Origin of the sequence: Kitasatospora sp. NPDC018058 (genome assembly GCF_044327205.1) — a bacterium.
Taxonomy (GTDB): Bacteria; Actinomycetota; Actinomycetes; order Streptomycetales; family Streptomycetaceae; genus Kitasatospora.
The window spans coordinates 113,774-225,691 of sequence record NZ_JBIRFA010000011.1; the positions used below are offsets into that span (position 1 = coordinate 113,774).

Here is a 111,918-nt window from a genome sequence, read left to right on the forward strand (position 1 = left end):
GCCCGCCCGCGGCGCCGGACGGGCCCGCGCCCAGCGGGCCACCGGCGCCCCGGCCAAGCTGCTGGCGGTCCTGCCGCCCGAGGAGCGGGCCGCCTGGACGGCCGCCTTCATCGAGGTGCACGGCCTGGGCGAGGCCTTCCAACTGCTCGGCGCCTGCGCCGCCCCGTGGACGCCGCCGCTGTCCACCGCCGTGGTGACGGCGCTGGCCCGGGCCGCCGCCTCCGGCGCGTACCCGTGGAGCCACAGCGGGGTGCTCGGGATGACGGAGCGCGCGCTCGCCCCGGAGACGGCCGCCACGGTGGAGGAGCTGGCCGCCGGCGCCGCCCCCGACTCCGCCTGGTCGGAGACCTTCGCCCGGCTGGCCGGGACGCTGCGCTTCCGGGCCGCGATGCTGAATGAGCTGAGGCCGGCCGAACCGGCGCCCTGAGCCGCTCGCCCGACACGCGTCCCGAGCACGGCGGAGCGGGCCGGTCCGCACCGGGACCGGCCCGCTCCTCGCGTCCGGGTTCAGCTGGCGGTGCGCAGGTTGGCCTCGACCCAGGCCACCACGTCCCGGGTGGGCGTGCCCGGGGTGAAGATGTCCGCGACGCCCATCGCCTTGAGTTCGGCGATGTCCTCGTCCGGGATGATCCCGCCGCAGAAGACCTTGATGTCCTCCGCGTCGCGCTCCTTCAACAGCTCCAGCACCCGCGCGCACAGCGTCATGTGGGCGCCGGAGAGGATCGACAGCCCGATGCCGTCCGCGTCCTCCTGGATCGCGGTGTCGACCACCTGCTCGGGCGTCTGGTGCAGCCCGGTGTAGATGACCTCCATACCGGCGTCGCGCAGGGCGCGCGCAATGACCTTGGCGCCACGGTCGTGACCGTCGAGCCCCGGCTTGGCGACCACCACACGGATCGGCCCCGACACACTCATCACTGCCTCCTGGACCTCGTCGTCCACCATCCGACCGGACCTTGTGGGCCCACGGGTGCGGTTAACGCTCGATAACCAACCAACCTGAGGGGAGATTAGCGCCACCCGGCCCGGATGGCCGCGCCGCCTCCCAAGAGGAGGGCAAAGTCACAGCCCCAGGCCTTGCTACCAGCGAGTACACCCCTCCGCGGACCGTCCGTACAGACACCGGGCAGACCCCCGACCGCCCCCTTGACAACCGGAGGTTTTTCCGGGGCGTCGGCCATGCGGCTACAGTCACGGCTGTTTTCCCTCTCGCCCGACGACGTGCCCGAGGCCCACCGAGGAGGCAGCCCCCGATGACTCCCGAAGCAGCCGCCCGCCCGACCCGTGCGGAGCTGCGCCTCGCCGCCCGCGAGCAGTCCCGCGCCCAGCGCCGCGGCGCCGCCAAGGCGGCCACCCGGGCCGCGCTGTTCCGGGTCGCGGTCCCGTCGGTCGCCGCACTCGGGGTCGCCGGGGCCGCGGCCGTCACGGTGGTCCATGAGCAGGCCGACCGGGTGCCGTCGCAGGCGACGGCGGCCGACGCCCCGGACAACACGGCCGCCCGGCAGGCCGCACAGCAGGCGGTCACGGGCGACGGCCAGGCCCAGGCCTCGCGCGGCGACGCCCGCCAGCCGCTGGCCGGCGCCCAATCCGCCGACGCCCAGCCCACCGACACCCCGACGGCCCAGCCGACCGCGGAACCGGCCAAGCCCAAGGTGGTCATGCCGGTCGCCCAGCACGGCCTCGGCGAGCTGTTCGGCGCGGCCGGCACCCACTGGGCCAAGCTGCACACCGGCATCGACTTCCCGGTGGACGGCGGCTCCGAGGTCTACGCCGTCACCGACGGCACGATCCGCACGCAGTGGAACCCGTTCTACGGCTACATGTCGATCCTGAAGATGAACGACGGCACCGAGGCCTGGTTCTGCCACCTGCGCGCCTACAAGGTGCGCAAGGGCCCGGTGAAGCAGGGCGACGTGATCGCCTTCGTCGGCAGCAGCGGCAACAGCACCGGGCCGCACCTGCACTTCGAGATCCGGCCGCCGGGCAGCGGGCCGGTCGACCCGCTGCCCTGGTTCCTCGCGAACGGACTCGATCCGCGCTAGAGCTTCTCGACGGGCGCGTAGCGCAGCAGCAGCTGCTTGCGCCCCTCCGAGCCGAAGTCGACCGTGGCCTGCGCCCGGTCGCCGACGCCGGTGACGCCCACCACCGTGCCCAACCCGAAGGTGTCGTGGGTGACCCGGTCGCCGACCGCGAGCGAGACGGCCTCGCGCTCCACCACCTTGCCGGCGCGCCGCGCCGACTGGCCCCACCCCGCCTTCGGCGCGGCCGCAGCCGAGGAGGAGCGCGAACTCCCGCCCCCGGACGAGGACTTGCCCCAGGACGAGCCCGAGGAGAAGCCGCGCTGGACCGGCGCCTGCGCCGCGCCCGTCCGCTTCCACTCGACCAGCGTCTCCGGGATCTCCTCCAGGAACCGCGAGGCCGGGTTGTAGGCCGGCTGCCCCCAGGCACTGCGCAGCACCGAGCGGGTCAGGTAGAGCCGCTCCCGGGCGCGGGTGAGCCCCACGTACGCGAGCCGGCGCTCCTCCTCCAGCTCCTTGACCTGGTTGAGCGCCCGCATGTGCGGGAAGATCCCGTCCTCCATGCCGGTCAGGAAGACCACCGGGAACTCCAGGCCCTTGGCGGTGTGCAGGGTCATCATCGTGATGACGCCCTGCCCCTCCTCGTCCTCGTCGGGGATCTGATCCGAGTCGGCGACCAGCGCGACCCGCTCCAGGAAGTCGGCCAGCGAGCCGACCGGCGGCGCGCCCTCCTCCCCGGCGTCCGGCCGCTCGCCCGGGTCCTGCTCGTACTCCAGGGCGACGGAGGCGAGCTCCTGCAGGTTCTCCACCCGGGTCTCGTCCTGCGGGTCGGTGGAGGCCTGGAGTTCGGCCAGGTAGCCGGTCTCCTCCAGGACGGCCTCCAGCACCGCCGCCGGGCCCGCGCCGGACTCGACGACCTGGCGCAGCCCGGCCATCAGGGTGTTGAACTTCTTGACCGCGTTGGCCGAGCGCGCGGCCATCCCGTACGCCTCGTCCACCCGCAGCAGCGCCTGGGCGAAGGAGATCCGCTCCCGCGCGGCCAGCGCGTCGACCATCGCCTCGGCCCGCTCGCCGATGCCGCGCTTGGGCACGTTGAGGATCCGGCGCAGCGGCACGGTGTCCTCCGGGTTGGAGAGCACCCGCAGGTACGCCAGGACGTCCCGGACCTCCTTGCGCTCGTAGAAGCGCACCCCGCCGACCACCTTGTACGGCAGGCCGACCCGGATGAACACCTCCTCGAACACTCGGGACTGGGCGTTGGTGCGGTAGAAGATCGCGACGTCGCCGGGCTTGGCCTCGCCCTTGTCGGTGAGCCGGTCGATCTCGTCGGCGATGAACTGGGCCTCGCCGTGCTCGTCGTCCGCGACGTAGCCGACCACCTTCTCGCCGTGGTCGCCGGCCGTCCAGAGCTTCTTCTCGCGCCGGTTGGCGTTGCGCTCGATGACGGCGTTGGCGGCGCTCAGGATGGTCTGGGTGGAGCGGTAGTTCTGCTCCAGCAGGATCGTGGTCGCGTTCGGGTAGTCCTCCTCGAACTGGAGGATGTTGCGGATGGTCGCGCCGCGGAAGGCGTAGATCGACTGGTCCGCGTCACCGACCACGCACAGCTCCGCCGGCGGCACCTCGGCCAGGCGCCCGGCCGCCGGGTTCACGAACTCGCCGTCCACGGTGCGCTTGGGGGCGTCGGCCACCGAGCCGCCGGTCAGCTCGCGGACCAGGGTGTACTGGGCGTGGTTGGTGTCCTGGTACTCGTCGACCAGGATGTGCCGGAACCGGCGCCGGTAGTGCTCGGCGACGTCGGGGAAGGCCTGCAGCAGGTTCACCGTCGTCATGATGATGTCGTCGAAGTCCAGCGCGTTGGCCTCGCGCAGCCGCCGCTGGTACAGCGCGTACGCCTCGGCGAGCTTCTTCTCCATCGGGTTGGCGGCCTGGTCGGCGAAGGTCTCCTCGTCGATCAGCTCGTTCTTGAGGTTGCTGACCTTCGCCGTGAAGGACTTCGGCGGGAACTGCTTCGGGTCCAGGTCGAGGTCCCGGCAGACCAGCGACATCAGCCGCTGCGAGTCGGCCGAGTCGTAGATCGAGAAGCTGGAGGTGAAGCCCAGCACCTTGGACTCGCGGCGCAGGATCCGCACACAGGCGCTGTGGAAGGTGGACACCCACATCGCCCGGGCGCGCGGGCCGACCAGCGCCTCGACGCGCTCGCGCATCTCGCCGGCCGCCTTGTTGGTGAAGGTGATCGCCAGGATCTCGCCCGGCTGCACCCCGCGGGCGCCCAGCAGGTGCGCGATCCGGTGGGTCAGCACCCGGGTCTTGCCGGAGCCGGCGCCGGCCACGATCAGCAGCGGCGAGCCCGCGTGCAGCACCGCCTCGCGCTGCGGGTCGTTCATCCCCTCCAGCAGCTGCGCCGGGTCCACCACCGTCCGGGCGGCGCCGTTGCGGTACCAGGCGTCCCGCGCGGCCTCGGCCGCGTGGTCGGTCTGGAACAGCCCGTCCGGGATGGCCTCCTCGTACGCGTCGTACGGGACGTCGTCCTCGTACGGCGGGGGCTCCTCGTCGACGGCGTCGATGGGTGCGGCGGGCTGCTTCGACCCGGCGGCGGGTGCCTCGAAACCGGGGAGCGGGAGGTCGTCAAAGAGGCTATTCATGGCACTGACGAGTCTATGGCCACCCACGGACAAGCCCGCCCGTCCGGAGGAAACCGGGCGGGCGGGCTCACCGCGACATTCGATGACACCCGGCGGAGGGGCTCAGACCAGGCGGCGGGCGGTGGCCCAGCGGGTGAGCTCGTGGCGGTTGCTGAGCTGGAGCTTGCGCAGGACGGCGGAGACGTGGCTCTCGACGGTCTTCACCGAGATGAAGAGCTGCTTGGCGATCTCCTTGTAGGCGTAGCCGCGGGCGATCAGCCGGAGCACCTCGCGCTCGCGCTGGGTGAGGCGGTCGAGGTCCTCGTCCACCGGCGGGGTGTCGGTGGCGGCGAAGGCGTCCAGGACGAAGCCGGCCAGCCGGGGCGAGAAGACGGCGTCGCCGTCGGCGATCCGGAAGATCGCGTTGACCAGGTCGGTGCCGGTGATGGTCTTGGTGACGTAGCCGCGCGCACCGCCGCGGATGACGCCGATGACGTCCTCGGCGGCGTCCGAGACGGACAGCGCCAGGAACTTCACTCCTCCCTGCTCGCCCATCACGCCGACCGAGCGGCGCAGCACCTCGACGCCGCCGCCGCCGGGCAGGTGGACGTCGAGCAGCACCACGTCCGGCCTGGTCTCGGCGACCACGCGGACCGCCGAGTCGACGTCGTCGGCCTCGCCGACCACGTCGATGCCGGTCACCTCGGTACGGCCGATCTCGGCCCTGACCCCCGTCCGGAACATCCGGTGGTCGTCCACCAGGACGACCCTGGCCGTGCGCCCCCAGCCTTCGGCCGGGGGGACCCCCATCGGCGCTGCCTCAGTCATTCGTTCTCTCCATCTCCAGCTCGACCTCGGTACCGCCGCCCGCCGCCGGCCGCACCCGAGCGGTGCCGCCGTTGCGCTTCATCCGGCCGATGATCGACTCCCGTACGCCCATCCGGTCCTCGGGCACCGTGTCGGGGTCGAAGCCGGGGCCGTGGTCGCGGATGAACACCGACACCGTCCTCCCCTCCACCTCGGCGTAGACCTGGACCGGTCCCCCGCCACCGTACTTGGCCGCGTTGACGGTCGCCTCCCTCGCGGCCTGCATCTGTGCCGCGATCCCCTCGTCCATCGGGCAGTCGCCGACGATCACCAGCTCGACCGGGACGCCGTGACGGTCCTCGACCTCGGCGACGGCGGCGCGCAGGGTCTCCGCCATGGTGTCCGGCGCGGCCTCGGCGGCGGCCTCCGGGCGGTACAGCCACAGCCGCAGCTCACGCTCCTGGGAGCGCGCCAGCCGCAGCACCTCCTTGGGGTCCTCGGCCCGACGCTGGATCAGGGTCAGGGTGTGCAGCACCGAATCGTGGATGTGCGCGGCGATCTCGGCACGCTCCTGGGCGCGGATGCGGGCGGTGCGCTCGGCACCGAGGTCCTGCCACATCCGCAGGCCGTACGGGCCGAGCAGCACCAGCACGCCGGCCAGCACCGCGAGGGAGGCCTCGATCACCGAGCCGAGCGTGGAGCCGCTGCCCTGCATGGCGAGCAGCGCGATGGTGCCGGCCACCGCGAGCAGCACACCGGCGCCGACCCGGGTGTAGGCGCCGCGGCGCTTCTCGCCCTCCTCGATGCCGAACCAACGCTGCCAGCGCGAGTCGTCGGCCTGCCGCCAGACCAGCGCGACGCCGACGCCGATCGCCAGCAGCGGCCAGGTGTACGGCTTGGCGGTCTGCACGCCGAGCACGTTCAGCAGGGCGATCAGGCCGATCACGACCATGACCAGGGCGGCGAGCTGGCCGATGCCGCCCTGCCCGGTCTTGGCGGCGGGCCGGTCGGCGGACTCGCCCTCGGCGGCGGGCGCGGCGACCGGCTCGCCCTGGAGGGCGTGCTGGAGCAGTTCGCGCAGTCGGCCGACCCAGCCGCCGCCGGACTTGGTCAGCGGGGTGCCCGGTCGCAGCCAGGCCGAGGTCGGGATGTAGACGCCGTTGACGTTCACCCAGTGCGTGCCACCGCGCTGCGAGGGCTCGCCGATGCCGATCGGCACCACGAACCAGAACGCGGCGTACAGCAGCGCGCCGATCCCCTGCGCGAAGAACAGCAGGACGAAGGCGAGCCGCACCCAGCGGACCGGCAGCCCGAGGTGCACCGCCAGCCCGTGTGCGACGCCGCCCAGCATCCGCCCCTGCGGGCTGCGGTAGAGCCGACGGTACGGCGGCCGTCCGCTGTCGGGCGTGTTCGGGTCGCCGCCGCCCGACGGCGCGGTGTCGGGGGCGAGGGGTCGGGAATCGGTACCGGGTGCTGCCACGTCACCGATGGTTCCACGCAGGTGGCCGCGGGCGCATCAGGGTGTGTCCCTCACATCTATCAGGGACAAGTCAGGGTACGGGCAGGGCCGGACCCGGTTGGGCCGGACCGCCCCCTGCCGGAAGGATGGTGCCCATGACCGAGGACCACCGCATCCAGGAGGCCGGGCCCGCCGCCCCGCCGGAACCGGACCGCCCCCCGCTGACCCGGGCCGAGCACCACCGTGTGGTGGCCGGCGTCTGCGGCGGCCTCGGGCGGCATCTGGACATCGACCCGGTGGTCTTCCGGGTGGTCACCGTGGTGCTCTGCCTCTCCGGCGGCCTCGGGCTGTTCCTGTACGGCCTGGCCTGGCTGATCATCCCGACCGAGGGCGCCACCGGCGGCAAGGGCGGGCGCACCGAGCTCCAGCGGGTGCTCACCGGCCGGGTGGACGGCCAGTCGGTCGGCGCGGTGCTGCTGACCGTGATCGGCACCGGGGTGTTCTTCTCCTCGATGGGCGACGGCGACCAGCAGTTCCCGCTGCTGCTGCTCGGCGGCCTGGTCTTCCTGGCGGTGCGCTACGACCCGGAGCGCCGCCGCGGCCGGATCCGCGGCCGCCGGCGCGGCGGCCCGTACGACCGTCACTTCCCCGAGGCCGACGGCCGCACCTGGCCGCGCCCGCCGCAGGACGAGGCGGCCCGCGCCCAGCACGCCGCCGACCGGGCCGCCGGGAAGGTCCCCGGCGACTCCCCCGGCCCGAGCGGCTACCTGTGGGACCCGCGCCACCCCGAGCGCAACCCGTACGGCGACGCCGCCCCCGCCTCCTCGGCCACCACGCCCCCGTTCGGTACGAAGGTGCCGCCGCCCGGCAGCCCGGCCCAGCCCTGGTGGCAGCGCACCGACCTACCGGAGGGCGACCCGCTGCGCAAGGAGCGCCCGGAGCGCCGCCGCGAACCGGCCGTCGTCCGGCGTCCCAAGGAGTGCTCGGCGCTCGGCTTCTTCGGCTTCCTGCTGGCGATCGGCGCGGCCACCACGGTCTGGTCCGCCTCGGTCGGCCACACCGACGTCACCAAGCTGAGCACCGTGGTGCTGGCCACCGGGCTGCTGGTGGTCGGCCTGACCCTGCTGCTGGCCGCGAAGTTCGGCAAGGCCCGCAAGCTCGCGGTGCTGGGCCTGCTGGTCACCCTGGCGCTGGCCTTCGTCGGCCGCTCGCCGCACTCCGTGCAGGACGCCGTCGGCGACCGCTCGTGGACGATCACCTCGGCCGCCGAGCTGAAGGACCGCTACAACCTCGGCGCCGGCGAGATCCGGATGGACCTGGCCGGGCTCGACCCCGCCGGGACCACCCTCGCCACCAAGGTCGACCTGGGCGCCGGCCAACTGACCGTCACCCTGCCGTCCGACGTCACGGTGAACCTGGTGGCCCGGGTCGGCCTCGGCAACATCAACGTCCCGGGCGACCAGAACAACGGCACCGGCCGGCACACCTACGTGCTCAACCCGCCGGTCGGCCACCCGTCCAAGGGCACGCTCGACCTCGAACTCGGAATCGGCATCGGCGACATCAAGGTGGTCCAGCAGTGAGGAAGCACCGGCTCGACCTGTTCTCGCTGATCGCGGGCGGACTGTTCAGCGTGGTCGCCGTCAGCTACCTGGTGGCGGCGCTCAACGACGAGACGGTGAGCGGACGGATCGTCGTCCCGATCACATTCCTCGTGCTCGGCGTCGGCGGCCTGGCCGGCGCGGTCGTGGCGGTGGCCCGGCGCAACCGGCCCGACCGCGAGGACTGAGCCCGACCGCGACGGCTGAGGGAGCGCTCAGCTCTGCAGCGGGCCCAGGGTCAGCTTGTCCCCGTCCTTGCTGACGGTGTACTTGGGCAGCGGCTTGACCGCCGGCCCGTTGACCACCGCGCCGGTCGCGGCGTCGAACCGGGAGCCGTGGCAGGGGCAGTAGAGCTGGCCGTTCTTCGGGGCGTCGACCGCGCAGCCGGAGTGGGTGCACACCGAGGAGAAGCCGCAGTACTGTCCGGCCTTGGGCTGGACGATGTAGACGGCGTCCCCGCTGGCCGGGTCCTTGACCTGCGCGGAGCCGCCGACCGGCACGCTCGCCGCGGGCACCGAGGGGGCGGGCGTCGTCGCGGCGGACGCCGTCGTGGCGGGGGCCGGGGCTGCGGACTGCTTGGGGGCGGCCTGCTTGTTCCGGCCGAAGGTCCGGGTCAGCGAGCCGGTCAGCAGCCCGGCGCCGCCGATCGCGACCGCCGCGATCCCGCCGTCCACCAGCGCCCGGCGCTTGACGTGGTCCTCGGCCAGCCCGCGCGCCCGGTCCCGCCCGGCCCGGTCGGCCAGGTAGCCGTCCACCGACAGGTACGGCGTGCCGGCCAGCAGCAGCGGGGTCCAGGCCATCAGGTAGCCGAGGTCGTTGCCGAGGTAGTACGGCGAGACGCTCCAGCTGACGGTGAGCCAGAGGCTCAGGTTGATCAGCGCGCCGCCCAGCGCCGCGACCCGCCCCCAGAGGCCGAGCAGGGTGCCGAGGCCGACCGCCAGCTCGCCGAAGGCGACCGCGAGGGCGAACAGGGTGGGCGCGTGGAGGGCCGGGCCGAGCAGGAAGGCGATCGGGCTGCCGCCGGCCTTGGCCGCCTGGGTCTGCGAGACGAACGAGGCCGGATCGCCCGCGCCGGCCAGGAAGTGGGAGTCGGAGAGCTTGTCCAGGGCGGCGTAGACGAAGGTGACGCCGAGGAAGATCCGCAGCGGCAGCAGCGCGTACCTGGACGCGAGCGCCCGCCGCTGGGCCGCCCGGTCGGCCTGGTCGGCCCGGCCGGACGCGCCCCCGTCGACCGCCACGGAGTTGCTGGCCTCCGACATCCCTCACACCTTCCTTCGCGGCCTGCCACTCCCTGACAGGTCCGGTCCGCATTCTGCCCGCTCCTGCACGCTTTCGGTGGGACGTCCCCCCGGGAGGACGAGACGTCCCACCCCGGGGAGCAAACGGCCGCGCCGCCGCTCCCCATACGGGAACGACGGCGCGGCCGTTCAGCACCGGCTCAGCGGCGCGGGAGTGCTACTCCCACTCGATGGTGCCCGGCGGCTTGCTGGTGACGTCGACGACGACGCGGTTCACGTCGCGGACCTCGTTGGTGATCCGGGTGGAGATCCGGGCCAGCACGTCGTACGGCAGGCGCGACCAGTCGGCGGTCATCGCGTCCTCGGACGAGACCGGACGCAGCACGATCGGGTGACCGTAGGTGCGGCCGTCGCCCTGCACGCCCACGCTGCGCACGTCGGCGAGCAGCACGACCGGGCACTGCCAGATCTCGCGGTCCAGACCGGCCGCGGTCAGCTCCTCGCGGGCGATCGCGTCGGCGTCGCGGAGCAGGTCCAGACGCTCCTTGGTGACCTCGCCGACGATCCGGATGCCCAGGCCCGGGCCCGGGAACGGCTGGCGCTGGACGATCTCCTCCGGCAGGCCGAGCTCCTGGCCGACCATCCGGACCTCGTCCTTGAACAGCTTGCGCAGCGGCTCGACCAGCTGGAACTGCAGGTCCTCGGGCAGGCCGCCGACGTTGTGGTGGGACTTGATGTTGGCGGTGCCGGTGCCGCCGCCGGACTCCACCACGTCCGGGTACAGGGTGCCCTGGACCAGGAAGTCGACCGACTCGCCCTGCTCGCCGGCCTCGGCGATGATCTCGGCCTGGGCCTGCTCGAAGACCCGGATGAACTCACGGCCGATGATCTTGCGCTTCTCCTCGGGGTCGGTGACCCCCTTCAGCGCGTTCAGGAAGCGCTCGGAGGCGTCGACGACCTTCAGCTGGACGCCGGTGGCGGCCACGAAGTCCTTCTCGACCTGCTCGGTCTCGCCCTTGCGCATCAGGCCGTGGTCGACGTAGACGCAGGTCAGCCGGTCACCGATGGCCTTGTTGACCAGGGCGGCCGCGACCGCGGAGTCCACACCGCCGGACAGGCCGCAGATCGCGCGCTTGTTGCCGACCTGCTCGCGGATCAGGGCGATCTGCTCCTCGACCACGCTGCCGGTGGTCCAGGTCGGAGCGATGCCGGCGCCGCGGTAGAGGAAGTGCTCCAGGATCTGCTGGCCGTGGTCGGAGTGCAGCACCTCGGGGTGGTACTGGACGCCGTACAGGCGGGTCTCGTCGTTCTCGAAGGCCGCGACCGGGACCACGTCGGTGGAGGCGGTGACGGTGAAGCCCTCCGGGGCGGCGGAGCAGGCGTCGCCGTGCGACATCCACACCGAGTGCTGCGCCGGGACGCCCTCGAACAGGGTGGAGCCGGTACGGGAGACGGCCAGCGGGGTGCGGCCGTACTCGCGGGCGCCGGTGTTGTCGACGGTGCCGCCGAGGGTCACGGCCATCAGCTGGAAGCCGTAGCACATGCCGAAGACCGGGACCCCGGCCTCGAAGATCGCGCGGTCGATCTGCGGCGCGCCCTCTTCGTAGACCGACGACGGGCCGCCGGAGAGGATGATCGCCTTCGGGTTCTTGGCGAGCATCTCGGCGACCGGCATGCTGCTCGGCACGATCTCGCTGTAGACCCGCGCCTCACGCACCCGACGGGCGATGAGCTGGGCGTACTGGGCACCGAAGTCGACCACCAGGACGGTGTCGTTGTCCGGTGCGGACTGGACGGGAATTGCAGAGGACACAGACGGCCTTCCGGCAGCGGTATCGAGGTGTCGCGCTGAACCGCCTCCCCGACGGGGGCTGCGGCGGCGGACGGGTGTGGGGTGTCTGAACACCGATTCTACCGGGCTGTCCGGTTTCACTCGTCTGCCCGTCCAAAGGACCGTGACCGGGCGGGCCTTCGCTTCGTTGCTTCTGACGACCGTACGGCCGCGCCGCGTCCGCCAGACGCGCCGGCTCCGCCCCCGACCGGGGGCACCGCCGTACGGGCTGCAGGACCACGCGTGGAGCTTCACCCCCAGTCCACCGGCGCATGTGGCGCCGCCGCCCCGGCCGGTCGGGGCGCGCGGCTCCGTGGGACCGTGCGCGGGTGCCGCGGCCGGCCAGCAGGGGACAGCGACCCCGGCCGCGACTGGGCCGAGAGGTGGGACGGCCGGCCTCCGGGGACGCCCGGGACCGGCCGTCGCACCGACGGTTCACTCCGGGCACACCCCGGGCGCACACCCCTCGTCGTCCCGCGCTGCTACGCGCGTCCCCGTGCGCCGCAACCGCTTCGACCACTACACACCGTGATCATCCAGCGCGGTGCCTGCCGTAAATGGACTGCGCCGAACTGTGCCGAATCGGTTGCAGAGCAAGCCCTTCGTCCAGCACGATGCTCGGTGTGAACGGTTCTCCCGGCGGCCGGCAGGCTCATCGCGGAGGTCCGGACCGATGTCGTCGCCGCCGCCGCGTGGAAGGCGACAGCGGTTTTCACTTCACGCTCCGTGAGCGGGGGACCGGCGCACACCTGCGCGCCGACCCGCCGTCGTACGGGCGTGCGCGCCCCGCTCCGCCGGCCATCCACGCCGGAGCCGCGAGGACGCGACCCGAAGCCAACCGACACGACGGCGCTCCTCCCCCGGCGCCGTCACCTCCAGCACCGGCGCAGCCCTGACGCCGATGCTGAGCGACAAAGGGCCCCGTTCCCCCGCGGGGCCCTTTGCCCTTTCCGGCTCCCCACGGCGCTTTCCGGCCGTTTCGGCTGCTCCCGGGTTTTCCGGTCCGCCTCAGGGGTGGTCGCGCCAGACGCTCGGATCGACCGGCTCCTCGGGCGACCGCGGCGCGTCGGCGGGCAACGGCGTCCCGGCGGCGGGGGCGGCCGGCGCCTCGTGCGAGCCGATCACCTCGCTCACCCCGGCCCCGAACACCTCCGGCGGCGCGTCCTGCGGCCCGCCCTGCGGTGCGGCGCCCTGCGGCGGCACGCCGACCGGGGGCACGCCCTGCGGGGGCATGCCCTGCGGGGGCATGCCCTGCGGCGGAACGCCGTACGCCGGCCCGGTCGGGTACGGCACCTGCGGGGGCACCGCCCCGTACGGCGCCGCGCCGGGCGGCACCGCCCCGTACGGAGCCGTGGCACCCCGGCCACCGAGCGCCGCCATCGCCGCCGGCACCAGCACCGCCCCGACCAACGCCCAGACCGCGTTGGCCACCAGCACGCTGAGGAACACCAGGCCGACCGAGTTCTCCTCGGACATCTCCGAGCGGACGGAGGAGGTCCAGCCCGCCATCGACTCCGTCCTGGTCAGCAGCGCGCCGGCCACCGTCATCAGCAGGGTCAGCACCACCGCGTACACGGCCGCCAGGCGCAGCCGGTCGGCCGCGTCCAGCTGCCGCCGGTACGCCGCCCAGCCGAGCAGGAGGGCCGCGACCACTGCCGCCAGGCCGCACCAGCGCCAGTCGGCGGGCACGTCGTGCAGATCGAAGAAGGAGAGTTCCACCCCGCTGCCGTGGTTGCCCCACGTCGTGTCGCCGCTGGTCGTCCTGACGTGCGCCGAGAAGGTCGCCCCCGAGCCGAAGCCGAGCAGCTGGAGGCCGAGGTTGGGCAGGAACGCCAGCGAGACCGCGGTCGTCGCACCGTTCTCGGCGTTCACCGCGACCAGCACGAAGGCCGCCACCGATGACAGGGCCACCGACAGCGCCAGCGCCTGGCCGGCCGTCAGCGCGGCCACCGCCCAGCCGCGCACCGACCGGCTGCGCCAGGCGGCCCACCGCAGCGCGTCGGTGCCGTAGACGGCGAAGGCCAGCAGGAAGGCCAGCAGGGCGGTCCAGCCGACCGCCTCCAGCCAGGCGCTGTCCGCGGTGATGCCCATCGCGCGGCTTCGGCTGCCGGAGTCGGAGTAGTCCGGGAAGCCGGAGAAGCCGCCGGGCCGCCGCCCCGGGTTCCAGTCGGTGCCCGCGATCAGACCGAGCAGCAGGGTGACGGCGGCCAGCACCACGGCGCTGCGCAGCGCCTCACCGGCGGCCTGGGCCCGGGTCAGCTGGGTGCCGTCGGCCTTGCGCCGACGCAGCCCGGCCCGCAGGCCGAGCCAGAGCGCCAGCGCCCAGAACACGGTGACGGTCAGCGGCAGGACCCGGAAGGTGAGCTCCATGCCCTCCTGGAGGGAACGGCCCGACGAGCCCGTGTTCCCGCCGATCCGGAACGGTGCGCCGAGCGCGTTCAGGGCCATCGCCAGCGCCGCGCCGAAGCGGTCGCCGAAGTCGGGCGGGGCGTAGGCGCCGTCGTAGTCGTAGTCGCCCGGGACGGCCGCGATCAGCGCCGCCACCAGCAGGACGACGGTCGGCCCGATGGCCGCCACCAGCGCGGGGCGCCAGTTCGAGCCGGCCAGCCAGCGCAGCACGGGCGACTGGGCGGTCTTCGGGTAGTACGGCTGCCCGGCACCCCAACTGCCCACCGCGGGCGGGCCGCCGACCGGCGGGTACCCGGCGCCCTGGCCGGGCGGCGGGTAGGAGCCGGGCGGCGCGGTGGGCGGCTGCCCGTAACCGGGGGCGGTCGGCGGTACGGCGGGCAGGGCGGCGGCGGTCGGCGGCGGGGGTGCCAGCGGCCGGCCGCACGAGCCGCAGGCGGGCGCTCCCTCCACCGAAGTCGCTCCGCACGATGCGCAGTTGGCCATGGACCGCTTTCCCCCCGCTCGACGAGTTCCTGGTCCCCCAGGGAGCCCGTTTATCCCATCGGACCCGAAAGGCTGTCAACCGCGAAAGCCACCAGGCGGGTTGGCCCCGACCTGGCCGGATCGGGGCCGCGCCCACGGCCCTAGTCGCGCTTCTTCGGGACCTCCGGGACGGGCAGCAGCGGCAGCCGCAGCGCGCCGAACGCACCCTCCGGCACGGCCGGTCGCACCGGCGCGACCGCGGTGACCGGGCGGTAGGCCTCGCCCGGGGCCGGACGCGGGTCCTCCTCGCCCTTGTTCGGCCACATCGACATGGCGCGCTCGGCCTGCGCGGTGATGGTGAGCGAGGGGTTGACGCCGAGGTTGGCGGAGACGGCCGCGCCGTCCACCACGCTGATCCCGGGGTGTCCGTACAGCCGGTGGTACGGGTCGACCACACCGGTCTCGGGGGCATCGCCGATCGGGCAGCCGCCGAGGAAGTGCGCGGTCATCGGGATGTCGAAGATCTCGCCGACGGTGCTGCCCGGGAAGCCGTTGATCTCGTCGGCCAGCGCCTGGGCGCCCTGCTCGGCGGCCGGGATCCAGGTCGGGTTGGGGGTGCCGTGGCCCTGGCTGGAGGTGAGCCGGGGCTTGCCGAGCGGGCCCTTCTTCAGCGAGACGGTGATCGAGTTGTCCAGCGACTGCATCACCAGACCGATGATCGTCTTCTCGGACCAGCCGCGCTGGTTCATCGAGCGGGCGAAGGTCACCGGGTGGAGCGCCGAGTTGCCCAGGTAGCGCAGCCAGCGCGGGGTCTTCCCGCCGCCCTTGACCTGGGCGATGGACAGCGCGCCCATCGCGTTGGAGCCCTTGCCGTAGCGGACCGGCTCGATGTGGGTGTTGGCGTCCGGGTGGATCGAGGAGGTGATCGCGACGCCCTTGGTGAAGTCCGCCTTGCCGCCGTAGCGCCGGTCGGTGGTCTGCGCGCCCACCAGCGCCTCGGAGTTGGTGCGGGTCAGCTCTCCGAGCCGGGCGGAGATCCGGGGCAGGTGGCCCGAGGCGCGCATCCGGTGCAGCAGCGACTGGGTGCCGTAGGTGCCGGCCGCGACGACCACCCGGGCGGCGGTGATGGTCCGCGCGCCCGCCTTCACCGGGTCGGTCTTCGACCGGGAGTCGGTGCGCCGCACGTCCACCGCATAGCCGCGATTCCCATGGGCATCGCCGTGCTCGCGGATCCGGGCCACCGTGGTGAGCGGGTGGATCTCGGCGCCGCCCCGCTCCGCCAGGTACAGGTAGTTCTCGGTGAGCATGTTCTTGGCGCCGTGGCGGCAGCCGGTCATGCACTCGCCGCACTCCACGCAGGCCTTGCGGGCCGGGCCGGCGCCGCCGAAGTACGGGTCGGCGATCTCCTCGCCGGGCGCCGCCTTGGCCGCACCTCCCCCGGACTCCGTCCGGGAGGTGCCCCCAGCGTCCTTGCCGTCGCCGAAGAAGACCCCGACCGGCGCCATGTGGAAGGTGTCGCCGACGCCCATCCGCTCGGCGGCCGCCTTGAGGTGGACGTCCGAGGGGGTGACGGTCGGGTTGAGCCGCACCCCGAGCATCCGCTGCGCCTGGTCGTAGAACGGCGCCAGCTCCTGCTGCCAGTCGGTGATGTGGCGCCACTGACGGTCCTCGAAGAAGGCCTTCGGCGGCACGTACAGGGTGTTGGCGTAGTTCAGCGAGCCACCGCCGACCCCGGCGCCGGCCAGGATCAGCACGTTGGCCAGCAGGTGGATCCGCTGGATGCCGTACAGCCCGAGCTGCGGCGCCCACAGGTAGTTCGGCAGGTCCCAGGAGTTCCGGGGCAGTTCGTCCCGCTCGAAGCGCCGCCCGGCCTCCAGGACGGCGACCCGGTAGCCCTTCTCGGTGAGCCGCAGCGCCGCGACCGAACCGCCGAAGCCGGAGCCGACCACGACCACGTCGTAGTCGAACTCGGCCGCACCGCCGGACTCCACCATCTGCCACTGCTCCTTCGAGGGTTGAACCTGCTGGGGGAAAGCCGGTTGGGGGCCACCTGAGCCCGGGGTCACTTGCGCCCCGGGCTACTTGAGCCCGGGGTCACTCACGCCCGGGGTCACTTGAACCGCAGCGCCTTGAGCACCCGCAGCCCGCCGGTCATCACGGCCGCGAACTGCTCGTCGTCCAGGCCGAACGACGGCGCCAGCGGCATGACCCGCTGGGTCGAGATGGTCTGCGCCTCGGTGAAGCGCAGGATGCCCTCCGCGCCGTGGCGCCGGCCGAGCCCGGAGTCGCCCATGCCGCCCATCGGCGAGGCGACCGAGCCGTACGCGGCCGCATAGGCCTCGTTGACGTTGACCGTCCCGGTGCGCAGCCGGGCCGCGACCGCCCGGCCGCGCCGCAGGTCCCTGGTCCAGACGCTGGAGTTCAGGCCGTACGGCGTGGAGTTGGCGGCCGCGACCGCCTCCTCCTCGGTGTCGAAGCGGTAGACCGCGACGACCGGGCCGAAGGTCTCCTCGCCGCAGACCGACATCTCCGGGGTCACCCCGTCGAGGATCGTCGGCTCGTAGAAGTACGGGCCGAGGTCGGGCCTGGCCCGCCCGCCGGCCAGCACGGTGGCGCCCGCCTTGACCGCCTCCTCCACGTGCCGGGTGGTGGCGTCCAGTTGGCGGGCGGAGACCAGCGAGCCCATGTCGGCGCCGTACGCGAGGCCGCCGCCCAGGCGCAGTGCCCGGGTGCGGGCGACGAAGCGCTCCAGGAACTCGTCGGCCACCGAGCGGTGCACCAGCAGCCGTTCGATCGAGATGCACAACTGTCCGGCCGAGGAGAAGCAGGCCCGTACGGCGCCCGCGGCGGCCGCGTCGAGGTCGGCGTCGGAGAGCACCAACATGGCGTTCTTGCCGCCGAGCTCGAGCGAGGCGCCGACCAGCCGGGCGGCGGCGCGCTGGGCGACCTCACGGCCGGTGCGGGTGGAGCCGGTGAAGGAGACGTAGTCCGCGTGCTCCACCACGGCCGGGCCGATCACCGGGCCGTCGCCGATCACCACCTGCCACAGGTCGGCCGGCAGCCCGGCCTCGATCAGCAGCTCACGGGCCCACAGCCCGGTCAGCGCGGTCTGGGTGTCGGGCTTGTGGACCACCGCGTTGCCGGCCGCGAAGGCGGGCAGCAGGTCGCCGATGCACAGCTCCAGCGGGTAGTTCCACGGCGAGATGTGGCCGACCACGCCCTTGGGGCGGCGGGCCTCGACGGTGTGGGTGAGCACCGGCAGCGCCCCGCCGCGGCGGCGGTCGCGCAGGTAGCCCTGGGCGCCGCGCCCGTAGTGCCGGGCCGCCATGGCGACGGCCAGCACCTCCTCGAAGGCGTGCAGCCGGGCCTTGCCGGTCTCGGCCTGGATCAGGTCCAGGACCTCGTCCTGCCGCTTGAGCAGCAGGTCGTGGAAGCGCAGCAGGACGGCGGCGCGGCGGCGCACCGGCAGCGCGGCCCAGGCGGGCTGGGCGCGGCGGGCCAGCTGGAAGGCGACCTCGACGTCGGCCGGGGTGGACTGCGGCAGGCCGGCCAACCGCTCACCGGTCAGCGGGGCGACGGTCTCCACCACACTGGGCTCGCCGGTCGCGGTGACCCCGGCGGCCAACCGGGCCACCAGGGACGGCGGGACGGCGGCCGCGACGGTCCGGCCTCCGCCGGGAGCCGCCGGGTTGCCGCTCGCGGAACCGGCGTCGGCGTGTTCGGTGGCCGCTGCATCTGCTGTGAGGTCCGACATACGGCGCAGCCTAGGCCTTCGGGGGCCGGTTCGGTACCCGTCGGTAACAAGAATATGCCGCAGTCGGGTGAAAGCGGGCGCTCCGCCCGTACGGCCCTGTGCTCAGCGGGTCGGGGTGAAGCCGTTGAGCACCGTGGTGAAGCGCTGCACGGCCTCGTTCCACTCGTTGCCCTTGTCCGGACTGGACGAGTAGATCGCGTAGGCGGTGCCGTCCTCGTCGATGAACTCCTCCTCGATCGCGCGCCGGCGGCCGCCCTCCTTGGCCGCGTAGCTGAACTCCCAGACGGCTGCCTCGTGGCCGTTCACCACAGCGCTCGCCATCCGGTGCTGCTTGTAGTCCTTGAGCGCCTTGACGTTGCCCTCCATCTCCCGCATGTGGTCCAGCGGCTTGACCGGCTGGCCGACGGTGACCGAGAACTGCAGGTAGTGCACCTTGCCGTCGGGGCTGTAGAAGACCTGGGTGTTGTCGGGCCCGATGATGCGCTGCCAGACCGGGGTCGCGGTCGGCAGCGGGAAGCGGAAGCCGGCCGGGTCGTCCACCCAGTGGTAGCCGTTGGGCGCCGGCGCCCCCGGGATCGCGCTGCCGGTCGGCACCGGGTCGGACGGCTCGACCGTGCCCGCCTGCCCGGTCGGGGTGGTGTCGGCGTCCGGGGTGCCGGCCACGTGCCGGGTGGCGAAGAAGGTCGCCGCGGCCGCCAGCACCCCGACGGCCACCGCGATGGCGACCAGCTTCATCCGGCCGCGGCGCTTGGCCGGACCGCGCGCGGGCGTGACGGTATGCGCGACCGGCGCGCTGACGGCGGTGTACGCCTGCGGCGCGGCCGGCACGCCCCCGGCGGTGTCCGCGGCGACGGCCGGAACGGCGGAGGTGACGGCGGTCGCGGTCGCGGCCGGACGCGGCCCGGTCGGCTCCTCCGAGCCCTCCAGCGGCGACTTCGCGGTCCCCTCCGGCACCTCGCTGCGGTCCACCACCGGCACCGACTGGGTGGGCGTACGGACCGACGCGACCGACTTCAGGCCGATGGTGTGCCCGGCCTGCACCTCGGCCAGCATCCGGGCCGCCTCGTCCGCGCTCGGCCGGTCGGACGGGTCCTTGGCCATCAGCGCGGCCAGCACCGGCCCCAGCGGTCCGGCCCGGCGCGACTCCGGCAGCGGCTCGTCGACCACCGCGGCCAGCGTGGTGATCGGCGAGTCCCGGCGGAACGGCGACTGGCCCTCGACCGCCGCGTACAGCGTCGCCCCGAGGCCCCACAGGTCGGAGGCCGGCCCGGGCCGCTCGCCCTGGGCGCGCTCGGGGGCCAGGTAGTCCGGCGAGCCGACCAGGTCGCCCGGCCGGGTCAGCTCGGTCGAGCCCTCGTAGGTCGCGATGCCGAAGTCCAGCAGCACCACCCGCCCGGTGCCGCGCTCCAGCAGCACGTTGGCCGGCTTGACGTCCCGGTGCAGCACACCGAGCTGGTGGCCGCGGTGCAGCGCGGCGAGCACCTGGCTGCCGACCTCGGCGGCGGCGCGCGGCTGGAGGGTGCCGTCCTGGCTGATCACGTCGGCCAGCGAGCGGCCGTCGACCAGCTCCATCACGATCCACGGCCGGCCGTCCTGCTCCAGCACGTCGTGCACGGTGATCACGCCGGGATGCTTGATCCGGGCGGCCGCGCTGGCCTCGCGCTTCATCCGCGCGTGCAGGATCTGCAGGTCCTCCTCGGGGAGGTGGTTGACGGTCAGCTCCTTGACCGCGACCTCGCGGTCCAGCATCCGGTCCCAGGCCCGCCAGACCGTGCCCATCCCGCCCCGGCCGAGCCGGTCACCGAGCTCGTACCGCCCGGCCAACAGCCGCTCCGCTTCGGCCGCCTCCGGCCGGTCCTGCACGCCCATCGGCGACCGCTCCCCCTCTCGATTTCCACCTGCCGTCACCGCGGCGGATCGCCTGGTGCAGACCGCTGTTCGAACAAATCCCACGCACACATTAGGCGCACCCCGCCCACCCCGGTAATCACGCCCGCCCACCGGATCGAGGAACCGGTGCGCATCGAGGCCGTCAGCCTGCGAACAGCACCACGGCGGCTATTCCCAGAACCAGCAGCAGGAACACGCCCCCGACCAGCAGCGGCCCGAGGAGGGCCGGGGCAATCCGCGGCGCTCCGCCGCCGGGCCGTGCCCCGTTGAACTCCGCACCGACCTCCGGCCGCCCGCCCCGGCCGCCCGCGCCACGCCGACGCGGCCGCAGCGGCACCAGCGGCGCGTCCGGCTTGAGCTCCACCGCCCGCACCGCCCGCTCCTCGTCGGCCGGCTCCGGCGCGCCCGCCAGCAGCGTCGCCAGCTCCTGCCGCGCCGCGTCCGCGGTCGGCCGCAGGGTCGGATCGGGCTGCAACAGCCGCTCGGCCAGCGGCGCCAGCGGACCGCAGACCACCGAGGGCTCACGCCGCCCGTCCCGCACCGCCGTCACCAGCTCCGGCACCCCGCCCTCCGGGTACGGCGCACGGCCGGTCACCAGCCGCTGCACCAGCACCCCGAGCGCCCAGCAGTCACCCGCCGGGCCGCCGTCCAGCGGCCAGCGCTCGGCCACCGGGCCGACCAGGGTGGCCCGGACCTCGTACCGGCGCCGGCCGCCCGGCCCACCGAGGTCCTCGGCCAGCGCCTCCTGCGCCACCCCGGCGAGCAGCCCGCCGAGCATCGCCGCGCCGTCCTCGCACACCAGTACCGACTCGGCGGTCAGGTTGCCGTGGGCGAGCCCGGCCTCGTGCAGCGCCCGCAGCGCGCCGGCCACGTCCGCCGCCAACTCGGCTGCCCGGTACGGCGGCACCGGCCCGGCGGTGAGTAGTTCGGCCAGCGTCCGTCCGGCCGGCCGTTCCTCCACCGTCCACAGCAACTCGCCCTCGACGAAGGCCCCGACCCCGCGCAGCAGCCGCGGGTGCCAGGACGGCGCCGTCGAGCCGACCGCCGCCACCCGCCGCACCAGCCGGTCCCCGTGCGCGGGGTTCGGCTCCTCCGGGTCCTGACCGACGGTCAGCAGCGCGGGCAGCTCCACCGCGCGCAGCAGCACCGACTCGCCGGTCCGCTCGTCCACCGCGAAGGCGCGCAGCAGTTCGGGACGGTCCGTCAGCCGGTACCGCCCCGCCAGCAACTGCCCCGGGCCGACTCGCATGCAAGTTCCTCTCGCTCATCGAGCAGCCTACTGAGCGGCTCCTTTACGCTCGACCCCATGGACTGGACCGATCTGATCGACACCGCCTTCAAGGCGGCGGGCAACAACAGCCAAGCCAACCAGGCCGCGGCCGTCCACACGGTCGAAGCCGCCGTCATAAACGGCGAGAAGCCGGTCGCCTCGACCGCCGGGCGCCATCCGGACCACTTCCGCAAGGGGGTGTTGGTGCTCACCACCCACCGGATGCTCTTCCTGAAAGACGGGAAGCCGCCGGTCCCGGTTCCGCTGACGGCCGTCACCGACGTCACCGTGACCCGCACCAAGCTCACCGGCGACGTGCTGACGGTCGTCGCGCTGACCGGCTCGCACCGTTTCGAGGAGGTGGAAAAGGCCGACGTCTTCGCCGAGCGGATCCGCGAGGCCGCCCGGCTCGCCCGCAGCGCATCGCCGCAGGCGCCCGCCGCCGCCCCGGCGCCCTCCGAGGCCGCCCCCGCCGAGCTCTCGACCGGTGAGCGGCTCCTCGGCCAGCTGGAGCGGCTGGCCGCCCTGCGGGCCTCGGGCGCGCTCACCGAGGAGGAGTTCAGTCGGGCCAAGCAGCGCCTGCTCGGCTGAACCCGCCCTACGGCGCCGGCTGGAAGCTGTTGAACACGACGTCCCGGGCCGGCGCCTGGGCGGCCCACTGGGCGTCCGGGACGATCCAGTAGATCGAGTAGCCGTACTTGGCCGGAGTGCCGGTCACGAAGCCGCGGTTGAGCGAGTGCATCTTGGGCGTGCCGTTGGTCCACTCCCAGTCCGCCGCGTTGGTCCACTGCCGGTAGGCGATCGCCGACAGGTTCACCCGCTGGTAGTTGCTCACCTGCGAGCGCAGGTCGGGCTCGGCGTCCTGCCAGTCGGCGACGGCGCTCGCGTGCGGCGAGGTGCTCCACTCGATCCGCAGCTGGCTGCCGTCCGCGCTCTTGAAGATCCGTCGGTTGGAGTCCGACCCGGCCGACTGCAGCCCGTCCGGCAGGAACACCGAGAAGCCGCTCGGGTCCTTGTACTCGTGGTACCCGGCCGGCGCCGCCCCGCCAGGGGCGGCCTGGGTCGGGGTCGGCGTCGGGGTGGGCGTCTGCGGGGGCGTGGACGCCGGGGTCTGGGTCTGGGTCGGGGTGCCGGCGGCCGGCGGCGGTGCGGCGGCCGAGGAGGCGGCCGTGGTGGCCGGCTCGGCGGCCGTTCCGGTGGGCGCGGGCTCGCCGGGCGGGGTCGCCGGCGTCTGGCTCGGCGTGGCCTCGGTGGTCGCCGCCGCCGGCGAGGTGGCGCCCGCACTGTGGGTGCTCCCGCCCTTCGCGCCGCTGTCCCCGCTGCCCACGGCCTTGACCACCGCGACCACCCCGGCGATCAGCAGCAGCACGACCACCACGGTCGCGATGGCCAGCCGCCGCCGGCCCGTGCGCGGGTCGGCCCCGGCCGCCTGGGTCGCGCCCATGGTCCACTCGCTGGTCACCGGCCGGATCGGCTCGGTCGCCGGAGCGGGCTCGGGCTCAGCGGCGGGCTTGGCGACGGGCTCCGCCGCCGGCTCCTCCTCCCGAGCCCGGCTGCCCACCCGGACGGTCCCCAGCAGCCCGCCCACGGTCCGCTTGGGGGCGGCCTCCTCGGCCCTGGACTCGGCCTTGGACTCGGCCTCAGCCTTGGACTCGGCCTCGGCCTCGGCCTTGGACTCGGCCTCGGCGGGCTCCGGCTCGACGGCCGTCTTCCCGGCCGTCTTCCCCACCTTCTCCACCGGCATCGCGTGCTCGGTGGTCGACTCGGCCTTCGCGGTCGCCTCGGCGACCACCCGCTTGAGCATCGAGCGGGTCTGCGAGGCGTCGAGTCGCTTCGCCGGGTCCTTCTCCAGCAGCCCCTCGATCACCGGCAGCAGCGGCCCGGCGTTCACCGGCGGGACCAGCTCCTCGGTCATCACCGCGGTCAGGGTGGCCAGCGCCGAGCCCCGGTCGTACGGCGGCCGACCCTCGATCATCGCGTACAGCGTGCCGCCCAGCGACCACAGGTCGGCCGGCGGCCCGGGCTTCTGCCCGCGCGCCCGCTCCGGGGATATGTACGAGGGCGCGCCGACCAGCATGCCGGTGGAGGTGACCGAGGCGTCGCCCTCCACGCTGGCGATCCCGAAGTCGGTGAGCACGACCCGGCCGTCCTCGCCGATCAGCACGTTGGACGGCTTGACGTCCCGGTGCAGGATGCCCAGCGCGTGCGCCGCGATGAGCACGCCCAGCACGTCCAGCGCGATCTCCGCCGCCCGGCCGGGCGTCAGCGGCCCGTCCTCCCGGACCACGTCGGCCAGCGAGCGGGACTCGACCAGCTCCATGACGATCCACGGCCGGTCGTCCTCGTCGACGACGTCGAAGACGGTCACCGCCGAGTTGTGCCGGATCCGCGCGGTCGCCTTGGCCTCGCGCAACGTCCGGACGATCAGCCGGTGCTTCTCCTCCTCGTCGACGCTGGCGTTCATCCGCAGTTCCTTGACCGCGACCGTCCGGCCCAGCATCTCGTCCTCGGCGCGCCAGACGGTGCCCATGCCGCCGCGCCCGAGCACGCCGTTCAGCCGGTAGCGGCCGGCCAGGAGGCGGCCGGTGGAACCCTGCGCCTGGGTCATTCGGAACGTTCCCCCATGTGCTGCTGGCGGTCGTGGTGACGGCGCGTCGGCCCGGCCCGGGCCCGAACGCCCAAGCCTCCATCATCCCCTGTCCGGAGGGCCCTCGACCACCCACCCCCCTCCCCAAGCCGGGACGAACCGGAACGGGTGCGGCGCTCCGTGCCCGATCTGTGATCGAAAACTCGCCAAGATCTGTCCGAACCGCTGCTACCGTTCGGCAGCTCATCGTCTTTTCCCGGGGGGACTCGACGCCCATGACCGCACCCGTACCGGGCACTGACGGCCCATCGATCCGGCCGCGCACCGCCCAGCACTACTCGGTCGCACCCGCCCTCGACACCCCCGACGGGTACATCGCCCCCGGCATGCCCGGCATCCCGGTCACCGGCTACGACCCCGCCTCCCCCGCCGCCCCCGGGACCGCCCCACGCCGCCGCACCGCCCTCGCCCTCACCCTCGCCCTGCTCGCCACCCTGCTCGGCGGCCTGGCGTACGGCTTCGCCCCGCTGCGGGCCGCCGACAGCCTCGGCTGGCTGGCCATCGCCCAGGCCGGCCTGATCGCCCTCCCGCTCGGCCTCCTCGGCGGCCGGAACCGGTTACTCCCGGCCCTCGGCGCCCTGCTGTCGGCCGGTGCCCTGATGCTCGGCCAACTCACCCAGCGGCTCCGCATCGTGCAGACCGACAGCCCTGGCCCGCACGGCCTCCTGCGCGACACCCTCAGCACCTGGTACGCCGACCTGCGCCCCCTCGACCTGGCCTTCTACGCCATCGCCCTCATCGGAGGCTTCCTCCTCACCCGCCGCACCGCCGACCGCGGCTGATCCGCGGGCGCGCGGGGCGAGGGCCGCGCGCCCGCGCCCCGCCCACCGCCACACATCGGCGAGCCCCCCCGCACCCCGACCCGCCGACCCCGAAAAAACCGAGAAGGCCCCCACCCGGCGAACCGGACAGGGGCCTTCGACACCGCGTCAGGGTACTGCTCAGCGCTGGTCGAGCGCCGGGTTGACGGTCACCTCGACCCGCTGGAACTCCTTCAGCTCCGTGTAGCCCGTGGTGGCCATCGCGCGGCGCAGCGCACCGAACAGGTTCATGGTGCCGTCCGGGGTGTGCGACGGACCGGTGAGGATCTCCTCGGTGGTGCCGACCGTGCCGAGGTCCACCCGCTTGCCGCGCGGCAGCTCCTCGTGGACGGCCTCCATGCCCCAGTGGAAGCCCTTGCCCGGGGCGTCGGTGGCGCGGGCCAGCGCGGCGCCGATCATCACCGCGTCGGCGCCGCAGGCGACCGCCTTCGGGATGTCGCCGCTGTAGCCGACGCCGCCGTCCGCGATCACGTGCACGTAGCGGCCGCCGGACTCATCCATGTAGTCGCGGCGCGCGGCCGCCACGTCGGCGACGGCGGTGGCCATCGGCACCTGGATGCCGAGCACGTTGCGGGTGGTGTGGGCGGCGCCGCCGCCGAAGCCGACCAGCACGCCGGCCGCGCCGGTCCGCATCAGGTGCAGCGCGGCGGTGTAGGTGGCGCAGCCGCCGACGATCACCGGGACGTCCAGCTCGTAGATGAACTGCTTGAGGTTGAGCGGCTCGGCGGCGCTGGACACGTGCTCGGCCGAGACGGTGGTGCCGCGGATGACGAAGACGTCGACACCGGCGTCCACGACGGCCTTGGAGAACTCGGCGGTGCGCTGCGGCGAGAGCGCGGCGGCGGTGACCACGCCGGAGTCGCGGACCTCCTGGATCCGCTGCTTGATCAGCTCGGCGCGGATCGGCGCGGAGTAGATCTCCTGCAGGCGGCGGGTCGCGACGGACTCGTCGGTGATCGAGGCGATCTCGTCCAGCAGCGGCTGCGGGTCCTCGTAGCGGGTCCAGAGGCCTTCCAGGTTCAGCACGCCCAGACCGCCCAGGCGGCCGATCTTGATGGCCTGCTCGGGCGAGACCACGCTGTCCATCGGGGCGGCCAGGAACGGCAGCTCGAAGCGGTAGGCGTCGATCTGCCAGGCGATCGAGACCTCCTTCGGGTCACGCGTACGGCGGCTGGGGACGACGGCGATGTCGTCGAAGGCGTACGCCCGGCGGCCGCGCTTGCCTCGCCCGATCTCGATCTCAGTCACTTCGAGCCCTTCTGGTTTGTTGCTCATGCCCGCCGGGTCACCCCGGCCGCCCCCAGTATCCCGTACCAGCTGTGACTCGCGCGCTCGCCTCCCGGCCGCTCCGCCCCGGTGCCGACGGTCGTCGCTCCGATGCCCCCCGGTCCCGGGGGCCTCCCCGCTCGCCCGCCTCGCCCGCCGACGGGCGGGAGGGAGGGGCCCGCCCTTTCGGCTCGGGCGCGGGCGCCCCGAGGGCCGGCGGCTCGGACACGCCGAGGGGCCCGCCGTCGCGGTGCGACGGCGGGCCCCTCGGTGGTTCGGGCCGGCTCCCTCAGCCGGTCAGGCCGTTCAGCGACTCGAGTAGTTCGGCGCCTCGACGGTCATCTGGATGTCGTGCGGGTGGCTCTCCTTGAGGCCCGCCGAGGTGATCCGGACGAAGCGGCCCTTGCTCTCCATCTCGGCGATGGTGCCGGCGCCGACGTAGCCCATGGTCTGGCGCAGGCCGCCGATCAGCTGGTGCAGCACGGCGGACAGCGGGCCGCGGTACTGCACCTGGCCCTCGATGCCCTCGGGGACGAGCTTGTCGTCCGAGGCCACCTCGGCCTGGAAGTAGCGGTCCTTGGAGTAGGAGCGGCCCTGGCCGCGGGACTGCATGGCGCCCAGCGAGCCCATGCCGCGGTAGGACTTGAACTGCTTGCCGTTGATGAACAGCAGCTCGCCGGGGGACTCCTCGCAGCCGGCCAGCAGCGAGCCCAGCATCACGGTGTCGGCACCGGCGGCCAGCGCCTTGCCGATGTCGCCCGAGTACTGCAGGCCACCGTCGCCGATGACCGGCACGCCGGCCGCCTGGCAGGCCTGGGCGGCCTCGTAGATGGCGGTGATCTGCGGGACGCCGATGCCGGCGACCACGCGGGTGGTGCAGATGGAGCCGGGGCCGACGCCGACCTTGACGCCGTCCACGCCGGCGTCGATCAGCGCCTGGGCGCCGTCGCGGGTGGCGACGTTGCCGCCGACCACGTCGACCTTGACGGCCGACTTGATCTTGGCGATCCAGGCCAGCGCGTTGTGGCTGTGGCCGTGCGAGGTGTCGACGACCAGGAAGTCCACGCCCGCCTCGACCAGGGCCTGGGCCCGGTCGAAGGCCTCGGCGCTGGCGCCGACCGCGGCACCGACCAGCAGACGGCCCTCGGCGTCCTTGGCGGCGTTCGGGTACTGCTCGGCCTTGACGAAGTCCTTGACGGTGATCAGGCCCTTGATCCGGCCCTCGTCGTCGACCAGCGGGAGCTTCTCGATCTTGTGGCGGCGCAGCAGCGCCATCGCGTCCACGCCGGAGATGCCGACCTTGCCGGTGATCAGCGGCATCGGGGTCATGATCTCGCGGACCTGGCGACTGCGGTCCGACTCGAAGGCCATGTCACGGTTGGTGACGATGCCCAGCAGCTTGCCGGACGGGTCGGCGATCGGCACCCCGGAGATGCGGAACTTGGCGCACAGCGCGTCGGCCTCGGCCAGCGTGGTGTCCGGGCCGACCGTGATCGGGTCGGTGACCATGCCGGACTCGGAGCGCTTCACCAGGTCGACCTGGTTGGCCTGGTCCTCGACCGACAGGTTGCGGTGCAGCACGCCGACGCCACCCTGGCGGGCCATCGCGATGGCCATCCGCGACTCGGTGACCTTGTCCATCGCCGCGGACAGCAGCGGGATGTTGACGCGGACGTTCCGGGAGACCCGCGAGGAGGTGTCGACCTGGTTCGGCAGCACCTCGGAGGCCCCGGGCAGCAGCAGGACGTCATCGAACGTGAGCCCGAGCATGGCGAACTTCTCGGGTACGCCTGCGGCGTTGTAAGACATTTGGGGGGTACCTTCCGTGGCCGGCCTAATCCGCTCACGCCCTGAGGGAGGGGGCGCGTTCATCGCTCACTCGCGCAGACCGCCGAAAGCCGGGTGGGTTCGGAGGAACCTCCAAGGGAACCCCGTGTGCACCCGCGAAACTTTGGCAACCTGCCCAGGCGCCGATACCCCATGGTACTGGCACCGCGAATGTGCCTCGTGTGCCCTTGACAACAACCCTCCCCCGTGGCTCATTCCACGTGGTCGAGGGCTCAGGACGATTCCTCGGCGAGCGCCCGCAGCCGGCTGAGCGCCCGGTGCTGGGCCACCCGGACGGCGCCGGGCGACATCCCGAGCACCTCACCGGTCTCCTCCGCCGACAGCCCGGCGGCCACCCGAAGCAGCACCAGCTCACGCTGACGGGCCGGCAGGTTGGAGAGCAGCTCCTTGGCCCAGGCCGCGTCGCTGCTGAGCAACGCCTGCTCCTCCGGGCCGAGCGCCTCGTCCGGCACCTCCGGGAGGTCGTCCTGCGGCACGACCGTCGAACCGGGCCCGCGCATCGCGGCCCGCTGCAGATCGGCGATCTTGTGCGCGGCGATCCCGTAGACGAAGGCCTCGAACGGCCGCCCCTGGTCCTTGTACCGGGGCAGCGCGCACAGCACCGCGACGCAGACCTCCTGGGCCACGTCGTCCACGTGGTGCCGGGCCCCGCCGGGCAGCCGGACCAGCTTGGCGCGGCAGTAGCGCAGCGCGAGCGGGTGGACGTAGGCGAGCAGGGCGTCGATGGCCGGGCCCTCGCCGCGGACGGCGGCCGCGACCAGTTCGCCCACCAGGGGCGAGCCGCCCGTACCGAGCACCGGCGGGCGGCCCGGTCCGGCCCCGGCATCGGGGCCGCCGGAATCGGCGTACGACGGATCGTGGCCCGGGCCCGAGGGCTGGGCCTCACCCGGGTCCGCCTGGCCGGCCGCACCGGCGACGTCGTCGCGCATCGGTCCATGGTGCCTGGTCGATCGGGAAAACGCGGCACCGCGTCCGGAGTTGTGCACCGGAACGTTATGCGCTGTGGCACCGCGCGGTGTGCCGCGCACCACCGGCCCCTCCTGCACCGTCCCGCCTCCCGCCCCGCCGCCGTAGGTGGTTCCGTCCGTCGCGCCGTCCGCCGAGTGTCCTGCGGCTGCGTGGTTCGCCGCAGTGCCTGTCCGCTGGTCCCCGAGGTGCTCCACTCCTCCATGGTGCAACCTCGGGACCGTAACGTCACACGCCCGTGCGGTTCCCGCTCCGGGAATCGATGGCGGCGCGCCCGGGCCGACGGCGCCGCCGGTGGTCAGCGGACCAGGCCCCAGCGGAAGCCCAGCGCCACCGCGTGCGCGCGGTCGGAGGCCCCGAGCTTCTTGAACAGCCGTCGGGCGTGGGTCTTGACGGTGTCCTCGGACAGGAACAGCTCGCGGCCGATCTCGGCGTTGCTGCGTCCGTGGCTCATGCCCTCCAGCACCTGGATCTCACGCGCCGTCAAGGTCGGCGCCGCGCCCATGTCGGGACTGCGCAGTCGGCGCGGGGCGAGCCGCCAGGTCGGGTCGGCGAGGGCCTGGGTGACGGTGGCCCGCAGCTCGGCGCGCGAGGCGTCCTTGTGCAGGTACCCGCGGGCACCGGCGGCCACCGCCAGGGCGACACCGTCGAGGTCCTCGGCGACGGTGAGCATGATGATCCGGGCGCCCGGGTCGGCGGACAGCAGCCGCCGGACCGTCTCGACCCCGCCGAGGCCGGGCATCCGGACGTCCATCAGGACGAGGTCGGACCGGTCGGCCACCCAGCGGCGAAGGACCTCCTCCCCGTTCGTCGCGGTGGTGACCCGGTCCACACCGGGTACGGTCGCGACGGCGCGGCGAAGCGCCTCGCGGGCGAGCGGGGAATCGTCGCAAACGAGAACGGAAGTCATGACCGTCGTCCTCCGCAGCTGATCCGCGTCACGTTGAGCCTCCTGGCTGGTACGAACCTCTCCGACACGGCCGATCGGCGACAGACTTCGTCCTGATCGCCCCGACTTGCCCGCGATCGTTCCCGACGTCCGGCGCCCGCTAACCGCCTCCGCACTTCCAACGACCGTCACTCGAATGAGTTACGGCCTTCGGGCCATCCCCACCACTGTACGTGGCCAACCCATTACCGATCAGCCGCATCGCGGTGCACACGCCGCACTTTTGCGCAGCTCGCGCGCGGTCGGCGTACGACCCGCACACCGGTGCGGCGTGTCGCGCGCCTGTCGGCCACCCGATTGCCGCACCCCGCGCCCATCGAAAGCCCTTGCCCGGTTTGCCCGTTTTTATAGCTTTCTCATGGTCATTGACTGTTGTGCCAGTGTGTGGGTGACTTGTCCATGGAGTTGCCTTAAGTCATATTTCCAGGTGTCCATACCAGCGCGGGACGCCCCGCCGGGCACCGCTCGGCACCAGCCCGCCGAGCACGCCCGGCCGACGGCCGACCGCTTCCGAAGGGAATGAGCCATGGCAGATTTCTCCCGCCTCCCGGGTCCCAACGCGGACCTCTGGGACTGGCAGCTCTCGGCAGCCTGTCGTGGCGTGGACAGCTCGCTCTTCTTCCACCCCGAGGGCGAGCGCGGGGCGGCGCGCAGTTCGCGTGAGGCCAGTGCCAAGGAGGTCTGCATGCGCTGCCCGGTGATCGCCGAGTGCGCCGCACACGCCCTGGCGGTCCGCGAACCGTACGGCGTCTGGGGCGGGATGACGGAGGACGAGCGCGAGGAGATGCTGGGCCGCTCGCGGCACCGCCTTGTGGAGGTCCCGCTGACCCCGCCGGCGGTCGCACAGCGCTAGACCCGCCTCGACGACACGCCGTGAAGAAACGATTCTTCGCGGCGCCTCAGGCTGCTCACATCACATCCGGCACCGGGCAGGCGGCAGCCCCGCCACCGACCGTCAGCGGTCGGCGGCCGCGCCCGCCAGGCGCTCCAGCATCAGCGCGACGGCCGGCACCTCGGCCAGGTCCGGCAGGGTCAGCGCCACCACCTGGCGCACCGCCGGCACCCCGGAGGCCGTCCGCACCGGCACCGTCGACACGCCGTCAGGGCGCACCGACTGCAGCGCCAGCCGGGGCAGCACCGCCACCCCCAGCCCGGCCGCCACCAGGCCGACCACCGCCGGGTAGTCGTCGGTCGCGAAGTCGATCCGGGGCTCGAAGCCCGCCCCGGCGCACAGCTCCACCAGGTGCCCCCGGCACTGCGGGCAGCCGGCGATCCACTGCTCCCCCGCCAGCTCGGCCAGCTCCACCGGCCTGCCCCGCCCGGCCAGCGGGTGGGCGGCGGGCAGCACGCCCACCAGCGGGTCGTCCAGCAGCGGGGTGACCACCAGGTCGGACCAGTCGGTGCCGGCCGACAACTGCTGCGCCTCCAGGTTCGCCTCGGCCCGCGCCTCGCGCGGGGTACCGTGCGCGGGGGCCGACAGCGCGACGGCGCCGTCGGACTGCGGGTAGCGGAAGGCCAGCGCGATCTCGCACTCCCCGCCGCGCAGCATCGCCAGCGACTCCGGCGGCTCCGCCTCGACCAGCGACACGCGCACCCCCGGATGGCTGTCCCGCAGCCGGGCGACGCCGGGCGGCACCAGGGTGGAACTCGCGGTCGGGAAGGACACCAGCCGCACCCGCCCGGCCCGCAGCCCGGCGATCGCGGCCACCTCCTCCTCGGCGGCGGAGAGCCCGGCCAGGATCCCGGTGGCATGCTTGAGCAGGACCCGCCCGGCCTCGCTGAGCTGCATCCCGCGGCCCGAACGGACCACCAGCGGGGTGTCGACCGACTTCTCCAGGGCCTTCATCTGCTGGCTGATGGCAGGCTGCGTACACCCCAGCTCGCGGGCGGCGGCGGAGAAGGAGCCGGTGCGGGCGACCGCACGCAGGACGCGCAGATGGCGGGCCTCGATCATGCCTCAGTTATAAGGCAATCTTTGCATTCTGCAAAATTCTACTGATAGTTGAAGCCTGAAGAACGACCGCCGGGCGCACCCGCCCGGCAACGCCGGAGGCCCGGCCCGCCTCCCCGAGGGAGCGGACCGGGCCTCCGGTCAGGAGTTGCGGCTATCGCGCCGGGCCTCAGTGCGAGTGGCCGTGGCCGTGCGAGTGGCCGTGACCGTTCTCGGCCTCCTCCTCCTTCTTCTCCACCACGAGGGTCTCGGTGGTGAGCAGCAGGGAGGCGATCGAGGCGGCGTTCTCCAGGGCGGAGCGGGTGACCTTGACCGGGTCGATGACGCCGGCCTTCACCAGGTCGCCGTACTCGCCGGTGGCGGCGTTGTAGCCCTGGCCGATCTCCAGCTCGGAGACCTTGGAGGTGATGACGTAGCCCTCCAGGCCGGCGTTCTGGGCGATCCAGCGCAGCGGCTCGTGCAGCGCCTTGCGGACCACGGCGACACCGGTGGCCTCGTCACCCGACAGGCCCAGGCCGTCGTTCAGCACCTTGGCGGCGTGGACCAGGGAGGCGCCACCACCGGCGACGATGCCCTCCTCGACCGCGGCGCGGGTCGCCGAGATGGCGTCCTCCAGGCGGTGCTTGCGCTCCTTCAGCTCCACCTCGGTGGCGGCGCCGACCTTGATGACGCAGACGCCGCCGGCCAGCTTGGCCAGGCGCTCCTGCAGCTTCTCGCGGTCCCAGTCGGAGTCGGTCGCGGCGATCTCGCCCTTGATCTGGGCGACGCGGCCGGCCACGGCCTCGGCGTCACCGGCACCGTCGACGACCGTGGTCTCGTCCTTGGTGATGGTCACGCGGCGGGCGGTGCCCAGCACGTCCAGGCCGACCTGGTCGAGCTTGAGGCCGATCTCCTCGGAGATGACCTGGCCACCGGTCAGGACGGCCAGGTCGCCGAGGATCGCCTTGCGGCGGTCGCCGAAGCCCGGGGCCTTGACGGCCACGGCGTTGAAGGTGCCGCGGATCTTGTTCACGACCAGGGTCGACAGCGCCTCGCCGTCGACGTCCTCGGCGATGATCAGCAGCGGCTTGGTGGCACCGCCCTGCAGGATCTTCTCCAGCAGCGGCAGCAGCTCCTGGATGGAGGAGATCTTGCCCTGGTTGATCAGGATGTACGGGTCCTCCAGGACCGCCTCCTGCCGCTCCGCGTCGGTGACGAAGTACGGCGACAGGTAGCCCTTGTCGAACTGCATGCCCTCGGTGAAGTCCAGCTCCACGCCGAAGGTGTTCGACTCCTCGACGGTGATGACACCGTCCTTGCCGACCTTGTCGATCGCCTCGGCGATCAGCTCGCCGACCTGGGTGTCCTGGGCGGAGAGGGACGCGACGGCGGCGACGTCGTCCTTGCCCTCGATCTCGCGGGCCACCGAGAGCAGGTGCTCGGAGACGGCGGCGACGGCCTTGTCGATGCCCTTCTTCAGGGCGGCCGGGCCGGCACCGGCGGCGACGTTGCGCAGACCCTCGTTGACCAGGGCCTGGGCCAGCACGGTGGCGGTGGTGGTGCCGTCACCCGCGACGTCGTTGGTCTTGGTGGCGACCTCCTTGACGAGCTGCGCGCCAAGGTTCTCGTACGGGTCGTCCAGCTCGACCTCGCGGGCGATGGTGACACCGTCGTTGGTGATGGTCGGGGCACCGAACTTCTTGTCGATGACGACGTTGCGGCCCTTGGGGCCGATGGTCACCTTGACGGTGTCGGCCAGCTTGTTGACACCGCGCTCCAGCGAGCGGCGGGCGTCCTCGTCGAACTGCAGGATCTTCGCCATGTTCCCTATTCCCTCGGGGCTGCGGCCGCTTCGGAGGCCGCCGAACTAGGTGGACCAACGACCACGCCCCGGGCCACCGTCACTGAGGACGCGATCCGGGGCGGGGCGGGGACGTCTTACTTCTCGATGATCGCGAGGACGTCGCGGGCCGAGAGGACGAGGTACTCCTCGCCCTGGTACTTGACCTCGGTGCCGCCGTACTTCGAGTACAGGACGATGTCACCCACGGCGACGTCGAGCGGCAGACGCTGGCCGTCCTCGAAGCGGCCCGGGCCGACGGCCAGGACGACGCCCTCCTGGGGCTTCTCCTTGGCGGTGTCCGGGATAACCAGGCCGGAGGCCGTGGTGGTCTCGGCGTCGAGCGGCTGGACCACGATGCGGTCCTCGAGCGGCTTGATGGCAACCTTGCTGCTGGTGGTCACGTCCGAGCTCCCCTTCGGAGATTACGGGGTTTTCTAACGGGTAGGGGCGAACCTGCATGCCTGCCGTCGCGGGGGTCAGACACGCGTCTTCGCGTTAGCACTCCCCTAGTGGGGAGTGCCAAGGACGACCATAGGCCCGTGTTAGCACTCCGTCAACCAGAGTGCCAACGGCGCGCCTCCGGAACCCGTTCCGCGAATGAGTAGCCGTACTCATGTGCGAGGCGGAGCCCGGGTCGCAGACTCGTCCCATGACCGACACCCCGGCCCGCATCGGCCCGTCCCGGCTCAAGGACGCCACCTTCGCCCTACTGGCACTGCCCCTGCTGGGAATCGCACTCCCGTACGTCGTCTTCTCCTTCGTCGCGAGCTTCGGCAACGGCCCCGGCCGCGGCGACGAGGGCGACGGCAGCGCCTGGGCCTTCCTGGCCTACGGGATGCTCGCCGGCCCGGTGGCCGCCCTGGTGGCGGACATCGTGGTCGCCGTCCGCAGCCACCGCGCCGGCTACCGCTGCCTGCCGGTCGCGGCCTCGATCTCGCCCTTCGTCCTCCCGGCCGTCTTCTCCTCCGGCGTCCTCCGGTGAGCGCGCCACGGCCACGGATTCACTGGGGCGTCGACCTGCTGCTCGCCCTGACCGTCCTCCTGTCGATCGGCGGCGCGGCGTACATCGGCTTCTGGGCGGCCTTCGTCCTGGCGCTCTTCCTCCACTCCTGGGCCGCCGGGCTGGTCGTCTGCGTCGTCGGCACCCTTGTGGGGCTGGCGTTCACCGTCCGGGGCACCTGGCGGACCGGCTACCGGATCACCCCGGTCGTCGCGGCGGCCGCACCTGTGCTCGGGCCGCTGCTGATCTGGCCCGCCGTCGGCCTCAACATCCTCGGCTGACCGGTCAGAATGGGCCCGTGGACACCGAGAACCTCCAGCCCCTGCTGACCCCCGAGGGCCAGGCCCTGCTCGCCGAGTTGCGCGAGTTCACGCCCGAGGAGGAGCTGGCGCTCGCCACCCGGCTGCGGCGGGAGCATCCGGCGGAGCTGGTGTCGGCGGCGTTCGGGCAGGCGCGGCTGCGGCAGCGGGCGCGGGCGAAGTTCGGGGCGGACGCGGACCTGATGTACTTCACGCCCAACGGGGTCGAGCAGTCCACCCGGCGCAGTGTGGCCGAGTGGCGGGCGCGCCGGTTCGCCCAATTGGGGGTACGACGGCTGGCGGACCTGTGCTGCGGCATCGGCGGGGACGTGCTGGCGCTGGCCCGGGCCGGGATCGAGGTGCTGGCGGTGGACAAGGACCCGGCGGCCTGCGCCGCGACCGCGGCCAACGCCGCCGCGCTGGGCCTGTCCGAGCTGGTCCAGGTGCGCTGCGCGGACGTCGCCGAGGTGGACGTCACCGGCTACGACGCGGTGTTCACCGACCCTGCCCGCCGGACCTCGCGGGGCCGGGTGTTCGACCCCGAGGCGTACGCCCCGCCGCTGTCCTGGGCGATCGAGGCCGGGCGGCGGACCCCGATCGGCGCGCTGAAGGTGGCACCGGGCATCCCGCACGAGGCCGTCCCGGCGGACGCCGAGGCCGAGTGGGTCTCCGACCACGGGGACGTCAAGGAGGCGGTGCTCTGGTTCGGCACCGAGGCGGCCCACCCGCACCGCGCCACCCTGCTGCCGCAGGGCGCCAGCCTGGCCGGCGGCGACCTGCCCGACCCGCCGGCCGGACCGGTCGGGCGGTACCTGTACGAGCCGGACGGCGCGGTGATCCGGGCCCACCTGGTGGCCGAGGTGGCCGAACAGGTCGGCGGCCGGCTGATCGACCCGAAGATCGCCTACCTGACCTCGGACGAGCTGGTCGCCACCCCGTACGCGCACGCCTTCGAGCTCACCGACGTGCTGCCCTTCCACATCAAGAAGCTGAAGGCGCTGCTGCGCGAGCGTCAGGTCGGCACGGTGGTGATCAAGAAGCGCGGGATGGCGATCACCCCGGAGGAGCTGCGCCGTCAGCTCAAGCCCTCCGGGCCGAACACCGTCACGGTGATCCTCAGCCGCACCGACCACGGACCGCTGATGATGCTCGGTCAGCCGGTCTGAGCGGTTACGACGCCGGCGCCTGGATGTAGTCGTCCAGCCGGGCCACCGAGAAGCCCTGCTCCTGGATCCGGGCCAGCAGGTCGGCGAACATCTGGGTCATCGTGGCGCCCTTGAGCTCCTTGGGGCCGCGGAAGTGCGCCAGGATGATGTCGCCGGGCTTCAGCTTCTTGTCGGCGGCCTGGTACTGCATGTCGTGGATCTGCATCGACTCGCGCCAGAGCACGATCGCGCGCGGGCCGCACTGCTGCACCGAGGTGTTGAGCATCGGGGTGTTGGCGCCGTCGCCGAACGGCGGGCGGAACAGCAGCGGGGCGGTGCCGTACTGCTGGGTGAGCGCGGCCTGGTCGTCGCAGATCTCGGCTTTCTGCTTGTCCGCCGGGAGCTTGCTCATCACCGGGTGGGTGACGGTGTGGTTCTGGATGTGGTTGCCGAGCGCCTGGAGCGGCTTGAAGTAGCCGTAGTCGTTCTTGACGATGTCCTTGGTCAGGAACATCGTGATCGGCACCTTGAGGTCGGTCAGCATCTCGACGAACTTCGGGTCCTTCTCGGCGCCGTCGTCGATGGTGATGAAGACGACCTTGTCGCTCGTCTTCACGTCGCTGATCACCGGTACGGTGCCGGTGCGTTCGAGCTTGATCGGCTTGTCGGCGGGCGGCGCGGGGGCCGGGGCGAGCGGCTTGAGGTTCCACTTCGCCCAGGCCGCGGCGTCGCCCTCGGCCGGGGCCGCCCCCGGCGTGGTGGCCGCGGCGGTCGGCGCGGCGCCGCCGGACGGCGGGGACGCGGCCGCGGTGGTCTTCGTCGCGGCCGGGGCGGCACCGCCGCCGTCCCCGTTGTCGCCGCACGCGGTGGCGAAGGCCAGCAAGGCCAGCGCCCCCGCCGCGTACGTCCTGGTCCTGCTCCGCCCGTCCCTGCTCACCGCACCGCGCTCCCGATCCCGTCCGGCTTTCTCTCAGCTATGCACGGTAGCGGGCACGGCGGCGGTTCCCGACCACCGTCTACTCGACGTACTCGCTGGTGAAGGACCAGCGGTGCACCGGGCGGCCGAGCAACTCGGCCGGCGGGTCGGCGACCGGTACCGGAGCACCGCTCCACCAGGTGATCAGCAGCACCCGCTCGCCCGGGGCGGAGAGCAGCTCAAGACGCTCCAGGCCGGCCGCGCCGCGGACCGCCGGCAGCGCGGACTCCCGCACCCAGGCGGCGAGTTCGTCGCCCCGATGGTCCGCCGCCCGGGCCTCCCACATCGCGGCGACGGTCATGCCGCGCCGCCGCCGAGGGCGTCGTAGGCCTGGCCGTGGAGGTCGCCGTGCCCGATGTCCGCGGCAGGGACGTGGACGTCGGTGACGGGCAGCGAGGAGTCGGCCGACAGGTCGAAGGCGGAGGGCGTGCGGTCGCGCCACACCATCTCCGCGCCCAGCGCGGCCACCATCGCGCCGTTGTCGGTGCACAGGCCCGGCCGGGGCACCCGCAGTCGGATGCCGGCCCGGTCGCAGCGCTGCTGGGCCATCTCGCGCAGCCGGGAGTTGGCCGCGACGCCGCCGCCGATCATCAGGTGGTCGACGCCGTTGTCCTTGCACGCCTTGACGGCCTTGCGGGTGAGCACGTCGGTGACCGCCTCCTGGAAGGAGGCCGCCACGTCGGCGATCGGCACCTCCTCGCCGGCCCGGCGCTTGGCCTCCACCCAACGGGCGACGGCGGTCTTCAGGCCGGAGAAGGAGAAGTCGTACTCCGGGTCGTTCCTGCCGCTCAGGCCGCGCGGGAAGTTGATCGCCTTGGGGTCGCCCTCGCGGGCCGTCCGGTCGACGATCGGGCCGCCGGGGAAGCCCAGGCCGAGCACCCGGGCGACCTTGTCGAAGGCCTCGCCGGCCGCGTCGTCGATGGTCGCGCCGAGCGGGCGCACGTCGCTGGTGATGTCCTCGCTGAGCAGCAGCGAGGAGTGCCCGCCGGAGACCAGCAGGGCCATCGTCGGCGAGGGCAGCCGGCCGTGCTCCAGCTGGTCGACGCAGATGTGCGAGGCGAGGTGGTTGACCCCGTACAGCGGCTTGTCCAGCGCCCAGGCGTACGCCTTCGCGGCGCTGACGCCGACCAGCAGCGCGCCGGCCAGGCCGGGGCCGGCGGTGACGGCGATGCCGTCCAGGTCGCTCGCCTTGATCCCGGCGGTGTCCAGGGCGCGTTGGATGGTCGGGACCATCGCCTCCAGGTGGGCGCGGCTGGCGATCTCCGGGACGACGCCGCCGAAGCGGGCGTGGTCGTTGACGCTGGAGGCGACCGCGTCGGCCAGCAGCGTGGTGCCGCGCACGATGCCGACGCCGGTCTCGTCGCAGGAGGTCTCGATGCCGAGGACGAGCGGTTCGTCAGCCATGGCGGGTGTCCTCAATGTCCTTCGGGTCGGTGCTGTCAGTGCTCGGGTGGTCGAGGCGCATCACCAGCGCGTCGACGTTGGCGGGCTGGTAGTAGCCGCGCCGGATGCCCACCGGTTCGAAGCCGTGGCGCTCGTACAGCCGCTGGGCGCGCGGGTTGTCCACCCGTACCTCCAGCAGCAGTTCGGCGCAGCCGCGCCGGGCGGCCTCGTGGATCAGGTCGGTGAGCAGCGCCGTGCCGAGGCCGGCGCCCTGGTGGCGCTCGTCGACGGCGATGGTCTGGACGTCGCCCTCGCCGGCGATCTCCATCAGTCCGGCGTAGCCGACGATGGTGCCGTCCCCGGTGGTGGCGACGGTGTAGTGGCGGGTGCCGCCGGGGTGGGCCTCGGCGAGTTCGGACCAGTACATCCCGTGGGACCAGGCGTCCTCGGGGAAGAGCCTGAGTTCCAGCTCCATCACCGGCTCGATGTCCCACCAGCGCATCGGGCGCAGGGTGGTGCCGTGGTTCACGCCGGGAGCACCGCCTTGTAGCCTGCGGGCACCTGGGCGTCCGGGCGGCGCAGGTACAGCGGGAGGTTCGGCAGCAGCTCCCGCCCGGCGGCCAGCTCGGCGGCGGCGAAGCCGGCGAGGGCGCCGGCCGAGACGTGCTCGGGGCCGTGGGCGCCGGGGAAGGCGTCGGGGTAGAGCAGCGCGCCGGCGCCCACCGAGCGGGCCGGGGGCGTCAGCTCGGCCGGGCGGTCCACGCCGGGGCCCTCGGTGCGGCGGCCCTCGGCGTCGTAGGAGGCCCAGTAGACCTCCTTGCGGCGGGCGTCGGTGGCCACCGTGAACGGCTGCCCGGTCAAGCCCTCGGCGCGGGCCTGGAAGGCGATCGCGTCCAGGGTGCAGACGCCGTGCACCGGCAGCCCGAGCGCGTGGCCGAGCGCGGCGGCGGTCACCAGGCCGACCCGCAGGCCGGTGTACGGGCCCGGGCCGACGCCGACGGCGATGCCGGTGAGCTGGTGCTTGTCCACCCCGGCAGCCCGCAGGACCTGGTCGATCGCGGGCAGCAGCAGTTCACCGTGGCGTCGGGCGTCGACCTGGTGGGTCTCGGCGAGGACGGCCGTGCCGTCGTGGACGGCGGCGGTGACGGCGGGGGTAGCGGTGTCGAACGCGAGCAGCAGCACGGGTCAAGGTTAGACCGACGTTGAGCCGACCAGACGATCGAGCTGGTGTCCCCATCCGGAACACACGTGCTGGGCGCTGCCGACCGGCCGGGGGGACCTGGCACGATTAGGGCGGTACGTACAGAGGACGGCGGCGGGAGCGGCACGTGGCGAAGATGGGTCCTGGAGTGGTGGTCACGGGGTTGACCCTGGGGGCCCTGGCGGTGGTGAGCCTGCTGGCCTTCCAGGCCAACGGCGCGCAGGACCGCGCGGGCGGTGCCCGCCCCACCGCCGCGGTGACATCGACCGGGCCGGCCGCCTCGGCGACGCCGAGCGCCTCGCCCACCCCGACCGCCCCGGCCCTGCCGGCCAGCTCGGGCAGCGGCACGCGGGTCGTCTACTCGGTGGGCAGCCACTACGTCTGGCTGGTCGACCCGAAGAAGAACCCGCAGGTCGCGGCCACGTTCCTGGTCACCCCGGGCACGGTCGAGCCGACCCCGGGCAGCTACTCGGTGTACAGCCGCACCCCGATCGGCACCGGTACCGACGGCCGGCAGATCGAGCACGTGGTGCGCTTCTCGCAGCACAACGGCGTGGTGTTCGGCTTCAGCTCGGCGGTGGACGGCGCGACGCCGACCGCCGACCCGAAGGCCAAGACCGGCGGTATCCGCAGCGGCCGCGCCGACGGGCAGCTGCTCTGGGACTTCGCGCCGAACGGCACCAAGGTGGTCGTGGTCGCCTGAGCCGGGCGTCAGGCAGCCCGGGGTGTCTCCGCCTCGGGCTGCTCGGCCTGCCGCGGCTGCGGTTCGGGCGGGGTGGACACCGCCTCGGCGGCTGCGCAGGCGGCCAGCAGCGCCCGCATCGGCGCTCCCGGAACGCGGCGGGCGGACTCTCCGGTCCCGGTGCCGCGCGGGGCGCGCTCCGGGGCGGGGGTGGGGCTCGACATGGCGCCTCCCTAGTTAGGCAGACCTAACCGCAGCACCCATCCCACCACGCCCGGCGCCCCGCCCGCAACACCATGCCGACAGGGTGTCGGCAAAACGGGGAACGGCCGGGGCCCGCCCGCGAACACCCCGCGGGCGGGGGTTCGAAGACCGGACCTTCAGGCGAGCTTCTCCAGCTCCACATCCGCCCAGCGCTCTCCGATACCGGTCAGCACCACCCGGCGCGGGTCGTGGTCCTCCCCGGCGGTGTCGCCGATCGCCCGCTCGATCCGCACCTCCAGCCGGTCCTCGGACAGCCGCTCGACCTTGCCCTCGCCCCACTCGACCACGATCACCGAGTCCGGCAGCGAGACGTCCAGGTCGAGGTCCTCCATCTCGTCCAGGTTCCCGCCCAGCCGGTACGCGTCCACGTGCACCAGGGCCGGGCCGCCGACCAGCGAGGGGTGCACCCGGGCGATCACGAAGGTCGGCGAGGTCACCGCCCCGCGGACCTGCAGCCCCTCCCCCAGGCCCCGGGTCAGCGTGGTCTTCCCCGCCCCCAGCTCGCCGGAGAGCAGCACCAGGTCACCCGGCCGCAGCAGCGCGGCCAGCTCCCGGCCGAGCCGGCCCATCCGTTCCGGAGTGAGGACGGTGAGAGTGGCGTGCGAGCCCATGCGCGTGTCTTGCCCTTCGGTCCGTAGCGGCGCGCCGACCACCGGCCGCCACCGCTACCGTGCCACATCGCCGCACCCCGACGCGGCGGGCCGGGGTCAGGCGGGGTCGGCGACCGGGTTCGGCTCCGGTTCCCGGGGCCGCTCGCTGGCGAGCTCCAGGACGGCCGCCGGCAGCGGCGCGGCACCGGCGAACCCGGCGGCCCGGCACAGCAGCCGCGCCAGCTCGTGGTCGACCAGCCCGGGGCGCTCCAGCAACACCAGGTGCCCGGCGTCCTCGACCAGCACCAGCTCGGCGCCGGGCAACCGTTCGGCCATCGCCTCGCTGTGGGTCGCGGGCGTCAGCAGGTCCTTCGTCCCGGCCAGCACCAGGGCCGGCAGGCCGCGCAGGGCGTTCAGCGCCTCGTACTTCTCGTGCGCGCCGAACACCGGGTAGAACTCGGCGACCACGTCGATCGGGGTGGCGTCCAGCAGTTGCTCGGCGAAGCGGACCACGCCGGGGTCGACGTCCTTTCCGCCGAAGGAGAACTTCCGGTAGAAGACGGCGGCCACGTCCGAACCGACCCGCCTGGTCGCCTCCACCAGCTCCACCTGACGGCCCAGCAGCCGTATCACGCCGGGCGCGACCTTCTTGAACAGCTTGGCGCCGACCTTCGGCAGGCCGAGGTTCACCTCGTCCCAGTCCCCCGCCAGCGTGCCGACCAGTGCGACCCCGGCGACGCGGTCGCGGAACAGCTCCGGGTGCAGGTCGGCCAGCGCCATCACCGCCATGCCGCCCATCGAATGGCCCACCAGCACCAGCGGCCCGGTCGGCGCGACGGCGTCCAGCACCGCCTTGAGGTCGCCGCCCAGCTGGTCGATGCCGGCCGGCTCGCCGGCCAGGTACGAGCGGGAGCGCTCGGAGCGGCCGTGGCTGCGCTGGTCCCAGAAGACCAGCCGCACGCCCTCGCGCAGCGCGGCGCGCTGGAAGTGCCAGCTGTCCTGGTTGAGGCAGTAGCCGTGGCAGAACACCACGGTCAGCGGCTCGGGGCTGTCACTCGCCCACTCGCCTCCGGGGAGGCCGTCCGGCTCGGCCCAGCCGGTGCCGTCCAGCTCCACGTACAGCTCGGTGCCGTCCGGCGCGGCCACCGTGAGCGGGCGCCCGCGCAGCGAGCCGTACGGGGCGGCCGCGTCCAGCTCGGCGCGCGCCCGGTGGCGCATCGCCCGGCCGACCGTCAGCCGCTCGATCGCCACGCCCGCGGCCGCGCCGGCCGCCAGCACGCCGACGGAGATCCCGATCACACCGGCCCGGCTCACCCCGGTGGCCGCGCCGGCCGCCTTGGCCACCGCGGAGACCGGGGTGCGCTCGGCCGGCGTGTCGGTCATGCCGACAGGCCCTCGGCGTGGCTGCCGCCCAGGTAGCGGCGGGGCACCCGGGCGCCGATCCGGGTGATGATCTCGTACGAGATGGAGCCGCAGGCGCGGGCCCAGTCCTCGGCGGTCGGCTCGCCGTGCTCGCCGCTGCCGAACAGCAGCACCTCGTCGCCGATCCCGGGGGTGTCGCCGCCCAGGTCCACCACGAACTGGTCCATCGCGATCCGGCCGGCCACCGTGCGCCACTTGCCGCCGATCTGCACCGGACCGGCGCCACTGGCGTGGCGCGGGATGCCGTCGCCGTAGCCGACCGGGACCAGCCCCAGGGTGGTCGGGCCGGGCGTCACGTAGTGGTGGCCGTAGCTGACCCCGTGCCCGCCGGGGACGTGCTTGACCAGCGCCAGCCGGGCGGTCAGCGCCATCACCGGGCGCAGCCCGAAGTCCGCCGGGGAGCCCACCTCGGGCACCGGCGACAGCCCGTACGCGGCCAGGCCGGTGCGGACCAGGTCGAAGTGCGACTGCGGCAGCAGCAGGGTGGCCGGGGAGTTCGCCAGGTGCCGCACCTCGGGGCGCAGCCCGGCCGCCTCGGCGTGCGCCAGCGCGGCGCGGTAGGAGTCCAGCTGGGCCTGGATCGACGGGTGGCCGGGCTCGTCGGCGGCGGCGAAGTGCGACCAGATGCCGACGACCTTCAGCAGTCCCTCGGCCTCGGCGCGCCGGGCGTTCGCCACCAGCTGCGGCCAGTCGTGCGGCTGGCAGCCGTTGCGGCCCAGTCCGGTGTCGGCCTTCAGGTGGACCCGCGCCGGGATGCCGGTCTCCCGGACGGCCGACAGCAGCTCGTCCAGCGCCCACTGGCCGCTGACCGAGATGTCCAGGTCCGCCCGCAGCGCCTCGCGCCACGGCCCGCCGGGCGTCCACAGCCAGCACAGGATGCGGGCGTGCTCCGGGCGGATGCCACCGGCCCGCAGCGCCAGCGCCTCGTCGGGCGTCGCGCAGCCGAGCCAGCCGACGCCGTTCGCGACCGCCTCCCGGGCGCACTCGAGCGCGCCGTGGCCGTAGGCGTCCGCCTTGACCGCGAGCATCACGGCAGAGCCGCCGACGCGCTCGCGCAGCGCGGCGAGGTTGCCGCGCAGGGCGGCGAGATCGATGGTCGCCTCGGCCCGTACGCCGTCGGTGAGGGTGGCGGTGCCGGTCGTGTTCGCAGTTGTCATCAGGGTCAGTCTCCCAGACGTCCCGGAGTCCTCGCCGAACGGCCCATCGGCGCGGCGGTCGGCACCGGGGCACCGGGCACCCCGTCGACCTGCGGCGGACGGCTCGTCCGCCCTGTCTGGGACGCCTGGAACGGATGGTCCGGTTCCGCCGGGGCCTACCCCTGACGCACCGCCCGCCAGACCGTCGGGAGCGCCTGGGCGACGCCCGTCGCGGTCACCGGCGCCCCCGGGGCACCCGCCGCCTCCCGGCCCGCCAGGCCGTGCAGATAGGCGGCCACCGAGGCGGCGTCCAGCGGCGACAGGCCCGAGGCGAGCAGCGAACCGGCCAGACCGGCCAGCACGTCCCCGCTGCCCGCGGTGGCCAGCCAGGAGGTACCGGTGGGGTTCACCCGGACGGCCCCGCCCGGATCGGCCACCACGGTGGTGGAGCCCTTCAGCAGCACGGTGGCCCGGTAGGCGGCCGCCAGCCGCCGGGCGGTGGCCAGCCGGGTGGCGGCCAGGTCCCCGGCGGCGGGCGGCGCGGCGCCCTCGACGCCCGCGAGCAGCCGGGCGGCCTCGCCGGTGTGCGGGGTGAGCAGGGTCGGCGCGGTCCGGCCGGCCAGCGCCTCGGGGCCGAGCCGGCCCAGCTCGGTCAGCCCGTCCGCGTCCACCAGCACCGGGACGTCACCCGCCAGCGCCTCGGCCAGCGCCTGCCGCGCCCCCTCGCCGCCGCCCGGCCCGACCACCCAGGCCTGCACCCGCCCGGCCCCGGCCGGTCCGCCCTCGGTGACCAGCGTCTCCGGGAAACGCCGGACCACCTCCTCGGCCGCCGTGCCGACGTACCGGACGGCGCCCGCGCCGCCCCGCAGCGCCCCGGCGACCGCCAGCAGCGCCGCCCCCGGGTACGTCGCCGAGCCGGCCGCCACCCCGACCACGCCGCGCCGGTACTTGTCGCTCTCCGCGCCCGGCAGCGGCAGCAGCGCCGCCACGTCCGCGTGCTGCAGGGCCGTCACGTCCGGCTCCGGCAGCTCCAGCCCGATGTCCACCAGTTGCACCACGCCCGCGTACGAGGCCCCCGGGTCGATCAGCAGCCCGGGCTTGTACGCGCCGAAGCAGACCGTGACGTCCGCGCGCAGCGCCGCCCCCGGCACCTCGCCGGTGTCCGCCTCGACCCCGCTGGGCAGGTCCACCGCCACCACCGTGCCGCGTCGTTCGGCCCGCGCGTACGGCTCCGCCTCGGGGCGCAGCCCGCCGCGGCCGCCGATGCCGACGATCCCGTCCAGCACCAGGTCCGCGCGCGAGAAGTCGGCCAGGCCGACTTCCCGCTCCGCCGTCACCCGTCCGCCGTCAGCGCGCAGCGCGGCCAGCCCGCCCCCGTGGGCCTTCTGCGGCGCGAGCAGCACCGCCGTCACCCGCGCCCCACGCCGGGCCAGCGCGGCCCCCGCGTACAGGGCGTCACCCCCGTTGTCCCCGCTGCCCGCCAGCACCACCACCCGGCTGCCGTACACCCGCCCGCGACGCCGCGTCAGCAGCCGCGCGCAGGTCGCCGCCAGCCCGGCCGCCGCCCGCTGCATCAACGTCCCCTCCGGCAACCGCGCCATCAGCGCGGCCTCGGCGGCCCGGACGACTTCCACCCGATGGGCGTGACGCATGGCAGGACTCCTTCGGCGGTCGGCTACCGCCGACGCTATCCCGCACCGAACACAACGGCGCCCCTGTGGCAGGACGCAGCCGCCGCAGGGACGCCGTGAGAGGCCGAGCGGCTACTCGACGGTGACCGACTTCGCCAGGTTGCGCGGCTGGTCGACCTCGTGGCCCTTGGCCGTGGCCAGCTCGCAGGCGAAGACCTGGAGCGGGACGGTGGAGACCAGCGGCTGCAGCAGGGTCGGGGTCACCGGGATGCGGATCAGGTGGTCCGCGTACGGGACGACCGCCTCGTCGCCCTCCTCGGCGATCACGATGGTGCGGGCGCCGCGGGCCCGGATCTCCTGGATGTTGGAGACGATCTTGTCGTGCAGGATCGAGCGCCCGCGCGGCGAGGGCACGACCACCACGACCGGCAGCCCCTCCTCGATCAGCGCGATCGGCCCGTGCTTGAGCTCGCCCGCCGCGAAGCCCTCGGCGTGCATGTAGGCGAGCTCCTTGAGCTTGAGCGCGCCCTCCAGGGCCACCGGGAAGCCGACGTGGCGGCCGAGGAACAGCACCGAGCGGGCGTCGGCCAGCGAGCGGGCCAGCTCGCGCACCGGCTCCATGGTCTCCAGGACCTGCTCGACCTGCTTCGGCGCGTCGCCGAGCTCCTTGATGACGGCGAAGATCTCGTCGCCCCACTTGGTGCCGCGCACCTGGCCCAGGTACAGGGCGACCAGGTAGCAGGCGACCAGCTGGGTCAGGAACGCCTTGGTGGACGCGACCGCGACCTCCGGGCCGGCGTGGGTGTACAGCACCGCGTCCGACTCGCGCGGGATGGTGGAGCCGTTGGTGTTGCAGATCGCCAGCACCTTGGCACCCTGCTCCCGGGCGTGCCGCAGGGCCATCAGGGTGTCCATGGTCTCGCCGGACTGCGAGATGGCGATGACCAGCGTGCCCGGGCCCATGATCGGGTCGCGGTAGCGGAACTCCGAGGCGACCTCGACCTCGCAGGGGATGCGGGTCCAGTGCTCGATCGCGTACTTGGCGATCATGCCCGCGTGGAACGCGGTGCCGCAGGCGACGATGACGACCTTGTCCACCGAGCGCAGGTCCGCGTCGGAGATGCGCAGCTCGTCCAGGGTCAGCCGGCCGTCGGTGCCGATGCGGCCCAGCAGGGTGTCCGCGACGGCCTTCGGCTGCTCGGCGATCTCCTTGAGCATGAAGTAGTCGTAGCCGCCCTTCTCGGCGGCGGAGGCGTCCCAGTCGACGTGGTACTCGCGCACCTCGGCCGGGGTGCCGTCGAAGTTGGTCACCGTCACGCCCTCGTGACGCAGCTCGACGACCTGGTCCTGGCCCAGCTCGATCGCCTCACGGGTGTGCGCGATGAACGCGGCGACGTCCGAGGCGAGGAAGTTCTCGCCCTCACCGCGGCCCACCACCAGCGGCGAGTTGCGGCGGGCGCCGACCACCACGCCGGGCGCGTCCGCGTGCACGGCGACCAGGGTGAAGGCGCCGTCCAGACGGCGGCAGACCACGCGCATGGCCTCGGCGAGGTCGCCCTCGTACGCCTCGCCCAGCAGGTGGGCGACGACCTCGGTGTCGGTCTCGGACCGGAGGGTGTGGCCGCGCTCGGCGATCTCGGCGCGCAGCTGGGCGAAGTTCTCGATGATGCCGTTGTGGACCACGGCCACCCGGCAGTCGTCGTCCAGGTGGGGGTGGGCATTGGCGTCCGTCGGGCCACCGTGGGTGGCCCAGCGGGTGTGGCCGATGCCGGTGGTGCCGCCGGGCAGAGGGGACTCGGCGAGCGACTTCTCCAGGTTGCCGAGCTTTCCGGCACGCTTGTCCGTGACGAGACTCCACTGCCCCTCGGAGTCCTGCGTCTGCACCGCGACACCGGCCGAGTCGTAGCCCCGGTACTCCAGCCGCCGCAGACCGGCGATTACTACGTCGAGGGCGGACTGCGCGCCCACGTATCCAACAATTCCGCACATGCGTGCCAGCATAAGGGCGGTTCTGTGGCCGTATTCCCGCCTCGGGCCAACGCTGCGTGACCGACACCACAGCCACCGTGAACACTGCTACGGCTCACAATGGAGCATGTGCTGACCGAACTCTGTACGCGGGGCGCCGCCACGCCCGGCCCGTCGCCGTCCCCTTACGTGGACCTCAGCCGGGCCGAGTGGAGCGCGCTGCGCGAGCGTACGCCGCTGCCGCTGACCGCCGAGGAGGTGGAGCAGCTACGCGGCCTCGGCACGGCCCTCGACCTGGACGAGGTCCGCGACGTCTACCTGCCGCTGTCTCGGCTGCTGAACCTGTACATCCACGCCACGCACGAGCTGCGCGGCGCGCTGGGCACCTTCCTGGACACCCCGGACACCGAGCGCACCCGCACCCCGTTCATCATCGGCGTGGCCGGCTCGGTCGCGGTGGGCAAGTCCACCACCGCCCGCCTGCTGCAGGCCCTGCTGGCCCGCTGGCCCGAGCACCCCCGGGTCGAACTGGTCACCACCGACGGCTTCCTGCTGCCCAACGCCGAGCTGCGCCGCCGCGGCCTGATGGCCCGTAAGGGCTTCCCGGAGTCGTACGACCGCCGGGCCCTGATGCGCTTCGTCGCGGACGTCAAGGCGGGCAAGGAGCGGGTCACCGCGCCGGTGTACTCGCACCTGGTGTACGACATCGTGCCGGACCAGCGGCTGACCGTGGAGCGCCCGGACATCCTGATCGTCGAGGGCCTGAACGTGCTCCAGCCGGCCCTGCCCGGCACCGACGGCCGAACCCGCCTCGCGGTGGCCGACTACTTCGACTTCTCGATCTACGTCGACGCCCGTACCGACGACATCGAGCACTGGTACCTGGACCGCTTCCGCAAGCTGCGGCAGACCGCCTTCCAGGACCCGAACTCCTACTTCCGCCGCTTCACCGAGGTGCCGGAGGAGGAGGCGATGGAGTACGGCCGCCAGGTCTGGCGCACCATCAACAAGCCCAACCTGCTGGAGAACGTGCTGCCCACCCGCGGCCGGGCCACCCTGATCCTGCAGAAGGGCCAGGACCACAAGGTCCGCCGGGCGCTGCTGCGCAAGCTCTGACACCCTCCGGAAACGACTCCAGGCCCCCACTGGTCCAGTGGGGGCCTTCGCCGTACCGGGGGCTCAGCCCAGGTGGGTGCGCACCGCCTCGGCCAGCCGCTGCGCGACCGCCTCGGCCTGCGCCGGGTCGGCGGCCTCGACCATGACCCGGACCAGCGGCTCGGTGCCGGACGGACGCAGCAGCACCCGGCCGGTGGAGCCCAGCTCGGCCTCGGCCGCGGCGACCGCCCCGGTCAGCTCGACGCTGGTCCTCACCCGGCTCTTGTCGACGCCCTTGACGTTGATCAGCACCTGCGGCAGACGGGTCATCACGGCGGCCAGGTCGGCCAGCGGCTGCTTGGTGGCGGCCAGTCGGGCGCCCAGCATCAGGCCGGTCAGGGTGCCGTCACCGGTGGTGGCGTGGTCCAGCAGGATGACGTGGCCGGACTGCTCGCCGCCCAGCGCGAAGCCGTGCTCCTTCATCGCCTCCAGCACGTAGCGGTCGCCGACCGCGGTCTCCACCAGGTCGATGCCCTCGCGCTCCATCGCCAGCTTGAAGCCGAGGTTGGACATCACGGTGGCCACCGCGGTGTTGCGGCGCAGGGTGCCGGCCTCCTTCATGGCGACGGCGAGGATGGCGATGATCTGGTCGCCGTCCACCTCGTTGCCCTCGGCGTCGGCGGCCAGGCAGCGGTCGGCGTCGCCGTCCAGGGCGATACCGAGGTCGGCCCGGTGCTCCTTCATGGCGACGCGCAGCCGGTCCAGGTGGGTGGAGCCGACACCGTCGTTGATGTTGAGGCCGGTGGGCTCGGCCCCCAGGGTGTGGACGACCTCGGCGCCGGCCCGGGCGAAGGCCTCGGGGGCGACGTACGCGGCCGCGCCGTGGGCGCCGTCGATGACGACCTTGATGCCGTCCAGGCGGTTGGGCAGCACGCCGATCAGGTGGGCGACGTACTTGTCGAAGCCCTCGGTGTACTCGCGCACCCGGCCGACGGCCGCGCCGGTGGGACGGTTCCAGTCCTCGCCGCCGACCGTGTGCTTGCGGTAGTGCGCCTCGATCGCGTCCTCGATCCGGTCGTCCAGCTTGTGGCCGCCGCGGGCGAGGAACTTGATGCCGTTGTCCGGCATGGCGTTGTGGCTGGCGGACAGCATCACGCCGAAGTCGGCGCCGAGCGCGCCGGTGAGGTAGGCCACGGCCGGGGTGGGCAGGACACCGACCCGCAGGACGTCGACGCCGGAGCTCGCCAGACCGGCGATGACGGCGGCCTCCAGGAACTCGCCCGAGGCACGCGGGTCACGGCCGACGACCGCGACCGGCCGGTGACCGTCGAAGGCGCCGGCCTCGCCGAGCACATGCGCGGCCGCGACCGACAGGCCGAGCGCCAGCTCCGCCGTCAGGCCCTCGTTCGCCACCCCGCGTACGCCGTCAGTACCGAAGAGTCGTCCCACTGTCCCGTCCTCCATCACCATGCTCGGAACCCACCGATGATCCCGGCCGCCGCACGTTAGCCGGGGAACACGTCGCCCCGGAGTACGCGAGGTACTCCGGGGCGACGGTTTGCGCAACCAGGGGGTGCGCCGCCAGGGCGGACCGCACCCCCGGGGCGCGATTAGCGCTTGCTGTACTGCGGCGCCTTGCGGGCCTTCTTCAGACCGGCCTTCTTGCGCTCGACGGCGCGGGCGTCACGGGTCAGGAAGCCGGCCTTCTTGAGGGCGCCGCGGTTGTTGTCCACGTCGGCCTCGTTCAGGGCACGGGCGACGCCGAGGCGCAGCGCGTAGGCCTGACCAGAGACGCCGCCACCGCTGATGCGGGCGACGATGTCGTAACGGCCGTCCAGCTCGAGGAGCTTGAAGGGCTCGTTCACGGTCTGCTGGTGCACCTTGTTGGGGAAGTAGTCCTCAAGGGTGCGACCGTTGATCTTCCACTGGCCGGTGCCGGGGACGATGCGCACGCGGGCGATCGCCTCCTTGCGACGGCCGAGGCCGGCGCCGGGGACGGCCTCGCCGAAGCGGCCGGCCAGGGACTCGGAGGTGTAGGTCTCCTCGGAGGTGTACTCGCCCTCGACGACGGTCTCGTCGAAGTCGACCTCAAGGGTTTCAGTGGTCTCGGCCACGATGTTCCTCAGCTCTTTTCAGTGATGGGGGGCTTGGTGGCCGGAATTACTGCGCGACCTGGGTGATCTCGAACGGCACCGGCTGCTGGGCAGCGTGGGGGTGCTGGTCGCCCGAGTAGACCTTCAGCTTCGAGAGCATCTGACGGCCCAGGCTGTTCTTGGGGATCATGCCCTTGATGGCCTTCTCGACGGCCTTCTCCGGGTTCTTGTCCAGGAGGTCGTCGTAGCGCACCGAGCGCAGACCGCCCGGGAAGCCCGAGTGGCGGTAGGCCAGCTTCTGGGTCTTCTTGTTACCGGACAGGTGCACCTTGTCGGCGTTGATGATGATGACGAAGTCACCAGTGTCAACGTGCGGCGCGTAGATCGCCTTGTGCTTGCCCCGGAGGAGGTTGGCGGCCTGGGAAGCCAGGCGGCCGAGCACGACGTCGGTCGCGTCGATGACGTGCCACTGACGCTGGACGTCGCCGGGCTTGGGGCTGTACGTACGCACGGTCGTAGCCTTCGCTTTTCAGTGAGTGAGTCCTGACAGGAGCACCCGGACGGAAGAGCAGCCTGGCCAACCTTGGACGCAATTCAAGGTGGACCGCTGGTCGTCGACCTGATGTCTCCGGCGTACCGACCTCTCACGTGAGATAGAGCGAGCCAATACGCACATCAAGCGTCCAGGTTACCGGGCGGGCGGGGAGGGGTCAAAAATCGCCTCATCCACCGGCCGAAGGCCCCTCCCCCAACCGCTCAGCGTTCGCGCTCCACCCGGGTGACGTCCCACACCGGTTCGGGTGACTCGTACACCCGCCCGTCCGCGCCGAACACCAGGAAGCGGTCGAAGGTCTTGGCGAACCAACGGTCGTGGGTGACGCACAGCACCGTGCCGTCGAAGGCCTCCAGCCCGGCCTGCAGCGCCTCGGCGCTCTCCAGGTCCAGGTTGTCGGTCGGCTCGTCGAGCAACAGGGCCGTCACGCCGGAGAGTTCGAGCTTGAGGATCATCAGTCGGGCCTGCTGACCACCGGACAGCGACTCGAACTTCTGCTCCTCCTGGCGGTCCAGCTCGTACCGGCGCAGCGCGCCCATCGCGGCGCCGCGGCTGAGCGCGTGCTCCTCCTCGATGATCGAGCGGACAGTCCGGCCGAACAGCTCCGGATGGGCGTGGGTCTGCCGGAAATGGCCGGGCACCACCCGGGCGCCGAGCTTCCAGTCACCCGTGTGCGCCACGGTCCCGTCACCGGCCAGCAGCCGCAGGAAGTGCGACTTGCCGGAGCCGTTGGAGCCGAGCACCGCGACCCGCTCGCCGTAGAAGACCTCCAGGTCGAAGGGCTTCATCAGACCGGTGAGCTCCAGCCGCTCCATGGTGAAGGCGCGCACGCCGGTGCGCCCGCCCTTGAGCCGCATGGTGATGCTCTGCTCGCGCGGCGGCGCCTCCGGCGGGCCGGCGTCCTCGAACTTCTTCAGCCTGGTCTGGGCGGCGGCGTAGCGGGAGGCCATCTCGTGGCTGACGGCGGCGGCCTGACGCAGGGTGACGACCAGCTTCTTGAGCTTGGCGTGCTCCTCGTCCCAGCGGCGGCGCAGCTCCTCGAAGCGCTCGAAGCGGGCCTTGCGGGCCTCGTGGAAGGTGTCGAAGCCGCCGCCGTGCACCCAGACACTGCTGCCGGCCGCGCCGGACTCGACGCTGATGATCTTGTCGGCGGTACGGGAGAGCAGTTCGCGGTCGTGCGAGATGAACAGGACGGTCTTCGAGGTGGCCTTGATGGCCTCCTCCAGCCAGCGCTTGGCCGGTACGTCCAGGTAGTTGTCGGGCTCGTCGAGCAGCAGCACCTCGTCCGGGCCGCGCAACAGCGCCTCCAGCACCAGCCGCTTCTGCTCACCGCCGGAGAGGGTGTTCAGGCCGCGCCACTGGGACTTGTCGAAGGGCATGCCGAGGGCCGCCATGGTGCAGACGTCCCAGTCGGTCTCGTAGTCGTAGCCGCCGACGTCCGCCCAGTCGGAGAGCGCCTGGGCGTAGGCCATCTGCGTCTTCTCGTCGTCCTGGGCGATCATCGCCAGCTCCGCGGTGTCCACCGCGCGGGCGGCCTTGGCGATCCGCTCGGGGGCGACCGACACCAGCAGGTCGCGCACCGAGGCGTCGGCCGGCAGCGCGCCCGGGGCGGACCGCTCGTCCTCGCGGCCGGTGGTGCCGACGAACTGGCGCATCACGCCGAGCCCGCCGCTGATCGTCACGGTGCCGCCGTGCGGCTGGACGTCCCCCGCGATCATGCGCAGCAGCGTCGTCTTGCCGGCGCCGTTGGCCCCGACCAGGGCGACCGCGGCGCCCTCGCCGACCCGGAAGGACGCGTCGTCGAACAGCACCCGCCCGTCCGGCAGGTAGTACTCCAGGTGCGAAATCTCGACGTGTCCCATGGGAGCGATTGTCCCAAGCGGACGCCCCCGGCCAAAACGGATTACCCGGCGGCGGACTGCCCGGGCAGGGTCCGCATCCGCCTGGCCTGGCGGTTGCGCTCGGCGAGCTGGTCGTCCGGCGGGTAGCCGACCTCCTCAAGGGTGAGCCCGTACGGCCGGATCACGTTGACGGCCGAGTTGCGCACTCCGCCGGCCAGCACCTCGCCGGGGAACTCCACCGGCCGGTGCCCGTCGCCGACCAGCAGCATCGCGCCGACCAGCGCCCGGACCATGTTGTGGCAGAAGGCGTCGGCCCGGACGGTGGCGACCGCCAGCGAGCCCTCCTGGGCGGCGTAGGTGTCCACCGGGACGCGGTCCCAGTGCAGCTCCAGCAGGGTGCGGATGGTGGTGGCGCCCTCGCGCTTCTTGCAGTACGCGGCGAAGTCGTGCTCGCCGAGCAGCAGCTTCGCGGCCGCGTTCATCTTCTCCAGGTCCAGCGGCCGGTCGTGCCAGAGCACGTGCCCGCGCAGCAGCGGGTCCACCCCGCCGGGGTGGTCGGCGACCCGGTACGCGTACCGGCGCCAGATCGCCGAGAAGCGCGCGTCGAACCCGGCCGGCGCCTCGCCGACCCGGTAGATCCGGACGTCCCCGGGCAGCCGCCCGGCGAGCCGGCGCAGCAGCTTCTCCCGGTGCGCCTCCCACAGCTCGGCCGGCAGGTCGACGTGGGCGACCTGGCCGCGGGCGTGCACCCCGGCATCGGTGCGGCCGGCCACGGTGAGCGGGAAGAGCTCCTGACTGCGGGTGACGATCTGCAGCGCGCTCTCGATCTCCTCCTGCACCGTCCGGCGGCCGCCCTTCTGGCGGGCCCAGCCGGAGAACTCGGCGCCGTGGTAGGCGAGGTCGAGCCGCACCCGGACGTACCCGTCGGCCGGGCCGTCCTTCACCGGCGGCTGCTCGGCGCAATCAGTGACCACTGCTTCTCTTCTCCCAGGGACCTCGAAGACAAGGAACGGGCCCGCTCCCCCATCGCTGGGAAAGCGGGCCCGCGGCACACCTAGAGGTGTCAGGCCTGCTCGGCGGCCTCGGCCTCGTCGGCCTTGGTCTCGACGGCGGCGGCCTCATCGGCCTCCTTGACGGCGCGCTTGGTGGCGGCCTCGGCCTCGCCGACGGCGGTCTGCGCGACGGTCAGCGCCTCGACCAGCTCGATCACGGCCATCGGGGCGTTGTCGCCACGACGGGGACCGATCTTGGTGATGCGGGTGTAGCCACCCGGGCGGTTCTCGTAGCGCGGCGCGATCTCGGTGAAGAGGGTGTGCAGCACGGCGATGTCGGTGATCGTCTTGCGCACCAGGCGACGGTTGTGGATGTCGCCCTTCTTCGCCTTGGTGATCAGCTTCTCCGCCAGCGGGCGCATCCGACGGGCCTTGGCCTCGGTCGTGGTGATGCGGCCGTACTGGAACAGCTCCCGGCACAGACCGGCGAGCAGCAGCGGCTCGTGGTGCGGGCCGCCGCCGAGGCGGGCACCCTTGGTGGGACGCGGCATGGAATTACTCCTCGAATCTCCGACTGCGGCCGTACCAGGTACCGCAGCGGGCGTACGGGCACTGTGCCCGTACGGCTTTCATGACGACGGGGGCGGCTCCGTGGAACCGCCCCCGCGGCCAAATCTCTTAGTACTGCTCGGTCTCGGCGAAGTGCGAGTCGTCGAGGTCGTCGGCGCCGAAGGCGTCGGCGGCAGCGGTCGGGTCGAACCCGGGCGGGCTGTCCTTGAGGGCCAGGCCCATGCCGGCCAGCTTCGCCTTGACCTCGTCGATCGACTTCGCGCCGAAGTTGCGGATGTCGAGCAGGTCGGCCTCGGAGCGGGCGACGAGCTCACCCACGGTGTGGATGCCCTCGCGCTTGAGGCAGTTGTAGGAGCGGACGGTGAGCTCCAGCTCCTCGATCGGCAGCGCCAGGTCGGCGGCCAGGGCGGCGTCCGTCGGGGACGGGCCCATGTCGATGCCCTCGGCGTCGATGTTCAGCTCGCGGGCGAGGCCGAACAGCTCCACCAGGGTCTTGCCGGCCGAGGCCATGGCGTCGCGCGGACGCATGGCGGGCTTGGTCTCGACGTCGACGATCAGCTTGTCGAAGTCGGTCCGCTGCTCGACACGGGTGGCCTCGACCTTGTAGGTGACCTTCAGCACCGGGCTGTAGATCGAGTCGACCGGGATGCGGCCGATCTCCTGGCCGGAGGCCTTGTTCTGGACGGCGGAGACGTAGCCGCGACCGCGCTCGACGGTCAGCTCCATCTCCAGCTTGCCCTTGCCGTTCAGCGTGGCGAGGACCAGCTCGGGGTTGTGCACCTCGACACCCGCCGGCGGGGCGATGTCAGCGGCGGTGACGACACCCGGGCCCTGCTTGCGCAGGTACATCACGACCGGCTCGTCGTGCTCCGAGGAGACGACCAGCTGCTTGATGTTGAGGATGAGGTCTGTCACGTCCTCCTTGACGCCCGGCACGGTGGTGAACTCGTGCAGGACGCCGTCGATGCGGATGCTGGTGACAGCGGCACCCGGGATCGACGACAGGAGCGTGCGGCGCAGGGAGTTGCCGAGGGTGTAGCCGAAGCCCGGCTCCAGCGGCTCGATCACGAACCGCGAGCGGAACTCGTCGACGACCTCTTCGGTCAGCGAGGGACGCTGAGCGATAAGCATGGGGTTTCGATCCTCCAGTCTTCGGCGCCCACTATTTGACGCCGAACGAATGGCCATGAGGCGGTGGCCTCATGCCAAGCGTACGGGCTCCTGCACGCTGTGTTGAATCAACTGTGCAGGAGCCCGTACGAGGTTTACAGCAGAACCCAGTGTGCCCGGGTCGCCCCCGAAGGGACGATCGGGTCAGACGCGGCGGCGCTTCGGCGGACGGCAGCCGTTGTGCGGGGTGGGGGTGACGTCCTGGATCGAGCCGACCTCCAGGCCGGTGGCCTGGAGCGAACGGATCGCGGTCTCGCGGCCGGAGCCCGGACCCTTCACGAAGACGTCAACCTTGCGCATGCCGTGCTCCTGCGCGCGACGGGCAGCGGCCTCGGCGGCCATCTGCGCGGCGAACGGGGTGGACTTGCGCGAGCCCTTGAAGCCGACGTGGCCGGCGGAGGCCCAGGAGATCACGTTGCCCGCGGGGTCGGTGATCGAAACGATGGTGTTGTTGAACGTGCTCTTGATGTGCGCGTGGCCGTGAGCGACGTTCTTCTTTTCCTTGCGGCGGATCTTCTTCGCGCCGGCAGCCTGACGACCCTTGGGGGGCATAAGTCTGTTCTCCTACTGAGGTGGTCGGTCCGCTGACCCGCGGGCCGGAGGGATGTCCGGTTACGGGACGGACTACTTCTTGCCCGGCTTCTTCTTACCGGCGATCGCGCGACGCGGGCCCTTGCGGGTACGCGCGTTGGTGTGGGTGCGCTGGCCGCGGACCGGCAGGCCACGGCGGTGACGCAGACCCTCGTAGCAGCCGATCTCGACCTTGCGGCGGATGTCGGCGGCCACCTCGCGGCGGAGGTCACCCTCGACCGTGAAGTTGGCGTCGATGTACTGGCTCAGCTTGACCAGGTCGTCCTCGGTGATGTCGCGAACGCGGACATCCGGGTTGACACCGGTCTCGGCGAGGGTCTGCTGGGCGCGGGTACGGCCGATGCCGTACACGTAGGTGAGGGCGATCTCGATCCGCTTCTCACGGGGGAGATCAACGCCGGCGAGGCGTGCCATTCAAGGCTCCTGTGGTTCTTCAGAGGTCTTGCGTGCTACCTACTCCGACACCTCACGGTGAGGGAGCCCCGGCCTCTGACCGGGGGCGGCAGTCCGTCCGTTCCGGGACAGATCGGGTAGCCCGCTTATGACGTTTTCGCGTCGCGCGAAGTACTACGAGAAATGCTGGGGAGAGATCAGCCCTGGCGCTGCTTGTGGCGCAGGTTGTCGCAGATCACCATGACCCGGCCGTGACGGCGGATCACCTTGCACTTGTCGCAGATCTTCTTGACGCTCGGCTTGACCTTCATGTTCAGGTTCTCCGGGTCTAGATCTGACGTTCTTACTTGTAGCGGTAGACGATCCGGCCGCGCGTGAGGTCGTAGGGGCTGAGCTCCACGACGACCCGGTCGTCCGGCAGGATGCGGATGTAGTGCATGCGCATCTTGCCACTGATGTGCGCGAGGACCTTGTGACCGTTCTGCAGCTCGACCTTGAACATCGCGTTCGGAAGAGACTCGATCACGGTGCCCTCGATCTCAATGGCGCCTTGCTTCTTAGCCATGAACTGCGAGATCCACCTTCCGGGACCGGCTACCGTATGCGGAACGCTCGTGCGAACCTGGGTTCACCCCACCCCCGAAGGGAAGAGGGCGTGCTGAAGCACGCTACGAGTGAGCCGACGGTCCATCCTACGCCAGCGCGTCCGATGGGCCAAAACCGGGACCCGGAAGGCGGTACACGTCACACCCGTACGTCAGACACCGGTGGAGGCGGCCAGCGGCTCCACGTGGGCGGTACAGGCCGAGCAGCGGCGGGCGGCCACGGGGATCTCGGTCAGGCACTCGGGGCAGGGGCGCTTCGGGGCCTTCGGCTTCTTCGGCAGGTAGCGCTCGGTGGCCTTGGTGATCGGCAGCACCACGCAGAAGTACAGCACCGCGGCGGTCATGACGAACGCGATCAGCACGTTCAGGAACTGGCCGTACGGGAACGTGACCCCGGCGACGGTCGCCTTGTACGAGCTGAAGTCGCCGGCCGCGCCGACCACCACACCGACCAGTGGGGTGAGGAAGGCGGACACGAAGCCGGTCACCACGGCGGTGAACGCGGCCCCAATGACCACACCGACCGCCATGTCGACGACGTTGCCGCGCATCATGAAGTCGCGGAATCCCTTGAGCACTTGCTCTCTCCTGCATCGATCGAAGGCCGGCCGAGCCGCATTCTGCCACTGCCGGCCATTAAAAAATAGGACAAAAGCCCCGGAGGTCCAAACCTCCAGGGCTCTGATCCCTCGTCAGGAGCGGCGGTCGGACGCCGCGGCGACTACGCCAGCGGGTCCGGAGCCGCGGTGATGCCCAGCTTGGCGAGTTCGGCCTTGCCGCCGTCGAAGGCGGTCAGCACCAGCGGGCCCTGCTCGGTGACGGCCACCGAGTGCTCCCAGTGCGAGGCCCAGGTGCCGTCGTTCGTGACGACCGTCCACTCGTCGTCCAGCACGGCGGTGTGCGGGGTGCCCAGCGAGACCATCGGCTCGATCGCCAGCACGGTGCCGGGGATCAGCTTCGGGCCCTTGCCGCGGCCGCGCTCGACGTAGTTCAGCACGTGCGGCTCCATGTGCATCGCGGTGCCGATGCCGTGGCCACCGTAGCCCTCGGTGATGCCCCACTTGCCCTTGGGCGGCAGCGGCTGGCGGCGGATGTAGCCCTCGATCGCCTTGGAGACGTCGACCAGGCGGTTGTTCTTCTTCATCTGGGCGATACCGGCCCACATCGAGCCCTCGGTCACCCGGCTCAGCATCTCGACCTCGGGGCGGACCTCGCCGACCGCGACGGTGATCGCCGAGTCGCCGTGCCAGCCGTCCAGGATGGCACCGCAGTCGATCGAGATGATGTCGCCCTCCTGCAGCACCCGCTCGCCCGGGATGCCGTGGACGACCTCGTTGTTCACCGAGGCGCAGATCACGCCGGGGAACCACAGGCCGCCGTGGTGGGCGCGGAAGTTCGAGGTGGCGCCGTGGTCGGTGATGACCTTGTCGGCGATGTCGTTGAGCTCCTGGGTGGTCACCCCAGGAGCGACCGCCTCGCGGCAGGCCTTGAGCGCCTCGGCGACGACCAGCCCGGCCGCTCGCATCTTCGCGATCTGCTCGGGGGTCTTGATCTCCACCATCAGGTCACGCCTTCCAAGTCCGGATTACCACTGCCTACCACCGTACGACGCCGAAACGGCCGGGCCGCCCGCTCCACGGGCGCCCCGGCCGTACACGCGTACTCCGCTGAGGGGACTCAGCCGTTCTGCTTCAGCGCCTCGATCGCGCGCTGGGTGACCTCGTCCACCTTGCCGAGGGCCGGGATGGTCACCAGGAGGTCCTGCTCCTTGTAGTAGCCGATGATCGGCTCGGTCTTGGAGTGGTACTCCTCCAGCCGGACCCGCACGGCCTCCTCGGTGTCGTCCGAGCGCTGGTAGAGGTCGCCGCCGCACTCGTCGCAGACGCCCTCGACCTTCGGCGGGTTGTAGACCACGTGGAAGACGTGGGTGTCGTGCTTGCGGCACAGACGACGGCCGGCGATCCGCTTGACGACCTCGTCCTCGGGGACCTCCAGGTCCAGCACACCGTCCAGCTTGATGCCCTGCTCGGCGAGGAACTCGTCCAGCGCCTCGGCCTGGCCCAGGTTGCGCGGGAAGCCGTCCAGCAGGAAGCCGTTCGCGGCGTCCTCCTGGAGCATCCGGTCCTTGGCCATCCCGATGGTCACCTCGTCCGGGACCAGACGGCCGCTGTCGATGTACGACTTCGCCTCGAGCCCCAGCGGGGTGCCCTGGCTGATGTTCGTACGGAACAGGTTGCCGGTGGAGATGTGGGGGATGGACAGGGTCGCGGCGAGCAAGTGCGCCTGAGTACCCTTCCCGGCCCCGGGAGGACCAACGAGGACGATACGCATCAGCGGAGGAACCCTTCGTAATTGCGCTGCTGGAGCTGGCTCTCGATCTGCTTCACAGTTTCGAGTCCGACGCCGACGACGATGAGAACGCTGGTGCCGCCGAACGGGAAGTTGGTCTGCTGTCCGAAGGCGACCAGGGCGATCATCGGGATCAACGCGATCAGGCCCAGGTAGAGCGAACCCGGCCACGTGATTCGGGTCAGCACGTAGTTCAGGTACTCGGCCGTCGGCCGGCCGGCCCGGATGCCCGGGATGAAGCCACCATACTTCTTCATATTGTCGGCAACTTCTTCGGGGTTGAAGGAGATGGCGACGTAGAAGAAGGCGAAGAAAACGATCAGCAGGAAGTAGGTGGCCATGTAGATCGGGTGGTCACCCTTGACGAAGTTCTGCTTGATCCACACCGCCCAGCCGGCCTGGCTGTTGGTCAGCTGGACGACCAGAGCGGGGATGTACAGCAGCGACGAGGCGAAGATGACCGGGATGACACCGGCCTGGTTCACCTTGAGCGGGATGTAGGTCGAGGTGCCGCCGAACGCCCGGCGGCCGATCATCCGCTTCGCGTACTGGACCGGGATCCGGCGCTGGGCCTGCTCGACGAAGATGACCAGCATCACAACGATGACGCCGACCGCGATCACGGACAGGAACTCGACCCAGCCGCCGCCGATGGTGCCGGACTGCTTGATCGCCCACATCGAGGTCGGGAACTGCGCCGCGATCGAGGTGAAGATCAGCAGCGACATGCCGTTGCCGATACCGCGGTCGGTGATCAGCTCGCCCAGCCACATGATGACGGTGGTGCCGGCGGTCATCGTGATGACCATGACGGCGATCCGGAACACCGAGGTGTCCGGCACGATCTGGTTGGCCAGCGGGCAACCCGAGAACAGCGCGCCGCTGGAGGCCGTCGCCACGATGCCGGTGCCCTGGAGCACGGCGAGCGCGATGGTCAGGTAGCGGGTGTACTGGGTGATCTTCGCCTGGCCGGCCTGTCCCTCCTTCTTGAGGCTCTCCAGTCGCGGGATCACGACGGTGAGGAGCTGGAGGATGATGCTCGCCGTGATGTACGGCATGATGCCGAGGGCGAAGATCGTCAGCTGGAGGAGCGCGCCACCGCTGAACAGGTTGACGAGCCCGAAGAGGCCGTTGTTCTTGGTCTCCTTCACACACTCGTGCACGGCCGTGAAGCTCACGCCCGGGATCGGAATGTGCGAGCCCAGCCGGAACAGCACCATGATGCCCAGCGTGAACAGCAGCTTCTTGCGCAGGTCGGGCGTCTGGAACGCCCGCGCGAACGCACTGAGCACGGTGCCTCCTGCGCCTCCCGCGCGTCGTCGGCGGGAGGGTCGGTCCTGAATGGGGAGTTTGCGGTTCGGGCTCCCGTACAGACGGCACAGGCGAGCCTACGCGCAGCCTACAAGGGAACTCCACGGACTCTAACAGTGCGCAGCCACTCGGAAGAAGCGCATACGGCCCCTCCCCCACTCACGGGGTACGGGATGCCCGGTTTTGCCACACAAAAGAACGAGGGCCCCCGCGAGTCGGAACGTCGAATACGGGAATGGCCCGAAAAGGCGCGAGCCCCGCACCTCCCGGAGGAAGTGCGGGGCTCGAAGCCGGGTGTCAGCGGGCTCAGACGAGCTCGGTGACCGTACCGCCGGCGGCCTTGATCTTCTCGGCGGCCGAGCCGGAGACGGCGTCGACCGTCACCTGCAGGGCGACCGAGATCTCGCCGGTGCCGAGCACCTTGACGAGGGAGTTCTTGCGAACCGCGCCCTTGGCGATCAGGTCCTCGACGGTGACCTCGCCACCCTGCGGGTAGAGCTCGGCCAGCTTGTCGAGGTTGACAACCTGGAACGTGATCTTGAACGGGTTCTTGAAGCCCTTCAGCTTCGGCAGACGCATGTGGAGCGGCATCTGGCCACCCTCGAAGCGCTGCGGAACCTGGTAGCGGGCCTTGGTGCCCTTGGTACCACGACCGGCGGTCTTACCCTTGGAGCCCTCACCACGACCCACGCGGATCTTGTCGGTCTTGGCACCCGGGGCGGGACGCAGGTTGTGGATCTTGATCGGGTTGTCGCCCATGATCAGTCCACCTCCTCAACCGTCACCAGGTGACGGACCGTGTGGGCCATCCCGCGGATCTCGGGACGGTCCTCCTTCACCACGACGTCGTGCATGCGCTTGAGGCCAAGCGAACGCAGGGTGTCACGGTGGTTCTGCTTGCTACCGATGTACGACTTGGTCTGCGTGATCTTCAGGCGAGCCATCAGGCGCTCACCCCTGCAGCACGCGCCCGCAGCAGAGCGGCGGGGGCCACGTCCTCCAGCGGCAGGCCACGACGGGCGGCGATCTCCTCGGGGCGCACGAGGCCCTTCAGAGCAGCCACGGTGGCGTGCACGATGTTGATCGCGTTGTCCGAGCCGAGCGACTTCGACAGGATGTCGTGAATGCCGGCGCACTCCAGGACGGCGCGCACCGGACCACCGGCGATAACACCGGTACCGGGGGCGGCGGGCTTCAGCAGCACGACGCCGGCGGCCTTCTCACCCTGGATCGGGTGCGGGATGGTGCCCTGGATACGGGGGACCTTGAAGAAGTTCTTCTTGGCCTCCTCAACACCCTTGGCGATGGCGGCCGGAACCTCCTTCGCCTTCCCGTAACCGACACCCACGGTGCCGTCACCGTCGCCCACCACGACCAGCGCGGTGAAGCTGAAACGACGACCACCCTTGACAACCTTGGCGACACGGTTGATCGCGACGACGCGCTCGACGTAAGCGGTCTTCTCGACGGCGGGGGCGTTACCCCGGTCGTCACGCTTACGGTCGCGCCGCTCGCCACCGCCGGTGCCACCGCCGGCGCCGCTACCGCGGCGCTGGGGTCCAGCCATTGGAATTACCTCTCTCGTTTACGTCCGCCGACAGAGTCGACGAGCGGCTTAGAAGTCGAGCCCGGCCTCGCGAGCCGCGTCCGCCAGGGCGGCGATGCGGCCGGCGTACCGGTTGCCCGCGCGGTCGAAGACGACCGACTCGATGCCGGCGGCCTTGGCGCGCTCGGCGACCAGGCTCCCGACCTTCTTGGCCAGCTCGGTCTTGTCGCCCTCGGCGCCCTTGATGGACACGTCGAGGGTGGACGCCGACGCCAGGGTGTGACCCTTGGCGTCGTCGATGACCTGGGCGACCATGTGACGGTTCGAGCGCGTCACGACGAGGCGCGGACGCACCTCGGTGCCGACGACGCGCTTGCGAACGCGGATCGCGCGGCGCTTGCGAGCGGCGCTCTTGTAGGCGTTGCCCTTGCCGATCTTGACAGAGACGCTCATCGCTTACTTACCACTCTTTCCGACCTTGCGGCGGATGACCTCGCCCGCGTACTTGACGCCCTTGGCCTTGTACGGGTCGGGCTTGCGCAGCTTGCGGATCTTCGCGGCGACCTCGCCGACCTTCTGCTTGTCGATGCCGTCCACGTGGAACTTGGTGGCCGACTCGACGACGAAGGAGATGCCCTCGGGGGCCTCGACCAGGATCGGGTGGCTGTAGCCCAGCTGGAACTCCATGTCGGAGCCCTTCGCCAGAACTCGGTAGCCGACACCGCTGATCTCCAGCGACTTGCGGTAGCCCGCGGTCACGCCGGTGATCATGTTCGCCACCAGCGTGCGGGAAAGGCCGTGCAGGGCCTTCGACAGACGCTCGTCGTTGGGGCGGGTGACGAGCAGCGTGCCGTCCTCGCCCTTACCGATCTCGATCGGCGCGGCGACGACGTGGGTGAGGGTGCCCTTCGGGCCCTTCACCGAGACCGCCTGGCCATCGATGGTGACGTCCACGCCGGCGGGAACCGGGATGGGCAGCCGTCCAATGCGCGACATTGCTGTACCTCCGTTTCCCGAATTACCAGACGTAGGCGAGAACTTCTCCGCCTACGCCCTTCTTGGCAGCCTGCTTGTCGGTGAGGAGACCGGAGGACGTGGAGATGATCGCCACGCCCAGGCCGCCGAGCACCTTCGGCAGGTTGGTGGACTTTGCGTAAACGCGCAGACCCGGCTTGCTGATGCGCTTGATGCCGGCGATGGAGCGCTCACGGTTGGGACCGAACTTGAGCTCGATGGTCAGCTTCTTGCCGACCTCGCCCTCGGTCGGCTCCTCAACCTTGTAGGAGGAGATGTACCCCTCCTGCTGCAGGATCTGGGCGACGTGCGCCTTGATCTTGCTGGCCGGCATCGCCACGGTGTCGTGGTACGCCGAGTTCGCGTTACGCAGACGCGTGAGCATGTCTGCGATGGGGTCGGTCATGGTCATGATGGCCTCAGGCCTCTCTCGCCGCGGTTTCTCCGCACCAGGTCCCCCCACCGCACTCGGAACGAGTGCGTCGGGGGCACAAGCGCAGGGGACCTACGTCGTAGTAAGACTGGGTGCGAGCCCTCCCAGAAGAGGACCACGGGCATCCATGGGGAAGCCGTGGCAGGGGGCCCGACCCCACTACCTTACGGGAATCCGTACGGCAGCCCAAAAATGGGCGGTGTGGGATCGGGCACCTCTGCTTCGCTAGCGGTGCCTAAAGCTCTGGATTACCAGGAGCTCTTGGTCACGCCCGGCAGCTCGCCGCGGTGCGCCATCTCACGGAGGCAGACACGGCAGAGGCCGAACTTGCGGTACACCGAGTGCGGACGGCCGCAGCGCTGGCACCGGGTGTAGGCCCGGACGCCGAACTTCGGCTTGCGCTCGGACTTCGCGATGAGGGACTTCTTCGCCATTGGCTCACGCCTCCTTGAACGGGAAGCCCAGAGCGCGCAGGAGCGCCCGGCCCTCGTCGTCGGTCTGAGCGGTGGTCACGACGGTGATGTCCATACCGCGCTGACGGTCGACCTTGTCCTGGTCGATCTCGTGGAACATAACCTGCTCGGTCAGACCGAAGGTGTAGTTGCCACGGCCGTCGAACTGCTTCGGGGAGAGACCACGGAAGTCACGGATTCGCGGCAGGGCCAGCGAGACCAGACGGTCCAGGAACTCCCACATGCGGTCACCGCGGAGGGTGACGTGGGTGCCGATCGGCTGGCCCTCGCGCAGCTTGAACTGCGCGATGGACTTGCGGGCCTTGGTCACGGCCGGCTTCTGACCGGTGATCGCGGTCAGGTCGCGGATCGCGCCCTCAATCAGCTTGCTGTCACGGGCGGCCTCGCCGACACCCATGTTGACGACGACCTTGACCAGGCCGGGCGTCAGCATGACGTTCTCGTACGAGAACTGCTCCTGCAGCTGACCCTTGATCTCGGAGTTGTAACGCTCCTTGAGGCGGGGGGTCACCTTCTCAACAGACGTCTCAGACATCAGATGTCCTCACCGGTTCGCTTGGCAACGCGGATCTTGTTGCCCTCGTCGTCGAAGCGGTAGCCAACGCGGGTGACGACCTTCTTGCCGTCCTTCTCCACGACCAGCTGGACGTTGGAGACGTGCACCGGGGCCTCGACGGTGACAATGCCACCCTGAGTGCCCGGGCCCGGCTTGGTGTGCTTCTTGACCCGGTTCACACCCTCGACCAGGACCTTGTTCTCAGCCGGCATGGCCTGGATGACCTTGCCCTGCTTGCCCTTGTCCTTGCCGGTGATGACCTGAACCAGGTCACCCTTCTTGATCTTCATGCTGTTCGCCATGAGTTAGAGCACCTCCGGCGCAAGCGAGATGATCTTCATGAACTTCTTGTCACGCAGCTCGCGGCCCACCGGGCCGAAGATGCGGGTACCGCGGGGGTCACCCTCGGTGTTCTTCAGAACAACCGCGGCGTTCTCGTCGAAGCGGATGTACGAGCCATCCGGACGACGACGCGACTTCACGGTACGGACGACGACGCACTTGACGACGTCACCCTTCTTCACCGAACCGCCGGGGATCGCGTCCTTGACGGTCGCGACGATGACGTCCCCGATACCGGCGTAGCGGCGACCGGAGCCACCGAGAACGCGGATGCAAAGGATTTCCTTCGCGCCCGTGTTGTCGGCGACACGCAGTCGCGACTCCTGCTGGATCACAGCTTTCTCCTGATCGTCAACGAGAGCTGACGGGCCGGCCGCTGCTCACACCAGCGCCCGCAAGGGGCCTGATGCACATACGGCCGTACCGCATCAACTTCGTTACTTGGCCTTCTCGAGGATCTCGACGACGCGCCAGCGCTTCGTCGCGGACAGCGGACGGGTCTCCGCGAGGAGCACCCGGTCGCCGATGCCGCAGGCGTTCGCCTCGTCGTGCGCCTTCAGCTTGTTCGTACGGCGGATGACCTTGCCGTACAGAGCGTGCTTGACGCGGTCCTCGACGGCGACGACGACGGTCTTGTCCATCTTGTCGCTGACGACGAGACCCTCACGGGTCTTGCGGAAGCCGCGCGTCTCGTTGGTGTTCTCAGTCATCAGGCGCTCTCCACCGTCTCGATGCCCAGCTCGCGCTCGCGCATCAGGGTGTAGATCCGCGCGATGTCCTTACGGACGAGCTTGAGCCGTCCGTGGTTGTCGAGCTGCCCGGTCGCCGCCTGGAAGCGGAGGTTGAACAGCTCCTCCTTGGCCTCACGGAGCTTGGCAACGAGACCCTCGTTGTCCAGCTCGCGGAGGTCAGCAGCCTTGGTGCCGGCCGACATCAGCTCTCACCTGCCTCGCGCCGGATGATCCGGCACTTCATCGGGAGCTTGTGAGCTGCGCGGGTCAGCGCCTCACGAGCCACCTTCTCGTTGGGGTACGACAGCTCGAACATGACCCGACCCGGGTGCACGTTCGCGATCCACCACTCGGGCGAACCCTTACCGGAACCCATGCGGGTCTCGGCCGGCTTCTTGGTGAGCGGACGGTCCGGGTAGATGTTGATCCAGACCTTGCCGCCACGCTTGATGTGACGGGTGACGGCGATACGAGCGGACTCGATCTGCCGGTTCGTCACGTAGGCCGGGGTGACGGCCTGGATGCCGTACTCGCCGAACGCGAGCTCGGTGCCACCCTTGGCAGCGCCACGGCGCTTCGGGTGGTGCTGCTTGCGGTGCTTGACCCGACGGGGGATCAGCATTGGGGTCAGGCCTCCGTTCCGGTGTTCTCGGCAGCCGGAGCCTCGGCGACCGGGGCCGCGGGGGCCTCGGCAGCGGCGGGGCGACGGCCGCGGCCACCGCGCTCGCCACCACGGCGCTCGCCACCGCGGGCGGGACGACCACCCTCGGGACGGGCCGGGCGGTTGCCCGAGCGGGCAGCGGCGTTCTCAGCGCGGACCTCGGCGATGTTCTTGACGTCGCCCTTGTAGATCCAGACCTTCACGCCGATACGGCCGAAGGTGGTCTTGGCCTCGAAGAAGCCGTAGTCGACGTTCGCGCGCAGGGTGTGCAGCGGCACACGGCCCTCGCGGTAGAACTCCGAACGGCTCATCTCGGCGCCGCCGAGACGACCGGAGCACTGGACCTTGATGCCCTTGGCGCCGGACTTCATGGTGCCCTGCATCGACTTGCGCATGGCACGACGGAAGGAGACGCGCGAGGACAGCTGCTCCGCGACGCCCTGAGCCACGAGCTGGGCGTCCAGCTCGGGGTTCTTGACCTCGAGGATGTTCAGCTGGACCTGCTTGCCGGTCAGCTTCTCGAGGTCGCCGCGGATGCGGTCGGCCTCGGTACCGCGACGCCCGATGACGATGCCGGGACGGGCGGTGTGGATGTCGACGCGGACGCGGTCGCGGGTGCGCTCGATCTCGACCTTGGAGATACCGGCGCGCTCCATGCCCTTCGTCATCATGCGACGAATGGCAACGTCTTCCTTGACGTAGTCCTTGTACAGCTTGTCGGCGTACCAGCGGGACTTGAAGTCCGTGCTGATGCCGAGGCGGAACCCGTGCGGGTTAACCTTCTGGCCCATTACCGGGTCCCTTCCTTGCTGCTGACGACCACGGTGATGTGGCTGGTCCGCTTGCGGATCCGGTAGGCACGACCCTGCGCACGCGGACGGAACCGCTTCAGGGTCGGACCCTCGTCAACGTACGCCTCGCTGATGACGAGGTCGTCCACGTTGGAGTGGTTGTAGTTGTGCGCGGCGTTGGCAATGGCGCTGTCGAGCACCTTGCCGACCGGCACGGTGGCGGCCTGCGGAGCGAAACGCAGGACGGCCTGGGCCTCCGTGGCATTCATGCCACGGATGAGGTCCACCACGCGGCGGGCCTTCATGGGCGTCACGCGGATGTACCGCGCCTGTGCCCTGGCTTCCATGGTTGTCCCCTTAATGGAGTAAGTCATTGAGTCTTTTTGGCGCGCAAGCTCAGGCTTAGCGACGCTTCGACTTCCGGTCTTCCTTCACGTGGCCACGGAAGGTGCGGGTCGGAGCGAACTCGCCGAGCTTGTGGCCGACCATCGACTCGGTGACGAACACCGGGACGTGCTTACGGCCATCGTGCACCGCGATCGTGTGGCCGAGCATGGCCGGGAAGATCACGGAGCGACGGGACCAGGTCTTGATGACGTTCTGGGTACCCGCCTCGTTCTGCGCGTCCACCTTCTTGAGAAGGTGGCCGTCGATGAAGGGGCCCTTCTTGAGACTGCGCGGCATCTGACCTGCTCCTAGCGCTTCTTGTTGGTCTTGCGGCGGCGCACGATGAGAGCGTCCGACGCCTTCTTCGGGCGACGGGTGCGACCCTCCTTCTGGCCCCACGGCGAGACCGGGTGGCGGCCACCAGAGGTCTTACCCTCACCACCACCGTGCGGGTGGTCGATCGGGTTCATGGCGACACCACGCACGGTCGGGCGGACGCCCTTCCAGCGCATGCGGCCGGCCTTGCCCCAGTTGATGTTCGACTGCTCGGCGTTGCCGACCTCGCCGACGGTGGCGCGGCAACGCGCGTCCACCAGGCGGATCTCGCCGGAGGGCATGCGCAGGTGCGCCATCTTGCCCTCACGCGCCAGCAGCTGGATGCCGGAACCGGCGGAGCGGGCCATCTTGGCACCGCCACCGGGACGCAGCTCCACCGCGTGGATGGTGGTACCGACCGGGATGTTGCGGAGCGGCAGGTTGTTGCCCGGCTTGATGTCGGCGCCAGCGCCGTTCTCAATCCGGTCACCCTGCGTGATGCCGCGCGGCGCGATGATGTAGCGCTTCTCGCCGTCCGCGTAGTGCAGGAGCGCGATGCGCGCGGTGCGGTTCGGGTCGTACTCGATGTGCGCGACCTTGGCCGGCACGCCGTCCTTGTCGTGACGACGGAAGTCGATCACGCGGTAGGCGCGCTTGTGACCGCCACCCTGGTGGCGAACGGTGATCCGACCGGCGTTGTTACGGCCGCCCTTGCTGTGCAGGGGGCGAACCAGCGACTTCTCCGGCGTGGACCGCGTGATCTCTACGAAGTCGGCCACGCTGGAGCCACGACGGCCCGGCGTAGTCGGCTTGTACTTGCGGATGCCCATTTGGCTCTCTCGTCCTCGTCCTTATCGACGATCACGATCTCCGTTAGGAGACCGGACCACCGAAGATGTCGATGCGGTTGCCCTCGGCCAGCGTCACGATGGCGCGCTTGGTGTCCTTGCGCTTGCCAAAGCCCGTCTTGGAGCGCTTGCGCTTGCCCTGACGGTTGATCGTGTTGACAGCCTCGACCTTGACCGAGAAGACCGCCTCGACGGCCTGCTTGATCTGGGTCTTGTTGGCGCCCGGCGACACGATGAACGTGTACTTGTTCTCGTCGAGAAGGCTGTAGCTCTTCTCGGAGATGACCGGCTTCACCAGGACGTCACGGGGGTCCGTGAACGTCTTGCTCGTAACGTCGCTCATCAGGCGGCGCTCCCTTCGAGCTCGCCCTCAGCGGCAACGGCCTTGGCGGACGCGGCCGGACCGGCCACGAAACGCTCGAAGGCGGCCTGGGTGAAGACCACATCGTCGGAGACGAGCACGTCGTAGGTGTTCAGCTGACCGGCGTCCAGGATGTGCACGTGCGGCAGGTTGCGGGCGCTCTTCAGACCCAGCTCGTCGGCACGCTCGACGACGAGGAGGATGTTCTTGCGCTCGGTGATCTTGCCGAACAGGCCCTTGGCGGCCTTGGTCGACGGCGCCTCGGTCGCGGTCACGTCGGTGACGACGTGGATGCGGTTGTGGCGGGCCCGGTCGGTGAGCGCACCGCGCAGGGCGGCGGCGATCATCTTCTTCGGGGTCCGCTGCGAGTAGTCGCGCGGCACGGGACCGTGCACGACGCCACCGCCGGCGAACTGCGGCGCACGGGTCGAGCCCTGACGGGCGCGGCCGGTGCCCTTCTGGCGGTACGGCTTCTTGCCGCCACCGCGGACCTCGGCACGAGTCTTGGTCTTGTGGGTGCCCTGACGGGCCGCAGCGAGCTGCGCCACGACGACCTGGTGCATCAGCGGAACGCTGACCTTCGCGTCGAAGATCTCCGCCGGCAGCTCAAGGCTGCCGGTCTTGTCGCCCGCGGGCGACAGGATGTCAATGGTGCTCATATCCTCACAGCCCCTTCGCCGCGGTGCGGACGAGGACGAGGCCGCCGTTCGGGCCCGGGATTGCGCCCTTGATCAGGAGCAGCCCCTTCTCCGCGTCAACGGCATGGACGGTCAGGTTCTGGGTGGTCACACGCTCGTGGCCCATCCGGCCGGCCATCCTCACGCCCTTGAACACGCGACCCGGGGTGGCGCAGCCACCGATCGAGCCGGGCGAGCGGTGCTTGCGCTGCACACCGTGACCGGCGCCGAGGCCCCGGAAGTTGTGGCGCTTCATGACACCGGCGAAGCCCTTGCCCTTGGAGGTGCCGGTCACGTCGACCTTGACACCCGCCTCGAACAGCTCGGCGGTGATCTCCTGGCCCAGGGTGTACTCGGAAGCGTCCGAGGTACGGAGCTCGACCAGGTGGCGACGCGGGGTGACACCGGCCTTGGCGAAGTGGCCCGCGAGGGGCTTGTTCACCTTGCGGGGGTCGATCTCGCCGAAGCCGATCTGGACGGCGTCGTAGCCGGCCGGGCTGTCGGCGGTGTGGACCTGGGTCACGACATTGGGCCCAGCCTTGACGACGGTCACCGGAACGATCCGGTTGTTCTCGTCCCAGACCTGGGTCATGCCGAGCTTCTCGCCCAGGATGCCCTTAATCTGCTTAGCCATCTTCGGTGCGCCTCTCAGAGCTTGATCTCGATGTCGACGCCCGCCGGCAGGTCGAGACGCATCAGCGAGTCAACCGTCTTCGGCGTGGGGTCGAGGATGTCGATCAGACGCTTGTGAGTACGCATCTCGAAGTGCTCGCGCGAGTCCTTGTACTTGTGCGGCGAGCGGATGACGCAGTACACGTTCTTCTCAGTGGGCAGCGGCACCGGGCCCGCGACCTGCGCACCAGTACGGATCACCGTCTCGACGATCTTCTTCGCCGAGGAGTCGATGACCTCGTGGTCGTAGGCCTTGAGCCGGATGCGGATCTTCTGTCCCGCCATGGCTACTCAGTAGTCCTTTGTCCTTAGTTGCCGCACGACTTCCCCTCCGACCCCCGCGCTCGGGCGTGTCGCACTCGCGCTTGCAAAAAACCGGCGAAGAACTCGTCGGCTTCGAACTTTCAGGAGAGGGGGGAGCCGGGCCGAGGCCCCGCATACGCTTCCCGGAAGATTCCCGTACGTCCGCCCCGCAGCTGCCGTGGCGTAGAACTCACGCTTGACGGCCATCACGGGAACGACGAGTACATGGGACTCGCTTCCGGTCCTCCCGGCGGGAGGCGCGCAGCATCGGCACTCAACCGAGCAACTTGGACATACTGCCACATGGAGCAGCCCGGATGCCAATCGGGGCCGGTGAGGTGTCCCTCACCGGCCCCGACGGGGTGACGGTCAGCCGCGGCGACCGCCGCGGACCCGCGTCACCAGGGACGCTTCGAACCGCAGACCAGCGACCACTCCTCGCCGGTCACGTTGGCGCACCACAGCCGACCCTTGTCGGGCTCGTTGTTGTACTCGTGCAGGCCCTTGTTCACCGGGGCGCAGTCGGTGGGACCGGCCGGGTCGTACTTGGGGCACTTGCCGTTGCGGTTCACCAGGATGTGTGCGCGCCAGGCGTCCGCGCCCATGTCCACGCCCTTGGCGTTGGCGGTCGGGACGAACTCCGGCTTGGTGGTCGGCATGTAGCGGTCCACCGACCAGGAGGCCGACATGGTGGCGAACAGCGCCATCGCGCAGACCGCGCCCGCCACCAGGCGGCCGGTGACCGCCGGGCGCAGGGTCATCGCCGCCGGCTTGCCGTCGACGCCGACGCGCTGCACCGTCCGCAGCCAGCCGGCACCCCGCTGGACCATGAACATCAGACCGAGCACCGCGAGGATCATCAGCGCGTACAGGATGATCCAGGTGGTGCGCGGGTACAGCATGACGGCCTTGTCCTTGGCCAGGTGCGAGGCGAAGTAGAAGCGCAGCAGCCAGGCGCTGATCAGGGTCGCCGCGGTGGTCCGCACGAGGACGCTGCGCAGCCCGAGGCCGAGCGCCAGCGCGACGCCGGCCAGCAGCATCAGGGTGTAGGCGCTCTGCCCGGCGAGCTCACCACGCCAGGGGAAGTTGTGGTACGTCAGGTCGCCGTTGCGGTCCGAGGCCCAGCTCATGATGTACGCCGGGTCGATGTACACCGAGAGGTAGGCGTACCGGTCCGTGGCCTGGGCGCCCCCCTTCACCAGCTCGTACAGCAGCGGCGAGCCGACCACGCCGGCGCTGACCAGCGTGGCGGCCAGGAACAGCAGCGCGCGCTTGACCCGGGCGGCGCCCCGGCGCCACGGAACGAGGAACAGGGTCAGGACAAAGACGCCCGGCGCGGCCCAGACGAACCAGCCCGAGTACCAGAGGAACATCACGCCGAAGGAGGCGCCGAAGCCGATCCCGCGCAGCACGGTGGAGCGCGTGGTCAGCTCGTGCGCTCGGCGCAACTCGCGCAGGGCTCCGGCCAGCATCGGCACCATGACCAGCATGGTGACGTGGCTGTACGGCCGGATCGGGTCCAGGAAGAGGATCGCGGACGGGACGGCGATCAGCAGCGCCCAGAACGGGCGAAGCAGCAGGCGCCAGGACAGGTAGGCCATCGGGCCCACCAGCGCGCTGCAGATCAGCTGGACGTCCTTCATGGCGTAGCCGACGCCGCCGATGCCGCCGTAGAACAGCTTCGACCAGACCGCCAGCACGGCCGGGAAGCCGGGCGGGTAGACGCCGGGCAGGCCCTGGCCGCGCAGCATGTCGTTGGCCATGCCGATGAGATTGCCCGGGTCGCCCTCCTGGCCGCCGAGGCCCCAGTCGGTGCCGTGCAACGCCACCGCGATGCCACCGGCGACCGCACCGGTGGCCAGGCCGGCGACGGCCGCGCAGACCAGCCGCTGGACCACCTGGTAGCGGGCCAGGCTGCCCCGGTAGGCGGCGTACAGCAGCACCGCCAGGACGGGCAGGCCGACCACGGCGGCGTACTTCTGCACCATGGCCAGACCGCTGACCTGGCCGACCCGGTTGAGCGGGTTGACGTTGATGCGCATGCAGAGCAGCGTGAAGACGAACGCCGCCACGACCGAGACCAGCGCCTCGGCCGAACGGAGCGCCCAGGGTCGCACCAGCAGGCCGTCCGTCCGCCCGAGGCGGGCCGAGACCGCGCCCTCCGGTTGTCGGGACTCCGTCTCGGAGCCGCCGACCGGGCTGGTGGCCAGATCAGTCATGTCAGTCACTTCCGTGCGTGGCCACGTCCGACGAGTGGCATGGAGTGGCGTGGTGGGTCGGCGATCGGGGTCAGCGGACATGATAGGACCCCTGCCCGTAGCCGAGGCTCCGGGCAGGGCCCGTCGGTATCGCTGCGTACCTGGTCAGCTACTGCGGACGGCGCGGCCGACCATGGCTCCGGCGTGGGCGAAGTCACCCGCGCCGAGGCGTCCGGCGGCGACCATCAGGGCGTGCAGGCGGGACGAGAGGTGCAGGTCGGCCGAGCGGGCCGCCGCGTTCCAGCCCTTGGCGCGCAGCTCCTTGGCGATCAGCCCGTAGTAGCTCAGCTCCTCGTCGAAGCGCTTGCCGTCCTTCACCCGGGTCGAGGAGTCGCTGGCCTGGTGGCGGCGGTAGCGGAACACCTCGCGCTCGTCGACCAGCAGGTTGCCGCCCTCCATCAGCATGTCGACCATGAAGGCCAGGTCGTGGACGGCGTCGATGTCCGGGCGGTACGGGATCTTCGACAACGCGGACTGCCGGTAGAGGAGCGACGGAGTGTACAGCCAGTTGCCGGACAGCAGGCTCTTCACCGCGTCCTCGCCGCTGATGACGCCGGCCTTGCGGGCCGGGGCGGCGATCCGGCGCTTGACCTTGTCGCCGATGCCGAGCGAGGGCACCAGGTTCCCGTCACTGTCCATCACCTTCACGCCCGGCTGGACCGCGATCGCGTTCGGGTCGGCCTTCATGCGCTCCAGGACGACGTCCAGGTAGTCCGGCTCCAGCAGGTCGTCGGCGCCCATCATCGAGACGAACTCGCGCTCGGCCAGGGTGGACGCCTTGTAGGTGTTGCCGTTGGGGCCGAGCCGCTCCTCGTTGCGGATGTAGCGGATCCGCTCGTCGTTCAGGCTCTCGATGTACTGCAGCGCGCGGAAGCCCGGGTACTGGTCATCCACGACGGTCAGCCGCCAGTCCTGCTGGTGCTGAGCCCGGATGCTGTCGATGGTGGCGAACAGGTACTCCGGGTCGCCGTAGTACGGGATGACGAAATCGACGCTCATGACGGCGCCGCACCTCCTGGTCCTGGATCACGCTTCGGTGCCGCCCGGCCGCGGCCGCCGGGCGAGCCAAGTCAACCAGCTTTTTCGAACGACTGCGTCGGCCGGGTTGTCCGCCCCGGGGCCCGACGGCGCGCACCGGCGTTCGCATACGTCACCGATCGGAAAAGCCGGCCGGCGAAAACAAGTCCGCCGGGCATCGCGGCAATGAATTGGAGCTGGCGATGTCCGGATTTTCTCTGATTCGAATATCCAGTACCGGAGTGAACCGGGTCCGGGCCTCCACGATATCGGTGCGTCACGCCGGCTCCCGGACTGCCGGGCTCCGAAGGGGCTTCCGGAATGCATCGGTGCGAGGGCTGAGCCCCCACCGCCAACGGCTGAGGGCCGGCCCCCGTCAGGGGTGCCGGCCCTCAGCCGTTGGTACTTCGCCGTTGTGACCGCTCGGGATCAGTGGTCGGAACCGACCGGGGCGTCCAGGCGGTCGTTGTTGTGGCGGACGCCCTCGGTGATGGCCACGGTGCGGGCCAGGTCGGTGAGCTTCTTCTCCAGCGAGCGGAAGCGCAGGTAGGTGTTGAGGGTCAGGAAGCCCATGGCGATCACCATCAGGTAGAGCACCAGGTCCGTACCGCGGCCGACGCCGAGCGCGGTGGCCAGCTTGGTCACGCCGCTCGGCCACAGGATGGCGACGACGTTGGCGATCACGAAGAGCGCGAAGGCGATGCGCTTCCACGCCCGGGTGTTAGCGGCGTCCCAGCGCCGGACGAACAGGAGGGCCATGGCCACCGCGGCCACGACCAGGATCAGCTGGATCCAGAGGTGATTCATCGGCGGTTACGCTCCCGCAGCGAGATGTCGAAGAGGATGTTCACGCCGTTGATCAGGGACTGGCCCTTGGCGCGCGAGTAGTCGGTGTACAGGATGTCCACCGGAACCTCGGCGACCCGGAGGTCCGAGCCGGCGAGGAAGGAAACGATCTCCGAAGCGTGCGCCATGCCGTTCATGGTGATCTTGATCCGGCTGGCGGCCTCGCGGTTCATCACGCGCAGACCGTTGTGCGCGTCGGTGAGCTTGAGCTTGCGGGCGGTCGGGCTGACCGCGGCGGCGGTGCGGAGCACCACCCGCTTGATCCAGGGCACCTGGCCGGTCTGCTCGATGAAGCGGGAGCCGAGCACGATGTCGGCCTCGCCCTGGCGCAGCAGCGCCACCATCTTCTCCACGTCCGCGGTCTGGTGCTGGCCGTCCGCGTCGAACGTGGCGAAGTACTCCGCGCCCTCCTGCTCCAGCGCGTACCTCAGACCGGTCTGGAGCGCGGCACCCTGCCCCAGGTTGACCGGGTGCCGCACCAGGTGCGCGCCGGTCGACATGACGTGCTTGGCGGTGTCGTCGGTGCAGCCGTCGTCGACCACCACGATGTTCGGGAAGGTCTTACGTGCCCCCTCCACGACCTCGGCGATCACCTGGCCTTCGTTGTAGGCCGGGATCACCAGCCAGACGTTGTCATACTCGGACACAGGTGCTCCATGCTTGGCGAACGGCACGGCGCCCCGTGCCTCGGGTCTGTCTATCGGTGGTGATCATGGGCGTCGGCCGATCACAGTGCGGTCCCCGCCCCTCAGGAGGTCCGCAGCGGCTCTGCTGCGGACCGGTCGGCCGGCGCTGCGGCGGGACGGGAGGGGAACGCACGGTACAGCGACCACAGCATCAGGACGGCACTGACCAGTGAGCCCGCCAGGTACGCGAGTTCTGCCCGGAGACCGACGTTGCCCGGAGTGAGCGCGACAGCCACCAATGCTACGGAACCGGCGGTCCAGCCCACCAACTGACGGCGGTGCTGGGCGCTCGACATCAGCGCCTGGCCGAAGACCGTCGCCAGGACGTAGCAGAGCGTTCCGAACACCAGCCAGACGAAGTCCAGCGGCCCGAGCACGTCCTTGGCGTTGAACAGCAGGGGGTTGAGCTTGGAGCCGAGCACGATCACCGGCAGGCCGCCGCCGATGCACATCGCGGCGACGATCGCGGTGGTGCGGGTCAGCACCTTGCGGAACTCGGTGTGGTCGCCGGCCGCGGCGGCGCCGGAGAGCGCGGAGACCATCGAGGCCTGCAGGGCGCTGTAGGCGAACAGCGGAGCCCGGGCCATCACCACGGCCTGACCGACCGCGAAGACCAGCGCGTCGGAGGCCTCGGAGTGCTTCGGCGCGAGCAGGCGTACGCAGACCACGGTCGCGTTGACCACCAGCTGGCTGAGCATCACCGAGGCGATCAGCAGGCCGAGGCCGCCGGTGAGCTGCTTCCAGGACACCTCCGGCCCGGGGGCGCGGTCGGCGAGTGTGTCGCGCAGGCCGATCAGCGAGGCGGCCAGCGGGGAGACGAACAGGATCAGGCCGAAGGCCAGCGCCGAGTGCAGTCCGACCACCGCCGCCAGCGCGGCCAGGCCGATGCGCAGCCCGCCGTCGACGGCCAGCTGGCTGCCGTACGGGCCGAACAGCCCGAGGCCGGCCAACGCGCCGCGGGCGACCGAACTCACCGCGAGGCCGGCCAAGCCGCCGGCCAGGGCCAGCACCAGTGACTTGTCGCCGCTGAACAGCAGGTCGGCGATCGGGCCGGCGGCGGCGGCCAGCACCGCGCAGACCGCGACCAGGATCGCCATGGCGAGCAGCAGCATCCGCCGTACCGCGGGTAGCGCTCCGTGCCCGGCCACCTTGCGGGCGGCCACCAGCCGGGTCAGCTCCAGCTCGACGGGCTGGAAGAGCCCCCACCCCACGGACATCACGATGGTCCAGAGCATCGTCACCCTGGCCGCGCCGGCGGTGCCCAGGCTGTAGCCCACGAGCGCCATGTAGACGTATGCCGAGGCCCCGAGCACAACCGTGCCACCGACCACGAGCCGCGCCCCCGGGGGAAGCACCCCAAGCAGCTTGGCGATCGGGTTCTTCATCACATGACCACCGAATTCACCGGCCGGCCGTGCCACACGTCTCCGCACGAGGCCGGCCAGGCCGTGCGATTGCTGTGAATAGTAGCGGGTGGCCGTGAATGCTCAGTGCGCACCGAGCTCACGTCAGACCCCGGGGAAGGTGCGGCCCCACGGTTGGGTCCACAGGAGCCCCTGATCGCTCACCACATTGACCGTCAGACCGTGCTTGGCCAGGTCCCGCTTGATCCGCTCGCCCACGGAACGGTCGGCGGTCAGGATGGTCGGGGTCTTGTGGGGAGCGGGGAGCAGCTCGATGGCGCCCTTGAGCCGGCCGAACGACCGCTGGTAGTCCTCCTCCTTCACCTGCGGACCGCCGATGTCCACCCAGTGGATGTCGTACAGCGCCTTCATGTCGCCGCCGCGCCGGTTCATCAGCGAGGCGAGCCAGGTGGCCTTGAGGTTCTTGTAGTTGTCGTTGGAGACCAGCGCGATCACCGGTCCGTCACCGCGCAGGACCGTCAGCGCCGCCATGCCCTTGGGGCCCATGTCGCTCTCGAACTCGCTGCGGCCCCAGGCCACCAGCGGGTTGTTGGACCAGGCGGACGGGGCGTCCTTGGTGGCCAGGAAGCCCCACTGCGCGTTGGCGAAGAGGCTCAGTGCGGCGGCGACGGTCAGCCCGGAGAGCGCCAGCTCGCCCAGGCGCCGGGTCAACGCGTCGGCGGTCCCCCGGTGCGGCGTCTGCAGGACGGCCCCGACCGCGCCGATCGAGATCAGGGCGACCACGACGCCCACGGCCGTCATCTTGTGGAAGTAGTACGAGTACTTGCCGATGGTGTGCAGCTGGTAGGCGGCGAAGGCACTGAGGAGGCCGCCGGTGCCGAGCAGCACCGTCAGGTGCGCCTGGCCGGTGGCCGTACGTCGGTTGCGCGGCATGGCCGCCGCCAGCAGGCCGAGCAGCCCGCCGCCGATCAGGATCGAGCGGTCCGCGCCGACACTGGGGCCGTTCATGTTCGAGGCGCTGGCCACGTCCAGGTTGCCCAGCACCGAGAGGACGCTCGGCAGCGCGGCCACGCCCAGCACGCACGCCAGCACGCCGAGGGCCCACCACCAGCGCCCGGCGAACCTGCGTCGGTGCACCACCAGCGCGCCCAGCAGCGCCACACCGACGAACGCGCCGTAGATGTTGTACGTGTAGGTGACGGTGATCAGCCCGGCGGAAGCGGCCAACAGGAACTCGGTGCGGCCCATCGCCGGCCGGATCAGCACCGCGAGCGCGAGCGCGATCAGCAGCAGGCCGATGAAGGTCGAGTCGAAGCCGTGGACCAGCAGGTCCAGGTAGTTGCTGGCGAACATGATCGCGCCGACGGTCGCGCAGACCGCCGTCGCACGCCAGCCGCGCAGCCGCGGCCCGCCGATCCACCGGGCCGCCCAGACCAGCGCGGTGCAGAACAGCGCGTACGCCACCAGCAGGTACAGGAGGTACCGGTTCATGGTCTGGAGCATGTCGCCCGGGTCGGCGGCGGAGTGGACCAGCGTGTCGGTCCAGGCCAGCAGGAAGTGCGAGCCCTGCGGGTAGGTCACCTCGGACGGCGGGATCAGGTAGGCCCTGGCGGCTTCCGGGTGGAGGAAGTCGAAGCCGCCGACACCCTGGATGCCGGAGAAGAAGGAGAAGTGCGAGAGCCGGTCCTCCGCCGTGGCGAGGTAGGCGACCCGCTCGGCTGCCGACGCGCCGGAGACGGGGTGGAACAGGTAGTGCCAGATCCCGGCGAAGGTGCCCAGCACCAGCAGGTCGGACCAGCGGAAGCGTAGCGGCAGCCGGAGGGTGCGCCGGGCGGCCCAGGCGACCGTGGTCAGCACGCTGAACATCACACCGGTGGTGGCCGTCGGCGACAGGCCCCAGGGCCAGAGCGAGAAGACCAGGCCAAAGGTCAGCACCGAGCCGGCCAGGATCAGCGCGGCGACGAAGAGCCGGTCGAGCAGCACACCGCCGACCCGGATCACGGCGGCTATCGCGAGCAGCAGCAGCGGCAGCAGCACGACACCCAGGTGCAGCGCGACCAGACCGGCTGGCACCAGCCAGGACAGGGCGAGCCCGCCGGCCAGGACGAGCGGGTTGCGCCGAGGCCGTCTACCGTCGGTGGGCGGGGGCAGCGGCCCCGGCGGCGCGGTCGGACGCTGGATCCCGCTGTCGGGCGAGCTGTGTACGGTCGACACGGTGCCGTGCCCCTCCGGTCAAGTCCCTGCCGCCCGTCTCCCCCCTACCGGGTCCGGACTTCCTCTACCGTCTGCGGGCAGGCTGCAAGCACTCAGCATACCGAGGGTGCCGTTGCCCCAGACGGCTCAGGGGCCCGGCTGAGCCGCCCACGAACTGAGCGCCGCCACAGGCAGCTCAGGACCCGGACGGGCCCGACTCCCCGCCCCGGAACACCCAGACCTTCAGCAGCACGAACCGGGCCACCGTGGCCAGGCCGTTGGCGACGATCAGTCCGGCCACCTCCACCGGCCGGGAGGCGTCCGGCACCACCCGGTCCAGCAGGGCGAGCGCCCCCGAGCTGAGGCCGAGCCCGATCAGGAAGGCCACCGCGCCCTGCAGCTGGTGGCGGACCATCCCCTGGGAGCCGACCACCCCGAAGGTGAATCGGCGGTTGGCCGCGGTGTTGGCCACCGCGCTGACCGCCAGCGCGATCAGGTTCGCCGCCTGCGGGTTGGTGAACCACCGCGCGACGACGAAGAGGCCCAGGTAGAAGAGGGTGCTCAGAACGCCGATGACCAGGAAGGACGGCAGCTGCCGCCGGGTCTTCGGGGTGGGCTCGGCGGGCTCCCCGGTCAGCGTCACCGGCCCCGGCCCCGCTCGTCGTCCTCAGCCGAGTCGTAGCCGACGAAGTAGGTCGGGCGGGCCTGCACCGCGGAGTAGATCCGGCCGATGTACTCCCCCAGCAGCCCGACGCAGATCAGCTGCACGCCGCCGATGAAGAGCATCCCGATGTACAGGGAGGACCAGCCGGGCACGGTCGACCCGACCGCGTACGAGATGGTGGTGTAGACCGCGAGGGCCATGCAGACCACGAAGCTCACCAGGCCCAGCCAGGTGGCCAGCCGCAGCGGGGCGGCCGAGAAGTTGGTGATGCTGTCCAGCGCGAGCCGCACCATCTTGGACAGCGGGTAGTGGGTGCCGCCGGCGACCCGCTCCTCGCGGACGTACACCACCTCGCCGCTGGGGAAGCCGAGCCACGGCACCAGCAGCCGGTAGACCGGCTGGTGCTCGGGCAGCTGCTTGAGGGCGTCCACCGCCGCGCGGCTGAGCAGCCGGAAGTCACCGGCCTGGTTGGGCAGCTGCTTGCCGACCAGCTTGCGCATCAGCCAGTAGTACGCGCCGGCCGTGCGGCGCTTGAAGACGGTGTCGGTGCCGCGGTCCCCGCGCACGCCGTAGACGACGTCGAGGTTCTGCTCGCGGGCCAGGTCGAGCATCTCCGGGATCTTCTCCGGCGGGTCCTGCAGGTCGGCGTCGATGCTCACCACGTAGTCGCCGAGCGCCCGGTGGATGCCCGCGGTGAGCGCGGCCTGGTGCCCCGAGTTGCGGGCGAAGCGGACGATGCGGAACTCAGGCCAGTCCTGCCGGATCTTCTGCATCAGCACGGGTGTGGCGTCCCGGCTGCCGTCGTCGACACCCACGACCTCGTAGTCGACCCCCAGCCCGTCCAGGATCGGCCGCAGTCGCTCGACGGTCAGCGGGAGCGCCTCCTGCTCGTTGTAGATCGGCATCACGACCGAGAGCAGCGGTGCCGTAGACATGGCGTTGGGTCCCACTTTCCGCGACGGCGGGGCTGGATGGTGAGCCGACCATAACAGTCGGCCATGAGCTGCCCGTGAGAGGAAGGGCGCCCGGGTGAGGGCCGGGTGAGACGCCGAAGGGCCCCACGCACCGCAGGGGTGCGTGGGGCCCTTCGGACTGGCCTGTGCGAGGCAGGTCAGAGCATCAATTACTTGATGATCTTGGTGACCTGGCCGGCGCCGACGGTGCGGCCACCCTCACGGATGGCGAACTTCAGGCCCTCCTCCATGGCGATCGGCTGGATCAGCGCGACCGTCATGCCGGTGTTGTCGCCCGGCATGACCATCTCGGTGCCCTCGGGGAGGGTCACGACGCCGGTCACGTCCGTGGTACGGAAGTAGAACTGCGGGCGGTAGTTGTTGAAGAACGGGGTGTGACGGCCACCCTCGTCCTTCGACAGGATGTAGGCCTGGGCCTCGAAGTCGGTGTGCGGGGTAACCGAACCCGGCTTGATGATGACCTGGCCGCGCTCGACGTCCTCGCGCTTGATGCCACGGAGCAGCAGACCGACGTTCTCACCGGCCTGGCCCTCGTCGAGCAGCTTGCGGAACATCTCGATACCGGTGACCGTGGTGGTGGTCTTGGTCTCCTTGATGCCGATGATGTCGACAGTCTCGTTGACCTTGAGGATACCGCGCTCGATACGACCGGTGACGACGGTGCCACGACCGGTGATCGTGAAGACGTCCTCGATCGGCATCAGGAACGGCTGGTCCACGGCGCGGGCCGGGGTCGGGATGGCCTCGTCGACCGCGTGCATCAGGCCGAGGAGCTTCTCGCCCCACTCCTTGTCGCCCTCCAGCGCCTTCAGCGCGGAGACGCGGACGACCGGCAGGTCGTCGCCCGGGAACTCGTACTCGGAGAGGAGCTCACGGACCTCGAGCTCGACGAGCTCCAGGATCTCCTCGTCGTCCACCATGTCGGCCTTGTTCAGGGCGACGACGATGTAGGGGACGCCGACCTGGCGGGCCAGGAGGACGTGCTCCTTGGTCTGCGGCATCGGGCCGTCGGTGGCGGCGACGACGAGGATCGCACCGTCCATCTGGGCCGCACCGGTGATCATGTTCTTGATGTAGTCCGCGTGACCCGGGCAGTCGACGTGGGCGTAGTGACGCGCCTCGGTCTGGTACTCGACGTGCGCGATCGAGATGGTGATACCGCGCTGCCGCTCCTCCGGCGCCTTGTCGATCTGGTCGAACGGCGTGAAGGGGTTGATCTCCGGGTACGCGTCGTGCAGCACCTTGGTGATGGCCGCGGTAAGGGTCGTCTTACCGTGGTCGATGTGACCGATGGTGCCGATGTTGACGTGGGGCTTCGTCCGCTCGAACTTCGCCTTCGCCACTGCAGTCCTCCTGAGGACAGTTCCTGTACGCCGTGCTGACGTCAGTTGGTCTTGATCGGGCTGGGTCCGTGGTGCCGGAAGCACCTCGCACCGTCCCGCGGGGTGGGGGCCGGAGGCCCCGGGAGGATCCGTGCGGATCCTCCCGGGTCGCCTCCTAATAGCCTAAGGGGTCGGAATCATCCCGAATGTCGGATGATTCTGAAGCCGGCAGTGCCGGACCTCACTCGCCCTTGGACTTGGCGATGATCTCCTCAGCCACGGCCTTGGGGACCTCGGCGTACGAGTCGAACTGCATCGAGTAGCTGGCGCGACCAGAGGTCTTGCTGCGCAGGTCACCGACGTAGCCGAACATCTCGGAGAGGGGCACCAGCGCCGTGACGACGCGGGCACCGTGACGCTCGTCCATGGACCGGATCTGGCCACGGCGAGAGTTGATGTCACCGATCACGTCGCCCATGTAGTCCTCGGGCGTGGTGACCTCGACGGCCATCATCGGCTCCAGGAGGACCGGCTTGGCCTTCCGGGCGCCTTCCTTGAAGGCCATCGAACCGGCGATCTTGAACGCGAGCTCGGAGGAGTCGACGTCGTGCGACTGGCCGTCGAGCAGGCTCACGCGGACACCCTGCAGCGGGTAGCCGGCGAGAACACCGAACTCCATGGCCTCCTGGCAACCGGCGTCGACCGACGGGATGTACTCCCGCGGCACGCGGCCACCGGTGACCTTGTTGACGAACTCGTAGCCCTCGGCCTGCTCGAGCGGCTCGATCGCGATCTGCACCTTGGCGAACTGACCGGAACCACCGGTCTGCTTCTTGTGGGTGTAGTCGATGCGCTCGACGGCCTGACGGATCGTCTCGCGGTACGCGACCTGCGGCTTGCCGACGTTGGCCTCGACCTTGAACTCACGGCGCATACGGTCGACGAGCACCTCGAGGTGCAGCTCGCCCATGCCCGCGATGATGGTCTGGCCGGTCTCCTCGTCCGTGTTGACCTGGAAGGACGGGTCCTCCTCGGCGAGACGCTGGATGGCGACACCCAGCTTCTCCTGGTCACCCTTGGACTTGGGCTCGATGGCGACGCGAATGACCGGGGCCGGGAAGTCCATGGACTCCAGGATGACCGGGTTCTTCTCGTCGGCCAGCGTCTCACCGGTGGTGGTCTGCTTCAGGCCCATGACGGCGACGATGTCGCCGGCGCCCACCGACTCGATCTCCTCACGCTTGTTCGCGTGCATGCGGTAGATCTTGCCGATGCGCTCCTTCTTGCCCTTCACGGCGTTCAGCACCGAGGTGCCGGACTCCAGGCGGCCGGAGTAGATCCGGACGAAGGTGAGCTTGCCCAGGTGCGGGTCGGACATGATCTTGAACGCCAGCGCGGCCAGCGGCTCGTCGTCCGAAGCCTTGCGGGAGATCTTGGTCTCCGGGTCGTTCGGCTTCGTGCCCTCGATGGACTCGATGTCCAGCGGCGACGGCAGGTACTTGACGACCGCGTCGAGCAGGGGCTGAACGCCCTTGTTCTTGAACGCGGTACCGCAGAAGATCGGAGTGAAGTCCGAGTTCAGGGTGCCCTTGCGGATCGCGTCCTGCAGCAGCTCGATCGGGATCTCGGCCTCTTCGAGGGCGAGCTCCATGATCTCGTCGCTGACGTTCGAGACGGTGTCGATCAGCTGGGTGCGGTACTCGTCGGCCTGCTCCTGCAGCTCGGCCGGGATGTCGACGATGTCGTACATCTCGCCCTTGGCGGCCTCGGCGGACCAAACCAGCGCCTTCATGCGGACCAGGTCGACAACGCCCTGGAAGTCCGCCTCGGCACCGATCGGGAGCTGCATCACCAGCGGGGTGGCGCCGAGGCGCTCCACGATGGTGTCGACGCAGAAGAAGAAGTTCGCGCCCGTGCGGTCCAGCTTGTTGATGAAGCAGATGCGCGGGACGCCGTAGCGGTCAGCCTGCCGCCACACGGTCTCGGACTGGGGCTCGACACCGGCGACACCGTCGAACACCGTCACGGCACCGTCGAGGACGCGCAGCGAACGCTCCACCTCGACGGTGAAGTCGACGTGACCCGGGGTGTCGATGATGTTGATGGTGTTGTCGACGCCGTCGACCGTCCAGTGACAGGTCGTCGCGGCCGACGTGATCGTGATGCCGCGCTCCTGCTCCTGCTCCATCCAGTCCATGGTGGCAGCGCCATCGTGGACCTCACCGATCTTGTACGAGACACCGGTGTAGAACAGGATCCGCTCGGTGGTGGTGGTCTTGCCCGCGTCGATGTGCGCCATGATCCCGATGTTGCGGACCCTGGCGAGGTCAAGGGAGGTTGCAGCCATGGTGGCTCGTTCTCTCTCTGTCTAGTGACGGGGTACGGACTACCAGCGGTAGTGCGCGAAGGCCTTGTTGGACTCGGCCATCTTGTGGGTGTCCTCGCGACGCTTCACGGAAGCGCCCAGACCGTTGCTGGCGTCGAGGATCTCGTTCATCAGGCGCTCGGTCATGGTCTTCTCGCGACGGGCGCGGGAGTAGCCGACCATCCAGCGCAGCGCCAGGGTGCTGGCGCGGCCCGGGCGGACCTCGACCGGAACCTGGTAGGTCGCGCCACCGACACGGCGGGACTTGACCTCGAGGGCCGGCTTGACGTTCTCCAGCGCGCGCTTCAGCGTGACGACCGGGTCCGAGCCGGTCTTCTCGCGAACGCCCTCGAGGGCGCCGTACACGATCCGCTCGGCGGTGGAGCGCTTGCCGTGCAGCAGGATCTTGTTGACCAGCTGGGTGACGACCGGGGAGCCGTAGACCGGGTCGATGATGACCGGGCGCTTCGGGGCGGGGCCCTTACGAGGCATTCTTACTTCTCCTTCTTGGCGCCGTAGCGGCTGCGGGCCTGCTTGCGGTTCTTGACACCCTGGGTGTCGAGCGAACCGCGGATGATCTTGTAGCGGACACCAGGAAGGTCCTTCACACGACCACCGCGCACCAGCACGATGGAGTGCTCCTGCAGGTTGTGGCCCTCGCCCGGAATGTAAGCGGTGACCTCGATCCCGCTGGTGAGGCGCACACGGGCGACCTTACGGAGAGCCGAGTTCGGCTTCTTCGGGGTGGTCGTGTACACACGCGTGCAGACCCCACGACGCTGCGGGGAGCCCTTCAGCGCGGGAGTCTTGTTCTTCTCGACCTTGTCCTGCCGGCCCTTTCGGACCAGCTGCTGGATCGTAGGCACCGTTTCTCCGTTTTCTGTGTGCCAAGGCTTGGTGGAACTAACCTGCGGTGTTCCCTCGCACACGACCCCGTGGTCGACCCACGCGGTCGGGTGTGTTGGGCTATTCCGACACGGAATCCCATGAGCTGATGTACAGCGACGGCGCTCTACGCGCGGCGCGCTGGGAGGCGCTCCGGCTCGGCGCGGCGACCGGTGTGCATGCACGCACAAGGACCCGGGGACACCCCAGGCACAAGGTCAGAGCGTACCTAGCGCATGGGGCGCGGTCAAAACAAATGCAACGCCGCAGGTCGCGGCCTTCGGCCGGATGTCGCCACGGTGTCCCGTACGCGACCGGCCGGTGTCGGGCCGCCCTCCAACCGCTCTACCACAGTCGACGGCCACCCGCCAGCGGGGCGCCGGCGGGGCCGGCGGGCGGGGCGGCGGACCCGCTACGCGGCGCCCGCCAGGATCATCAGCATCCAGAAGGCGCAGCCCAGGTAGCCGAGGACCATCCCGAGGACGGCCGCGCTGTCCCCGTTCATGGTGCGCTCGCGGATCTGCGCCCGGGCGATGTGGCCGGTGACCACCGCGGGCAGCGACAGACCGGTCAGGCCGCACACCACGGAGACCACCGCCAGCGCGTTGGTGGGGCGGACCCGCGGCACCGGAGGCGGCGGCAGGAACGTCGCCGGGACCGGCTGCACGGCCTGCAGCATCGGCGTCACCATCGGCCCGGCCGGCAGGTCGGCCACCAGGGCGGCCAGTTCGCCGTAGGTCCGCGCCTCGGCCACCGCCTCGTGGCGCTGCTCGTACTCCTCGGCGGAGAGCCGGCCCTCGGCGAAGCCCGCCTTCAACACGTCCACCGTCCGGTCGCGGTCCGCGTGGCTCGCCCGCATCGCCGCCTGCGGCGAGGGCACGGGCTGCCAGCCGGGCACCGCCGGCCGGTGGCCGTGCCGATGTGCGGGGCGGGACTCGCCCCACGGTTGAACGGACATCCGCCACCTCCCGGCACCGCGGCGCCCCCGCGCACGCTCGCTGCTCCTCATAGTGCAGGACGAACAGTGGAGCTGAGTAGTTGCCAAATCGGCCCACCGGCCGCCGGAACGGGGTTTCCGGGCGCTGAGCCTCACCCGTTCGACGGACACGCTCAGGGGATGCTCAAAGTGGGCGACAGCCTGTTCGGGCAGTGACAGGCTGGGGCCCGGAAATCCGCTCGACCAGCACTCACCAGTAGCTCGACCAGCGCTCACCAGTAGAGACAGAAGGCTGCCATGCAGGCGTCAGTGCCGCCGCCCTTTGAACCGTCCCCCTCCGGCCACCCAGGACCGGGCACCCCGTCCGCCGTCAGCATCCAGGGCCTGTGGAAGCACTTCGGCAGCCAGGCCGCCGTGGCCGGGCTCAGCCTCGAACTCCCCGCCGGGGCGTTCATCGGCCTGGTCGGACCGAACGGCGCGGGCAAGACCACCACGCTGTCCATGGTCACCGGCCTGCTCCGGCCCGACCAGGGCACCGTGCTGGTGCACGGCGCCGACGTGTGGGCCGACCCGGTCACGGTCAAGGCCCGGATCGGCATCCTGCCCGAGGGCCTGCGGATGTTCGAGCGGCTCAGCGGGCGCGAACTGCTGCAGTACACCGGCCGGCTGCGCGGCCTGCCCGGCGCCGAGGTGGACCGCCGCGCCGAGGAGCTGCTGGCCGTCCTGGACCTCGGCCGGGACGCCGACAAGCTGGTCGCCGACTACTCCACCGGCATGCGCAAGAAGGTCGGCCTGGCCGCCGCGCTGCTGCACAACCCCGACGTGCTGTTCCTGGACGAGCCCTTCGAAGGCGTCGACCCGGTCTCCGCCCAGACCATCCGCGGCGTGCTCAAGCGGTACGCGGCTGCGGGCTCCACGGTGGTCTTCTCCAGCCATGTGATGGAGCTGGTCGAGCAGCTCTGCGACTGGGTCGCGGTGGTCAACGCCGGCCGGGTGATCGCCCAGGGTCCGCTGGACTCCGTCCGGGGCGGGCGCAGCCTGCACGCGGCCTTCCTCGACCTGATCGGCGTCCGCGAGGACGACGGCCAGGCGCTCGGCTGGCTCGGCGGGAACACCCGGTGAGCGGGCGGGGCCGGCGCGTGAACGAGCGAAGCGAGGCGGGCGCATGAGCGCTGTCGTGCCCGACGGACGGACGGTGGTCCGCGCCCTGGTGGCGCTCAAGCTGCGGCTGCTGCGCAACGGGCTGCGCCGCGGCCCCGGCCGTACCGCGGTCTACATCATCGGCGGCCTGTTCGGCCTGGCCTTCGCGGGCGGTGTCGCCGTCGCCATGGCGGCGCTGAACGGGCGTTACGACGGCTCCGCGAACGCCGGGGTGGTGCTGCTCGGCGTGCTCACCCTGGGCTGGGCCGCGCTGCCGCTGTTCCTGTTCTCCAGCGACGAGAGCGCCGACCCGACCCGGCTCACCATGCTGCCGCTGCGGCCCGGCCCGCTGCTGCGCGGCTCGCTGCTGGCCGCGCTGATCGGGCCCGGTCCGCTGATCAGCCTGGTGCTGGTGACCGGCGCGGCGCTGTCCGGCGCCGAGGGGGGTGCTTCGGCCGCGGCTGCGGTGGTCGGGGTGCCGCTCGCGGTGCTCTGCCTGGTGACGCTCTCCCGCGCGGTCGCGGCCGGCAACGCCCGGATGCTCTCCAGCCGGCGCGGCAAGGACTTCGCGATCTTCGGCGGACTGGCCTTCGCACTGCTGGTCCAGGCCGCCAACGTCGGTTCGCAGAGCATCTTCGGCCGTCGGGGCGGGCCGATCGACCTCAGCCCGCTGGCGCCCGTCGCCTCGGTGCTTCGCTGGATCCCGCCGATCAGCGCGGCCGACGCCACCCACACCGCCGGCGAGGGCCGGTACGCGCTGGCGCTGCTGCAGCTGGCCGCGGCCGGGGCGCTGCTGGTCCTGCTGCTGCGCTGGTGGCGGAGCAGCCTGCAGGAGCTGATGGTCACCGCGGACTCCTCCACCCTGGAGGTGGCGCGCGGAGTGCAGACGTCGCGCGGCTGGCGCTTCCTGCCGCAGGGCCGGACCGGCGCGGTGATGCAGCGTCACCTGCGGTACGCCTGGCGCGAGCCGCGGGCCAAGGCGGCGCTGTTCACCAGCATCGGGATGACGCTGGTGATCTGCGCGCTGTCGGTGGTCCAGGGCTGGTCGAGCGTCTACCTGCTGGCGATGACCGGGACCTTCCTCGGGCTGCAGATGCTCAACCTGTTCGGCATGGACGGCTCGGCGTTCTGGATGATCGCCGCCACCCTGAGTACCCCGGCCGACGCCCGGGACGAGCTGCGCGGCCGGGCGTACGCGGTGCTGTCGTACGCCGTCCCGGTCGCAGCGCTGCTCGGGCTGGTGCTGGCCACCGTCACCGGCGACTGGGCCGGGCTGCCGTCCGCGCTCGGCCTGGCGCTGGCGGTGCTCGGCTGCGGCGTCGCGCTCGGCTCGGTGTTCAGCGTGCTCGCGCCGTACACCATGCCGGCCGACAGCAACCCGATGCGCAACGCGGCCCCGGGGCAGGGCGGGCTGATCCTGCTCAACCAGTTCGGCTCGATGGTCGGCGTCGCGCTGCTCGCCCTGCCGGTCGGCGGCTACCTGTTCTGGGCGCTGACCTCGGACGGGCCGACCTGGCCGGTGCTGCTGATCGGCCCGCTCTACGGCGGCCTGATCGCCGCCCTGGGCATCCGGCTGGCGGCCGCCCGACTGCTGGAGCGCACCCCCGAGATCCTGGCCAAGGCGATCGAGCGCTAGCTGTACCGTCCCGTCGGTCGGCTCGGCCACTCCGGCATCATGGGCCGGAGAGGTCGAGCCGTCGAGGAGAGCAGGGACACACCGTGGGCAAGCGCGCGCAGCAGGGCGGGAACGCCGGGCCGCTGCTGGAGCAGGCGGTGCGGTCGGTGCTCACCGCCCCGGACGAGGGGCTGGACCTCGCGCTGGACACCGGGGCCTCGCTGCTGGCCGCCTCGGCCGGGCAGTGGCCTGCGGTCAGCCGGGCGCTGCTGGGGTACGTGGACACCGCCGTGGGCCGCTGCTGGTCGGCGGGCTGGCGCCCGGCCGACCTGGCGCGGGTGGTGCGGCGCACGCTGAAGCCCGTCCACCTGGCGCTCGCGGTGGACCTGATCGCCGCCGAGGGCCGCCGCCACCCCGCCGCGAGCCTGGACCGGCGCTGGCAGGAGCAGCTGCGCGAGCTGGAGCCCGAGGTCTGGTGGCCGGACGACGATCAGTACCTCGGCGCCTTCGCCCACCGGCACCGGCTGGACCGCTTCGCGCTCGCCACCGCCGTCCTGGAGCTGCTGCGCAGCTGGGGCCGGCTGCCCCCGATCGCCCCGGTCGGCCCGGCACCCGGCCAGTCGGTGCGGGCGCAGCGCCCCGCCGAGCCGGTGACCGGTGAGCCGCGGATGCTGGCGCGGATCCGGGCGCTGCTGGCCAAGGCCGAGTCCACCGAGTACCCGGAGGAGGCCGAGGCGCTGACCGCCAAGGCCCAGCAGCTGATGGCCCAGCACAGCATCGACGAGGCGCTGCTGGCCGCGGCCGGTGCCGACCGGGACACCCCGGCGGCGCTGCGGATCGGCGTGGACAACCCGTACGAGGGCCCCAAGACGATGCTGCTGGACGCGGTCGCGGCGGCGAACCGGTGCCGGGTGGTGTGGGCGAAGGAGTTCGGCTTCTGCACCGTGATCGGCTTCGACGGCGACCTGGACGGCGTCGAGCTGCTCTACACCTCGCTGCTGGTGCAGGCCACCCACGCGCTCAACAAGGCCGGCTCCGGCAAGGACTCCCGCAGCAAGGCGTTCCGGCAGTCCTTCCTGGTGGCGTACGCGGCGCGGATCCGCGAGCGGCTGACCACCGCCACCGAGCGGACCACCAGCGCCGCCGCGGCCGGGCGCCACCTGCGCGAGGACGGCACCGAGGAGCAGCTGCTGCCGGACGAGCGGCTGCTGCCCGCGCTGGCCGCCCGCTCGGCGGAGGTGGACGAGGAGGTGGGCCGGCTGTTCCCGAAGCTGGTCTCGCAGCGGGTGCGGGTCAGCGACGGCGAGGGCTGGGCCGCCGGACGGGCCGCCGCCGACCGCGCCGCGCTGCACGGGCGGGGCGAGATCCACAACTGACGGTTCGCCTGATAGAACTACCCCCGCCACGAACGATGGGGGATTCGACGTGACGGAGTCGGCGGCGGAGTCGGGATACCGCGACCGGGTGCGCGGAGCGCTGCTCGGTGGCGCGATCGGCGATGCGCTGGGTTGGCCGGTGGAGTTCCTGCAGCTCCATCAGATCCGGGACCGCTTCGGGCCGCAGGGCGTGACCGCGTTGCCGTCCGGGAGCAGCGGTCCGGTCCAGGTCACCGACGACACCCAGATGACGCTGTTCACCGCCGAGGGCCTGATCCGCGGTTTCGTCCGCGGCTGGTCGGGCGGCGGCGGCTCGGTGCCGGAGGCCATGCACGGCGCCTACCGGCGCTGGCTGCGGACCCAGTACCAGGGCGCGCCGGACACCGAGCCGCAGCCCCGCCCGTACGACGGCTGGCTGCTGGGCCGGCCGTTCCTGTACGCGCGGCGGGCACCGGGCAACGCCTGTCTGAGCGGGGTGTCCGAGCACCCGGTGTTCGAGGCGCCGTCCGCGATCGGGCGGCCGGGGCCGATCAACCCCGGCTCCAAGGGCTGCGGCACGGTGATGCGCTCGGCGCCGTTCGGACTGGCCCGCCTCGGCGTCGAGCAGTCCTTCGGGCTGGCCGTGCAGTGCGCCCAGCTCACCCACGGGCACCCGACCGGCTACCTCGCGGCGGGCGCCTTCGCGGCGCTGGTCGAGCGGCTGGCGGCCGGGACGGAGCCGTGGGCGGCGGTCGGCGAGACGGTCGAGCAGATCCGCGAGCTGCCGAAGTCCAAGGAGACCGTCCAGGCGCTGGCCCGGGCCGTGCGGCTCGCCCAGGAGGCCGAGCCCTCGGCGGACACGGTGGAGCGGGTCGGGCTGGGCTGGATCGCCGAGGAGTGCCTGGCCATCTCGGTGTACGCGCTGCTGGCCGCGACCCTCGACCCCGACCCGGTGCGCACGGCGCTGCTGCTGTCGGTGAACCACTCCGGGGACAGCGACTCCACCGGCGCGGTCTGCGGCAACCTGGTCGGGGCCGCGTACGGCGCCTCGGCGCTGCCCGCCGAGTGGGCCGGGGTGGTCGAGGGGCGGGCCGAACTGCTGACCGTCGCGGACGACCTGCTGGTGCTGTTCGGCAGCCGCGACCCGGGCCACCCGGCGCTCGGCGGGCGCTACCCGGCCTGGTAGGCCCTACTTCGCCTGCGGGTCGGTGACCTGGCCGAGGAACAGCGGCCGCCCGCCCGAGGTGTCCCGGATCAGGAACAGGAACGGCCGGTCGATGTGCAGCTGGGCGGGCTTGTCCGGGGCGGGCGCCGCCCCGGCGGCGATCCCGACGCCGCTGCCGGCGGCCGCGACCGTGCCCTCCTCGTCCACCTGGACGGTGGCCTTCTGCACCACCGTGCTGACGAGGAGCGGATCCTTGGCGATGCCGCTGAGGTCGGCGTTGTCGAAGACCGTGTGGACGCCGAGCGAGCGCAGCGCGGGGGTGAGCTCGTTGGACGTGTCGAAGTGGAAGCGCGGCAGCTGCAGGTCGACGGGCCGCTCGGCGAGGCCGTCGAGGATCCGGTCGAGCTGGGGCTGGTCCAGTCCCTTGGTGAAGGCGGCGAAGCCGCCCTGGGCGGGGACGATCAGGTCCATCACCAGGTTGCCGCCCGCGTAGGGGAGTTCGACGGCCTGCCAGGGCTCGCCGACGATCCCGCCGGAGCCGTCGGCGTACTTGAAGTCACCGGTCTGGCTCATCAGGGGGACGGACGGGGCGGAACCGTCGAGCTTGTGGAACGGGCGGTCGGCAGTCTGGGCCGGCTTGAACGCCGAGGCCCACTTCGCCTTGAGGTAGAGCGCGTCGGTGAGCACCGCCCGGGTGTCCGGGGTGATCGCGTTCGGCGCGAACAGGTCCTTGATCCGCCCCTCGGTGGCCTTCTCCACGGCCGCGTTGACGGCCTTGCGGGAGCCCTCCGGGTCCTTCTTGAAGTCGGTGGTGTGCACTCCGGCGTCGAAGGCGGCCGCGAGGGTGGCCAGGTAGTCGGGCTCCACCGGGAGGCCCTGCTGCGTCCAGACCTCGTCGCTCTGGCGCAGGGTGAGTCCGTCGGTGGTCGGCACGGGTCGGTTCAGCGCGCCGGTGGCGAGGGCGTACTGCTTCGGGTCGAGGTCGGTGTGGAGGGCCTTGGCGAGCTCGTCCGCGGTCGCGCCGCGGGCGCCGGGGAGCAGCATGGCGAGCACGGTGGCCAGGCCGGACGGGGAGACCACGAGGTTGCGTCCGGCGTCGTCCGGCTTGGCGGTGAGGGCGTGCAGGAGATCCAGGCCGAAGGCGTCGGTGGCCTTCGCGGTGGCGGCCACCTGGGCCGGATCGACCGCGGGCCGGCTGGCCGGCGCGGAGGCCCTCACCTCCGCGCCGGTCGGGGCCCCGGTGCTGCCGCAGCCGGCGACCAGCGGCGCGGCGAGCGCGGCGGCGAGGAGCAGCGCCGCAGGGCGGCGGACGGCGCGGCGACGGGTTCCGGTGCTGCTGTTCGTCATGGCCCTTCGACGCGGCACCCCGCTTCCGGGTTCCGCCTCGGCTACCGGACGACGGGAATCCGGCCGCTTCGCCAGTCATCGAGCCGCTTGCGGATGCTCGCGACCATGGGTAGCGCGTCCACCTCGTCCGGGTGGAACCAGGCGACTTCGAAGGACTCGTCCGAGGTGCGGAGGCTGCCGCCGACAGCCCGTCCGAGGAGGCAGATGGAGAACTCCTGGCGGACCTCCCCGTCGTCGTACGCGAAGACGTGGCCCGGGTTCGTGTAGGTGCCGACGATCCCGGTGATCTCGACCTCGATACCGGTCTCCTCGTGGGTCTCGCGGATCCCGCATCCCGCAAGGGATTCGCCCAGCTCCATCTTTCCGCCGGGCAGTGCCCACATGCCGTTGTCGGTGCGCCGCTGCAACAGAACTCGGCCTGTCTCGTCCACCGCGACCACGGAAGCAGCCGGAACCAGGCTGTTGGGCTCGGGGGCATTCGGGTCGTCTTCGTAGTCACGCCTGGCCATGCTCGGTCGCCTCCCAGATGTTCCGCCCCCGCACCCAAAGTTCTTCGACGTGATCGGCGAAGCGGTCGAACATGCCGTCAGGCTGGCTTCGCCTCAGGTGAAGCATCGGTGAGTCATGGCCGACCCGCCGGGCGAGGATCGGCGTCACGATCATCTCATCGTCGAACCGGAAGACGGACAGGTTGACGTGGCCGGTCTCGAACCGGCCCTCGATGTTCCCGACCGGACGAAGTCGCTCCAACTCGCTTATCGTCACGGCAATGCGGGTGGACAGGGTGAGCGGCACACCTTCCTCCGCCTCCCGAGCCCTGGTCACCGGGCTGTCCGGGTCGCCGATCAGAAACCGAACCCGGCAGCCGACCAGCGCTTTTCGCCGGAGCGCGCCGGCAAGGTTGGCCTGCTCCAACCACAGGAAGTAGTTGGTGTAGCCGGCGAAGGTCAGTTCCTTCTGCGCCTTGGTGATCAGCGAGCGCCAGAGGGAGGACGGTGCAGCCGATCGATACGGGAAGACCTGGACGATCTCACGGTCCGGTCCCGTTTTGAGCGCCGAGCTGACGGCAGTGGGCCACAAGGCGGTTTCCTCCTCACCTAACGCCTCGCAGGCCGCCCATCGGTGCCGGGCGTGGGGGATGCGGGTTGGGTTGGCGATCCAGCGACTGATCGTCTTGACGTCGACGCCGCAAGCTTCTGCGAGCTGTGTTTCCGTCATCTTGGCATTCGCCAGCGCCCGCCGGAGAGCGTGGTTCACGCCCCACCTGGTCAAGCTGTACCCGGCCGACCCCGGATCGCTCCGGTGAAGCGGCGCCGCCTGCGGGCCCGACTCGATCGTTTCCGCACGTGGTGGTGGTTGGACGGTCAGTTCCTGCGACCGATCCGGGCCATCTCACCGAGTAGGCGTGCCGCCCACCGCGAGGTGACGCGGTGGTGCGGCGAGCCTGGGTATCTCGACAGCTACCGGATGCAGCTGATGCGACGGATCTGGCGGGAACACACGGGAGTTGACGACCCGCCGATCGGCCTGAACGAGGCGGTGCTGTTCCGGCGGATCTTCGGCCGCGAGACCGGGCCTTGACCGCTCAGTCCCAGAGCGCCCCGAGCGCCAGCAGCTCGTCCCGGTACTCGATCCGCTCGACCCACTCCCCCGGCCAGACCGCCTCGCCGTGGTGGGCGCCCGCGAAGGCGCCGGTCAGGCAGGCGAGCGAGTCGGAGTCGCCACTGGAGTAGGCGGCCCGGCGCACGGCGGCGACCGGGTCGTCCGGCAGCAGCAGGAAGCAGAGCAGGCCGGTGCCGAAGGCCTCCTCGGCGACCCAGCCCTCACCGGTGGCCAGGCACGGGTCGGCCTCCAGGTCGGGCGCGGCGAGCGCGGCCTCCAGCTGGTCGAGCACCTTGAGGCAGTCGTCCCAGCCGCGGGCGAGAACGGCCTGCGGCGAGGCGCCGTACCAGCGCGCGGCGAGGTCACCGAGCCAGAACTCGTCGTAGCGCTCGCGGCTCGCCAGCGCGTACGCCCGCAGCACCGCGGGCAGTCCGGCCGGCGGGAGGCCCTCGGCCAGCTTGCGGACGGCGTAGGCGGTGAGGTCGCTGGCGGCGAGCGCGGTCGGGTGGCCGTGGGTGAGTGCGGACTGCAGCTGGGCGGCGCCGGAGAGCTGTCGGGCGTCCAGGTCGCGGATCAGCCCGATCGGGGCGACCCGCATGTTGGCGCCGCAGCCCTTGGAGCCGACGTCGCTGGCCTGCTGCCAGCGGTACTCGGGGTGGCTGAGCCGCTCGCAGGCGCGCAGGCAGGTCATGCCGGGGGCGCGGTTGTTCTCCGGGGAGCGCCACCAGTCGACGAACTCCTCGCGGACCGGCCGCTCCAGTCGGAGTGGGGTGAGTGGCCCGCGTTCCAGGGCGGTGCGCAGGCCGCGGCCGAGGGCGAGCGTCATCTGGGTGTCGTCGGTGACCAGCGCCCGCTCGGGCAGCGGGAGTCGCCGCCAGTCCGGATGGTCGGCGGCGATCTGCTCGACACTCTTGAACTCGGTCACCCGGCCGATCGCGTCCCCGATCGCCAGCCCCAGCAGCGCCCCCGTCGCCTTGCCCACGGCAGCTCCCCCCTCTTCCTGTTACAGCTCGACCTGCAGTTCCTTGAGTCCCCGGATCACATAGCCCGGGTTCCACTCGGGCTCGCGGACCAGCCGCAGGCCCGGGGCCCGGCGCAGCAGGGTGCCGTAGGACTCCGTGAGCTCCAGTCTGGCAAGAGGCGCGCCGAGGCAGAAGTGGATTCCGGCGCCGAAGGTGATGTGGGGGTTGTCGGTGCGGCCGAGGTCGAGGCGGTCGGGGTCGGCGAAGCGCTCGGGGTCGCGGTTGGCGGAGCCGAAGAGGAGGGCGATCTCGGCGCCGCGCGGGATGGTGACGCCGCTGACCTCGATGTCCTCCAGCACCCAGCGCTCGAACATCTGCAGCGGGGTGTCCCAGCGCATCAGTTCCTCGACGGCGGTGGGCAGCAGTTCGTCGACCGAGCCGCGCAGCCGGGCGAGTTCCCCGGGGTTGCGGAACAGCGCCCACCAGCCGTTGCCGGTGGTGTTGACGGTCGCCTCGTGGCCGGCGTTGAGCAGCAGCACGCAGGTGGAGACCATCTCCTGCTCGCTGAGCGCGTCGGAGCCCTCCTGGGCCTGGATGAGTGCGCTGATCAGGTCGTCACCCGGGTTCGCCCGGCGCTCGTGGATCAGGGTGCGCAGGTAGTCGGAGAACTCGATGCTCGCGGTGACGGCCCGGCGGGCGGCCTCCTCGGTCGGGTTGAGCTCGAACATCCCGGTGATGTCGGCGGACCAGGGGCGCAGCAGGTGCCGGTCGCTCTCCGGGACGCCGAGCATCTCGGCGATCACGGCGACCGGCAGCGGCTCGGCGACGGCGGCGAGCAGGTCGCCGCCGCCGGCCGCGAGCAGCCCGTCGACCAGTTCGCCGGCCAGGCGCCGGACGGTCGGCCGCAGTCCCTCGACCATGCGCGGGGTGAAGGCCTTGGAGACCAGACGGCGGATCCGGGTGTGGTCGGGGGCCTCCAGGTCGAGCAGCCCGTGGTCGTTGAGGGTGTGGAAGGGCTCGTGCGCCGGGTCGGGCTCGGGGCGGCCGAAGTCCTGGTGGGTGTAGCGGTGGGTGTAGGTGCGGCCGAGCCGCCGGTCGCGCAGCAGGGCGCTGACGTCCTCGTGGCGCGAGACGAGCCACTGGTTCGTCGGCTCGTAGTACGTCACCGGCGCGTGCTCGCGCAGCTCGGCGTACGCGTCGTACGGGTGGGCCACGAACGCCGCCGACCAGGGGTCGAACTTCGCCGTCGTCGTCATCGCTCGATCACTCCAGGCCGTGAGGGGAAGCCGGAATGATCATCGTACGCATGCGGTGCGTCCGTGAGGAGACTCTTCCGGCCGCCCCTCTTCTCACGCCCCTTCCGTCACCAGCCGCCGCACCAGCTCGGGCAGCGCCCGGGAGATCGGCTCCCGGATCACCTCGGCCGCGGCCTCGTCGAAGGGGGTCGGCTCGCCGTTCATGACGATCAGCCGGGCGCCGCCCTCCACCGCGATCTGCGGCAGCGCGGCCACCGGGTAGACCTGGAGGCTGGTGCCCACCGCGACGAAGATGTCGCAGGCCTTGGCGATCGCGTCGGCCTGCTCCAGCACCACCGGGTCCAGGTTCTCCCCGAACATCACCGTCCGAGGCTTGAGGACGCCGCCGCAGTCCCGGCACGCCGGGTCCGGCTCGCCCGCCTCGACCCGCGCCAGCGCCTCCTCCATCGTCCCGGTGGCCCGGCAGCGCACGCACTGCACCTCCCGGGCGGTGCCGTGCAGTTCGAGCACCTTGCGGGCGGGCAGGCCGGCCCGCTGGTGCAGCCCGTCCACGTTCTGGGTCAGCACCCGCACCGGCAGCCCGGAACGCTCCAGGTCCACCAGCGCGCGGTGCCCTGCGTTCGGCTCGGCGGCCAGCGCGCCGGCGTCGCGGCGCATCAGCCAGGCCCGCTTGCGCACCTCCGGATCGGCCAGGTACGGGCCGATGGTCACGAGCCTCTGCGCCGACGGGTCCTTCTGCCACAGCCCCTGCGGGCCGCGGTAGTCGGGGATGCCGGAGTCGGTCGAGATGCCCGCGCCGGTGAGCACGGCGATCAGGGGGCGCTTCGTGTTCATACCCGGGACGGTACGACCGCCGCCCCGCCCGCGGCCACCGAAAATCCGGTGCGCCCGGTCAACTCCCGCCGCACACTGGGCCGGTCACCCGCCGTACCGCGAAGGAGCCCCGTGCAGGGAGCAGTCAGCGTCTCGCCCGCCCAGATCCCCGAGCTGCTGCTCGGGCTGGCCACCGTCCGTCCGGTCTTCCTCTGGGGAGCGCCCGGGATCGGCAAGTCCTCCCTGGTCAGGGCGTTCGCCGAGTCGCTCGGCCTGGAGTGCGTGAGCCTGGTCGGCACCCAGCTCGCCCCGGAGGACCTGATCGGCGTCCCCCAGCTCACCCCGGAGGGCCGCTCCCGGTTCTGCCCGCCCGAGCAGATCGCCCGCGACGAGCCGTACTGCCTGTTCCTGGACGAGCTCAACGCCGCCTCGCCGGACGTCCAGAAGGCCTTCTACTCGCTGATCCTGGACCGCCGGATCGGCTCGTACGAGCTGCCGCCCGGCTCGATCGTGATCGGCGCCGGGAACCGTGCCACCGACGGCGCGCTGGCCCGCCCGATGGCGTCCGCGCTGGTCAACCGCATGGTCCACGTCCATCTGCGGGCCAGCTCCGAGGACTGGCTGCGGTGGGCCCACGGCGCCGGCATCCACCCCTGGGTCGTCGACTACCTCACCGACCGGCCCGACCACCTGTGGTCCGCCCCGCCCAAGACCGAGGAGCCGTTCTCCACCCCGCGCGCCTGGCACATGCTCTCCGACACGCTGCACTCCTTCGGTCCCAGCCTGGACGTGGTGGCACCTCCCAGCCGCCAGGCTGGGGAAGAGACCCTCAAGGTGCTCGCGCACGGCCTGCTCACCCCCCAGCACGCGGTCGCCTTCTGCGGCTACGCGAAGATCGTCCGCAACTCGTACGGCCTGGAGGCGATCCTCAAGGGCGACGCCCGCTGGCCACACCGGCTGGAGGACCGCGACCTGCTCTACTACCTCGCCGACTCCTTCCGCGGCCGCCTGGTCAAGGAACTGCCCACCAGCAAGGAGCACGCCTCGGGGGCCCAGCGGCAGACCGCCTTCCGGGCCAAGTCGCTGCTGGTGCAGCTGGCCGAGATCTCGGTCGAGGTCGCCCAGACGGTGATCGCCGACGGCGCGGACGGCAACCCGGTGCTGCCCGCCTGGTTCCTGATCGAGGCCGCCCGGGACATGCCCCGGCTGGTCGAGGCCCGCCGGTGAAGCGCGCCCCGGCCGACCGGAAGAAGCCGGACCCGGGGGCGGAGATCTTCGCCGAGGGCGTCCGACTGCTGCGCCGCAACCCGGCCTTCGCCGCCCTCAAGGCCGACTTCTGCCGCCGCGACGACTGTCCGCACGCGCCCGTCGGCGGCTGGGCGGTGGTCGACTCCGACGCCACCGTCCACGTCAACCCGCGCCGCCGCGCCGAGCCCGAGGAGTGGGCCTGGGTGCTGGCGCACTGCCTGCTGCACCTGGGCTTCGGCCACGTCCCGGCCGCCCGGGGCACCCGCGTCCAGCCCGACGCTTACGAGACGGCCGCCCGCTGCGCGGTGGTCAACCGCTTCCTCGCCACCTTCCCGATCGGCCGCGCCCCGGTCGCCCTCCCCCAGGAGTACCCCGGCGGCGACGAGGACGAGCTGGCCGACCGCTGGCGCCGCGACGGCCTGCCGCCGGCCGGCACCGCCGGGGCGGACGGCACCGCGGGCGCCACCGCCGACCAGCTGCTGGTCGAGTGGACGGGCTACGGGAAGCACCCGCAGGACTGGGCCGCCGCCTTCGCCGCCGCGCTCACCCGCACCATGTCCGCCGCGATGGACCGGGCCGGCGGCCGGATCGACCGGGAGACCGGCGAGCGGCTGCCCGAACGGCCCTGGACCAGGGCGCTCAACTGGTTCGTCTCGTCCTACCCACTGCTGGGCGGCCTCGCGGCCGGCCTCACCGTCGTCGCCGACGCCGAGCTCGCCCGCGCGCACGACATCGCCGTCGCCGCGGTCAACGCCGAGGCCGGCGAGATCTACGTCAACCCGCTGCGCCACCACACCGACGAGGAGTGGCGGTTCATCCTCGGCCACGAGATGCTGCACGCCGCCCTGCGGCACGGCGAGCGCCTCGGTGGACGGGACCCGTTCCTGTTCAACGTCGCCGCCGACTACGTCATCAACGGCTGGCTGCTGGAGATGGGCGTCGGCGAGATGCCCGAAGGACTGCTGCACGACCCGCAGTTGAAGGGCCTGTCGGCCGAGGAGGTGTACGACCGGATCGTCGGCGACCAGCGCCGGATCCGCCGTCTCGCCACCCTGGCCGGGAAGAACCGCCCGGACGTCCTCGGCGAACCGCTGGACCGCGGCCCGCGCGACTACGTGGACCTGGACGACTTCTACCGGCGCGGCCTGCAGCAGGGCTTCGAGCTGCACCAGCGCGAACGCGGCCTGCTCCCGGCCGGGTTGGTCGAGGAGATCCGGGCGCTCGCCCACCCGCCGCTGCCCTGGGACGCCCGACTGGCGCGCTGGTTCGACGAGTTCGTCCCGAGCCCGGAGCCGGTGCGCAGCTACTCCCGCCCGGCCCGTCGGCAGTCCGCCACCCCGGACATCCCCCGGGCCGGCCGCTACCGCCCCGAGGAGGAGGTGCCGCGCTGCACCTTCGGGGTCGTCCTGGACACCTCCGCGTCGATGAGCCGGACGCTGCTCGGCAAGGCGCTCGGCGCGATCGCCTCGTACGCCGCCGCCCGGGACGTCCCGGCCGCCCGGGTGGTGCACTGCGACGCCGCCCCGCACGACGCCGGGTACCTCCCGGTCGAGGAGATCGCCGGGCGGCTGCGGGTGCACGGGCGCGGCGGCACCGTCCTCCAGCCCGGCATCGACCTGCTGGAGCGCGCCGAGGACTTCCCGCCCGGGGCGCCCCTCCTGGTCATCACCGACGGCGAGTGCGACGTGCTGCGGGTGCGCCGCGAGCACGCCTTCCTCGTCCCGCGCGGCGCGGGGCTGCCGTTCACCCCGCGCGGACCGGTCTTCCGGATGAGCTGATCGGCCCGTCAGGCCAGCGCCGCGCGGGACGCGAGGCCCGGGCGGGTGAGCGGGGCGAGCGCGCCGAGGTAGCAGGCGGCGGCGAGCGGGATGAAGGCCAGGTCGGCGGCCGAGGCGACGGTGCCGACCAGCATCAGGACCGGGCTCCACCAGCGCAGCGTCCGGGCCACGCCCACCGAGGCGGCGACCAGCAGGGCCAGCAGGCCGACGTAGAACAGCAGCGGGCCGACCTTGTAGACGACGGGCAGCACCCCGGGGACGTCCTGGACGCGCTCGAACAGCCGCGCCTGCTCGTCCTTGGTGGACGAGGCCAGACCGACGTACAGGTCGATCCCGATCTGCACCAGCGAGGCCGCCAGGCCGACGAGCGCCGTACCCAGCGCGGTGTTCGCGGCCAGCCGCCCGACCGTGGTCCCGCGCGGGGCGAGCAGTCGGCGCAGGGCGAACAACACCGGGGCGAACAGCAGCAGGCCCGCGAACATCGCGGTGTGCCCGGCGGTCCAGCCGAGGCCCGGGGCGCGGGAGCCGGGCACCAGGCGGATACCGCCGTAGAGGGCCATCAGCGCGGGGGCGCCGACGGCGGCGTAGCAGGCGAGGCGGCTGTTCCGGAGGGCGTTCATGCGAGGTTCTCCCGTGGTGGTGTCCGTGGACCGTTCCGACACCCCAGAGCCTCCCGGCCGGGGCCCTCGTCACGGATCACCCGCACCGGCGAACTCCCGGCCTCCCCCGCTGGAGGGAGCCGGTCAGGGGACCGGTCAGGGGACCGGTCAGGGGACCGGTCAGGGGACCGGTCAGACCCCGCCCGTAGGGAGCCGGTCAGGCCTCCCCCGCCACCACCGCTCCGGCCTCGTACGCGAACACCACCGCGTGCACCCGGTCGCGCAGCCCGAGCTTGCTCAGCACATTGCTGACGTGCGTCTTCACGGTGTGCTCGCTGACCACCAGCTCGGCCGCGATCTCCGCGTTGGACAGCCCGCGCGCGATCAGCCGCAGCGTCTCCTGCTCGCGCAGGGTCAGCTGCTCCAACAGCTTGGACGGCGGCCGCACCGCCCGCTCCGGCGCTCCCGGACGGCGTGCGGCGAACTCGCCGATCAGCCGCTTGGTCACCGAGGGCGCGAGCAGCGCCTCCCCCGAGGCGACCATCCGCACCCCGTGCGCCAGGTCGTCCCGGCGGACGTCCTTGAGCAGGAATCCGCTGGCACCCGCGTACAGGGCGTCGAAGACGTAGTCGTCGATGTCGAAGGTGGTCAGCATGATCACCTTGGTGGACGGGAACTCGGCGCACACCCGGCGGGCCGCCTCCAGCCCGTCCATCACCGGCATCCGGACGTCCAGAAGCAGCACGTCCGGGTGGTGCTCGCGCACCGCCTCGACCGCCTCGGCGCCGTCGCACGCCTCGGCCACCACCTCGATGTCCGGCTGCGCGTCCAGGATCATCCCGAACCCGGCCCGCACCAGCTCCTGGTCGTCCGCGACCACCACCCGTATCGACGTCATCCGCCCACCCTCTCCACCACGCCCGCCGGCCCCAGCGGCAGCCGGACACCCACCAGGAAACCCTTGCCCTCCGGCCCCGGACCGGCCTCGGCCCGGCCGCCGCAGGCCGCCGCCCGCTCGCGGATGCCGACCAGCCCGCGCCCGCCGGACCAACCGGCCACCGTACGGTCGACCGCCAGCGGCACGCCGCGCCCGTTGTCGGAGACCAGGACCTCCAGCACGTCACCGGCGCGCCGTACCCGGATCGCGGCCCGGTCGGCCCCGGAGTGCTTGACGGTGTTGGTCAGCGCCTCCTGCACGATCCGGTACGCCGCCGCCTCCACGTCGGCGGGCACCGCGTCCAGCCCGTCGGCGAGTTCGAACTCCACCTCCAGGCCGGCCCGGCGCACCCGCTCCGCCACCTCGGCGAGTTCGGCCAGCCTGGGCTGCGGCGCCAGTTCCCGCCCCGCCTCCGGATCCTTCAACACCCCGAGCACCCGGCGCAGTTGGACCATCGCATCGCGACCCGAGTCGGCGATGGTGTCGAAGGCGCGGATCGCCCGGTCCGGATTGCCGTGCACCACCAGCGGCCCGGCCTCGGCCTGAATGATCATCAACGACACGGCGTGCGCCAGGATGTCGTGCATCTCCCTGGCGATCCGGGCCCGCTCCTCCGCGACCGCCCGCGCCGACTCGCTGGCCGCCCGCTCACCGGCCTCCCGCGCCCGCTCCGCCTGGATCCGGGCCAACTCCCGCTGGGTGCGCACCAAGGCGCCGAAGACGAAGGAACCGCCCGAGGTGAGCACGCTGAACAGCGCGCCGTTCGGCGAGTGGGTGCCGATCACGTTGGCGACCACCACCACCGCCAGCACCGACCAGCGCTGCCGGTTGGAGAACCGCTCCGCCACGGTGTACATCCCGATCACGGCGTACAGCGGCACCTGCGGGTTCGCCGAGTGCGCGGTGACCGACAGCGCCAGCGAGGGCGCGCTGCCCACGATCAGCAGGAGCAGCGAGACCCGGCGCCGCCAGGGCAGGTACAGCGCGGTGGACACCGCCAGCAGGTAGACCCACCAGGGCCAGTCCGTGTCGTCGTTGTAGACCGACCAGACCGACACCGCCGCCGAGCAGACCGCCAGGAAGGTGTCCAGCACATACGGGCTCAGCCCGGTCGTCCATGTCCGCCAACGCGCCACGCGCTCCACCGTCGCACCTCCCCCGTACCCGGGGGCCCCGCCCCCGCGGAGAAGATCATGCCCTACCGGCAGAACCTCAGGCACCGCCCGGTCAGACACCGCTGACCGTCACACCGCCGGTCTCCGCCCGCGCGGTGATGCTGTGCGCCGCGCCCGGCTGGGAGCGGATGCTCACGTCCGTCCCACCCGTCGTGGCCTGCGCGTTCACGGTGTACGTCTCCCCGGACGGCACCTTCAGCTTCACCCCGCCGTTCGAGGTCGTCGCCTCCACCTTCGACGGCGCGCTCGCGAAGTCGGCGCGCACGCCCCCGTTCACCGCGGTCAGCCGCACCTGCGGGGAGGTCAGCCCGCTGGCCTCGATCCCGCCGTTCTGCACGTCGGCCTCCGCCTCGGCGGCCAGCCCGGACAACTTGATGCCGCCGTTGCCCTCCTTGACCCGCACCTTGGTCCCGGCCGGCACCTGCACGGTGTACCCGACCCCGCAGGAGTCGCAGTCGTACGTCAGCCGGAGCACGCCGTCCTTCACCTCGTGGGTGCTCTTCGGCGCTTCCCCCTTGTAGTTCTGGTTCTCGACCACGTGCACCGCGTCACCGCCGCCGGTGACCACCACGCCGCCGTTCCGCCCCTCGACCACCAGCTCCTTGACCTGCTCGGCCACCCCGTAGCCGACCGTCCGGTGCTCCTGGTCGTCCCCGATCGGCAGACAGCCCGACATCCCGACCAGCACCCCCGCCGTGATCGCCATCGCGCCCAGCACCCGCTTCATCTCCGGCCCCCTTCGCAAGCCCCGTCATCCCGACACCGAGAAGCCTCCCGCAGCGACCCCCTCCGCCACCTCCCTCGCCGGAGCGGTTCCCGCGACTCCCCCACGAGGGGGAGGCCGAGGGGCTTCACCCGGCAGGGCTTTCGGCCGCAGCGTCGTCGGGATGCGGAACCGAGGGGAATTCGGGGATTCCCCGACGGCCCGGCCGGTTCGCGAGTAGCTTGTCTGCCCGCGCTCAACCACCCGCGCACCCCTGTCGAGGCGAAAGGCAGGCCCGGCAGCCGGAAACGCCGCAGGGCGGCCACCCCGTGAGGGGTGACCGCCCTGGCGATCAGCGGCCGTCGCCGGCCGATGAGGTGACTCAGCCGGTGTACGGGCCGTAGTCGTAGTCGTCCAGCGGAACCGCCTGGCCGGAGCCGGCGCCGAAGGGCGACAGGTCGTAGTCGTCGTAGCCGACGGCCGAGTACATCGCGGCCTTGGCTTCCTCGGTCGGCTCGACCCGGATGTTGCGGTAGCGGGGCAGACCCGTACCGGCCGGGATGAGCTTACCGAGGATGACATTCTCCTTGAGGCCCAGCAGCGGGTCCGACTTGGCGTGGATCGCCGCGTCGGTGAGGACCCGGGTCGTCTCCTGGAAGGAGGCGGCCGACAGCCAGGACTCGGTGGCCAGCGAGGCCTTGGTGATACCCATCAGCTGCGGACGGCCGGAGGCGGGGTGACCGCCCTCGGAGACCACACGACGGTTCTCCTGCTCGAAGCGGCCGCGCTCGACCAGCTCGCCCGGCAGCAGCTCGGCGTCGCCCGACTCGATGATCGTCACGCGGCGGAGCATCTGCCGGATGATGATCTCGATGTGCTTGTCGTGGATCGACACACCCTGCGAGTTGTAGACCTTCTGGACCTCGGCGACCAGGTGGATCTGGACGGCACGCTGGCCCATGATGCGCAGGACGTCGTGCGGGTTGGTGGCACCCATGGTCAGCTTCTGGCCGACCTCGACCGCCTCGCCCTCGCTGACCAGCAGCTTCACGCGCTTGGACACCGGGTACGCGATCTCGTCGGTGCCGTCGTCCGGCGTGATGACGATCTTGCGGGTCTTCTCGGTGTCCTCGATCCGCGCCCGGCCGGTGGCCTCCGAGATCGGGGCCACACCCTTGGGGGTACGGGCCTCGAAGAGCTCGACGACACGCGGCAGACCCTGGGTGATGTCGTCACCGGCCACACCACCGGTGTGGAAGGTACGCATGGTCAGCTGGGTACCGGGCTCACCGATGGACTGGGCGGCGATGATGCCGACCGCCTCACCGATGTCGACCAGCTTGCCGGTGGCCAGCGAACGGCCGTAGCAGAAGGCACAGGTGCCGACGGCCGACTCACAGGTCAGGATCGAGCGGACCTTGACCTCGGACACGCCGTGGCGGATCAGCTCGTCGATCAGCACGTCACCGAGGTCGGTGTTGGCGGTGGCCAGCAGCTTGCCGTCGACGGTGATGTCCTCGGCGAGCATGCGGGCGTACACGCTGGTCTCGACGTCCTCGGCCTTGCGCAGCACGCCGTCGGCGCCCACGGAACCGATCGACAGCTTCAGGCCGCGCTCGGTGCCGCAGTCCTCCTCGCGAATGATGACGTCCTGGGAGACGTCGACCAGACGACGGGTGAGGTAGCCGGAGTCGGCGGTACGGAGGGCGGTGTCGGCCAGACCCTTACGGGCACCGTGGGTGGAGATGAAGTACTCCAGCACGGTGAGACCCTCACGGAACGACGCCTTGATGGGCCGCGGGATGGTCTCGTTCTTGGCGTTCGACACCAGACCACGCATACCGGCGATCTGACGCATCTGCATCATGTTTCCACGAGCACCCGAGTCGACCATCATGAAGATGGGGTTCGTCTTCGGGAAATTCGCGGCCATGGCGTCCGCGACCTCGTTGGTCGCCTGGGTCCAGATGCCGACGAGCTCCTGCTTGCGCTCGTCGTTGGTGATCAGACCGCGCTCGTACTGCTTCTGGACCTTCTCCGCCTTCGCCTCGAAGCCCTCCAGGATCTGGGGCTTGCTCGGCGGGACGATGACGTCCGAGATCGAGACGGTGACACCCGAACGGGTCGACCAGTGGAAGCCGGCCGCCTTCAGGTTGTCCAGGGTCGCCGCGACGACGACCTTCGGGTAGCGCTCCGCCAGATCGTTGACGATCGCGGAGAGCTGCTTCTTGCCCACCTCGTAGTCGACGAACGGGTAGTCCTCGGGCAGCAGCTCGTTGAAGAGCGCGCGGCCCAGGGTGGTGGTCAGGCGGAAGGGCTCGCCGTCGAACCAGGTCGACTGGCCGTCCTCGTCCACCGGGGCGGTCCAGCCGCGCGGCGGGACGGTGCCGGCGCCGAGGCGCAGCTCGATCGGGGCCTGGACGTCCAGGTCGCGGGCGTCGAAGGCCATGATTGCCTCGGCGGTCGACGAGAAGGAGCGGCCGGCGCCCTTCACGTTGTCGCGGTCCGAGGTCAGGAAGAACAGACCGAGCACCATGTCCTGGGTCGGCATGGTGACGGGGCGACCGTCGGCCGGCTTCAGGATGTTGTTCGAGGACAGCATCAGGATGCGGGCCTCGGCCTGCGCCTCCGCGGAGAGCGGCAGGTGGACGGCCATCTGGTCACCGTCGAAGTCCGCGTTGAACGCGGTGCAGACGAGCGGGTGGATCTGGATGGCCTTGCCCTCGACCAGCTGCGGCTCGAAGGCCTGGATGCCGAGGCGGTGCAGGGTGGGCGCACGGTTCAGCAGGACCGGGTGCTCGGCGATGACCTCTTCGAGCACGTCCCACACGACCGGGCGGGCACGCTCGACCATGCGCTTCGCCGACTTGATGTTCTGCGCGTGGTTCAGGTCGACCAGGCGCTTCATCACGAACGGCTTGAAGAGCTCCAGCGCCATGGCCTTCGGCAGACCGCACTGGTGCAGCTTGAGCTGCGGGCCGACGACGATGACCGAACGGGCCGAGTAGTCGACTCGCTTGCCGAGCAGGTTCTGGCGGAAACGACCCTGCTTGCCCTTCAGCATGTCGCTGAGGGACTTCAGCGGGCGGTTGCCCGGGCCGGTGACCGGACGGCCGCGGCGGCCGTTGTCGAACAGCGCGTCGACGGCCTCCTGGAGCATGCGCTTCTCGTTGTTCACGATGATCTCGGGGGCACCGAGGTCGAGAAGGCGCTTCAGGCGGTTGTTGCGGTTGATGACGCGGCGGTACAGGTCGTTCAGGTCGGAGGTCGCGAAGCGGCCACCGTCCAGCTGCACCATCGGACGCAGGTCCGGCGGGATGACCGGGACGCAGTCCAGCACCATGCCGTTCGGCTTGTTGCTGGTCTGCAGGAACGCGGAGACGACCTTGAGGCGCTTCAGCGCACGGGTCTTCTTCTGGCCCTTGCCGGTGCGGATGATCTCACGCAGGCGCTCGGCCTCTTCGGCCAGGTCGAAGGTCTCCAGGCGGTCCTTGAGGGCCGCCGCGCCCATCGAGCCGGAAAAGTAGGTGCCGAAGCGGTCGCGCAGCTCGCGGTAGAGCAGCTCGTCGCCCTCCAGGTCCTGGACCTTGAGGTTCTTGAAGCGGGCCCACACCTCGTCGAGGCGGTCGAGCTCGCGCTGCGCGCGGTCGCGCAGCTGCTTCATCTCGCGCTCGGCGCTCTCGCGCACCTTGCGGCGCACGTCGGCCTTGGCGCCCTCGGCCTCCAGCTCGGCCAGGTCGGTCTCGGCCTTCTTGGCGCGGGCTTCGAGGTCGGAGTCGCGACGGTTCTCGATCTGCTGACGCTCGACGGAGACGTGCGCCTCCAGGGACGGCAGGTCGCGCTGGCGGCGCTCGTCGTCGACCCAGGTGATCATGTAGGCGGCGAAGTAGATGACCTTCTCGAGGTCCTTCGGCGCCAGGTCGAGCAGGTAGCCGAGGCGGGACGGCACACCCTTGAAGTACCAGATGTGGGTGACCGGGGCGGCCAGCTCGATGTGGCCCATCCGCTCACGGCGCACCTTGGCGCGGGTCACCTCGACGCCGCAGCGCTCACAGATGATGCCCTTGAAGCGGACGCGCTTGTACTTACCGCAGTAGCACTCCCAGTCCCGGGTGGGGCCGAAGATCTTCTCGCAGAAGAGGCCGTCCTTTTCGGGCTTCAGGGTGCGGTAGTTGATGGTCTCCGGCTTCTTGACCTCGCCGTGCGACCACTGGCGGATGTCGTCGGCGGTGGCCAGGCCGATGCGGAGCTCGTCGAAGAAGTTGACGTCAAGCACTGGTCGTCAAGCCCTCTTTCGTAATTCGAGAGTCTTATCTGTGGTCTGAGGGGGGCCTGGGGGTGGGCCGGCTGCTCGGGGCAGCCGGCCCGACCTCCGTCAGACCTCTTCGACGCTGCTCGGCTCGCGCCGGGACAGGTCGATGCCGAGCTCCTCGGCGGCGCGGAACACGTCCTCGTCGGAGTCCCGCATCTCGATGGACTGGCCGTCCGAGGACAGCACCTCCACGTTGAGGCAGAGCGACTGCATTTCCTTGATGAGAACCTTGAAGGACTCGGGAATGCCGGGCTCGGGGATGTTCTCGCCCTTGACGATGGCCTCGTAGACCTTGACTCGGCCGAGGACGTCGTCGGACTTGATGGTGAGCAGCTCCTGCAGCGCGTACGCAGCGCCGTACGCCTCCAGGGCCCACACCTCCATCTCACCGAAGCGCTGACCACCGAACTGAGCCTTACCACCGAGCGGCTGCTGGGTGATCATCGAGTACGGACCGGTCGAACGGGCGTGCAGCTTGTCGTCGACCAGGTGGTGCAGCTTGAGGATGTACATGTAGCCGACCGAGACCGGCATCGGGAACGGCTCGCCGGAGCGGCCGTCGAACAGTCGGGCCTTGCCGGTGGAGTTCACCAGGCGCTCACCGTCACGGGTGAGGGTGGTGTTGTCCAGCAGGCCGGTGATCTCGTCCTCGCGGGCACCGTCGAAGACCGGGGTGGCGAGGTTGGTGCCACCGGCGACCTGGTCGGCGCCGATCGACTGCAGGCGCTGGGCCCACTCGTCGGCGAGACCGGAGACGTCCCAGCCCTGCTTGGCGAGCCACCCGAGGTGGATCTCCAGGACCTGTCCCGGGTTCATTCGGGACGGGACACCCAGCGGGTTGAGGATGATGTCGACCGGGGTGCCGTCCTCCAGGAAGGGCATGTCCTCGACCGGGAGGATCTTGGAGATGACACCCTTGTTGCCGTGGCGGCCGGCGAGCTTGTCACCGTTGGTGATCTTGCGCTTCTGGGCTACGTAGACGCGGACCAGCTGGTTCACGCCCGGGGGAAGCTCGTCGCCCTCCTCGCGGTCGAAGACGCGGACGCCGATGACCTTGCCGGACTCACCGTGCGGGACCTTCAGCGAGGTGTCGCGGACCTCACGGGCCTTCTCACCGAAGATCGCGCGGAGCAGGCGCTCCTCGGGGGTCAGCTCGGTCTCACCCTTCGGGGTGACCTTGCCGACGAGGATGTCGCCGGTGACGACGTCGGCGCCGATCCGGATGATGCCGCGCTCGTCGAGGTCCGCGAGGACCTCCTCGGAGACGTTCGGGATGTCCCGGGTGATCTCCTCGGGGCCGAGCTTGGTGTCACGGGCGTCGACCTCGTGCTCCTCGATGTGGATCGAGGAGAGGACGTCGTCCTGCACGAGGCGCTGCGACAGGATGATCGCGTCCTCGTAGTTGTGACCCTCCCACGACATGAACGCCACGAGCAGGTTCTTGCCGAGGGCCATCTCGCCCGCGTCGGTGCAGGGGCCGTCGGCCAGCACCTGGCCGGACTCGACCCGGGCACCCTCGTCCACGAGCACCTTCTGGTTGAAGGCGGTGCCCTGGTTGGAGCGGGTGAACTTGGCGGCGCGGTACGTGGTGTACGTGCCGTCGTCGTTGGCCACGGTGACGTAGTCGGCCGAGACCTCCTGGACGACACCGGCCTTCTCGGCGGTGATGACGTCCGCGGCGTCGACGGCGCAGCGGTACTCCATGCCGGTGCCGACCAGCGGAGCCTCGCTCTTCAGCAGCGGCACCGCCTGGCGCATCATGTTCGAGCCCATGAGCGCGCGGTTGGCGTCGTCGTGCTCGAGGAACGGGATCATGGCGGTCGCGACCGACACCATCTGGCGCGGCGAGACGTCCATGTAGTCGATCTCGGTGCCGGGGATGTAGTCGATCTCGCCACCACGGCGGCGGACCAGGACACGCGGCTCGGCGAAGTGCAGGTCCGCGGTCAGCGGCGCGTTCGCCTGGGCGATGACGTAGCGGTCCTCCTCGTCGGCGGTGAGGTAGTCCACCTGCTCGGTGACCACACCGTCGACGACCTTGCGGTACGGGGTCTCGATGAAGCCGAAGGCGTTGACCCGGCCGTACGAGGCCAGCGACCCGATCAGACCGATGTTCGGGCCTTCCGGGGTCTCGATCGGACACATGCGGCCGTAGTGCGAGGGGTGCACGTCACGGACCTCGAAGCCGGCGCGCTCACGGGAGAGACCACCGGGACCGAGGGCGGACAGACGACGCTTGTGGGTCAGGCCCGACAGCGGGTTCGTCTGGTCCATGAACTGCGACAGCTGGCTGGTGCCGAAGAACTCCTTGATGGAGGCGACGACCGGCCGGATGTTGATCAGGGTCTGCGGCGTGATCGCCTCGACGTCCTGGGTGGTCATGCGCTCGCGCACGACGCGCTCCATACGGGCGAGACCCGTACGGACCTGGTTCTGGATGAGCTCGCCGACGTTGCGCAGGCGGCGGTTGCCGAAGTGGTCGATGTCGTCGACCTCGACCACGATGTCGCGGCCGGTCTCGTCACGCCACTCGGTCTCACCGGCGTGCAGCTTCACCAGGTACTTGATCGCACCGATGATGTCGGGCTCGGTGAGCACGCCGGAGTCCAGCGACTCGGCGTTGCCCAGCTTGCGGTTGAGCTTGTAGCGACCGACCTTGGCCAGGTCGTAGCGCTTCGGGTTGAAGTACAGGTTCTCCAGCAGCGTCTGCGCGGCCTCGCGCGTCGGCGGCTCGCCCGGACGCAGCTTGCGGTAGATGTCCAGCAGCGCGTCGTCCTGGCCCTGGGTGTGGTCCTTCTCCAGGGTGTTGCGCATCGACTCGTACTCGCCGAACTCCTCGAGAATCATCTCGTTGGTCCAGCCGAGAGCCTTGAGCAGCACGGTGACGGACTGCTTGCGCTTGCGGTCGATGCGGACGCCGACCATGTCGCGCTTGTCGATCTCCATCTCCAGCCAGGCACCACGCGAGGGGATGACCTTGCAGGAGTAGATGTCCTTGTCGGACACCTTGTCCAGGGTGGAGTCGAAGTACACACCCGGGGAGCGGACCAGCTGCGACACGACGACACGCTCGGTGCCGTTGATCACGAACGTGCCCTTGTGGGTCATGAGCGGGAAATCGCCCATGAAGACCGTCTGAGACTTGATCTCACCGGTCTCGTTGTTGGTGAACTCGGCCGTGACGAAGAGCGGAGCCGCGTACGTGAAGTCGCGGTCCTTGCACTCGTCAATGGAGTTCTTCGGCGGCTCGAAACGGTGGTCGCGGAAGGTCAGGGACATCGACCCGCTGAAGTCCTCGATCGGGGAGATCTCCTCGAAGATCTCCTCCAGACCGGACTTGGTGGGGACGTCCTGACCAGACTCCAGCGCCTCCTCGACCCGGGTCTTCCAGGCCGCGTTG

At 71.2% G+C, this 111,918-nt stretch carries 109 protein-coding genes and 1 pseudogene (2 of these 110 only partly in view); 18 read left to right on the forward strand and 92 right to left on the reverse strand.

The annotated features are described in order from the left end of the window. Positions 1-427, forward strand: the end of a protein-coding gene (locus ACH4E7_RS17710; protein ID WP_396249970.1) for a DUF5691 domain-containing protein. It extends 1,187 nt beyond the left edge of the window; the window shows 427 of its 1,614 coding nt (coding positions 1,188-1,614); its start codon lies off the left edge, out of view; it ends in the stop codon at positions 425-427. 80 nt (positions 428-507) lie between these two features. Here ACH4E7_RS17710 and ACH4E7_RS17715 read toward each other — a convergent pair whose 3' ends face one another. After that, positions 508-915 (reverse strand): cobalamin B12-binding domain-containing protein, encoded by a 408-nt coding sequence (locus ACH4E7_RS17715; protein ID WP_355669695.1) that lies wholly within the window; start codon positions 913-915, stop codon positions 508-510. A 338-nt stretch (positions 916-1,253) separates the two neighbouring features. On the opposite strand from ACH4E7_RS17715, the gene ACH4E7_RS17720 reads away from it, so the two are divergent. Next, positions 1,254-2,042 carry a M23 family metallopeptidase gene (locus ACH4E7_RS17720; RefSeq protein ID WP_396249971.1) on the forward strand — a complete coding sequence of 263 codons (789 nt, stop codon included), beginning with the start codon at positions 1,254-1,256 and terminating at the stop codon, positions 2,040-2,042. Here the strand turns inward: ACH4E7_RS17720 and pcrA are convergent. From pcrA to ACH4E7_RS17735, 3 genes are all read right to left on the reverse strand, one after another. Beyond that, a complete protein-coding gene (pcrA, locus tag ACH4E7_RS17725) occupies positions 2,039-4,660 on the reverse strand; it encodes a DNA helicase PcrA (RefSeq protein WP_396249972.1) in 2,622 nt (873 codons plus the stop codon). The two genes, ACH4E7_RS17720 and pcrA, sit on opposite strands and share 4 nt — an antisense overlap. A gap of 102 nt (positions 4,661-4,762) precedes the next feature. Further along, a complete protein-coding gene (locus ACH4E7_RS17730) occupies positions 4,763-5,467 on the reverse strand; it encodes a LuxR C-terminal-related transcriptional regulator (RefSeq protein ID WP_396249973.1) in 705 nt (234 codons plus the stop codon). After that, on the reverse strand, positions 5,460-6,797 hold the full coding sequence (locus ACH4E7_RS17735) for a PspC domain-containing protein (RefSeq protein ID WP_396250063.1): 1,338 nt from the start codon (positions 6,795-6,797) through the stop codon (positions 5,460-5,462). Before ACH4E7_RS17735 ends, ACH4E7_RS17730 begins: the two co-directional genes overlap by 8 nt. A gap of 263 nt (positions 6,798-7,060) precedes the next feature. On the opposite strand from ACH4E7_RS17735, the gene ACH4E7_RS17740 reads away from it, so the two are divergent. Next, positions 7,061-8,488 (forward strand): PspC domain-containing protein, encoded by a 1,428-nt coding sequence (locus tag ACH4E7_RS17740; RefSeq protein WP_396249974.1) that lies wholly within the window; start codon positions 7,061-7,063, stop codon positions 8,486-8,488. Beyond that, the gene (locus ACH4E7_RS17745; RefSeq protein ID WP_396249975.1) at positions 8,485-8,694 is read left to right on the forward strand and encodes a hypothetical protein; all 210 of its coding nucleotides are present in this window, start codon (positions 8,485-8,487) and stop codon (positions 8,692-8,694) included. The genes ACH4E7_RS17740 and ACH4E7_RS17745 overlap by 4 nt, the downstream gene beginning before the upstream one ends. A 27-nt stretch (positions 8,695-8,721) precedes the next feature. Here ACH4E7_RS17745 and ACH4E7_RS17750 read toward each other — a convergent pair whose 3' ends face one another. The 8 genes and pseudogenes from ACH4E7_RS17750 to ACH4E7_RS17785 form a co-directional block, all read right to left on the reverse strand. Next, positions 8,722-9,180, reverse strand: a complete 459-nt coding sequence (locus ACH4E7_RS17750) for a ubiquinol-cytochrome c reductase iron-sulfur subunit (RefSeq protein ID WP_396250064.1) — start codon at positions 9,178-9,180, stop codon at positions 8,722-8,724. Positions 9,181-9,228: 48 nt separating this feature from the next. Further along, positions 9,229-9,765: pseudogene (locus ACH4E7_RS17755) on the reverse strand (DoxX family membrane protein); the annotation flags it as partial. Positions 9,766-9,961: 196 nt separating this feature from the next. Continuing rightward, positions 9,962-11,557 carry a glutamine-hydrolyzing GMP synthase gene (gene guaA / locus ACH4E7_RS17760; RefSeq protein ID WP_396249976.1) on the reverse strand — a complete coding sequence of 532 codons (1,596 nt, stop codon included), beginning with the start codon at positions 11,555-11,557 and terminating at the stop codon, positions 9,962-9,964. Between the two features lie 1,026 nt (positions 11,558-12,583). Next, complete coding sequence (locus ACH4E7_RS17765) at positions 12,584-14,434, reverse strand: hypothetical protein (protein ID WP_396249977.1); 1,851 nt, start codon at positions 14,432-14,434, stop codon at positions 12,584-12,586. A 173-nt stretch (positions 14,435-14,607) separates the two neighbouring features. After that, positions 14,608-16,440, reverse strand: coding sequence for a GMC oxidoreductase (locus tag ACH4E7_RS17770; protein WP_396249978.1), 1,833 nt, complete (start codon positions 16,438-16,440; stop codon positions 14,608-14,610). A gap of 116 nt (positions 16,441-16,556) precedes the next feature. Then, the gene (locus ACH4E7_RS17775; protein WP_396249979.1) at positions 16,557-18,200 is read right to left on the reverse strand and encodes a succinic semialdehyde dehydrogenase; all 1,644 of its coding nucleotides are present in this window, start codon (positions 18,198-18,200) and stop codon (positions 16,557-16,559) included. A 102-nt stretch (positions 18,201-18,302) separates the two neighbouring features. After that, positions 18,303-20,069, reverse strand: coding sequence for a protein kinase (locus ACH4E7_RS17780; RefSeq protein ID WP_396249980.1), 1,767 nt, complete (start codon positions 20,067-20,069; stop codon positions 18,303-18,305). A 163-nt stretch (positions 20,070-20,232) separates the two neighbouring features. Continuing rightward, a complete protein-coding gene (locus ACH4E7_RS17785) occupies positions 20,233-21,339 on the reverse strand; it encodes a protein kinase (protein ID WP_396249981.1) in 1,107 nt (368 codons plus the stop codon). 57 nt (positions 21,340-21,396) lie between these two features. Between ACH4E7_RS17785 and ACH4E7_RS17790 the strand changes: the two genes are divergently transcribed. Continuing rightward, the gene (locus ACH4E7_RS17790) at positions 21,397-21,951 is read left to right on the forward strand and encodes an SHOCT domain-containing protein (RefSeq protein ID WP_396249982.1); all 555 of its coding nucleotides are present in this window, start codon (positions 21,397-21,399) and stop codon (positions 21,949-21,951) included. A gap of 7 nt (positions 21,952-21,958) precedes the next feature. Here the strand turns inward: ACH4E7_RS17790 and ACH4E7_RS17795 are convergent, their stop codons facing one another. After that, a complete protein-coding gene (locus ACH4E7_RS17795) occupies positions 21,959-23,968 on the reverse strand; it encodes a serine/threonine-protein kinase (protein WP_396249983.1) in 2,010 nt (669 codons plus the stop codon). A 254-nt stretch (positions 23,969-24,222) separates the two neighbouring features. On the opposite strand from ACH4E7_RS17795, the gene ACH4E7_RS17800 reads away from it, so the two are divergent. Further along, positions 24,223-24,789, forward strand: coding sequence for a hypothetical protein (locus ACH4E7_RS17800; RefSeq protein WP_396249984.1), 567 nt, complete (start codon positions 24,223-24,225; stop codon positions 24,787-24,789). Between the two features lie 159 nt (positions 24,790-24,948). Here the strand turns inward: ACH4E7_RS17800 and ACH4E7_RS17805 are convergent, their stop codons facing one another. From ACH4E7_RS17805 to ACH4E7_RS17820, 4 genes are all read right to left on the reverse strand, one after another. After that, a complete protein-coding gene (locus tag ACH4E7_RS17805) occupies positions 24,949-26,076 on the reverse strand; it encodes a GuaB3 family IMP dehydrogenase-related protein (RefSeq protein ID WP_396249985.1) in 1,128 nt (375 codons plus the stop codon). A gap of 324 nt (positions 26,077-26,400) precedes the next feature. Next, positions 26,401-27,903 carry an IMP dehydrogenase gene (gene guaB, locus ACH4E7_RS17810; RefSeq protein WP_396249986.1) on the reverse strand — a complete coding sequence of 501 codons (1,503 nt, stop codon included), beginning with the start codon at positions 27,901-27,903 and terminating at the stop codon, positions 26,401-26,403. Positions 27,904-28,154: 251 nt separating this feature from the next. Further along, a complete protein-coding gene (gene shbA, locus ACH4E7_RS17815; RefSeq protein WP_355669679.1) occupies positions 28,155-28,871 on the reverse strand; it encodes an RNA polymerase sigma factor ShbA in 717 nt (238 codons plus the stop codon). A 335-nt stretch (positions 28,872-29,206) separates the two neighbouring features. Continuing rightward, the gene (locus ACH4E7_RS17820; protein WP_014136228.1) at positions 29,207-29,818 is read right to left on the reverse strand and encodes a response regulator transcription factor; all 612 of its coding nucleotides are present in this window, start codon (positions 29,816-29,818) and stop codon (positions 29,207-29,209) included. A 565-nt stretch (positions 29,819-30,383) separates the two neighbouring features. Here ACH4E7_RS17820 and ACH4E7_RS17825 point away from each other — a divergent pair. Next, positions 30,384-30,710, forward strand: a complete 327-nt coding sequence (locus tag ACH4E7_RS17825; RefSeq protein WP_350519940.1) for a WhiB family transcriptional regulator — start codon at positions 30,384-30,386, stop codon at positions 30,708-30,710. Between the two features lie 102 nt (positions 30,711-30,812). Here ACH4E7_RS17825 and ACH4E7_RS17830 read toward each other — a convergent pair whose 3' ends face one another. From ACH4E7_RS17830 to groES, 3 genes are all read right to left on the reverse strand, one after another. Continuing rightward, positions 30,813-31,811 (reverse strand): LysR family transcriptional regulator, encoded by a 999-nt coding sequence (locus ACH4E7_RS17830; protein WP_396249987.1) that lies wholly within the window; start codon positions 31,809-31,811, stop codon positions 30,813-30,815. Between the two features lie 166 nt (positions 31,812-31,977). Continuing rightward, on the reverse strand, positions 31,978-33,609 hold the full coding sequence (gene groL, locus ACH4E7_RS17835) for a chaperonin GroEL (protein ID WP_396249988.1): 1,632 nt from the start codon (positions 33,607-33,609) through the stop codon (positions 31,978-31,980). Positions 33,610-33,725: 116 nt separating this feature from the next. Beyond that, positions 33,726-34,031: a co-chaperone GroES gene (gene groES / locus ACH4E7_RS17840; protein WP_014136232.1), complete on the reverse strand. Its 306-nt coding sequence runs from the start codon at positions 34,029-34,031 to the stop codon at positions 33,726-33,728. 248 nt (positions 34,032-34,279) lie between these two features. Here groES and ACH4E7_RS17845 point away from each other — a divergent pair, with 248 nt between their 5' ends. From ACH4E7_RS17845 to ACH4E7_RS17855, 3 genes are read left to right on the forward strand one after another with little or no spacing between them, the layout of a single operon-like run. Further along, the gene (locus ACH4E7_RS17845) at positions 34,280-34,612 is read left to right on the forward strand and encodes a hypothetical protein (protein WP_396249989.1); all 333 of its coding nucleotides are present in this window, start codon (positions 34,280-34,282) and stop codon (positions 34,610-34,612) included. Beyond that, positions 34,609-34,911, forward strand: coding sequence for a hypothetical protein (locus ACH4E7_RS17850; protein WP_396249990.1), 303 nt, complete (start codon positions 34,609-34,611; stop codon positions 34,909-34,911). Before ACH4E7_RS17845 ends, ACH4E7_RS17850 begins: the two co-directional genes overlap by 4 nt. Then, positions 34,908-36,095, forward strand: coding sequence for an SAM-dependent methyltransferase (locus tag ACH4E7_RS17855; RefSeq protein ID WP_396250065.1), 1,188 nt, complete (start codon positions 34,908-34,910; stop codon positions 36,093-36,095). The genes ACH4E7_RS17850 and ACH4E7_RS17855 overlap by 4 nt, the downstream gene beginning before the upstream one ends. Before the next feature lie 4 nt (positions 36,096-36,099). Here ACH4E7_RS17855 and ACH4E7_RS17860 read toward each other — a convergent pair whose 3' ends face one another. The 5 genes from ACH4E7_RS17860 to tsaB all read right to left on the reverse strand — a co-directional run bounded on the left by ACH4E7_RS17860 (position 36,100) and on the right by tsaB (position 39,615). Continuing rightward, positions 36,100-37,011, reverse strand: a complete 912-nt coding sequence (locus ACH4E7_RS17860) for a polysaccharide deacetylase family protein (protein ID WP_396249991.1) — start codon at positions 37,009-37,011, stop codon at positions 36,100-36,102. 79 nt (positions 37,012-37,090) lie between these two features. Next, on the reverse strand, positions 37,091-37,351 hold the full coding sequence (locus ACH4E7_RS17865; protein WP_396249992.1) for a hypothetical protein: 261 nt from the start codon (positions 37,349-37,351) through the stop codon (positions 37,091-37,093). Beyond that, entirely contained in the window at positions 37,348-38,454 is a 1,107-nt protein-coding gene (gene tsaD, locus ACH4E7_RS17870) for a tRNA (adenosine(37)-N6)-threonylcarbamoyltransferase complex transferase subunit TsaD (protein ID WP_396249993.1), read from the reverse strand. The genes ACH4E7_RS17865 and tsaD overlap by 4 nt, the downstream gene beginning before the upstream one ends. Then, positions 38,447-38,935 carry a ribosomal protein S18-alanine N-acetyltransferase gene (gene rimI, locus ACH4E7_RS17875; protein WP_396250066.1) on the reverse strand — a complete coding sequence of 163 codons (489 nt, stop codon included), beginning with the start codon at positions 38,933-38,935 and terminating at the stop codon, positions 38,447-38,449. Before rimI ends, tsaD begins: the two co-directional genes overlap by 8 nt. A 23-nt stretch (positions 38,936-38,958) precedes the next feature. Next, positions 38,959-39,615: a tRNA (adenosine(37)-N6)-threonylcarbamoyltransferase complex dimerization subunit type 1 TsaB gene (gene tsaB / locus ACH4E7_RS17880; protein ID WP_396249994.1), complete on the reverse strand. Its 657-nt coding sequence runs from the start codon at positions 39,613-39,615 to the stop codon at positions 38,959-38,961. Positions 39,616-39,770: 155 nt separating this feature from the next. Between tsaB and ACH4E7_RS17885 the strand changes: the two genes are divergently transcribed. Further along, positions 39,771-40,337 (forward strand): hypothetical protein, encoded by a 567-nt coding sequence (locus ACH4E7_RS17885; protein WP_396250067.1) that lies wholly within the window; start codon positions 39,771-39,773, stop codon positions 40,335-40,337. 8 nt (positions 40,338-40,345) lie between these two features. On the opposite strand, the gene ACH4E7_RS17890 is transcribed toward ACH4E7_RS17885, so the two are convergent. From ACH4E7_RS17890 to glmS, 6 genes are all read right to left on the reverse strand, one after another. Then, positions 40,346-40,540, reverse strand: a complete 195-nt coding sequence (locus ACH4E7_RS17890; protein ID WP_396249995.1) for a hypothetical protein — start codon at positions 40,538-40,540, stop codon at positions 40,346-40,348. A gap of 156 nt (positions 40,541-40,696) precedes the next feature. Then, positions 40,697-41,191, reverse strand: a complete 495-nt coding sequence (gene tsaE / locus ACH4E7_RS17895; protein ID WP_396249996.1) for a tRNA (adenosine(37)-N6)-threonylcarbamoyltransferase complex ATPase subunit type 1 TsaE — start codon at positions 41,189-41,191, stop codon at positions 40,697-40,699. A 96-nt stretch (positions 41,192-41,287) separates the two neighbouring features. Continuing rightward, positions 41,288-42,553, reverse strand: coding sequence for an alpha/beta fold hydrolase (locus ACH4E7_RS17900; RefSeq protein WP_396249997.1), 1,266 nt, complete (start codon positions 42,551-42,553; stop codon positions 41,288-41,290). Continuing rightward, positions 42,550-43,749, reverse strand: a complete 1,200-nt coding sequence (gene alr / locus ACH4E7_RS17905) for an alanine racemase (protein ID WP_396249998.1) — start codon at positions 43,747-43,749, stop codon at positions 42,550-42,552. The genes ACH4E7_RS17900 and alr overlap by 4 nt, the downstream gene beginning before the upstream one ends. Before the next feature lie 155 nt (positions 43,750-43,904). Then, positions 43,905-45,380: an NAD(P)H-hydrate dehydratase gene (locus tag ACH4E7_RS17910; protein ID WP_396249999.1), complete on the reverse strand. Its 1,476-nt coding sequence runs from the start codon at positions 45,378-45,380 to the stop codon at positions 43,905-43,907. Positions 45,381-45,491: 111 nt separating this feature from the next. After that, positions 45,492-47,348 carry a glutamine--fructose-6-phosphate transaminase (isomerizing) gene (gene glmS, locus ACH4E7_RS17915; RefSeq protein ID WP_396250000.1) on the reverse strand — a complete coding sequence of 619 codons (1,857 nt, stop codon included), beginning with the start codon at positions 47,346-47,348 and terminating at the stop codon, positions 45,492-45,494. A gap of 99 nt (positions 47,349-47,447) precedes the next feature. Between glmS and coaA the strand changes: the two genes are divergently transcribed. After that, a complete protein-coding gene (gene coaA / locus ACH4E7_RS17920; protein WP_355669664.1) occupies positions 47,448-48,443 on the forward strand; it encodes a type I pantothenate kinase in 996 nt (331 codons plus the stop codon). A gap of 63 nt (positions 48,444-48,506) precedes the next feature. On the opposite strand, the gene glmM is transcribed toward coaA, so the two are convergent. The 49 genes from glmM to ACH4E7_RS18165 all read right to left on the reverse strand — a co-directional run bounded on the left by glmM (position 48,507) and on the right by ACH4E7_RS18165 (position 86,532). Then, complete coding sequence (glmM, locus tag ACH4E7_RS17925; protein WP_396250001.1) at positions 48,507-49,871, reverse strand: phosphoglucosamine mutase; 1,365 nt, start codon at positions 49,869-49,871, stop codon at positions 48,507-48,509. A gap of 161 nt (positions 49,872-50,032) precedes the next feature. After that, positions 50,033-50,536, reverse strand: a complete 504-nt coding sequence (rpsI, locus tag ACH4E7_RS17930) for a 30S ribosomal protein S9 (protein WP_396250003.1) — start codon at positions 50,534-50,536, stop codon at positions 50,033-50,035. A gap of 46 nt (positions 50,537-50,582) precedes the next feature. Next, positions 50,583-51,026, reverse strand: a complete 444-nt coding sequence (gene rplM, locus ACH4E7_RS17935; protein WP_035848207.1) for a 50S ribosomal protein L13 — start codon at positions 51,024-51,026, stop codon at positions 50,583-50,585. A 245-nt stretch (positions 51,027-51,271) separates the two neighbouring features. Then, the gene (locus ACH4E7_RS17940; protein WP_396250004.1) at positions 51,272-52,930 is read right to left on the reverse strand and encodes an ABC-F family ATP-binding cassette domain-containing protein; all 1,659 of its coding nucleotides are present in this window, start codon (positions 52,928-52,930) and stop codon (positions 51,272-51,274) included. Between the two features lie 41 nt (positions 52,931-52,971). Continuing rightward, a complete protein-coding gene (gene truA, locus ACH4E7_RS17945) occupies positions 52,972-53,883 on the reverse strand; it encodes a tRNA pseudouridine(38-40) synthase TruA (RefSeq protein ID WP_396250005.1) in 912 nt (303 codons plus the stop codon). Between the two features lie 89 nt (positions 53,884-53,972). Continuing rightward, a complete protein-coding gene (gene rplQ / locus ACH4E7_RS17950) occupies positions 53,973-54,452 on the reverse strand; it encodes a 50S ribosomal protein L17 (protein ID WP_350519919.1) in 480 nt (159 codons plus the stop codon). Positions 54,453-54,579: 127 nt separating this feature from the next. After that, positions 54,580-55,602, reverse strand: a complete 1,023-nt coding sequence (locus tag ACH4E7_RS17955; RefSeq protein WP_049649049.1) for a DNA-directed RNA polymerase subunit alpha — start codon at positions 55,600-55,602, stop codon at positions 54,580-54,582. A 183-nt stretch (positions 55,603-55,785) separates the two neighbouring features. After that, positions 55,786-56,193: a 30S ribosomal protein S11 gene (gene rpsK, locus ACH4E7_RS17960; protein ID WP_030232513.1), complete on the reverse strand. Its 408-nt coding sequence runs from the start codon at positions 56,191-56,193 to the stop codon at positions 55,786-55,788. A gap of 72 nt (positions 56,194-56,265) precedes the next feature. Then, positions 56,266-56,646 carry a 30S ribosomal protein S13 gene (gene rpsM, locus ACH4E7_RS17965; protein WP_380608253.1) on the reverse strand — a complete coding sequence of 127 codons (381 nt, stop codon included), beginning with the start codon at positions 56,644-56,646 and terminating at the stop codon, positions 56,266-56,268. Between the two features lie 176 nt (positions 56,647-56,822). Next, the gene (rpmJ, locus tag ACH4E7_RS17970; RefSeq protein ID WP_003956441.1) at positions 56,823-56,936 is read right to left on the reverse strand and encodes a 50S ribosomal protein L36; all 114 of its coding nucleotides are present in this window, start codon (positions 56,934-56,936) and stop codon (positions 56,823-56,825) included. Positions 56,937-56,968: 32 nt separating this feature from the next. Further along, on the reverse strand, positions 56,969-57,190 hold the full coding sequence (infA, locus tag ACH4E7_RS17975) for a translation initiation factor IF-1 (RefSeq protein WP_003956442.1): 222 nt from the start codon (positions 57,188-57,190) through the stop codon (positions 56,969-56,971). A gap of 192 nt (positions 57,191-57,382) precedes the next feature. After that, positions 57,383-57,808: a large conductance mechanosensitive channel protein MscL gene (mscL, locus tag ACH4E7_RS17980; protein WP_396250006.1), complete on the reverse strand. Its 426-nt coding sequence runs from the start codon at positions 57,806-57,808 to the stop codon at positions 57,383-57,385. A gap of 143 nt (positions 57,809-57,951) precedes the next feature. Beyond that, entirely contained in the window at positions 57,952-58,791 is an 840-nt protein-coding gene (gene map, locus ACH4E7_RS17985) for a type I methionyl aminopeptidase (RefSeq protein WP_396250007.1), read from the reverse strand. Positions 58,792-58,907: 116 nt separating this feature from the next. Continuing rightward, positions 58,908-59,561, reverse strand: coding sequence for an adenylate kinase (locus ACH4E7_RS17990; RefSeq protein WP_355669656.1), 654 nt, complete (start codon positions 59,559-59,561; stop codon positions 58,908-58,910). Further along, complete coding sequence (secY, locus tag ACH4E7_RS17995) at positions 59,561-60,871, reverse strand: preprotein translocase subunit SecY (protein WP_396250008.1); 1,311 nt, start codon at positions 60,869-60,871, stop codon at positions 59,561-59,563. The genes ACH4E7_RS17990 and secY overlap by 1 nt, the downstream gene beginning before the upstream one ends. Positions 60,872-61,196: 325 nt before the next feature. Then, positions 61,197-61,649, reverse strand: coding sequence for a 50S ribosomal protein L15 (gene rplO, locus ACH4E7_RS18000; RefSeq protein ID WP_396250009.1), 453 nt, complete (start codon positions 61,647-61,649; stop codon positions 61,197-61,199). Between the two features lie 2 nt (positions 61,650-61,651). After that, positions 61,652-61,834, reverse strand: a complete 183-nt coding sequence (rpmD, locus tag ACH4E7_RS18005; RefSeq protein WP_030055835.1) for a 50S ribosomal protein L30 — start codon at positions 61,832-61,834, stop codon at positions 61,652-61,654. Then, the gene (gene rpsE / locus ACH4E7_RS18010) at positions 61,834-62,457 is read right to left on the reverse strand and encodes a 30S ribosomal protein S5 (protein ID WP_030055834.1); all 624 of its coding nucleotides are present in this window, start codon (positions 62,455-62,457) and stop codon (positions 61,834-61,836) included. Before rpsE ends, rpmD begins: the two co-directional genes overlap by 1 nt. Positions 62,458-62,505: 48 nt before the next feature. Further along, entirely contained in the window at positions 62,506-62,889 is a 384-nt protein-coding gene (gene rplR / locus ACH4E7_RS18015) for a 50S ribosomal protein L18 (protein WP_030280785.1), read from the reverse strand. Between the two features lie 3 nt (positions 62,890-62,892). Next, positions 62,893-63,432, reverse strand: coding sequence for a 50S ribosomal protein L6 (gene rplF / locus ACH4E7_RS18020; RefSeq protein ID WP_396250010.1), 540 nt, complete (start codon positions 63,430-63,432; stop codon positions 62,893-62,895). A 22-nt stretch (positions 63,433-63,454) separates the two neighbouring features. Then, positions 63,455-63,862, reverse strand: a complete 408-nt coding sequence (gene rpsH, locus ACH4E7_RS18025) for a 30S ribosomal protein S8 (protein ID WP_188301635.1) — start codon at positions 63,860-63,862, stop codon at positions 63,455-63,457. Between the two features lie 269 nt (positions 63,863-64,131). After that, positions 64,132-64,317 (reverse strand): type Z 30S ribosomal protein S14, encoded by a 186-nt coding sequence (locus tag ACH4E7_RS18030; RefSeq protein WP_030055830.1) that lies wholly within the window; start codon positions 64,315-64,317, stop codon positions 64,132-64,134. A gap of 4 nt (positions 64,318-64,321) precedes the next feature. Next, a complete protein-coding gene (rplE, locus tag ACH4E7_RS18035) occupies positions 64,322-64,891 on the reverse strand; it encodes a 50S ribosomal protein L5 (protein ID WP_030300393.1) in 570 nt (189 codons plus the stop codon). Then, positions 64,891-65,202, reverse strand: coding sequence for a 50S ribosomal protein L24 (gene rplX, locus ACH4E7_RS18040; protein ID WP_030232484.1), 312 nt, complete (start codon positions 65,200-65,202; stop codon positions 64,891-64,893). The genes rplE and rplX overlap by 1 nt, the downstream gene beginning before the upstream one ends. A gap of 15 nt (positions 65,203-65,217) precedes the next feature. Then, positions 65,218-65,589, reverse strand: a complete 372-nt coding sequence (rplN, locus tag ACH4E7_RS18045; RefSeq protein ID WP_030055827.1) for a 50S ribosomal protein L14 — start codon at positions 65,587-65,589, stop codon at positions 65,218-65,220. A 102-nt stretch (positions 65,590-65,691) separates the two neighbouring features. Continuing rightward, positions 65,692-65,964, reverse strand: coding sequence for a 30S ribosomal protein S17 (gene rpsQ, locus ACH4E7_RS18050; protein WP_030055826.1), 273 nt, complete (start codon positions 65,962-65,964; stop codon positions 65,692-65,694). Next, entirely contained in the window at positions 65,964-66,188 is a 225-nt protein-coding gene (gene rpmC / locus ACH4E7_RS18055) for a 50S ribosomal protein L29 (protein ID WP_049649042.1), read from the reverse strand. Before rpmC ends, rpsQ begins: the two co-directional genes overlap by 1 nt. Further along, positions 66,188-66,607, reverse strand: coding sequence for a 50S ribosomal protein L16 (rplP, locus tag ACH4E7_RS18060; protein ID WP_030055824.1), 420 nt, complete (start codon positions 66,605-66,607; stop codon positions 66,188-66,190). The genes rpmC and rplP overlap by 1 nt, the downstream gene beginning before the upstream one ends. Positions 66,608-66,612: 5 nt before the next feature. Next, entirely contained in the window at positions 66,613-67,437 is an 825-nt protein-coding gene (gene rpsC / locus ACH4E7_RS18065) for a 30S ribosomal protein S3 (protein WP_030055823.1), read from the reverse strand. Continuing rightward, positions 67,437-67,784 carry a 50S ribosomal protein L22 gene (gene rplV, locus ACH4E7_RS18070; RefSeq protein WP_396250011.1) on the reverse strand — a complete coding sequence of 116 codons (348 nt, stop codon included), beginning with the start codon at positions 67,782-67,784 and terminating at the stop codon, positions 67,437-67,439. The genes rpsC and rplV overlap by 1 nt, the downstream gene beginning before the upstream one ends. A 55-nt stretch (positions 67,785-67,839) precedes the next feature. Further along, positions 67,840-68,121 carry a 30S ribosomal protein S19 gene (gene rpsS / locus ACH4E7_RS18075; RefSeq protein ID WP_363380942.1) on the reverse strand — a complete coding sequence of 94 codons (282 nt, stop codon included), beginning with the start codon at positions 68,119-68,121 and terminating at the stop codon, positions 67,840-67,842. A gap of 11 nt (positions 68,122-68,132) precedes the next feature. Further along, complete coding sequence (rplB, locus tag ACH4E7_RS18080; protein ID WP_380608260.1) at positions 68,133-68,969, reverse strand: 50S ribosomal protein L2; 837 nt, start codon at positions 68,967-68,969, stop codon at positions 68,133-68,135. A 43-nt stretch (positions 68,970-69,012) separates the two neighbouring features. Further along, complete coding sequence (gene rplW / locus ACH4E7_RS18085) at positions 69,013-69,330, reverse strand: 50S ribosomal protein L23 (RefSeq protein ID WP_030280768.1); 318 nt, start codon at positions 69,328-69,330, stop codon at positions 69,013-69,015. Beyond that, a complete protein-coding gene (gene rplD, locus ACH4E7_RS18090; protein ID WP_396250012.1) occupies positions 69,330-70,007 on the reverse strand; it encodes a 50S ribosomal protein L4 in 678 nt (225 codons plus the stop codon). The genes rplW and rplD overlap by 1 nt, the downstream gene beginning before the upstream one ends. Before the next feature lie 4 nt (positions 70,008-70,011). Continuing rightward, positions 70,012-70,659, reverse strand: coding sequence for a 50S ribosomal protein L3 (gene rplC, locus ACH4E7_RS18095; RefSeq protein WP_393025368.1), 648 nt, complete (start codon positions 70,657-70,659; stop codon positions 70,012-70,014). A gap of 14 nt (positions 70,660-70,673) precedes the next feature. Then, positions 70,674-70,982, reverse strand: coding sequence for a 30S ribosomal protein S10 (rpsJ, locus tag ACH4E7_RS18100; RefSeq protein WP_012785157.1), 309 nt, complete (start codon positions 70,980-70,982; stop codon positions 70,674-70,676). 416 nt (positions 70,983-71,398) lie between these two features. Next, on the reverse strand, positions 71,399-73,219 hold the full coding sequence (locus ACH4E7_RS18105; protein WP_396250013.1) for a hypothetical protein: 1,821 nt from the start codon (positions 73,217-73,219) through the stop codon (positions 71,399-71,401). Between the two features lie 144 nt (positions 73,220-73,363). Next, positions 73,364-74,257 (reverse strand): glycosyltransferase family 2 protein, encoded by an 894-nt coding sequence (locus ACH4E7_RS18110; RefSeq protein ID WP_396250014.1) that lies wholly within the window; start codon positions 74,255-74,257, stop codon positions 73,364-73,366. A gap of 447 nt (positions 74,258-74,704) precedes the next feature. Next, positions 74,705-75,082, reverse strand: a complete 378-nt coding sequence (locus ACH4E7_RS18115) for a DUF2304 domain-containing protein (protein WP_396250015.1) — start codon at positions 75,080-75,082, stop codon at positions 74,705-74,707. After that, complete coding sequence (locus ACH4E7_RS18120; protein WP_396250016.1) at positions 75,079-75,768, reverse strand: glycosyltransferase family 2 protein; 690 nt, start codon at positions 75,766-75,768, stop codon at positions 75,079-75,081. The genes ACH4E7_RS18115 and ACH4E7_RS18120 overlap by 4 nt, the downstream gene beginning before the upstream one ends. A 101-nt stretch (positions 75,769-75,869) precedes the next feature. After that, positions 75,870-77,192, reverse strand: a complete 1,323-nt coding sequence (locus tag ACH4E7_RS18125) for a hypothetical protein (protein ID WP_396250017.1) — start codon at positions 77,190-77,192, stop codon at positions 75,870-75,872. Positions 77,193-77,315: 123 nt separating this feature from the next. Beyond that, positions 77,316-79,385, reverse strand: coding sequence for a hypothetical protein (locus ACH4E7_RS18130; protein ID WP_396250018.1), 2,070 nt, complete (start codon positions 79,383-79,385; stop codon positions 77,316-77,318). 175 nt (positions 79,386-79,560) lie between these two features. Beyond that, positions 79,561-80,007 carry a GtrA family protein gene (locus tag ACH4E7_RS18135; protein ID WP_396250019.1) on the reverse strand — a complete coding sequence of 149 codons (447 nt, stop codon included), beginning with the start codon at positions 80,005-80,007 and terminating at the stop codon, positions 79,561-79,563. After that, positions 80,004-80,963 carry a glycosyltransferase family 2 protein gene (locus ACH4E7_RS18140; RefSeq protein ID WP_396250020.1) on the reverse strand — a complete coding sequence of 320 codons (960 nt, stop codon included), beginning with the start codon at positions 80,961-80,963 and terminating at the stop codon, positions 80,004-80,006. Before ACH4E7_RS18140 ends, ACH4E7_RS18135 begins: the two co-directional genes overlap by 4 nt. 188 nt (positions 80,964-81,151) lie before the next feature. Next, on the reverse strand, positions 81,152-82,345 hold the full coding sequence (gene tuf, locus ACH4E7_RS18145; protein WP_326846505.1) for an elongation factor Tu: 1,194 nt from the start codon (positions 82,343-82,345) through the stop codon (positions 81,152-81,154). A 220-nt stretch (positions 82,346-82,565) separates the two neighbouring features. Beyond that, entirely contained in the window at positions 82,566-84,671 is a 2,106-nt protein-coding gene (fusA, locus tag ACH4E7_RS18150; RefSeq protein ID WP_396250021.1) for an elongation factor G, read from the reverse strand. Positions 84,672-84,710: 39 nt separating this feature from the next. Beyond that, on the reverse strand, positions 84,711-85,181 hold the full coding sequence (rpsG, locus tag ACH4E7_RS18155) for a 30S ribosomal protein S7 (RefSeq protein WP_030055803.1): 471 nt from the start codon (positions 85,179-85,181) through the stop codon (positions 84,711-84,713). 2 nt (positions 85,182-85,183) lie between these two features. Then, positions 85,184-85,555: a 30S ribosomal protein S12 gene (gene rpsL / locus ACH4E7_RS18160; protein WP_014144289.1), complete on the reverse strand. Its 372-nt coding sequence runs from the start codon at positions 85,553-85,555 to the stop codon at positions 85,184-85,186. 431 nt (positions 85,556-85,986) lie between these two features. Continuing rightward, the gene (locus tag ACH4E7_RS18165; RefSeq protein WP_396250022.1) at positions 85,987-86,532 is read right to left on the reverse strand and encodes a DUF1707 and DUF4190 domain-containing protein; all 546 of its coding nucleotides are present in this window, start codon (positions 86,530-86,532) and stop codon (positions 85,987-85,989) included. Positions 86,533-86,808: 276 nt separating this feature from the next. Between ACH4E7_RS18165 and ACH4E7_RS18170 the strand changes: the two genes are divergently transcribed. From ACH4E7_RS18170 to ACH4E7_RS18185, 4 genes are all read left to right on the forward strand, one after another. Continuing rightward, on the forward strand, positions 86,809-87,633 hold the full coding sequence (locus tag ACH4E7_RS18170; protein WP_396250023.1) for an ABC transporter ATP-binding protein: 825 nt from the start codon (positions 86,809-86,811) through the stop codon (positions 87,631-87,633). A 43-nt stretch (positions 87,634-87,676) separates the two neighbouring features. Next, positions 87,677-89,287 carry a transporter gene (locus tag ACH4E7_RS18175; protein WP_396250024.1) on the forward strand — a complete coding sequence of 537 codons (1,611 nt, stop codon included), beginning with the start codon at positions 87,677-87,679 and terminating at the stop codon, positions 89,285-89,287. Between the two features lie 83 nt (positions 89,288-89,370). Beyond that, complete coding sequence (locus ACH4E7_RS18180; RefSeq protein WP_396250025.1) at positions 89,371-90,642, forward strand: DUF2786 domain-containing protein; 1,272 nt, start codon at positions 89,371-89,373, stop codon at positions 90,640-90,642. A gap of 49 nt (positions 90,643-90,691) precedes the next feature. Next, a complete protein-coding gene (locus ACH4E7_RS18185; protein WP_396250026.1) occupies positions 90,692-91,807 on the forward strand; it encodes an ADP-ribosylglycohydrolase family protein in 1,116 nt (371 codons plus the stop codon). Between the two features lie 3 nt (positions 91,808-91,810). Here ACH4E7_RS18185 and ACH4E7_RS18190 read toward each other — a convergent pair whose 3' ends face one another. From ACH4E7_RS18190 to ACH4E7_RS18215, 6 genes are all read right to left on the reverse strand, one after another. Further along, entirely contained in the window at positions 91,811-93,133 is a 1,323-nt protein-coding gene (locus tag ACH4E7_RS18190; RefSeq protein WP_396250027.1) for a serpin family protein, read from the reverse strand. Positions 93,134-93,174: 41 nt separating this feature from the next. After that, the gene (locus tag ACH4E7_RS18195; RefSeq protein ID WP_396250028.1) at positions 93,175-93,642 is read right to left on the reverse strand and encodes an NUDIX hydrolase; all 468 of its coding nucleotides are present in this window, start codon (positions 93,640-93,642) and stop codon (positions 93,175-93,177) included. Next, entirely contained in the window at positions 93,629-94,390 is a 762-nt protein-coding gene (locus ACH4E7_RS18200; RefSeq protein ID WP_396250029.1) for a helix-turn-helix domain-containing protein, read from the reverse strand. The genes ACH4E7_RS18195 and ACH4E7_RS18200 overlap by 14 nt, the downstream gene beginning before the upstream one ends. Positions 94,391-94,718: 328 nt before the next feature. Next, complete coding sequence (locus tag ACH4E7_RS18205) at positions 94,719-95,717, reverse strand: ADP-ribosylglycohydrolase family protein (RefSeq protein WP_396250030.1); 999 nt, start codon at positions 95,715-95,717, stop codon at positions 94,719-94,721. Positions 95,718-95,738: 21 nt separating this feature from the next. Then, the gene (locus ACH4E7_RS18210; protein WP_396250031.1) at positions 95,739-96,953 is read right to left on the reverse strand and encodes a cytochrome P450; all 1,215 of its coding nucleotides are present in this window, start codon (positions 96,951-96,953) and stop codon (positions 95,739-95,741) included. 93 nt (positions 96,954-97,046) lie between these two features. Beyond that, entirely contained in the window at positions 97,047-97,787 is a 741-nt protein-coding gene (locus ACH4E7_RS18215) for an SIR2 family NAD-dependent protein deacylase (protein ID WP_396250032.1), read from the reverse strand. Positions 97,788-97,898: 111 nt separating this feature from the next. Between ACH4E7_RS18215 and ACH4E7_RS18220 the strand changes: the two genes are divergently transcribed. Both ACH4E7_RS18220 and ACH4E7_RS18225 read left to right on the forward strand, forming a co-directional pair. Continuing rightward, complete coding sequence (locus ACH4E7_RS18220) at positions 97,899-98,993, forward strand: ATP-binding protein (protein ID WP_396250033.1); 1,095 nt, start codon at positions 97,899-97,901, stop codon at positions 98,991-98,993. Next, positions 98,990-100,792: a hypothetical protein gene (locus tag ACH4E7_RS18225; RefSeq protein ID WP_396250034.1), complete on the forward strand. Its 1,803-nt coding sequence runs from the start codon at positions 98,990-98,992 to the stop codon at positions 100,790-100,792. The genes ACH4E7_RS18220 and ACH4E7_RS18225 overlap by 4 nt, the downstream gene beginning before the upstream one ends. An 8-nt stretch (positions 100,793-100,800) precedes the next feature. On the opposite strand, the gene ACH4E7_RS18230 is transcribed toward ACH4E7_RS18225, so the two are convergent. From ACH4E7_RS18230 to rpoB, 6 genes are all read right to left on the reverse strand, one after another. After that, entirely contained in the window at positions 100,801-101,412 is a 612-nt protein-coding gene (locus tag ACH4E7_RS18230) for a hypothetical protein (protein WP_396250035.1), read from the reverse strand. Positions 101,413-101,608: 196 nt separating this feature from the next. Continuing rightward, complete coding sequence (locus ACH4E7_RS18235; protein WP_396250036.1) at positions 101,609-102,289, reverse strand: response regulator; 681 nt, start codon at positions 102,287-102,289, stop codon at positions 101,609-101,611. Beyond that, a complete protein-coding gene (locus ACH4E7_RS18240; protein WP_396250037.1) occupies positions 102,286-103,473 on the reverse strand; it encodes a sensor histidine kinase in 1,188 nt (395 codons plus the stop codon). Before ACH4E7_RS18240 ends, ACH4E7_RS18235 begins: the two co-directional genes overlap by 4 nt. Before the next feature lie 82 nt (positions 103,474-103,555). Continuing rightward, positions 103,556-104,230, reverse strand: a complete 675-nt coding sequence (locus ACH4E7_RS18245; RefSeq protein WP_396250038.1) for a DUF4097 family beta strand repeat-containing protein — start codon at positions 104,228-104,230, stop codon at positions 103,556-103,558. Positions 104,231-104,588: 358 nt separating this feature from the next. After that, positions 104,589-108,482, reverse strand: a complete 3,894-nt coding sequence (locus tag ACH4E7_RS18250) for a DNA-directed RNA polymerase subunit beta' (RefSeq protein WP_396250039.1) — start codon at positions 108,480-108,482, stop codon at positions 104,589-104,591. Between the two features lie 99 nt (positions 108,483-108,581). Continuing rightward, positions 108,582-111,918, reverse strand: partial view of a DNA-directed RNA polymerase subunit beta gene (rpoB, locus tag ACH4E7_RS18255; RefSeq protein ID WP_396250040.1) — the 3' portion only. It continues 140 nt past the right edge of the window; only the last 3,337 of its 3,477 coding nucleotides appear in the window; the start codon falls outside the window, past its right edge — the gene reads right to left on this strand; its stop codon occupies positions 108,582-108,584.

What these genes read in the sequence shown, in the direction of transcription:
- rplE (WP_030300393.1), bottom strand. Translation starts at nt 64,891, where the DNA reads ATGTCTGAGACGTCTGTTGAGAAGGTGACCCCCCGCCTCAAGGAGCGT.
- ACH4E7_RS17825 (WP_350519940.1), top strand. Translation starts at nt 30,384, where the DNA reads ATGGCAGATTTCTCCCGCCTCCCGGGTCCCAACGCGGACCTCTGGGAC.
- fusA (WP_396250021.1), bottom strand. Translation starts at nt 84,671, where the DNA reads ATGGCTGCAACCTCCCTTGACCTCGCCAGGGTCCGCAACATCGGGATC.
- tsaE (WP_396249996.1), bottom strand. Translation starts at nt 41,191, where the DNA reads ATGGGCTCGCACGCCACTCTCACCGTCCTCACTCCGGAACGGATGGGC.
- pcrA (WP_396249972.1), bottom strand. Translation starts at nt 4,660, where the DNA reads ATGAATAGCCTCTTTGACGACCTCCCGCTCCCCGGTTTCGAGGCACCC.
- guaB (WP_396249986.1), bottom strand. Translation starts at nt 27,903, where the DNA reads ATGTCTTACAACGCCGCAGGCGTACCCGAGAAGTTCGCCATGCTCGGG.
- groL (WP_396249988.1), bottom strand. Translation starts at nt 33,609, where the DNA reads ATGGCGAAGATCCTGCAGTTCGACGAGGACGCCCGCCGCTCGCTGGAG.
- shbA (WP_355669679.1), bottom strand. Translation starts at nt 28,871, where the DNA reads ATGCGCGACGACGTCGCCGGTGCGGCCGGCCAGGCGGACCCGGGTGAG.
- rplO (WP_396250009.1), bottom strand. Translation starts at nt 61,649, where the DNA reads ATGGGCGACAACCCGATCAAGATCCACAACCTGCGTCCCGCCCCGGGT.
- ACH4E7_RS17845 (WP_396249989.1), top strand. Translation starts at nt 34,280, where the DNA reads ATGACCGACACCCCGGCCCGCATCGGCCCGTCCCGGCTCAAGGACGCC.
- ACH4E7_RS18125 (WP_396250017.1), bottom strand. Translation starts at nt 77,192, where the DNA reads ATGAAGAACCCGATCGCCAAGCTGCTTGGGGTGCTTCCCCCGGGGGCG.
- ACH4E7_RS17940 (WP_396250004.1), bottom strand. Translation starts at nt 52,930, where the DNA reads ATGGGACACGTCGAGATTTCGCACCTGGAGTACTACCTGCCGGACGGG.
- ACH4E7_RS17720 (WP_396249971.1), top strand. Translation starts at nt 1,254, where the DNA reads ATGACTCCCGAAGCAGCCGCCCGCCCGACCCGTGCGGAGCTGCGCCTC.
- rplF (WP_396250010.1), bottom strand. Translation starts at nt 63,432, where the DNA reads ATGTCGCGCATTGGACGGCTGCCCATCCCGGTTCCCGCCGGCGTGGAC.
- ACH4E7_RS17830 (WP_396249987.1), bottom strand. Translation starts at nt 31,811, where the DNA reads ATGATCGAGGCCCGCCATCTGCGCGTCCTGCGTGCGGTCGCCCGCACC.
- rplC (WP_393025368.1), bottom strand. Translation starts at nt 70,659, where the DNA reads ATGGCTAAGCAGATTAAGGGCATCCTGGGCGAGAAGCTCGGCATGACC.
- ACH4E7_RS17800 (WP_396249984.1), top strand. Translation starts at nt 24,223, where the DNA reads ATGACCGCACCCGTACCGGGCACTGACGGCCCATCGATCCGGCCGCGC.
- ACH4E7_RS17990 (WP_355669656.1), bottom strand. Translation starts at nt 59,561, where the DNA reads ATGCGTATCGTCCTCGTTGGTCCTCCCGGGGCCGGGAAGGGTACTCAG.
- ACH4E7_RS18245 (WP_396250038.1), bottom strand. Translation starts at nt 104,230, where the DNA reads ATGAAGCGGGTGCTGGGCGCGATGGCGATCACGGCGGGGGTGCTGGTC.
- ACH4E7_RS17715 (WP_355669695.1), bottom strand. Translation starts at nt 915, where the DNA reads ATGAGTGTGTCGGGGCCGATCCGTGTGGTGGTCGCCAAGCCGGGGCTC.
- ACH4E7_RS18230 (WP_396250035.1), bottom strand. Translation starts at nt 101,412, where the DNA reads ATGAACGCCCTCCGGAACAGCCGCCTCGCCTGCTACGCCGCCGTCGGC.
- map (WP_396250007.1), bottom strand. Translation starts at nt 58,791, where the DNA reads ATGGTGGAGATCAAGACCCCCGAGCAGATCGCGAAGATGCGAGCGGCC.
- rplW (WP_030280768.1), bottom strand. Translation starts at nt 69,330, where the DNA reads ATGAGCGACGTTACGAGCAAGACGTTCACGGACCCCCGTGACGTCCTG.
- ACH4E7_RS17780 (WP_396249980.1), bottom strand. Translation starts at nt 20,069, where the DNA reads ATGGGCGTGCAGGACCGGCCGGAGGCGGCCGAAGCGGAGCGGCTGTTG.
- ACH4E7_RS17955 (WP_049649049.1), bottom strand. Translation starts at nt 55,602, where the DNA reads ATGCTTATCGCTCAGCGTCCCTCGCTGACCGAAGAGGTCGTCGACGAG.
- rplP (WP_030055824.1), bottom strand. Translation starts at nt 66,607, where the DNA reads ATGCTGATCCCCCGTCGGGTCAAGCACCGCAAGCAGCACCACCCGAAG.
- alr (WP_396249998.1), bottom strand. Translation starts at nt 43,749, where the DNA reads ATGACAACTGCGAACACGACCGGCACCGCCACCCTCACCGACGGCGTA.
- ACH4E7_RS17795 (WP_396249983.1), bottom strand. Translation starts at nt 23,968, where the DNA reads ATGACCCAGGCGCAGGGTTCCACCGGCCGCCTCCTGGCCGGCCGCTAC.
- rimI (WP_396250066.1), bottom strand. Translation starts at nt 38,935, where the DNA reads ATGCGCTGGTGGGACATCGAGCCGGTGATGGAGCTGGAACTCAGGCTC.
- ACH4E7_RS17770 (WP_396249978.1), bottom strand. Translation starts at nt 16,440, where the DNA reads ATGGTGGAGTCCGGCGGTGCGGCCGAGTTCGACTACGACGTGGTCGTG.
- rplB (WP_380608260.1), bottom strand. Translation starts at nt 68,969, where the DNA reads ATGGGCATCCGCAAGTACAAGCCGACTACGCCGGGCCGTCGTGGCTCC.
- ACH4E7_RS18210 (WP_396250031.1), bottom strand. Translation starts at nt 96,953, where the DNA reads ATGACGACGACGGCGAAGTTCGACCCCTGGTCGGCGGCGTTCGTGGCC.
- ACH4E7_RS18105 (WP_396250013.1), bottom strand. Translation starts at nt 73,219, where the DNA reads ATGACTGATCTGGCCACCAGCCCGGTCGGCGGCTCCGAGACGGAGTCC.
- rpsG (WP_030055803.1), bottom strand. Translation starts at nt 85,181, where the DNA reads ATGCCTCGTAAGGGCCCCGCCCCGAAGCGCCCGGTCATCATCGACCCG.
- rplV (WP_396250011.1), bottom strand. Translation starts at nt 67,784, where the DNA reads ATGGAAGCCAGGGCACAGGCGCGGTACATCCGCGTGACGCCCATGAAG.
- ACH4E7_RS17900 (WP_396249997.1), bottom strand. Translation starts at nt 42,553, where the DNA reads ATGACCGACACGCCGGCCGAGCGCACCCCGGTCTCCGCGGTGGCCAAG.
- rplQ (WP_350519919.1), bottom strand. Translation starts at nt 54,452, where the DNA reads ATGCCGCGTCCCACCAAGGGTGCCCGCCTCGGCGGCGGCCCGCACCAC.
- ACH4E7_RS17885 (WP_396250067.1), top strand. Translation starts at nt 39,771, where the DNA reads ATGGGTCCTGGAGTGGTGGTCACGGGGTTGACCCTGGGGGCCCTGGCG.
- ACH4E7_RS18110 (WP_396250014.1), bottom strand. Translation starts at nt 74,257, where the DNA reads ATGAGCGTCGATTTCGTCATCCCGTACTACGGCGACCCGGAGTACCTG.
- tsaD (WP_396249993.1), bottom strand. Translation starts at nt 38,454, where the DNA reads ATGGCTGACGAACCGCTCGTCCTCGGCATCGAGACCTCCTGCGACGAG.
- ACH4E7_RS18170 (WP_396250023.1), top strand. Translation starts at nt 86,809, where the DNA reads ATGCAGGCGTCAGTGCCGCCGCCCTTTGAACCGTCCCCCTCCGGCCAC.
- ACH4E7_RS17790 (WP_396249982.1), top strand. Translation starts at nt 21,397, where the DNA reads ATGGACTGGACCGATCTGATCGACACCGCCTTCAAGGCGGCGGGCAAC.
- infA (WP_003956442.1), bottom strand. Translation starts at nt 57,190, where the DNA reads ATGGCTAAGAAGCAAGGCGCCATTGAGATCGAGGGCACCGTGATCGAG.
- rplX (WP_030232484.1), bottom strand. Translation starts at nt 65,202, where the DNA reads ATGAAGATCAAGAAGGGTGACCTGGTTCAGGTCATCACCGGCAAGGAC.
- ACH4E7_RS18190 (WP_396250027.1), bottom strand. Translation starts at nt 93,133, where the DNA reads ATGACGAACAGCAGCACCGGAACCCGTCGCCGCGCCGTCCGCCGCCCT.
- ACH4E7_RS17910 (WP_396249999.1), bottom strand. Translation starts at nt 45,380, where the DNA reads ATGCGTCACGCCCATCGGGTGGAAGTCGTCCGGGCCGCCGAGGCCGCG.
- rplD (WP_396250012.1), bottom strand. Translation starts at nt 70,007, where the DNA reads ATGAGCACCATTGACATCCTGTCGCCCGCGGGCGACAAGACCGGCAGC.
- rpsQ (WP_030055826.1), bottom strand. Translation starts at nt 65,964, where the DNA reads ATGACTGAGAACACCAACGAGACGCGCGGCTTCCGCAAGACCCGTGAG.
- ACH4E7_RS18165 (WP_396250022.1), bottom strand. Translation starts at nt 86,532, where the DNA reads ATGTCCGTTCAACCGTGGGGCGAGTCCCGCCCCGCACATCGGCACGGC.
- ACH4E7_RS17735 (WP_396250063.1), bottom strand. Translation starts at nt 6,797, where the DNA reads ATGCTGGGCGGCGTCGCACACGGGCTGGCGGTGCACCTCGGGCTGCCG.
- rpsJ (WP_012785157.1), bottom strand. Translation starts at nt 70,982, where the DNA reads ATGGCGGGACAGAAGATCCGCATCCGGCTCAAGGCCTACGACCACGAG.
- rplR (WP_030280785.1), bottom strand. Translation starts at nt 62,889, where the DNA reads ATGAGCGTCTCTGTCAAGATCGGCAAGGGCAACGCCTACAAGAGCGCC.
- glmS (WP_396250000.1), bottom strand. Translation starts at nt 47,348, where the DNA reads ATGTGCGGAATTGTTGGATACGTGGGCGCGCAGTCCGCCCTCGACGTA.
- rpmD (WP_030055835.1), bottom strand. Translation starts at nt 61,834, where the DNA reads ATGGCTCGCCTGAAGATCACGCAGACCAAGTCGTACATCGGTAGCAAG.
- ACH4E7_RS18030 (WP_030055830.1), bottom strand. Translation starts at nt 64,317, where the DNA reads ATGGCGAAGAAGTCCCTCATCGCGAAGTCCGAGCGCAAGCCGAAGTTC.
- rpmC (WP_049649042.1), bottom strand. Translation starts at nt 66,188, where the DNA reads ATGTCGGCCGGCACCAAGGCTGCTGACCTCCGCGAGCTGGACAACGAG.
- rpsK (WP_030232513.1), bottom strand. Translation starts at nt 56,193, where the DNA reads ATGCCCCCCAAGGGTCGTCAGGCTGCCGGCGCGAAGAAGATCCGCCGC.
- ACH4E7_RS17740 (WP_396249974.1), top strand. Translation starts at nt 7,061, where the DNA reads ATGACCGAGGACCACCGCATCCAGGAGGCCGGGCCCGCCGCCCCGCCG.
- ACH4E7_RS18215 (WP_396250032.1), bottom strand. Translation starts at nt 97,787, where the DNA reads ATGAACACGAAGCGCCCCCTGATCGCCGTGCTCACCGGCGCGGGCATC.
- rpsS (WP_363380942.1), bottom strand. Translation starts at nt 68,121, where the DNA reads ATGCCGCGCAGTCTCAAGAAGGGCCCCTTCATCGACGGCCACCTTCTC.
- ACH4E7_RS17865 (WP_396249992.1), bottom strand. Translation starts at nt 37,351, where the DNA reads ATGACCGTCGCCGCGATGTGGGAGGCCCGGGCGGCGGACCATCGGGGC.
- rpmJ (WP_003956441.1), bottom strand. Translation starts at nt 56,936, where the DNA reads ATGAAGGTCAAGCCGAGCGTCAAGAAGATCTGCGACAAGTGCAAGGTG.
- ACH4E7_RS18115 (WP_396250015.1), bottom strand. Translation starts at nt 75,082, where the DNA reads ATGAATCACCTCTGGATCCAGCTGATCCTGGTCGTGGCCGCGGTGGCC.
- ACH4E7_RS17775 (WP_396249979.1), bottom strand. Translation starts at nt 18,200, where the DNA reads ATGTCGGACCTCACAGCAGATGCAGCGGCCACCGAACACGCCGACGCC.
- ACH4E7_RS18195 (WP_396250028.1), bottom strand. Translation starts at nt 93,642, where the DNA reads ATGGCCAGGCGTGACTACGAAGACGACCCGAATGCCCCCGAGCCCAAC.
- ACH4E7_RS18175 (WP_396250024.1), top strand. Translation starts at nt 87,677, where the DNA reads ATGAGCGCTGTCGTGCCCGACGGACGGACGGTGGTCCGCGCCCTGGTG.
- ACH4E7_RS18235 (WP_396250036.1), bottom strand. Translation starts at nt 102,289, where the DNA reads ATGACGTCGATACGGGTGGTGGTCGCGGACGACCAGGAGCTGGTGCGG.
- ACH4E7_RS17890 (WP_396249995.1), bottom strand. Translation starts at nt 40,540, where the DNA reads ATGTCGAGCCCCACCCCCGCCCCGGAGCGCGCCCCGCGCGGCACCGGG.
- rpsE (WP_030055834.1), bottom strand. Translation starts at nt 62,457, where the DNA reads ATGGCTGGACCCCAGCGCCGCGGTAGCGGCGCCGGCGGTGGCACCGGC.
- ACH4E7_RS17820 (WP_014136228.1), bottom strand. Translation starts at nt 29,818, where the DNA reads ATGACTTCCGTTCTCGTTTGCGACGATTCCCCGCTCGCCCGCGAGGCG.
- rpsM (WP_380608253.1), bottom strand. Translation starts at nt 56,646, where the DNA reads ATGGCACGCCTCGCCGGCGTTGATCTCCCCCGTGAGAAGCGGATCGAG.
- rpsC (WP_030055823.1), bottom strand. Translation starts at nt 67,437, where the DNA reads ATGGGCCAGAAGGTTAACCCGCACGGGTTCCGCCTCGGCATCAGCACG.
- ACH4E7_RS18140 (WP_396250020.1), bottom strand. Translation starts at nt 80,963, where the DNA reads ATGTCTACGGCACCGCTGCTCTCGGTCGTGATGCCGATCTACAACGAG.
- ACH4E7_RS17785 (WP_396249981.1), bottom strand. Translation starts at nt 21,339, where the DNA reads ATGCGAGTCGGCCCGGGGCAGTTGCTGGCGGGGCGGTACCGGCTGACG.
- rpsH (WP_188301635.1), bottom strand. Translation starts at nt 63,862, where the DNA reads ATGACCATGACCGACCCCATCGCAGACATGCTCACGCGTCTGCGTAAC.
- coaA (WP_355669664.1), top strand. Translation starts at nt 47,448, where the DNA reads ATGGAGCATGTGCTGACCGAACTCTGTACGCGGGGCGCCGCCACGCCC.
- ACH4E7_RS17730 (WP_396249973.1), bottom strand. Translation starts at nt 5,467, where the DNA reads ATGACTGAGGCAGCGCCGATGGGGGTCCCCCCGGCCGAAGGCTGGGGG.